This window comes from Kluyvera sp. 142486 (assembly GCF_046569695.1).
Classification (GTDB): Bacteria; Pseudomonadota; Gammaproteobacteria; order Enterobacterales; family Enterobacteriaceae; genus Kluyvera.
This window is the reverse complement of sequence record NZ_JBKHUI010000008.1, coordinates 113,109-207,401: the sequence shown is the minus strand read 5'-3', so window position 1 is coordinate 207,401 and position 94,293 is coordinate 113,109. Positions and strand designations below refer to the sequence as shown.

The 94,293-nt window shown below is 53.4% G+C and carries 77 protein-coding genes (1 of these 77 cut by a window edge); 43 read left to right on the top strand and 34 right to left on the bottom strand.

Going from position 1 to position 94,293, the window contains the following annotated elements; translation table 11 throughout:
- Nucleotides 1-104: 104 nt before the first annotated feature.
- From kdsA to hemA, 6 genes are read right to left on the bottom strand one after another with little or no spacing between them, the layout of a single operon-like run.
- The gene (gene kdsA, locus ACLGE8_RS11425; protein WP_035891549.1) at nucleotides 105-959 is read right to left on the bottom strand and encodes a 3-deoxy-8-phosphooctulonate synthase; all 855 of its coding nucleotides are present in this window, start codon (nucleotides 957-959) and stop codon (nucleotides 105-107) included.
- Nucleotides 960-1,011: 52 nt separating this feature from the next.
- On the bottom strand, nucleotides 1,012-1,821 hold the full coding sequence (gene sirB1, locus ACLGE8_RS11420; RefSeq protein WP_410998558.1) for an invasion regulator SirB1: 810 nt from the start codon (nucleotides 1,819-1,821) through the stop codon (nucleotides 1,012-1,014).
- 3 nt (nucleotides 1,822-1,824) lie between these two features.
- Nucleotides 1,825-2,217 (bottom strand): invasion regulator SirB2, encoded by a 393-nt coding sequence (sirB2, locus tag ACLGE8_RS11415; protein ID WP_333494843.1) that lies wholly within the window; start codon nucleotides 2,215-2,217, stop codon nucleotides 1,825-1,827.
- Nucleotides 2,214-3,065, bottom strand: coding sequence for a peptide chain release factor N(5)-glutamine methyltransferase (gene prmC / locus ACLGE8_RS11410; protein ID WP_410998573.1), 852 nt, complete (start codon nucleotides 3,063-3,065; stop codon nucleotides 2,214-2,216). The genes sirB2 and prmC overlap by 4 nt, the downstream gene beginning before the upstream one ends.
- Nucleotides 3,065-4,147: a peptide chain release factor 1 gene (prfA, locus tag ACLGE8_RS11405; protein ID WP_410998556.1), complete on the bottom strand. Its 1,083-nt coding sequence runs from the start codon at nucleotides 4,145-4,147 to the stop codon at nucleotides 3,065-3,067. The genes prmC and prfA overlap by 1 nt, the downstream gene beginning before the upstream one ends.
- Before the next feature lie 35 nt (nucleotides 4,148-4,182).
- Nucleotides 4,183-5,439: a glutamyl-tRNA reductase gene (gene hemA / locus ACLGE8_RS11400; protein ID WP_123652483.1), complete on the bottom strand. Its 1,257-nt coding sequence runs from the start codon at nucleotides 5,437-5,439 to the stop codon at nucleotides 4,183-4,185.
- Between the two features lie 197 nt (nucleotides 5,440-5,636).
- Between hemA and lolB the strand changes: the two genes are divergently transcribed.
- The 4 genes from lolB to dauA all read left to right on the top strand — a co-directional run bounded on the left by lolB (nucleotide 5,637) and on the right by dauA (nucleotide 10,069).
- Nucleotides 5,637-6,260, top strand: a complete 624-nt coding sequence (lolB, locus tag ACLGE8_RS11395; protein WP_410998571.1) for a lipoprotein insertase outer membrane protein LolB — start codon at nucleotides 5,637-5,639, stop codon at nucleotides 6,258-6,260.
- Nucleotides 6,260-7,108, top strand: coding sequence for a 4-(cytidine 5'-diphospho)-2-C-methyl-D-erythritol kinase (gene ispE, locus ACLGE8_RS11390; protein ID WP_410998569.1), 849 nt, complete (start codon nucleotides 6,260-6,262; stop codon nucleotides 7,106-7,108). The genes lolB and ispE overlap by 1 nt, the downstream gene beginning before the upstream one ends.
- 206 nt (nucleotides 7,109-7,314) lie before the next feature.
- On the top strand, nucleotides 7,315-8,262 hold the full coding sequence (gene prs / locus ACLGE8_RS11385) for a ribose-phosphate diphosphokinase (protein ID WP_003856663.1): 948 nt from the start codon (nucleotides 7,315-7,317) through the stop codon (nucleotides 8,260-8,262).
- Nucleotides 8,263-8,386: 124 nt separating this feature from the next.
- A complete protein-coding gene (gene dauA / locus ACLGE8_RS11380; protein ID WP_410998553.1) occupies nucleotides 8,387-10,069 on the top strand; it encodes a C4-dicarboxylic acid transporter DauA in 1,683 nt (560 codons plus the stop codon).
- Nucleotides 10,070-10,211: 142 nt separating this feature from the next.
- Here the strand turns inward: dauA and ACLGE8_RS11375 are convergent, their stop codons facing one another.
- Both ACLGE8_RS11375 and ACLGE8_RS11370 read right to left on the bottom strand, forming a co-directional pair.
- Entirely contained in the window at nucleotides 10,212-11,675 is a 1,464-nt protein-coding gene (locus tag ACLGE8_RS11375; RefSeq protein ID WP_035891569.1) for a pyridoxal phosphate-dependent decarboxylase family protein, read from the bottom strand.
- Between the two features lie 15 nt (nucleotides 11,676-11,690).
- Nucleotides 11,691-13,076 (bottom strand): diaminobutyrate--2-oxoglutarate transaminase, encoded by a 1,386-nt coding sequence (locus ACLGE8_RS11370; RefSeq protein ID WP_410998551.1) that lies wholly within the window; start codon nucleotides 13,074-13,076, stop codon nucleotides 11,691-11,693.
- 615 nt (nucleotides 13,077-13,691) lie between these two features.
- Here ACLGE8_RS11370 and lysC point away from each other — a divergent pair.
- Nucleotides 13,692-15,053, top strand: coding sequence for a lysine-sensitive aspartokinase 3 (gene lysC / locus ACLGE8_RS11365; RefSeq protein WP_410998549.1), 1,362 nt, complete (start codon nucleotides 13,692-13,694; stop codon nucleotides 15,051-15,053).
- 89 nt (nucleotides 15,054-15,142) lie between these two features.
- Here lysC and ychH read toward each other — a convergent pair whose 3' ends face one another.
- The gene (gene ychH / locus ACLGE8_RS11360; protein WP_185669702.1) at nucleotides 15,143-15,427 is read right to left on the bottom strand and encodes a stress-induced protein YchH; all 285 of its coding nucleotides are present in this window, start codon (nucleotides 15,425-15,427) and stop codon (nucleotides 15,143-15,145) included.
- A 279-nt stretch (nucleotides 15,428-15,706) separates the two neighbouring features.
- On the opposite strand from ychH, the gene pth reads away from it, so the two are divergent.
- Nucleotides 15,707-16,291 (top strand): aminoacyl-tRNA hydrolase, encoded by a 585-nt coding sequence (pth, locus tag ACLGE8_RS11355; protein ID WP_106926653.1) that lies wholly within the window; start codon nucleotides 15,707-15,709, stop codon nucleotides 16,289-16,291.
- A 160-nt stretch (nucleotides 16,292-16,451) separates the two neighbouring features.
- Nucleotides 16,452-17,546: a redox-regulated ATPase YchF gene (gene ychF, locus ACLGE8_RS11350; protein ID WP_106926651.1), complete on the top strand. Its 1,095-nt coding sequence runs from the start codon at nucleotides 16,452-16,454 to the stop codon at nucleotides 17,544-17,546.
- A 282-nt stretch (nucleotides 17,547-17,828) separates the two neighbouring features.
- Here the strand turns inward: ychF and ACLGE8_RS11345 are convergent, their stop codons facing one another.
- Entirely contained in the window at nucleotides 17,829-19,664 is a 1,836-nt protein-coding gene (locus tag ACLGE8_RS11345) for a DNA/RNA non-specific endonuclease (protein ID WP_410998546.1), read from the bottom strand.
- A 531-nt stretch (nucleotides 19,665-20,195) separates the two neighbouring features.
- Between ACLGE8_RS11345 and ACLGE8_RS11340 the strand changes: the two genes are divergently transcribed.
- The 15 genes from ACLGE8_RS11340 to ACLGE8_RS11270 all read left to right on the top strand — a co-directional run bounded on the left by ACLGE8_RS11340 (nucleotide 20,196) and on the right by ACLGE8_RS11270 (nucleotide 41,934).
- A complete protein-coding gene (locus ACLGE8_RS11340; RefSeq protein WP_410998544.1) occupies nucleotides 20,196-20,780 on the top strand; it encodes a DUF4255 domain-containing protein in 585 nt (194 codons plus the stop codon).
- Nucleotides 20,781-21,563: a hypothetical protein gene (locus tag ACLGE8_RS11335; protein ID WP_410998543.1), complete on the top strand. Its 783-nt coding sequence runs from the start codon at nucleotides 20,781-20,783 to the stop codon at nucleotides 21,561-21,563.
- A gap of 418 nt (nucleotides 21,564-21,981) precedes the next feature.
- A complete protein-coding gene (locus ACLGE8_RS11330) occupies nucleotides 21,982-23,556 on the top strand; it encodes a phage tail sheath family protein (RefSeq protein WP_410998542.1) in 1,575 nt (524 codons plus the stop codon).
- A 78-nt stretch (nucleotides 23,557-23,634) separates the two neighbouring features.
- A complete protein-coding gene (locus ACLGE8_RS11325) occupies nucleotides 23,635-24,105 on the top strand; it encodes a phage tail protein (protein WP_410998541.1) in 471 nt (156 codons plus the stop codon).
- 49 nt (nucleotides 24,106-24,154) lie between these two features.
- Complete coding sequence (locus tag ACLGE8_RS11320) at nucleotides 24,155-24,631, top strand: phage tail protein (protein ID WP_410998540.1); 477 nt, start codon at nucleotides 24,155-24,157, stop codon at nucleotides 24,629-24,631.
- Between the two features lie 2 nt (nucleotides 24,632-24,633).
- A complete protein-coding gene (locus ACLGE8_RS11315) occupies nucleotides 24,634-24,804 on the top strand; it encodes a hypothetical protein (protein WP_410998539.1) in 171 nt (56 codons plus the stop codon).
- Between the two features lie 25 nt (nucleotides 24,805-24,829).
- Nucleotides 24,830-25,483: a peptidoglycan-binding protein gene (locus ACLGE8_RS11310; protein WP_410998538.1), complete on the top strand. Its 654-nt coding sequence runs from the start codon at nucleotides 24,830-24,832 to the stop codon at nucleotides 25,481-25,483.
- A 14-nt stretch (nucleotides 25,484-25,497) separates the two neighbouring features.
- Nucleotides 25,498-27,291: a type VI secretion system tip protein VgrG gene (gene vgrG, locus ACLGE8_RS11305; RefSeq protein ID WP_410998537.1), complete on the top strand. Its 1,794-nt coding sequence runs from the start codon at nucleotides 25,498-25,500 to the stop codon at nucleotides 27,289-27,291.
- 19 nt (nucleotides 27,292-27,310) lie between these two features.
- The gene (locus ACLGE8_RS11300) at nucleotides 27,311-27,610 is read left to right on the top strand and encodes a PAAR domain-containing protein (protein WP_410998536.1); all 300 of its coding nucleotides are present in this window, start codon (nucleotides 27,311-27,313) and stop codon (nucleotides 27,608-27,610) included.
- A 29-nt stretch (nucleotides 27,611-27,639) separates the two neighbouring features.
- A complete protein-coding gene (locus ACLGE8_RS11295; protein WP_410998534.1) occupies nucleotides 27,640-28,089 on the top strand; it encodes a GPW/gp25 family protein in 450 nt (149 codons plus the stop codon).
- Complete coding sequence (locus tag ACLGE8_RS11290; RefSeq protein WP_410998532.1) at nucleotides 28,089-32,060, top strand: hypothetical protein; 3,972 nt, start codon at nucleotides 28,089-28,091, stop codon at nucleotides 32,058-32,060. The genes ACLGE8_RS11295 and ACLGE8_RS11290 overlap by 1 nt, the downstream gene beginning before the upstream one ends.
- Complete coding sequence (locus ACLGE8_RS11285) at nucleotides 32,053-32,883, top strand: hypothetical protein (RefSeq protein ID WP_410998530.1); 831 nt, start codon at nucleotides 32,053-32,055, stop codon at nucleotides 32,881-32,883. Before ACLGE8_RS11290 ends, ACLGE8_RS11285 begins: the two co-directional genes overlap by 8 nt.
- 8 nt (nucleotides 32,884-32,891) lie before the next feature.
- Nucleotides 32,892-35,264, top strand: a complete 2,373-nt coding sequence (locus ACLGE8_RS11280) for a hypothetical protein (RefSeq protein ID WP_410998528.1) — start codon at nucleotides 32,892-32,894, stop codon at nucleotides 35,262-35,264.
- Complete coding sequence (locus ACLGE8_RS11275; RefSeq protein WP_410998526.1) at nucleotides 35,261-39,337, top strand: contractile injection system tape measure protein; 4,077 nt, start codon at nucleotides 35,261-35,263, stop codon at nucleotides 39,335-39,337. Before ACLGE8_RS11280 ends, ACLGE8_RS11275 begins: the two co-directional genes overlap by 4 nt.
- 11 nt (nucleotides 39,338-39,348) lie before the next feature.
- Complete coding sequence (locus ACLGE8_RS11270; protein ID WP_410998524.1) at nucleotides 39,349-41,934, top strand: hypothetical protein; 2,586 nt, start codon at nucleotides 39,349-39,351, stop codon at nucleotides 41,932-41,934.
- A 149-nt stretch (nucleotides 41,935-42,083) separates the two neighbouring features.
- On the opposite strand, the gene ACLGE8_RS11265 is transcribed toward ACLGE8_RS11270, so the two are convergent.
- From ACLGE8_RS11265 to ACLGE8_RS11250, 4 genes are all read right to left on the bottom strand, one after another.
- Nucleotides 42,084-43,322, bottom strand: a complete 1,239-nt coding sequence (locus ACLGE8_RS11265; RefSeq protein ID WP_410998522.1) for a hypothetical protein — start codon at nucleotides 43,320-43,322, stop codon at nucleotides 42,084-42,086.
- Nucleotides 43,323-43,402: 80 nt separating this feature from the next.
- The gene (locus tag ACLGE8_RS11260; protein WP_410998520.1) at nucleotides 43,403-43,837 is read right to left on the bottom strand and encodes a DUF4157 domain-containing protein; all 435 of its coding nucleotides are present in this window, start codon (nucleotides 43,835-43,837) and stop codon (nucleotides 43,403-43,405) included.
- Nucleotides 43,838-43,924: 87 nt separating this feature from the next.
- Nucleotides 43,925-45,298 (bottom strand): ATP-binding protein, encoded by a 1,374-nt coding sequence (locus ACLGE8_RS11255; protein WP_410998518.1) that lies wholly within the window; start codon nucleotides 45,296-45,298, stop codon nucleotides 43,925-43,927.
- Between the two features lie 344 nt (nucleotides 45,299-45,642).
- On the bottom strand, nucleotides 45,643-47,124 hold the full coding sequence (locus tag ACLGE8_RS11250; protein ID WP_410998516.1) for an EAL domain-containing protein: 1,482 nt from the start codon (nucleotides 47,122-47,124) through the stop codon (nucleotides 45,643-45,645).
- Nucleotides 47,125-48,042: 918 nt separating this feature from the next.
- Between ACLGE8_RS11250 and ACLGE8_RS11245 the strand changes: the two genes are divergently transcribed.
- The 5 genes from ACLGE8_RS11245 to ACLGE8_RS11225 are packed head-to-tail and all read left to right on the top strand — an operon-like array spanning nucleotide 48,043 to nucleotide 53,961.
- Nucleotides 48,043-48,576 (top strand): fimbrial protein, encoded by a 534-nt coding sequence (locus ACLGE8_RS11245; RefSeq protein WP_410998514.1) that lies wholly within the window; start codon nucleotides 48,043-48,045, stop codon nucleotides 48,574-48,576.
- A gap of 20 nt (nucleotides 48,577-48,596) precedes the next feature.
- Nucleotides 48,597-49,337 carry a molecular chaperone gene (locus ACLGE8_RS11240; protein WP_410998512.1) on the top strand — a complete coding sequence of 247 codons (741 nt, stop codon included), beginning with the start codon at nucleotides 48,597-48,599 and terminating at the stop codon, nucleotides 49,335-49,337.
- A gap of 33 nt (nucleotides 49,338-49,370) precedes the next feature.
- Complete coding sequence (locus tag ACLGE8_RS11235; RefSeq protein ID WP_410998510.1) at nucleotides 49,371-51,887, top strand: fimbria/pilus outer membrane usher protein; 2,517 nt, start codon at nucleotides 49,371-49,373, stop codon at nucleotides 51,885-51,887.
- A complete protein-coding gene (locus ACLGE8_RS11230; protein ID WP_410998567.1) occupies nucleotides 51,887-53,233 on the top strand; it encodes a fimbrial protein in 1,347 nt (448 codons plus the stop codon). The genes ACLGE8_RS11235 and ACLGE8_RS11230 overlap by 1 nt, the downstream gene beginning before the upstream one ends.
- Entirely contained in the window at nucleotides 53,233-53,961 is a 729-nt protein-coding gene (locus ACLGE8_RS11225) for a molecular chaperone (RefSeq protein WP_410998508.1), read from the top strand. Before ACLGE8_RS11230 ends, ACLGE8_RS11225 begins: the two co-directional genes overlap by 1 nt.
- Before the next feature lie 35 nt (nucleotides 53,962-53,996).
- On the opposite strand, the gene ACLGE8_RS11220 is transcribed toward ACLGE8_RS11225, so the two are convergent.
- Nucleotides 53,997-54,992 carry a LacI family DNA-binding transcriptional regulator gene (locus ACLGE8_RS11220; RefSeq protein WP_410998506.1) on the bottom strand — a complete coding sequence of 332 codons (996 nt, stop codon included), beginning with the start codon at nucleotides 54,990-54,992 and terminating at the stop codon, nucleotides 53,997-53,999.
- Nucleotides 54,993-55,166: 174 nt separating this feature from the next.
- Here ACLGE8_RS11220 and ACLGE8_RS11215 point away from each other — a divergent pair, with 174 nt between their 5' ends.
- The 3 genes from ACLGE8_RS11215 to ACLGE8_RS11205 all read left to right on the top strand — a co-directional run bounded on the left by ACLGE8_RS11215 (nucleotide 55,167) and on the right by ACLGE8_RS11205 (nucleotide 58,908).
- Nucleotides 55,167-56,603 carry a glycoside hydrolase family 32 protein gene (locus tag ACLGE8_RS11215; RefSeq protein ID WP_410998505.1) on the top strand — a complete coding sequence of 479 codons (1,437 nt, stop codon included), beginning with the start codon at nucleotides 55,167-55,169 and terminating at the stop codon, nucleotides 56,601-56,603.
- Nucleotides 56,604-56,632: 29 nt separating this feature from the next.
- Nucleotides 56,633-57,580: an aminoimidazole riboside kinase gene (locus ACLGE8_RS11210; RefSeq protein ID WP_410998503.1), complete on the top strand. Its 948-nt coding sequence runs from the start codon at nucleotides 56,633-56,635 to the stop codon at nucleotides 57,578-57,580.
- Nucleotides 57,581-57,645: 65 nt separating this feature from the next.
- Entirely contained in the window at nucleotides 57,646-58,908 is a 1,263-nt protein-coding gene (locus ACLGE8_RS11205; RefSeq protein WP_410998501.1) for an oligosaccharide MFS transporter, read from the top strand.
- 282 nt (nucleotides 58,909-59,190) lie between these two features.
- Here the strand turns inward: ACLGE8_RS11205 and ACLGE8_RS11200 are convergent, their stop codons facing one another.
- Genes ACLGE8_RS11200 through ACLGE8_RS11190 form a run of 3 tightly spaced genes read right to left on the bottom strand, consistent with a single transcriptional unit; the run spans nucleotide 59,191 to nucleotide 61,404 of the window.
- On the bottom strand, nucleotides 59,191-59,583 hold the full coding sequence (locus ACLGE8_RS11200) for a DUF6379 domain-containing protein (protein WP_368301458.1): 393 nt from the start codon (nucleotides 59,581-59,583) through the stop codon (nucleotides 59,191-59,193).
- A gap of 10 nt (nucleotides 59,584-59,593) precedes the next feature.
- Nucleotides 59,594-60,607, bottom strand: coding sequence for a sugar phosphate isomerase/epimerase family protein (locus tag ACLGE8_RS11195; RefSeq protein WP_368301459.1), 1,014 nt, complete (start codon nucleotides 60,605-60,607; stop codon nucleotides 59,594-59,596).
- A complete protein-coding gene (locus ACLGE8_RS11190) occupies nucleotides 60,604-61,404 on the bottom strand; it encodes a TIM barrel protein (protein WP_410998500.1) in 801 nt (266 codons plus the stop codon). The genes ACLGE8_RS11195 and ACLGE8_RS11190 overlap by 4 nt, the downstream gene beginning before the upstream one ends.
- 208 nt (nucleotides 61,405-61,612) lie before the next feature.
- Between ACLGE8_RS11190 and ACLGE8_RS11185 the strand changes: the two genes are divergently transcribed.
- From ACLGE8_RS11185 to ACLGE8_RS11175, 3 genes are all read left to right on the top strand, one after another.
- Nucleotides 61,613-63,064, top strand: a complete 1,452-nt coding sequence (locus ACLGE8_RS11185; RefSeq protein ID WP_410998499.1) for an MFS transporter — start codon at nucleotides 61,613-61,615, stop codon at nucleotides 63,062-63,064.
- 59 nt (nucleotides 63,065-63,123) lie between these two features.
- Complete coding sequence (locus tag ACLGE8_RS11180) at nucleotides 63,124-64,626, top strand: GMC oxidoreductase (RefSeq protein WP_410998498.1); 1,503 nt, start codon at nucleotides 63,124-63,126, stop codon at nucleotides 64,624-64,626.
- A gap of 232 nt (nucleotides 64,627-64,858) precedes the next feature.
- Nucleotides 64,859-66,106 carry an MFS transporter gene (locus tag ACLGE8_RS11175; protein ID WP_410998497.1) on the top strand — a complete coding sequence of 416 codons (1,248 nt, stop codon included), beginning with the start codon at nucleotides 64,859-64,861 and terminating at the stop codon, nucleotides 66,104-66,106.
- A gap of 28 nt (nucleotides 66,107-66,134) precedes the next feature.
- Here ACLGE8_RS11175 and ACLGE8_RS11170 read toward each other — a convergent pair whose 3' ends face one another.
- Nucleotides 66,135-66,782, bottom strand: coding sequence for a TetR/AcrR family transcriptional regulator (locus ACLGE8_RS11170; protein ID WP_410998496.1), 648 nt, complete (start codon nucleotides 66,780-66,782; stop codon nucleotides 66,135-66,137).
- Nucleotides 66,783-66,980: 198 nt separating this feature from the next.
- Between ACLGE8_RS11170 and ACLGE8_RS11165 the strand changes: the two genes are divergently transcribed.
- From ACLGE8_RS11165 to ACLGE8_RS11155, 3 genes are read left to right on the top strand one after another with little or no spacing between them, the layout of a single operon-like run.
- A complete protein-coding gene (locus tag ACLGE8_RS11165; protein ID WP_368301465.1) occupies nucleotides 66,981-68,075 on the top strand; it encodes an LLM class flavin-dependent oxidoreductase in 1,095 nt (364 codons plus the stop codon).
- Nucleotides 68,076-68,096: 21 nt separating this feature from the next.
- Entirely contained in the window at nucleotides 68,097-68,720 is a 624-nt protein-coding gene (locus ACLGE8_RS11160; protein WP_410998495.1) for an NADPH-dependent FMN reductase, read from the top strand.
- Entirely contained in the window at nucleotides 68,695-71,130 is a 2,436-nt protein-coding gene (locus ACLGE8_RS11155; protein ID WP_410998494.1) for a beta-glucosidase family protein, read from the top strand. The genes ACLGE8_RS11160 and ACLGE8_RS11155 overlap by 26 nt, the downstream gene beginning before the upstream one ends.
- A gap of 97 nt (nucleotides 71,131-71,227) precedes the next feature.
- Here ACLGE8_RS11155 and ACLGE8_RS11150 read toward each other — a convergent pair whose 3' ends face one another.
- The 11 genes from ACLGE8_RS11150 to ACLGE8_RS11100 form a co-directional block, all read right to left on the bottom strand.
- On the bottom strand, nucleotides 71,228-72,397 hold the full coding sequence (locus ACLGE8_RS11150) for a carbohydrate porin (protein ID WP_410998493.1): 1,170 nt from the start codon (nucleotides 72,395-72,397) through the stop codon (nucleotides 71,228-71,230).
- Between the two features lie 351 nt (nucleotides 72,398-72,748).
- Nucleotides 72,749-73,951 (bottom strand): MFS transporter, encoded by a 1,203-nt coding sequence (locus ACLGE8_RS11145; protein ID WP_410998492.1) that lies wholly within the window; start codon nucleotides 73,949-73,951, stop codon nucleotides 72,749-72,751.
- A 204-nt stretch (nucleotides 73,952-74,155) separates the two neighbouring features.
- A complete protein-coding gene (locus ACLGE8_RS11140) occupies nucleotides 74,156-75,361 on the bottom strand; it encodes an acetyl-CoA C-acetyltransferase (RefSeq protein WP_410998491.1) in 1,206 nt (401 codons plus the stop codon).
- Nucleotides 75,362-75,363: 2 nt separating this feature from the next.
- Nucleotides 75,364-76,017: a 3-oxoacid CoA-transferase subunit B gene (locus ACLGE8_RS11135; RefSeq protein ID WP_410998490.1), complete on the bottom strand. Its 654-nt coding sequence runs from the start codon at nucleotides 76,015-76,017 to the stop codon at nucleotides 75,364-75,366.
- Nucleotides 76,004-76,723 carry a CoA transferase subunit A gene (locus ACLGE8_RS11130; protein WP_410998489.1) on the bottom strand — a complete coding sequence of 240 codons (720 nt, stop codon included), beginning with the start codon at nucleotides 76,721-76,723 and terminating at the stop codon, nucleotides 76,004-76,006. Before ACLGE8_RS11130 ends, ACLGE8_RS11135 begins: the two co-directional genes overlap by 14 nt.
- Before the next feature lies 1 nt (nucleotide 76,724).
- A complete protein-coding gene (locus ACLGE8_RS11125) occupies nucleotides 76,725-77,513 on the bottom strand; it encodes a cyclase family protein (RefSeq protein ID WP_410998488.1) in 789 nt (262 codons plus the stop codon).
- A gap of 14 nt (nucleotides 77,514-77,527) precedes the next feature.
- Nucleotides 77,528-78,508: a fumarylacetoacetate hydrolase family protein gene (locus ACLGE8_RS11120; RefSeq protein WP_410998487.1), complete on the bottom strand. Its 981-nt coding sequence runs from the start codon at nucleotides 78,506-78,508 to the stop codon at nucleotides 77,528-77,530.
- Complete coding sequence (locus ACLGE8_RS11115; RefSeq protein WP_410998486.1) at nucleotides 78,486-78,851, bottom strand: Rieske (2Fe-2S) protein; 366 nt, start codon at nucleotides 78,849-78,851, stop codon at nucleotides 78,486-78,488. Before ACLGE8_RS11115 ends, ACLGE8_RS11120 begins: the two co-directional genes overlap by 23 nt.
- Nucleotides 78,852-78,853: 2 nt before the next feature.
- Nucleotides 78,854-79,774 carry a VOC family protein gene (locus tag ACLGE8_RS11110; protein ID WP_410998485.1) on the bottom strand — a complete coding sequence of 307 codons (921 nt, stop codon included), beginning with the start codon at nucleotides 79,772-79,774 and terminating at the stop codon, nucleotides 78,854-78,856.
- On the bottom strand, nucleotides 79,755-80,957 hold the full coding sequence (locus tag ACLGE8_RS11105; protein ID WP_410998484.1) for an alpha/beta hydrolase family protein: 1,203 nt from the start codon (nucleotides 80,955-80,957) through the stop codon (nucleotides 79,755-79,757). The genes ACLGE8_RS11110 and ACLGE8_RS11105 overlap by 20 nt, the downstream gene beginning before the upstream one ends.
- A 122-nt stretch (nucleotides 80,958-81,079) precedes the next feature.
- Nucleotides 81,080-81,997, bottom strand: a complete 918-nt coding sequence (locus ACLGE8_RS11100) for a LysR family transcriptional regulator (protein ID WP_410998483.1) — start codon at nucleotides 81,995-81,997, stop codon at nucleotides 81,080-81,082.
- A gap of 186 nt (nucleotides 81,998-82,183) precedes the next feature.
- Between ACLGE8_RS11100 and ACLGE8_RS11095 the strand changes: the two genes are divergently transcribed.
- Nucleotides 82,184-83,305, top strand: coding sequence for an FAD-dependent oxidoreductase (locus tag ACLGE8_RS11095; protein ID WP_410998482.1), 1,122 nt, complete (start codon nucleotides 82,184-82,186; stop codon nucleotides 83,303-83,305).
- 11 nt (nucleotides 83,306-83,316) lie between these two features.
- On the opposite strand, the gene ACLGE8_RS11090 is transcribed toward ACLGE8_RS11095, so the two are convergent.
- Nucleotides 83,317-84,204, bottom strand: a complete 888-nt coding sequence (locus ACLGE8_RS11090; protein ID WP_410998481.1) for a LysR family transcriptional regulator — start codon at nucleotides 84,202-84,204, stop codon at nucleotides 83,317-83,319.
- A gap of 110 nt (nucleotides 84,205-84,314) precedes the next feature.
- On the opposite strand from ACLGE8_RS11090, the gene ACLGE8_RS11085 reads away from it, so the two are divergent.
- The 3 genes from ACLGE8_RS11085 (at nucleotide 84,315) to ACLGE8_RS11075 (ending at nucleotide 87,590) form a co-directional block, all read left to right on the top strand.
- Nucleotides 84,315-85,166 (top strand): Vmh family MBL fold metallo-hydrolase, encoded by an 852-nt coding sequence (locus tag ACLGE8_RS11085; protein ID WP_410998480.1) that lies wholly within the window; start codon nucleotides 84,315-84,317, stop codon nucleotides 85,164-85,166.
- A 145-nt stretch (nucleotides 85,167-85,311) separates the two neighbouring features.
- Nucleotides 85,312-86,211 (top strand): L,D-transpeptidase family protein, encoded by a 900-nt coding sequence (locus ACLGE8_RS11080; protein ID WP_410998479.1) that lies wholly within the window; start codon nucleotides 85,312-85,314, stop codon nucleotides 86,209-86,211.
- Between the two features lie 134 nt (nucleotides 86,212-86,345).
- Entirely contained in the window at nucleotides 86,346-87,590 is a 1,245-nt protein-coding gene (locus ACLGE8_RS11075) for an MFS transporter (RefSeq protein ID WP_410998478.1), read from the top strand.
- A 46-nt stretch (nucleotides 87,591-87,636) separates the two neighbouring features.
- Here ACLGE8_RS11075 and ACLGE8_RS11070 read toward each other — a convergent pair whose 3' ends face one another.
- Complete coding sequence (locus ACLGE8_RS11070; protein ID WP_410998477.1) at nucleotides 87,637-88,839, bottom strand: glycoside hydrolase family 88 protein; 1,203 nt, start codon at nucleotides 88,837-88,839, stop codon at nucleotides 87,637-87,639.
- Between the two features lie 17 nt (nucleotides 88,840-88,856).
- Nucleotides 88,857-90,134 (bottom strand): oligosaccharide MFS transporter, encoded by a 1,278-nt coding sequence (locus ACLGE8_RS11065; protein ID WP_410998476.1) that lies wholly within the window; start codon nucleotides 90,132-90,134, stop codon nucleotides 88,857-88,859.
- 285 nt (nucleotides 90,135-90,419) lie between these two features.
- Here ACLGE8_RS11065 and ACLGE8_RS11060 point away from each other — a divergent pair, with 285 nt between their 5' ends.
- Nucleotides 90,420-91,283: a helix-turn-helix domain-containing protein gene (locus ACLGE8_RS11060; RefSeq protein WP_410998475.1), complete on the top strand. Its 864-nt coding sequence runs from the start codon at nucleotides 90,420-90,422 to the stop codon at nucleotides 91,281-91,283.
- Between the two features lie 6 nt (nucleotides 91,284-91,289).
- Here the strand turns inward: ACLGE8_RS11060 and ACLGE8_RS11055 are convergent, their stop codons facing one another.
- A complete protein-coding gene (locus ACLGE8_RS11055) occupies nucleotides 91,290-92,081 on the bottom strand; it encodes an MBL fold metallo-hydrolase (RefSeq protein WP_410998474.1) in 792 nt (263 codons plus the stop codon).
- 250 nt (nucleotides 92,082-92,331) lie between these two features.
- Between ACLGE8_RS11055 and ACLGE8_RS11050 the strand changes: the two genes are divergently transcribed.
- Both ACLGE8_RS11050 and ACLGE8_RS11045 read left to right on the top strand, forming a co-directional pair.
- Nucleotides 92,332-93,744 carry a hypothetical protein gene (locus tag ACLGE8_RS11050; protein ID WP_410998473.1) on the top strand — a complete coding sequence of 471 codons (1,413 nt, stop codon included), beginning with the start codon at nucleotides 92,332-92,334 and terminating at the stop codon, nucleotides 93,742-93,744.
- 81 nt (nucleotides 93,745-93,825) lie between these two features.
- Nucleotides 93,826-94,293, top strand: the 5' portion of a protein-coding gene (locus tag ACLGE8_RS11045) for a glutathione peroxidase (protein ID WP_410998472.1). It continues 27 nt past the right edge of the window; only the first 468 of its 495 coding nucleotides appear in the window; its start codon is at nucleotides 93,826-93,828; its stop codon lies off the right edge, out of view.

Sequence of the window (94,293 nt, the reverse complement as noted above, 5' to 3'; positions counted from 1 at the left end):
CGGCCACATCTGGCCCTGAAGTACAAAACGCCCGATGACGTTCATCAGGCGTTTTATCGACAGAAAACTGTCAACCTATATCAGGACTAGTCAATCAACAAAACTTATTTGCTGGTATCCAGCTCGTCGAAGCCTTTCACCAGGTCATCGATGGCTTTCATTTGCTTCAGGAATGGTTCCAGCTTGTCCAGCGGCAGCGCGGATGGGCCGTCGCAGCGTGCGTTTTCCGGGTCCGGATGCGCTTCAATGAACAGACCTGCGATACCTACCGCCATACCGGCACGCGCCAGCTCGGTAACCTGAGCACGACGGCCGCCGCTTGCTGCGCCAAACGGGTCGCGGCACTGCAGGGAGTGGGTCACGTCGAAGATAACCGGGGAGTTGTTGGACGCTTTTTTCATCACGCCAAAGCCCAGCATATCCACTACCAGGTTGTCATAACCGAAGTTAGAACCACGGTCGCACAGGATAACCTTGTCGTTACCGCCTTCAATAAACTTGTCGACGATGTTACCCATCTGGCCTGGGCTCACGAACTGTGGTTTCTTCACGTTGATCACCGCGCCGGTTTTCGCCATCGCTTCCACCAGATCGGTCTGGCGAGCGAGGAACGCAGGCAGCTGGATCACGTCAACCACGTCGGCAACCGGCTGCGCCTGGCTTGCTTCATGAACGTCAGTGATGATTTTCACGCCGAAGGTCTGCTTCAGCTCCTGGAAAATCTTCATCCCCTCTTCCAGGCCTGGACCACGGTAAGAGTGAATGGATGAACGGTTGGCTTTATCAAATGAGGCTTTAAATACGTAAGGGATGCCCAGCTTCTGGGTCACGGTGACGTAGTGTTCGCAGATACGCATCGCCAGGTCGCGAGACTCCAGCACGTTCATGCCGCCGAAGAGAACAAACGGCAGGTCGTTTGCTACCTTGATATCACCAATGCTAACCACTTTTTCTTTCATAAGATCGCCTTGTTAGGGAATTTTCCGCGATTATAACCGCGTTTGCCGCTAATTAGTGAAGCGTAATTTGTTTATGCGAGATGTTATTAATCTGCGCGCGGATCATTTCGCTGATCGGGTCTTCCGGGCATTGCTCAACGAAATAATTCAAATCGTTCAGCGCGATATGCTCACATTCAAGCTGCGCATAGATAAGCCCGCGATCGCGAATTTCGTACGGATCTTCCGGATTAAACTGCAGCAGCGTCTGGCTGGCGCCCAGCGCAAGTTCCATCTGCCGCTCTTCCATCAGCGCCGACTTCAGCGTATCGAGCAGTTTGCGGATCACTTCAGCGTTATCCGCCTCATCAAGGTCTTCATTGAACAGCTCAGCCATTGGACCGATGTTGCCCTTCAGCCACACTTCCAGCGTGTGCTCATCCAGCGTGTCGCCGTTAAACGGGTTAATCAGCCACATCTCAGCATCGTCAACGTCGGCACGCAGCAACAGCTGGGTCGGGAAGATGACGGGCACGACGGGAATATCGAGGCTGTCGGCAATCCACAACATGATAGCGCCCAGCGCCACCGCGCTGCCGCGACGATTTTTCAGCACCTGATCCAGCCACAGCGCGTCGGACAGACGGTACTTGCCGGAGGAATCGCTGAAATTCCACTCATGATAGAAGAGCTCGATCAGGCGCTCCATCTGCCGCGTCAGCGTCCAGGATGGGCTAATCTCTTCGCGCGCGAGCGCCACCAGGCACTCGAGCTGCTCACGCACCACCTGCGACGGGAAATCATCACGAATGAATTCGGAAATCAGGATCATACCGTCGCAGAGCGGCGCTTTATTAAATTCAAAATCAGCCAGTGACTTCATACCCTACCCTAGCAGCGGAACTTTAGTGATGGCGAGTTTAACGATGATGCACAACACCACCAGCGCCAGCAGAAAGGCGACAAAACCGCTCTGCTGACTGCGCGGACGACGACGGCCCAGCGCGACAAACCCTAAAATTATGTAAATGATAACGCCAAACAGCTTCTCAGTCAGCCACGTCCCTTCTTCGGTAAACGGGAAATAGCGCGTCATCACCATCAGCGCCACGCCGCTCAGCAGCAGAACGCTGTCAACGGTATGTGGCAGTATGCGCACCCAACGCGCATCAAACAGCGCGCTCTGGTGGTGTTTCCACCAGAAACGCAGTGCGAAAAAACTTACCGAGACGATAGCCGAGGCGATATGTAAATAGAGTACCCACAAAAACAGGCTCATGCATGCGTCTCCATGTTTCCAGGCCATTGCGCCAGCGTCAGACGGTCGTTATCGCCGTAGTCGCGACAGGTTTGCGCCTGAAGGTATCCTGCATTTTCGAACAATGCGCGCACGGCGGCACCCTGCTTCCAGCCGTGTTCCAGCAGCATAAAGCCACCGGGTTCCAGCCACTCTCGCCCCTGGGTGATGATATGCGCCAGATCGGCCAGACCATGGTCACCGGCCACCAGCGCGGTTTTCGGCTCAAAGCGCACGTCACCCTGCGCCAGATGCTCATCCTGCTCATCGATATACGGTGGATTGCTGACAATCATGGCAAAACGCTGCTCGTCCAGCGCGCTAAACCAGTCGCTTTGCAGGATGGTGATGTTGGTGATACCCAGATGCTCGGCATTACGTTGGGCAAGCGCGACGGCGTCGGCGATATAATCCACGGCGATGAGCTGGCAGTCCGGGCGTTCGCTCGCCAGCGCCAGCGCTACCGCGCCGGTACCGGTGCCGAGATCCAGAATACGACACGCTGTGGAAGGCAGACGCGCCAGCGCCTGTTCGACCAGACATTCAGTGTCCGGGCGCGGAATAAGCGTAGCGGGAGAGACAAATAGCGGCAGCGACCAAAATTCGCGCGTTCCCACCAGATGGGCCACCGGCTCGCCGTTCGCGCGACGCGCCAGCAGTTGCGCCAGCATCTCCGCCTGAGCGGCGTCCAGTTCGGTTTCGTCAAACGCCAGGATATAGGTGCGCGCTTTTCCGGTCACATGCCCCAGCAGGATTTCCGCGTCACGGCGAGGGCTTTCACCACCCTGAAGCGCCGTTACGGCCTGCTGCAGCCATTGTCTATAGGTCATCATTCCTGCTCGGAGAGCGCCGCCAGTTGGTCGGCCTGGTATTCCTGAACGATTGGCTCGATCAGCATATCCAGCTTGCCTTCCATGGTTTCATCCAGACGGTAGAGCGTCAGGTTGATGCGGTGATCAGTCACGCGACCCTGCGGGAAGTTATAGGTACGGTTACGGTCGCTGCGGTCGCCGCTGCCCAGCAGGTTGCGGCGCTCGGAAGCTTCTGCCTGCTGACGACGGGCAATTTCTGCCGCGCGGATACGCGAACCCAGCACCGACATCGCTTTGGCTTTGTTTTTATGCTGAGAACGTTCGTCCTGACACTCCACCACGATACCGGTTGGCAAGTGGGTGATACGGATAGCGGAGTCGGTGGTGTTAACGTGCTGACCACCCGCGCCCGAGGAGCGGAATGTATCAATACGCAGGTCCGCCGGGTTGATATCCGGTAATTCGGCTTCCGGTACCTCTGGCAGCACGGCCACGGTACAGGCGGAGGTGTGGATACGCCCCTGAGATTCGGTGGCTGGCACGCGCTGTACGCGGTGGCCGCCGGACTCAAACTTCAGTCGACCATAAACGCCTTCGCCGCTGATTTTGGCGATCACTTCTTTAAAGCCGCCATGCTCGCCTTCGTTGGCGCTCATGATCTCCACGCGCCAGCGTCGTGATTCGGCGTAGCGGCTGTACATACGGAACAGGTCGCCGGCAAACAGCGCCGCTTCGTCACCGCCGGTACCGGCACGCACTTCAAGGAAAGCGTTGCGTTCATCGTCCGGGTCGCGAGGCAGCAGAAGCACCTGCAGCTGTTGCTCCAGTTCTTCTTCCTTAGCCTTGGCTTCCTGTAGCTCTTCCTGCGCCATTTCGCGCATTTCCGGATCGTCGAGCATCAGCTGGGCGGTTTCAATATCGTCCTGAACCTGACGCCAGTCGGTATAGCAGCGGGCCACGTCGCCCAGCTGTGCGTATTCGCGGGACAGCGCGCGGAAACGGTCCTGATCGGCAATAGTTGCTGCGTCTCCGAGCAGCGCCTGAACTTCTTCATGGCGCTCGTAGAGAGCTTCCAGTTTAGCAACAATAGAAGGCTTCATTGGCGTAAATGCACCTTGTTATAAATAGAGTTGTGCTACTCCAGCCCGAGGCTGTTGCGCAGAATATGCAGGCGTTCATCATCCCCGTCACGGGCGGCCTGCTGAAGAGATTTGGTTGGCGCGTGGATCAGGCGGTTGGTTAATTTCCGCGCCAGATCCTGCATGATGACCTGCGGGTCGCCGCCCTGCTCGAGCGCGGCGATCGCTTTAGCGGTGAGTTCTTCACGCGCTGTTTCAGCCTGGGAGCGATAATCACGGATGATTTCGCTGGCGCTTTGCGCGCGTAGCCAGGCCATAAATTCACTGGTTTCCTGCTCTACGATGGTTTCAGCCTGTACCGCGGCGGCTTTGCGCTGCGCGAGGTTATTCTGAATGATGTTTTGCAGGTCATCGACGCTGTAAAGATAGGCGTTGGCGAGTTTCCCCACCTCCGGCTCGACGTCGCGCGGTACGGCAATATCCACCAGCAGCATTGGCTGGTTGCGACGCGCTTTCAGCGCACGCTCCACCATCCCTTTACCGATAATCGGCAGCGGGCTGGCGGTAGAACTGATAATGATGTCGGCCTCTTTCAGCCTTTCATCCACGTCGCTCAGCGCGATCACTTCGGCCCCGACCTCATCGGCCAACACCTGTGCGCGTTCGCGGGTACGGTTGGCAATCACCATTTTTTTCACATGATGTTCGCGCAGATGGCGCGCCACCAGCTCGATGGTTTCACCGGCGCCGACCAGCAGCACGGTCACCGAAGAGAGTGATTCGAAAATCTGTCGCGCCAGGGTACAGGCCGCAAACGCCACCGACACCGCGCTGGCGCCGATATCCGTTTCCGTGCGCACGCGCTTGGCAACAGAGAAGGATTTCTGGAACATGCGTTCCAGCTCGCTGACGTGCAGATGCCCGCGGCTGGAGTCGGCAAACGCTTTTTTAACCTGCCCTAAGATTTGTGGTTCGCCCAGCACCAGCGAGTCGAGCCCGCTGGCTACGCGCATCAGATGGCTAACGGCGTCGTTATCCTGGTGCCAATAAAGACTCTGGCGCAGTTCTTCTTCATTCAGGCCGTGGTAATCGCACAGCCAGCGGATAATCGCTTCATGTTGATTATCCTGCTCCTCTACGCTGAGGTAGAGCTCGGTGCGGTTACAGGTCGACAGTACCACGCCTCCTTGCACCATTGGCTGAGCCAGCAGGCTCTCCAGCGCCTGGTCGAGCGTATCTGGCGAAAACGTTACACGTTCTCGCAGCGCTACCGGGGCTGTTTTGTGATTAATGCCAAGAGCTAAAAGGGTCATTGTGCGGGAGTAGTACCAGCGTTGATAAGGTTAGTCTGAGCGCATCATACAGGATGCGCGAGATCAATAAAAGGGACGCCCCCCTTTTGGAGTAATAGGCAGGCTGGGTTAATTTTATGATTTAAGACAACTTGAGCGTAGACGCTGCCCGCAGGCGACGCTAGCATTAAGCGTTATCACTGCAACGCACTTCAAGGATTGTCATGTCTGATTTCCGCCTGATTCGCCTGCTGCCGCTGGCAGCCCTGGTTCTTACCGCCTGTACGGTTACTGCGCCAACCGGTCCGGGCAAAAGCCCTACCGCCCCACAGTGGAAGCAGCACCAGCAGGACGTTCTGCATTTAAGCCAGTATCAGACCCGCGGTGCGTTTGCGTATCTGTCTGACCAACAAAAAGTTTATGCCCGTTTCTTCTGGCAGCAAACCGGCCAGGACAACTATCGCCTATTGCTGACCAACCCGCTTGGCAGCACCGAGCTTGAGCTGATTGGCAAACCGGGTTCAGCCCAGTTGACCGATAACAAAGGTCAGCACTATACCGCCGCCGACGGCGAAAAGATGATTGGCAAGCTGACCGGGATGCCAATTCCGCTGAACAGCCTGCGTCAGTGGATCCTCGGCCTGCCGGGCGATGCCACCGACTATAAACTTGACGACCAGTATCGTCTGAGCGAACTCAACTACACCCAGAACGGCAAAACCTGGAAAGTGGTGTACGGCGGTTACGACAGCAAAACCCAGCCGGCGCTGCCGTCCAACATGGAGCTGACCGAAGGCTCCCAGCGCATCAAGCTGAAGATGGATAACTGGATCGCTAAATGATGACCCGTTGGCCCTCTCCGGCAAAGTTGAACCTGTTTTTATACATCACCGGGCAGCGCGCTGACGGCTATCACACGCTGCAGACGCTGTTTCAGTTTCTCGACTACGGCGACACGCTGACCATTGTGCCGCGTCAGGATGGGCAACTGCGGTTACTTACCCCTGTGGACGGCGTACCAAACGAAGAGAACCTGATTATTCGCGCCGCGCGTCTGCTGATGAAAACCGCCGCTGACAGCCAGCGTCTGGCTGAAGGCAGCGGCGCGGACATCAGCATTGACAAGCGGTTGCCGATGGGCGGCGGCCTGGGTGGCGGTTCATCTAACGCCGCTACCGTACTGGTTGCGCTCAACCATCTGTGGCAATGCGGGCTCTCGGAAGATGAGCTGGCGGCCATTGGGTTGACGCTTGGTGCCGATGTGCCGGTGTTCGTGCGTGGTCATGCGGCGTTTGCCGAAGGGGTTGGCGAGGTGCTAACGCCGGTAGAAGTTGCGGAAAAATGGTATCTGGTGGCCCACCCGGGCGTCAGCATTCCGACCCCGGTTATCTTCCGCGATCCGGAGCTGCCACGAAACACCCCTGTCAGGTCAATAGAAACGTTATTAAATTGTGAATTCGGCAATGATTGCGAGGTTATCGCAAGAAAACGTTTTCGCGAGGTTGATGATGTGCTTTCCTGGCTGTTAGAATACGCGCCGTCGCGCCTGACTGGAACAGGAGCCTGTGTCTTTGCTGAATTCGACACGGAACTCGCTGCCCGCCAGGTGCTTGAGCAAGCCCCGGAATGGTTGCAAGGCTTTGTGGCGAAAGGTGTAAACCTCTCTCCATTGAAGCAAGCCCTGCTCTGAATCATTCGGTTTCCGTCAGTCATGCTGACGAAAGAAGAATGGTGATGAGTGACCCTGCCGGGCAAACTGAGCTCTGGTGACAACGTCACCCTGTTCCAGACGTTGCATCGCGCTCTTTAATACACCGCCTGGATGGAATCGCGCCTGGCCCGCACAGTTTTTGGCCCGTTCCATCCACCACTGGACGCATGCCTGAGGTTCTTCTCGTGCCTGATATGAAGCTTTTTGCTGGTAACGCCACCCCGGAACTAGCACAACGTATTGCCAACCGCCTGTACACTTCTCTCGGCGACGCCGCTGTAGGTCGCTTTAGCGACGGCGAAGTCAGCGTACAAATTAACGAAAACGTACGCGGTGGTGATATTTTCATCATCCAGTCCACTTGTGCCCCAACTAACGACAACCTGATGGAATTAGTCGTTATGGTAGATGCCCTGCGCCGTGCTTCCGCAGGCCGTATCACCGCCGTTATCCCTTACTTCGGTTATGCTCGCCAGGACCGTCGCGTTCGTTCTGCTCGTGTACCTATCACCGCTAAAGTTGTCGCTGACTTCCTGTCAAGCGTTGGCGTTGACCGCGTACTGACCGTAGACCTGCACGCTGAACAGATCCAGGGCTTCTTCGATGTTCCGGTTGATAACGTATTTGGTAGCCCAATCCTGCTCGAAGATATGCTGCAGCTGAACCTGGATAACCCAATTGTGGTTTCTCCAGACATCGGTGGCGTAGTCCGCGCTCGTGCTATTGCTAAACTGCTCAACGATACCGACATGGCTATCATCGACAAACGTCGCCCGCGTGCGAACGTTTCCCAGGTTATGCACATCATCGGTGACGTTGCCGGTCGTGACTGCGTACTGGTTGATGACATGATCGATACCGGTGGCACGCTTTGCAAAGCAGCTGAAGCGCTGAAAGAACGTGGTGCGAAACGCGTATTTGCTTACGCTACTCACCCGATCTTCTCCGGCAATGCGGTGAACAATCTGCGTAACTCCGTTATCGATGAAGTAGTCGTCTGCGATACCATCCCATTAAGTGATGAGATCAAAGCGCTGCCAAACGTTCGTACCCTGACTCTGTCCGGGATGCTGGCCGAAGCGATTCGTCGTATCAGCAACGAAGAATCCATCTCCGCCATGTTCGAACACTAATCGGATTTGGTTAAAAAACCCGCTGCGGCGGGTTTTTTTGTCTGTGTAGTTAATTTGTATGATTTATGCCAACTTCAGCTATCATTCACATGGTAGATGATGCGCTCATGGATGAAACACGACTGTGAATAAATTACTCTCCCCTCACGTTATGCCTTTCCGCGCGCTGATTGACGCCTGCTGGAAAGAGAAATATACCTCCGCGCGATTTATGCGCGACCTGATTGCCGGTATCACCGTCGGGATTATCGCGATTCCGCTGGCGATGGCGCTGGCGATCGGCAGCGGCGTGGCACCGCAGTACGGCCTGTATACCTCCGCCGTCGCGGGGATTGTTATCGCCCTGACCGGCGGCTCGCGCTTTAGCGTTTCCGGGCCAACGGCAGCCTTCGTGGTTATTCTCTACCCCGTTTCACAGCAGTTTGGCCTTGCTGGCCTGCTGGTGGCGACCCTGATGTCCGGGATATTCCTGATCCTCTTTGGCCTGGCCCGCTTTGGCCGCCTGATCGAATATATTCCGCTGTCGGTAACGCTCGGCTTCACCTCGGGGATTGGTATCACCATCGGGACCATGCAGATTAAAGACTTCCTTGGTCTGCAAATGACGCACGTTCCGGAACACTATTTACAGAAAGTGGGTGCGCTGGTGATGGCGCTGCCAACCATTAACGTTGGCGATGCGGCAATTGGCATTGTTACCCTCGGCACGCTGATCCTCTGGCCGCGCCTCGGCCTGCGTCTGCCGGGCCACCTGCCCGCGCTGATTGCCGGCTGCGTGGTAATGTTGATTGTGAACCTGCTCGGCGGTCACGTTGCCACCATTGGCTCCCAGTTCCACTACATCCTGGCTGACGGCTCTCAGGGTAACGGTATCCCACAACTGCTGCCGCAGTTTGTGCTGCCGTGGGACATGCCTGGGTCAACCTTTACCTTAAGCTGGGCCTCCATTCATGCTCTGCTGCCAGCGGCGTTTTCCATGGCGATGCTGGGAGCGATTGAATCCCTGCTCTGCGCGGTAGTGCTCGACGGCATGACCGGCACCAAACACAAAGCAAACAGCGAGCTGGTCGGTCAGGGTCTAGGCAATATCGTCGCACCGTTCTTTGGCGGCATTACCGCTACCGCGGCGATCGCGCGCTCGGCGGCGAACGTTCGTGCGGGCGCCACTTCACCGATTTCGGCGGTGATCCACGCCATTCTGGTGATTCTGGCGCTGCTGATTCTGGCCCCGGTGCTCTCCTGGCTGCCGCTATCGGCGATGGCCGCCCTGCTGCTGATGGTGGCGTGGAACATGAGCGAAGCGCACAAGGTGGTGTACCTGCTGCGTAAAGCGCCGAAGGACGACATCATCGTGATGCTGATCTGTATGTCGCTGACCGTGCTGTTTGATATGGTTATCGCCATCAGCGTTGGGATCGTGCTGGCCTCGCTGCTGTTTATGCGCCGTATTGCGCGCATGACGCGCCTCTCCGCCGTGAACGTGACCGTGCCGGACGATGTACTGGTGCTGCGCGTGATTGGCCCGCTGTTCTTTGCCGCCGCCGAAGGTCTGTTTAGCGATCTTGAAACGCGTATTGAAGGCAAACGTGTCGTGGTGCTGAAGTGGGATGCCGTGCCGGTGCTGGACGCCGGTGGCCTGGATGCTTTCCAGCGTTTCGTGAACAAGCTGCCTGAAGGCTGCGAGCTTCGCGTCTCCAACCTGGAGTTCCAGCCGCTGCGCACCATGGCGCGCGCCGGTATTCAGCCGATTCCTGGGCGTCTGGCATTCTTCCCGAATAAAGATGCTGCGCTGGCAGACATCCTCTAACCGTAGCCCGGCCAAGCGGAGCGCCGCCGGGAATAGCTCCGTAGCCTCCCCGGCGGCGCTTCGTGTGGCCGAGCTACCAGTTACAGATTACAGGCAAAAAAAATGGCTCCCAAGGGAGCCATTTTTATCGCAACGCGATCGCTTACGCTTTCAGCAGTTGCTCAGCGGTGTCTTTCACGCTAGCCAGCAGGACTTTAACGTCCTCCAGGCATACCGTTGGGTTCAGCAGCGTCAGCTTCAGGCAGGTTACGCCATCAGCTTCGGTCACACCCACGTTCGCGCTACCGGAAGCCAGCAGAACGTCACCAATACGTTGGTTCAGCAGAGCCACAAACGCGCTGTCGTTGTTTTCCGGACGGAAACGGAACAGCACGCTCGCCAGCTGCGGCTGCATCACCAGCTCCAGGTGCGGCTCGGAAGCAACAAACTCAGCAACCTGCTGCGCCAGCGTTACGCCGTTATCAATGATTTCGGCATACTGCTTTTTGCCCAGCGCTTCAAGGCCCATCCACAGCTTCAGCGCATCGAAACGACGCGTGGTCTGCAGAGACTTGGACACCAGGTTCGGCACGCCGTGCTCTTCGTCGAAATCAGAGTTCAGGTACGCCGCCTGATAACGCATCAGTTCATAATGACGCGCATCTTTCAGCAGGAACGCCCCGCAGCTGATGGTCTGGAAGAACTGCTTATGGAAGTCCAGGGTGACGGAGTCAGCCTGCTCAAGTCCATTAAGGAAATGACGATACTTCTCAGACAGCAGTAACGCCCCGCCCCACGCCGCATCGACGTGAACCCAGATCTGCTCTGCGGCTGCCAACGCGGTAATTTCCGTTAACGGGTCGATTGCGCCCGCGTCGGTAGTACCTGCCGTGGCAACAATCGCCATCACCTGTTCGCCGTTAGCTTTCGCCTGCGCCAGCTTCTCTTTCAGGTCATTGATGTCCATGCGAGAGAAAGCATCGGTTTTCACCAGCGTGACGGACTGATAGCCGTGGCCCATCAGCGCCATGTTTTTCTGCACGGAGAAGTGCGCGTTCTCAGAACAGAACACTTTCATCTTACGCAGATCGCCGGTAATACCGTCTTGCTGTACAGAGTGGCCCTGACGCGCATAGAACGCATCACGCGCCAGCATCAGGCCCATCAGATTGCTCTGGGTGCCGCCGCTGGTGAACACGCCTGCATCGCCTGCCGGGAAACCAACCTGCTCACGCAGCCATTCGATCAGTTTGATCTCAATAATGGTTGCGGACGGGCTCTGGTCCCAGGAGTCCATGCTCTGGTTGGTGGCGTTAATCAGCACTTCCGCCGCCTGGCTAATCACCAGGCTTGGGCAGTGCAGGTGCGCCACGCACTGTGCATGGTGAACGGACAGACTGTCTTTCAGAAAGTATTCAACCGCACGCTCAATGGCGGCCTGGTTGCCCAGGCCTTGAGACGTAAAGTTCAGGTTGATACGTTCACGCAGCTGTTCAACGGTTTTGCCCTGATACATCTCAGGCTGTTTTAACCATTCAACGACCGCTTTTGTACTCTGCTCGATAGCGTCCTGATAGGCAGCAATACTCTGCGCCGAGCCGGACAGAATCGGGTTTACGTCAGACATTCGATCCTACTCCGTTTAAACCGGCTTCACGCCAGCAGCATTCAGGGCGTTTTCAAATTTATCGAGGAAGATTTCCAGCTCATCGTTAGTGATCAGCAGGGATGGCAGCAGGCGCAGTACGCAACCGTTACGACCACCGCGTTCCAGGATCAGACCCGCCTGGAAGCACTTCTTCTGCAGCAGCGCTGATAGCTCGCCGTCAGCCGGGAAGCAGCCCATGTGATCCGGCGCTTCGTTAGGCTTAACGATTTCCAGACCGATCATCAGACCCAGACCGCGAACGTGACCGATAACCGGGTAACGTTTCTGCAGCTCAGCCAGTCTGCCTTTCAGCCACTCGCCCTGGGCGGCAACTTTGTCGGCAATCTTGTCGTCTTTGAGGATCTTCAGCGTGGTCAGGCCGGTCGCCATCGCCAGCTGGTTGCCGCGGAAGGTACCGGTGTGGTGGCCTGGAGCCCATGCGTCAAACTGCTTTTTAATACCCAGAACCGCCAGTGGCAGACCGCCGCCAACCGCTTTGGACATGACGATGATGTCTGGCTCAATACCGGCGTGTTCGAAGGCGAACAGTTTACCGGTACGCGCGAAACCAGCCTGAACCTCGTCGAGGATCAGCATGATGCCGTGTTCCTGAGTCACTTTACGGATGCGCTGCAGCCACTCGACCGGAGCCGGGTTCACGCCGCCTTCGCCCTGAACGGCTTCAAGGATCACCGCCGCAGGTTTACGCACGCCGCTTTCAACGTCGTTGATCAGGTTTTCGAAGTAGTAGGTCAGCGCTTTCACGCCCGCTTCGCCACCGATACCCAGCGGGCAACGGTACTCGTGCGGATATGGCATGAATTGCACTTCCGGCATCATGTTGCTGACGGCTTCTTTCGGTGACAGGTTACCGGTCACGGACAGTGCGCCGTGAGTCATACCGTGGTAACCGCCGGAGAAGCTGATTACGCCAGAACGACCGGTCGCTTTTTTCGCCAGTTTGATAGCCGCTTCTACAGCATCCGCGCCGGATGGCCCGGTGAACTGCAGGCAATATTCTTTACCCTCGCCCGGTAACAGGGAGAGTAAATAAGATGAAAATTCATCTTTTAATGGGGTCGTGAGATCAAGCGTATGTAACGGTAAGCCACTCGTGATGACACTTTGAATGCTTTGAAGTACATCAGGATGATTATGACCAAGCGCCAGGGTGCCGGCACCCGCCAGACAGTCAAGGTATTGATTATTTTCAACGTCAGTGATCCAAACGCCCTGTGCCTTGGCAATAGCCAGCGGCAGCTTACGTGGATAGCTTCTGACGTTAGATTCAAACTCAGCTTGTCTTGCTAAAAAGGTATCATTGCTCTGTGGTAATGAATTAGCACGTAAAGTATCAATACGGACTTTATCCGTCATCATATCACTCCTACAACCAGGTGTAGATTAACGCCTGATTGAATAAATGGTTATAAGGATTACCTGTAAAAAATCGCGGCTAATATATGTTGTTTTAGCTAAGGACTCAATCATTTATTTTACGCGGTTTTCAGGTGACATTTTTCACTTTAAAATCAAAAGGTAACAACATAAAACCAACAACATCTTGATGCTAAATTGTTACCAGTTATTTTAAAAAGCTTCAGAGGAATACAAATCCTGTGATGTAATCATAGCCACCCAATTGTTAAGGTTTTATTATTTTTTTACGTGTCTTTACCATAAATAAGGTTGAGGATTTCGAATAAAACCGGATTTTTCATTTATTTACTGCGATATAAATAAAAAAGTCGATCCCCAGGATTAAATCACTTACTATGGCGCGCTTATTTGCACCCCTGTAAATATAGACTAATGCAATGCGAAGCACCCGGTAACGTGTGACGGGCAGAACACGTTATCGACAACAGGATTACTCCTGGGTTGTCATCCAGAAATGTTCGCGGGCGGACATTTCGTAAGGAGAAGGAACCTTCCCTTATGCCGAGAATGAAAATTTTCTAGCCATATATTATGGCGCCCTGATATGAGAGTGTTATGACCCGCATTTACCCACAATTCATCGTTGCCAAGTTTGGCGGCACCAGCGTTGCTGACTTTGATGCGATGAACCGCAGCGCCAGCATTGTGCTTGCCGATCAAAATGTTCGTTTAGTTGTCCTGTCTGCTTCCGCAGGTGTTACCAACTTACTGGTTGAGCTTTCTGAAGGTCTGGAAAGTCATCAGCAGTTAGACAAGCTTGAGACCCTCCGGACCATTCAATACAACATTATCTCCCGTCTGAAGCAGCCTTCTGTGATCAGCAAGGAAATCGATAATCTCCTCGATAATATTAGCCGTCTGGCGCAAACGGCGATGGTTTCACCGTCTGATGCATTGAGCGACGAGCTGGTGAGTCACGGGGAATTGATGTCCAGCCTGCTGTTTACAGAAGTGATGCGTGAACGCGGCGTTGAGACCAGTTGGTTTGACGCCCGCAGCGTGATTCGCACCGACTCCACTCACGGCTGTGCTGAACCTCAGGTTAGCGCCGTGGCTGAGCTGGCAGAAACGCATCTGCGCCCGCGTATCGAACAAGAAATAATGATTACCCAGGGTTTTATCGGCCGTGACGCTAACGGTCGCACCACCACGCTGGGTCGTGGCGGCAGCGACTACACGGCTTCCCTGTTGGGCGAAGCGCTGCACGCAGGCCGCGTTGATATCTGGACTGATGTCGCCGGTATCTACACCACCGATCCTCGTATCGCGCCAAACGCGAAACGCATCGACAGCATTTCGTTCTCTGAAGCGAGCGACATGGCAGGCTACGGCGCGAAAGTGCTGCACCCGGCGACGCTGCTGCCAGCGATGCGTAAGAACATTCCGGTGTTTGTGGGCTCCAGTAAAGACACGGGCGCTGGCGGTACGCTGGTATGCTGCACGACGGATAACCCGCCGCGCTATCGTGCGGTTGCGGTACGCCGCAAGCAGACGCTGCTGCGCCTGCATCGTCTGGACGCTCAGCCATCGAACCGCTTCTTAGCGCAGATTTTCACGCTTCTGGCTCAGCACAACGTGGCAACGGATCTGGTGACGACATCAGAATCGACCATCGCGCTGGCGCTGGACTCGTCAAATGCGACGTCCGGTGAAGATCATACGCTGACCACCGCGCTGTTTACGGCCCTCTCCTCCCACTGCCGTGTGGAAGTAGAAACCGGGCTGGCGCTGGTAACGTTAGTGGGTAATCAACTGACCAAAGAGCTGGGCGTGTGTAACGACGTCTTCTCCCGTCTGGAAGAGCATGCGGTGCGGATGATTTGCCACGGCGCGTCTCATAACAACCTTTGCTTCCTGCTGCCAGGCGATGCAGCCGACAGCGCGATCAAAGCGTTGCACCATCGACTGTTCGAATAAGTTCGACTACCCTGAAAGCACAAAGTCCCGGCTTTCGGCCAGGACTTTGGAAGTTGTCTGTATGGCTCCCGCGGGAGCCATTGTCATATTTAGCTGTGACGGTGAGAGGTATTATCGTTGCGGCGACAGCGTTTGTCGTAGTGGCGTACCCACCAATATCTATCGCTCACCTGCTCGTGCCCACCGACACGTGCGCCAACCAGCCAGAGAAGTGCGCCGACAAAGATGCTTAACACCGCACCATGCGCAAAAAACTGAGGTAGGTTAAGCTGCGGCATCTGGTTTAAAATAGAATAACCAACGCCGCCGATCATGACGACCAGACCTAACCCCATGAGCACATTACCGAGTAACGAAGCGTTTTTGCGTTTCATAGTGTCACCTCCGTAGATTGGCTTTGGGTTTAGGGATATATCCCTATTCCTAGTGTGTAAAGTATAGACAACACCACCAGGGATAAGTGCGCTAGCGATCACAAATAAGAACATCTCATCAACAAATCTTTACATTTAAGTGACTGAAATACTTTTCAATCAGCATTATTCCGGTGGTGAATTATTCAAGTTTTACCGCTCAGGGCGCTTATTTTTGTCAAGCGCGCCCTCTCGACGTAAACTAGCGGCCGGAAAGATTGCCCACTCAGGAATAACAACGTGACGATTAAACTGATTGTCGGCCTGGCGAACCCCGGTGCAGAGTACGCGGGAACGCGTCATAACGCAGGCGCCTGGTACGTCGATTTGCTGGCAGAGCGTTTTCGCGCACCGCTGCGTGAAGAGAGTAAATTTTTTGGCTATACCTCGCGCATTAATTTAGCCGGGGAAGATGTTCGCCTGCTGGTGCCGACCACCTTTATGAACCTCAGCGGTAAAGCCGTTGCGGCGCTGGCGACCTTCTATCGTATTAATCCAGATGAAATTCTGGTGGCGCATGACGAGCTAGATCTCCCGCCTGGCGTGGCGAAGTTCAAGCTTGGCGGCGGGCACGGTGGCCACAATGGCCTGAAGGACATCATCAGCAAACTGGGTAATAACCCTAATTTTCACCGCTTACGCATCGGAATTGGTCATCCGGGCGATAAAAGCAAAGTTGTTGGCTTTGTATTAGGTAAGCCGCAGGCAGCCGAACAGAAGCTGATTGACGATGCCGTAGACGAAGCGGCGCGCTGTACCGAGATCTGGCTGAAAGACGGGCTGACTAAAGCGACTAACCGCCTGCACGCCTTTAAAGCGCAATAAGTATTCACCGGTACGCTAAAGTATTCAGGTTGCCGCCATCGCAGCAGGATGAAGTACGGTTTTTTTCCTGTATGACGTGTATAATAGGCAAAGTTATTAACTTTTCTACAATCTGTTTTCTATAACAGGTTGAATATCAAAAGATTAAGGTGATTTAAACATGGGATTCAAATGCGGTATCGTTGGTTTGCCAAACGTAGGCAAATCCACCCTGTTCAACGCGCTCACCAAAGCGGGTATTGAAGCGGCGAACTTCCCGTTCTGTACTATCGAGCCGAACACAGGCGTTGTTCCGATGCCCGATCCGCGTCTGGACCAGTTGGCGGAAATCGTTAAACCTCAGCGCATCCTGCCAACCACCATGGAATTCGTTGATATCGCGGGCCTGGTAAAAGGCGCTTCCAAAGGTGAAGGCCTGGGTAACCAGTTCCTGACCAACATCCGTGAAACCGAAGCTATCGGTCACGTTGTTCGTTGCTTCGAGAACGACAACATCATCCACGTGAACAACAAAGTGGACCCGGCTGACGACATCGACGTTATCAACACCGAACTGGCGCTGTCTGACCTCGATACCTGCGAACGTGCCCTGCACCGCGTGCAGAAAAAAGCCAAAGGCGGCGATAAAGACGCTAAAGCTGAACAGGCTGCGCTGGAAAAATGTCTGCCACAGCTGGAAAACGCGGGCATGCTGCGCGCGCTGAAAACGCTGACCGACGAAGACAAAGCGGCCATCAAATACCTGAGCTTCCTGACTCTGAAGCCAACCATGTATATCGCCAACGTCAACGAAGACGGTTTTGAAAACAACCCATACCTCGACAAAGTGCGTGAAATCGCCGCTGCCGAAGGTTCCGTGGTTGTTGCCGTTTGCGCGGCCGTTGAAGCGGATATCGCTGAACTCGACGATGCTGACCGTGAAGAATTCATGGCAGAAATGGGCCTGGAAGAGCCGGGTCTGAACCGCGTTATCCGCGCCGGTTACGAACTGCTGAACCTGCAAACCTACTTCACCGCTGGCGTGAAAGAAGTCCGTGCATGGACCATCCCAGTTGGCGCAACTGCACCGCAGGCTGCAGGTAAAATCCACACCGACTTCGAAAAAGGCTTTATCCGCGCGCAGACTATCGCGTTTGAAGACTTTATTACCTATAAAGGTGAGCAAGGCGCGAAAGAAGCCGGCAAGATGCGCGCTGAAGGGAAAGATTACATCGTTAAAGATGGCGATGTGATGAACTTCTTGTTCAACGTCTAAATAAAATTTGTTGTCTCGTGAGGTTTTGTTGAATCTCATGAAGATCAATAACCCCTATAAAATCCACGCGCTTGCGTGGATTTTAGTTTTCGACATAAAGGGATTAGCTGGGCCTAATTATATCTGCTCCGGTTCATCTTTGTGTGAAGAACAATGTCAAAGCCAAGAACCGTTCACTGTTGGACGGTAATCCCCCCGGGTGAACGAACGCAGCCAACGCGGAGGCAGCTCGAAGGATAACGTATATATAAACAATTGTGCTCACGAATAATGCATACACATCTACCGGTGGTGTGCGTAACAAAGAAAAGACTTGTCTATCCTGCCGTCTTCACAAATTGCATTTTTGCAGCGAGGACCTTTTCCATAGTTAGTTTTAGCCACGCACTTAGTCGGCAAAGTACCACCATACTTATTTTGGATATTACTGATGATATTTGGGTTTGTGTGAACGACATTCAGTAATCCAGCTGCAATCCCTTTCAATTTTTGAACCTCTGGCAAATGTGCGGAAAGATATTTAAAACCGGGTATCTCCAACACGGTCTGTTGTAAAAACGCTATAACTGCTGGCATGTCGTATTCTTTACCGGAAAGAAATTGAGCCTGTGCGGCTTGGTTGCCAATGATTAAAGATAATACTGGATCCAGAAGTGTTACTTGTGGCAAGCCGAACATCGACGCCGCGACGGTCAAAAGACCAATTTCTGCACGATTTGCAGCAATACGCGTGCCGCCTTCTTCAGTAAATAGAAAGTCTCCACCTCGTCCAAGTAAATCAACTATCGCCTCGGCTGCAAGTCCGCGAAGGAGATGCGGTGAAAGAGCAAAAGCAGGAAGAAGAGGAAACGCACTCCACAAAGCGGCACCAATTGCCAATTTTGCCGGAATGTGTAACACATCCCAAACCTCCAAGGCGTTTCCATAATTCACAAGACCGTTATTTTCTGTTTGAATAACATAGGGTTCGCCATTTTTATAACGCCATTGACGAATGTGCCTTGAGTAGGGAATCCAACTACCTTCACCACCTTGCACCCACCAGGCGCAATTCAAGCCTGTAGGAATATGATCCTCTGTTGCCATTACTTCATTCAACTCAGGAGTCCAGCCATAACGTATGATATTGGCAAAATACCGGGGCCATTCCCAAGGCCATCGGCCATAAACAGGTTGCACTCGATAAGTAATTGTTTTTCCTGCCTCAATAAGGTTTAGAACACTGTCTTCAACTTGATTCAGGTGACTGGCGGATGATGGGTTGTTTGTTGATTGAGTGAGAGGAGTAAGGTTTTTCCATTCATCTCCAGGCCCACCCAATTTTCCTCGAAGCAGGTGCCCGGCAACATAGTAAGATTGACCTCCTGGGTTTCGACGCATCAGCAATGATTTGTATGAAGCGTTATTCGCCTTCAGGATATTAGAATCCGTTTTGCTTCCACTAGGTTGGTTAAATGAGTTCAAACCATTTACTTGCATAAATGTTCCAAATTCTCGCCCAGTGAGCGGTCCCCATAAAGGTAAGGCTTTATGACTGCTGTCCTTAACGTTTCCACGAATCATTCCTGCAATACGGTAGCCCAACCCGATACCTATGTCGCTTAGATTGTTACCGATGAGTTTACGCCCTGCCAACTTGAACCAGTCTCCTGGCGAGGCGAAATAGCCGATTTGCAAATTATCAGGATCGTCTCCTTGTACTCTGATTGCACTCAGTTCGAAATCTGATTCCGCTACTTCCAATATCTTTTTCAGTTGTTCAGGATCAGGATCGCTTTCAGATATTTGTTGAGTAACCCATTTGTGCGCGGCTAGCTTTCTATCTTTAGCTGAAAAGTTCTCATCTTTACTTGCATACGTATCTTCCGCAGAGTCAGACAAATCACCATGACTTTCTTCTTTCTGAATAGCATGCTGCTGTTGATTAGAAATGTTGTACTGGAATTGAACTGGCTGCTCTGTGTATGAGCGATTGTTAATCACGATCTCTTGCAGTTTTCGCTGAGCAACCGCTTCAGATCGATTATCCACAAGCCCAATACCTTGTTTTATATTATTTTTCTTCTGAACAACCGTTCCACTTTTATTCTTCTTCGGCTTGTCTACTTGTGCATACATATCTCAAACCTTTTGTTTTCTGTGATTGCTATAGATTTTCTTCATTGCTTATAACATCCAGATCACCGTCAAGTGGCCTTTATTTTGGCTATCTTTTTATCAGTAGATGACGCTTTAACTCCCACATGCCCCAGACTCATATTACTAACAGTATAACCACCGTTCTGATTCAAAATAGTAAGAGTCTATCCCAGTAAGCGTAATTGGCGTAGTCAGTTTGGACACGGACAGCGTGGAAAAACCAGATCGTACACGGAGTACGTGAGGATTTTGAGCACTGCCCTGTGCCCAAATAACAAGTGAAATAACCTAATGGGATAGGTTCTAAATCGTTCTTAGTGCCCGAAACGGGGGCCTCGACTTAATTGCAGTCGTTTTTTTGACCACGTTTTCAACGCCATTAATCGATACACCGGCATCTGCAGCTTGTTTCTACAGAACGTCATTTCAGGTTGTAAAACCCTCAACAAATGCGTTATAGCTATAAAAACCCGTTTGGACCTCATTACTATTCTTAATCAGGAACATCCCATGCTAGATCTATGCTTAGATTACTTAAAAGAAAGGATGAACCAATCCGTTAAAAATGTTTTTGATTTATCTGACGATCTGGTGATTGTCTCCCCACCAACTGACCTCGATGGCTCAAAGTCGCCTAAAATACAAAACAAGATCCTGATTTTTATTAGCAATATTGAGAAAGATTCATTTTCAAAAAGCTACCGACAAGATTTCAATCATACTAGTAATAGAACATCCATATCATCACCGCCACTTTTTATCACCATGACGGTAACCGTGGCGGCAAACTTTAGTACCAACCATTACTCCGACGGGTTAAGGGTACTTTCCCATTTCCTGGCATTTTTCAACCGTCATAACAGTTTCAATCGACAAAACTCTCCTGACCTGCCAAAAAACATTGAGCAACTTAACATGGAACTGGACTCCATTCCGGGGGAGCAGCTTAATCACCTGTGGGGAATATTCGGTTCGCACTACCTGCCCTCTTGTACTTATCGCATAAGAGCGCTGATTCCGGATAGCGAATCTATTCTCACACAAGTGGGCAACATCCATTTGTCAGATACCACCATGGCCAAAAGGGATAATTAAATGGCGGACTATCAATCAATCTTAGCCATCAGCGTTTTGCATGAGTATTACAATGCGAGTAGCGATGGTTTAGCTCCTATTGAGCTCACTCCCGACCACAAAACCGCATATTTACTCAGGCAGTACGGCATACTGCTGAAATCAACGCGAGGGTTCACACAGCTGATTGTCGATACTGAACGGTTTACCACTTTAGCTGAACTGACAGCGGAATTAACCTTGCGGTTCTATCTGCTAAGCACCGTTCCCGGCATCCGCAACATCACAAAAATGCCCGACATGTTTGATATAGCGGTGTTAAACGCAGAATTTAACGATGCCGCCGATCTCAATATCACCGCAGAACATTGGGTTGATGCACATCAGTTGGTTGCCACTGGCACCGATAGTGGCGCTCTCATTCATAACAAAAACTTTATCGGTGTACTGACTATTTCACTTCCACAATCTCACTGTACCTTAGAGAAAAAATCTCTCGCAGTACAATTTAACGCCACCTCGGTTTTTTGGAAATATTATATATTCTCGGTAGGCAGTAAAAAAAATCTGAACATCTCCAACGCGTTTACCGAGCAAGAACCTGAACAGGTCGCCAATAAAACGGCAAGAATATTTCTATCTAACAATCCCATACCCTTAAGAAAAACTTATGCAGAGCACTTCTCGCTGTTGGATGTTAATAACATGATGATTAAATCCCTACCCTTGCCTGTGCCAGATAATATTTCAACCTCGATGATCGAAGGGCAGAAAAAATTTGTCGCGCATATCTACGTTAACTGAAAAAACGATGACACATACTTCTCTTATATCAATCAGATGCGTACGTCATCATGAAAAAGTATTGAATAACCTCCGTTTACGTAGTTATGGGTATAAATCATGAAATTTTTAACCCACTCCAATAAAAAAAGGAATAGTTATCTGCCGATTTTCGATCAAAACAAGGCGCTAAACGTAGGTGTCAGGCGGGTGATTCTGCGGTAATAGCAGGTTATTAGTATCAGTGCCGTGGAACAGCTATATCAACAAAGATTAATAAATGTAACGCAAACTTCGCGATAACGACAGTTGACAGAAAACACGGCAAACGCTATACCAGACGTATCAAAAGTTAATAAGATAGTTCTTAATTGAATGCCTTTCTTAACAGCGCTTTTTTCTGTGTGTTAACAGATAGGCATGGTTGCCAATCAATTACATGAAGGTCCAAACTATGGGCGTAATGAAAACACCTGGCGTATATATCGTTGAGCAGAACGCATTCCCAAACTCCGTCGTTGAAGTTGCTACTGCGGTTCCCGCCTTTATTGGATATACAGAAAAAGCGGACAACGGTGGTAAGTCGTTAAGTAATCAAGGATGGCGTATTACGTCCATGTCGGAGTATCGTCAATATTTTGGTGGAGAGCCTCAGCATTTATTTGAGATATCCGAAATTGGTACCACTCCTGATGCAAATACCCGAGAAGCGTTTAAGCAGTCTGGAAAAACCTACCAGATAACCCAATCCAACACCCGTCATCATCTTTACTACAGCATGCTGTTTTTCTTCCAAAACGGTGGCGGCCCTTGCTATATCGTTTCGGTAGGTAATTATTCCGATGATATCGACGCAGCGGTATTAAAGGGCGGTATTCTGCCGCTGATTAAAGAAGCAGAACCTACCATGCTGCTTATCCCTGAAGCCATTCAATTGGCGGAAGACGATTGTATTAACGTCGAGCAGGCCATGCTTGCCCACTGCGGCGGCAAGATGAAGAACCGCGTGGCGATCCTCGATGTCTGGAATGGTTACAAAGACCGTCAGCATCCTGATGGTGACTGCGTTGAAAGCTTCCGCTCCAAACTCGGTACCAACTATCTTGATTACTCCGCCGCATATTATCCCTGGCTAAATACCTCCATCGTGCAGGACAGCGATGTCAGCTTCCTCAACATCAGCAACATCGACAAGCTTAGTGAACTGCTGACTGTCGAAGTGTCGGCGATGTTCAGTGACTTAGAGGGCCTTTCGGAAGAAGAACTCAGCACCGGGGGAAACAAACTGAGAGCCACGCGCAAACAGGCGATGCTCGACGAGATAGCCAAACTCAGCGCTGATATTTTACGACCGGATGCGGTACTGCTGCATAAGATCCTATCGAATATGAGTCCGTTATACCAAACGATTATGTCGGACATTAAATTCCAGCAAAATATCATGCCACCATCTTCGGCAATGGCTGGTATTTATACCATGGTCGATAATTCTCGCGGCGTATGGAAAGCCCCGGCCAACGTCAGCGTTAATGCCGTGGTCTCCCCTACCGTCAATATCAGCGATGACGAACAAGAAGATCTCAACGTCACCACCCAGGGCAAATCGATCAACGCCATTCGGCCGTTTATCGGAGAAGGCACATTGGTCTGGGGAGCCAGAACCCTTGATGGCAATAGCTTAGACTGGCGCTATATCAACGTCAGACGCACGATGATCATGCTGGAAGAGTCTATCAAGCTTGCATCGAAAGCCTATGTCTTTGAGCCCAACGTCGCCAACACCTGGGTGTCGATGGAGAGCATGCTGGGTAACTTCCTGTACGGTATCTGGAAACGTGGCGGATTAGCCGGTTCAACACCGGGTGAAGCTTACAATGTCAGCGTTGGGTTGGGTAAGACGATGACCGGTAACGATATTCTGGAAGGTATTTTGCGTATTACCGTTCTGGTTGCGATGGTTCGACCGGCTGAATTTATCGAAATTACCTTCCAGCAAAAAATGCAGGAATCCTAGATTCTGACCGCTGCATAGCGGCGTGGTTAGCATTCAGTATCGTCAAATTTAACGTGGATAGCTTTTCAGGAGACTCCCATGGCAGATGATGGTTCAGCGCAATCCGATACCGTATGGCCGATGCCGAAATTTCATTTCGAAGTGAAATGGGATGGCGGCGCGGGCGCGGGCATGGTTTCAGCATTTCAGGAAGTATCAGGGCTAGATTTAGAATCACAGCCTATCGAATATCGCGCAGGTAATAGCCCGGTATTTTCAACCATAAAAATGCCTGGCTTGATTAAGAGCGGTAACGTCACGCTGAAGAAAGGTATTTTTAAAAGCGATAACAAGTTCTACGACTGGTATTCAAAGATCAAGATGAACACCATCGCCCGAACCGCCGTCACCATAAACCTGCTTGATGAAAGTGGCGCACCGGTAATGAGCTGGAAGTTAAAAAATGCCTGGCCCACCAAAGTGACCGGCACCGATTTAAAGTCGGACAGCAATGAAGTGGCCGTTGAAACTATTGAACTGGCCCATGAGGGATTAGAAATCTCCGTTTGATTTCTTGTATTGAGCAAAACCGTATTCCGGGAATAGGGAAAGTAACATCATGGCAACCTCACAAGGTACGGGTGCTGCTCAGGGTGATGGCGACTGGCCTCTTCCGGCTTTCTACTTCAGCGTTTCTATCAGTGGCTGTGCGGGTGACACAGCCTTTCAGGAGGTCTCTGGGCTGGAATTCCAGATAGAAACCGAAGAGTATCGCGAAGGCGGAAATAACCTCGTTTACCATCTGCCCAAGACGATCAAAAGCAGCAATTTAAAGCTAAAACGCGCAGTGACGGATAAGGGTTCGAAGCTCGTGAGTTGGTGTCTTGATATTTTGACTGATGAGCTATCAAAACCAATTCAGACAAAAAGCGTGTCGATTAATTTGCTCAATGAGAAAGGAGCGACCTGCAAAAGCTGGACGGCCTCTAATGCTTATCCCGTCAAGCTGACGATGACGCCTTTCAACGCAATGCAAAATGATGTCGCGATTGAAGAGATTGAAATTTGCTTTCATCATTTAAAAAGGAATCTATAACTGTGCCATTAGAAATAAAACAGCTGGTGATAAAATCACAAACCATCAACGACGATAATAAAACTCCGTCATTCGCTGCCGAACGGCCAGGCATTGCTCCTGAAGAAAATGTGTCAGTTAATGTTCTCCCTTATCACTTTATGTCTTCACCTGATGAAGCAAGAGAAAGATAAGTGATATAAACAAAGGGAATTCAGTATGGAAAAAATAACAATAAAATCAATTACGGCTAAGGGAACCGTCGCCCAAACCTTTTCGGCGACGTTAAACCCCAATAGCATTAAGCATAATTTTGGCATTTCCTACACGGATAAAGGCCCGCAGCAGCAGGGTGATATCTCACCAACCACGGTGTTTAAAGGCTATGAAAGCGAGAAACTGGACTTCGAACTGCTGCTCGACGGTACCGGTGTCACCGGCAAAACAAGCACCGACACGGTACAGAAGCAGCTCGCCACGCTGAAGAAAGTGACCTACGCCTATAACGGCGAACAGCATGAGCCTAACCCGGTGGTCATTGCGTGGGGGTCCTCTGTAAACTTCCAGGGCCGCCTGACCGCCATTAGCATCAACTACTCGTTGTTCGATTCCTCCGGCAACCCACTGCGCGCCACGGTGTCACTTAGCTTTGCCAAATATTTAACGCAGCAAGAAAAAAGCGCGTTAAAAAAACAATCCTCCCCCGACTTAACACATATTATTGAATTCAAGGCGGGCGACACCCTCCCCATGCTTTGCCATAAGATCTATAACGACAGCAGTTATTATATTGAGGTTGCCCGGGCTAATAATCTGGTCAGTGCCAGACAGATCAAACCCGGCACCATAATTTACTTTCCTCCTTTAGTTTAGACATCAGGTTAATTATGGCTATTTCCCCATTAAACAATAATAGTACTGGCGTAACCACCTACACCATTAAAGTCAATGGTAAAGCGATTGATAGCGCCATAGGCATTATCGCAATCCATATTCACTATCAAGTGAATCATATTGCCACAGCGGAACTCACCATTAGTGATGGCGATATGCCAACCCAACGCTTTGATGTCAGCGATGCCGATACCTTTAAGCCAGGCTCGACCATTACTATTTCTGCTGGCTACGCCAGTGATGAAAAAACCGTTTTCGAAGGGATTATTATTAGCCATGGCATAGAAATCGCAGCCAATAACAGCTCATCCCTCTGCGTTGTTTGTAAGGACCAGGCCATTGCCATGACTATTGCCAAGCATAGTCAATGTTTCCTCGCGAAATCCGACAGCAAAATTATCAGTAGCCTGCTCGCCAATTACCCTACTATCAGCGCCTCCGTCGGCAGTATTAACGAGCCTCTGGCGGAACTGGTTCAATTTAACAGCACCGATTGGGATTTTATCCTGACCCGTGCAGAGGCCAATGGCTTTGTGGTCACCAACCAGTCAAATCAGGTGACGGTTGATAAACCTGCGATCAGCGGTACCGCAGCGCTAGTGGTGACCTACGGCACCGATTTAATGTCGTTTTCCGCCAAAGTCGATGCACGAAACCAGCTAACTTCCGTGAAGGCCACCGCCTGGGACCCGGTGAAACAGAGCATGGTGACCGGCACCGGCCCGGCTCAATCTATCTCCGGCCAGGGAAATTTCACCAGCAGCGAGTTGGCAAAGGTGTTGGGCATTAGCGATTACACGCTTCAAACTGCCTCGACCCTAAGCACCGATTCCTTGACCCGCTGGGCGGGTGGTCAGCAGGTGAAAGCGATGCTGAGCAAGGTCCGCGGCAGCGTCACTTTCCAGGGAAACGCCAGCGCCACCATCAACAGCTTGCTTGAACTCGCTGGCGTGGGTGAACGCTACAACGGATCGCACTATGTTAGCGGTATTCATCACAGCATTGAAAAAGGTCAGTGGATTACCACGGCTGAGCTGGGGATGTCACCAATGTGGTCAGCGGATCACCGCGATATAGGCGCACCACCGGCTTCAGGATATTTGCCGCCCGTCGATGGCTTACAAATCGGTGTGGTCACCAAATTAGATGGCGACCCGGAGGCAAACTATCGCATCCAGGTAAAAATACCGACATTGAGTAGCGAAGCGAATCTCATCTGGGCAAGATTGGCCTCCTGCTATGCGTCCTCAGGCTTCGGTAATTTTTTCATTCCGGAAGTAGGCGATGAAGTTATCGTCGGTTGTATTAACCAGGATCCCAGCAACCCCATTATTCTGGGCTCGCTCTACAGCAGCAAAAATAAAATGCCGCAAGAGATTACCGCTGACAATCATATCAAGACCCTCGTCACCAAAAGCAAAATGAACATTATTTTTGACGACGAGAACAGCGTTATGACGTTAAAAACCCCCAGTGGCAACACTATCGTTATCAGCGATAAAGCTAAATCCATCACTCTAACCGACCAACATAATAACGCGATATGCATGGACAAAAGCGGCATTGCTATCACCAGCAGTAAAGATGTCACTATCTCCGCTAAAGGTGCCGTCAATATTAGCGCCAATCGCGATACGATCATTAAGGCTACCGGTGACGCCAAAATTTCTGGGCTAAATGTGTCTGCGCAAGCCAATACAGGGCTAACGCTAAAAGGAACGGCAACCGCAGAACTCTCGTGTTCCGGTATAACCACCGTCAAAGGCGGCCTGGTCAAAATTAATTAGCGACTAACGGAGTGGATATATGCCCCTGGCTGCAAGAATTACCGACTTACAGATGTGTCCAATGGCCACGCCAGGACTTCCTCCTATTCCTCATGTCGGTGGCCCCGTTATCGGCCCCGGCGTGCCCACGGTGTTAATTGGTTCATTGCCCGCCGCGGTGGTCGGGGATAACTGCGTCTGCGTCGGGCCGCCATCAACCATCGTGAAAGGGTCCGCCACGGTGCTGATCGGTGGCAAACCGGCGGCAAGAATGGGCGATACCACCAGCCATGGAGGAACCATCACGATTGGATGCCCCACGGTCATTATTGGCGGTTGATTACTCGCGGCGAGGATAGCGTGACATTTATGCCAAACGACAACGCGTTTTTAGGAACCGGCTGGGCCTTTCCGCCCAGCTTTACCGGGCCCAATCACCAGGTCACCATGAGCGCTGACCTACAGGATATCGAACAGAGCTTAACGATCCTGCTCTCCACTACGCCAGGAGAACGCCTGATGACGCCGGATTTCGGCTGCCGGATAAATCAGTTTGTATTTGAAGAACTCACGCAGACGGTATTAACCCAGTTGGCATCTGAAATTCGTCACGCCATTTTATTTTTTGAATCACGCATCAATGTTGAAGATGTTCATTTTTTACCTGAACCGCTCTCGGGGAAATTATTGATTCAAATTGACTACAGCGTTATTACCACCAACACGCGCAGTAACATGGTTTATCCCTTCTATTTAAACGAAGGTACGCTGGTCTCGCCTCAGCTACTGCCGTTAGCTAACGAGTGGGATATCGCATAATGACCTCAAGACAGCAGCGGCAGGATGAGGCAATAAACTCATCTCTATTTAACCCACACGAGCTCAGCTTTGAGCAGTTAGTGGTCTGGGCACAACAATTTGCCCAACAACTGCCGTTTAGAAACCTGCAAGACCAGGCGGATGGTCACTGGGGGAATTTATTCCAAAAAAGTGAGATTGTCGTCTGCGCGGCTATTTCTACCAGCGATACGAAGCATATCCAGACACAGTTCAAGCAAGCACTCGCGCACAGCGAAGACCTGACCATTAAGTTTTTACTTATTCTGTTAAACCGTTTACAGGCATGGTATCAACACCTCCCCGGTACGCCAGAGACGGCTTATCAGTTTAAATACTACCTGCTACATGAATATCAGCATCACCTCTCGCTGCCGCTGAGTCTGGTCATCACCCGCTTGCCCGAACAGTTTCGCCATAGCGTACAAGAACTCGATCCGCTGTGGAATCTGGATCAGCACACGGTTGATACCGCATCGCCCGTATTGCTGCACAGTAGCTTTACGGAACAAATGCGCCACTGCTTTGCAAAAATAGTCTACGTCTTAGAACAGATAAAACAGCAAAGCCAACAGGTACTTCAGGCCGCGCTGGCGCATCAGGAAAATAACCCGCAGCAGGCGCTCTATTTTGCTTTCCTGAAACTGTTTGAACGCGCCCAGCAGAGCCTTAATCAGTTCACGGAAAAACATCTGCAGTTTTACTACCGTCAGGTTCTGCTGCAGGATAAACAACCCACGCCAGAAAATTCAGTGTACTTAAAGCTCGCATTAAACCATCAAAGCAACAGCACGATTCAATTTGAGCAAGGTACCGAATTTAGCCCTGGCGACGACCCTGACTTTAAGTCGATCGTTTATCGCAGTCGCTATCCCATCGAGGTCACGGACGCGGAGGTGTCGCACATCTTCAATCTCACGCTACAGCGCGACCCACTCGTTTCACCCGAAAAAGAGTCTGGCCTGGTATGCGGCGTTAGCGGGCAGCGGGTTCTGATTATGCCGGAGGCTAGCGGAGATAATTTCCCGAAAGATCAGCAATTCGCTATTTTCAACAACAAGTATAAAACCGAAGACAGCACGCAACCGATGGGGCTGATTATCTCCGATCCCCTGTTTTCTATGCAGCAGGGTAAGCGCACTATCGAAATCGTGGTGCATCTTAAGGAGGTCCGCTCGAGTATCGTGGCTCAGGAACTTCTGACGGTCGATGATAATAATAAAACCAGCGCAGCGTTAACCCGAATATTTGCCCAGCTACTCGCCATGCATAGCCACCTGTTTGAAGACTGGGCCGCCAGCATAACGGCCAGCGGCCTGACCAAACAGATTAGCCAGGAGCAGCTCAGCGAGTTTCGTCAACTCAAGCCATCACAGCGGGTCTGGGTAGCCTATAAATTATTTTATCTGCAAACGCTACAGCACCTCTGTTCCACTGCAGAAACAGGGAAGCCATACGGGTTATCCAAGCCAGACGTCCTCTTTCGCATCATCGGTCAACTGGTCAGCCGGCGCTGTCTTTATACAACGCCCTGGTTAAGCAAAACGGATATTGCAACCGCCCTTCGCGGTTTAAAACCGATCCTGGTCAATGAGCCTACGGCTTACACCACTATCGAAGAGCTTCTCAGCCACTCCGCTATGGCCGCGTTTTATCAACTCTTCCAGGGCGTGTTCCAGATTGAAGCCTCAACCGAAAACGGTTGGGAGCCGCTTGATAACGTCGAAATTTATCCCTGCGTTGCCCGTGATTGCCAAATGGGCTTCAAGGTGAAATGTCATATTGATACCGGGTTTGCCCCAATTATCCCGCGCTATGCGCATCTCCCACACAGCGCGTCGCTAAAAATAACCCTGAAGCGGCAAAGCAACTGCTTTCCTTACGCCATTTTCCGCGACTTTGAATTATCAAAACTGGCGATGACGACCCAGGTAAGCGGCGTAACCCAAATGCAATTATTTAACCCTGAAGGGCAAGTTGACTCTTCACAGCCCTTCTTCTTATTTGGTTCACAGCCCTATCTTGATGCTTATATGGTGATTGCCAACGAAGAGATTGCCAGGAAATCAATCAGCCAACTCTCGCTGCACCTTGACTGGGGTAACCTGCCGAGGGGGTCTGATGGTTTTAAGCAGTATTACGCTCAGTATCCGTACCCCTATACCAATGCCAGTTTTCACATGCGTGCGGAAGTGCTCAATAACGGGCAGTGGGTTGAATTCGCCCCCGCGGGTTTGCCGTTATTTACGCCGGCAAGCGGTGCGCTTCATCATGACAGGCATCTTCACTTTTCGAACATGAGAAACAGCTACCCCCCCGTCACGCGCCCCTGGCCAAAGACCCCTTATAGCAACCAATCAGGCCTGCGCAACGGGCTTTTTAAACTGATGCTCACGGGCCCTGAACAGGCATTTGGTCATAAAGATTATGCCCCCTTACTGAGCGACACGCTGACCTACAACGTCACTAAAAAACATAAAAAGATCTTGCCGAATCAGCCCTATACGCCATTAGTCACGCATCTCTCCCTCCATTATTCGGCGGAATCTACGATCGATTTACTGAGCATCGACAGTCGCAACCAAAGTGAAATCGTTCACCTGCACCCATTTGGTGAAAACGTGATTTACCCACCTAAGCCAACACGTCAGATCCACCGGCCTCGATTCTTCCCGAATTACAAAGAAGATAGCCACTGTTTTATCGGCATCACCGCCAGTGAATTGTCGGGGTATTTAAATATTTTCTTTGTCTTTGACGGCAGCTCCAGGCTGCTGATGCCCTACCCATCAACCTCATATCGCTGGTATTACCTGGTCGATAATGAATGGCAGGCGCTCAACCCGCATCAGATTATCCATGACACTACTCTCAACTTTCTTACCACCGGTATTGTCACCTTAGATCTGCCAAGCGAGATCAACACCGACCATAGCGTAATGCCATCGGGCCTGTTCTGGCTGCGGGTTAGCACCAACAAAGGGATCGACCGCTACCCTGACTGCCTGCATGTCGCCACTCACGTAGTGAAAGTCACCGGCAAAGGCGCCCCCCTTGCCGACGATGGCATTACCCCGCTCCCGTTTTCTGCCTGGCGAAGCTCGCCGCGAAAAGCGAATCTGGCCGCCATTGCGCAGCTCAATGCCATGATAAAAATCCCCGAAACGGAGAGCGAACAGCACTTTCAGATGCGGGTGAGTGAAAACCTGCGGCATAAGGGCAAGGCATTAACCCCCTGGGATTACGAACACCTTATTCTGGAAAACTTCCCCGAAGTGGGTTCGGTGCACTGTTTTCCAACCCGCCGCTATGAGGCCCATGGCAAGGTGCCTGGTCACGTGTTGATTATCGTGACGCCGCTCAATACCGACTGCGATCATTCGCTGTGTTCGCCAAAGCAGTTAGATTCTTCATACCTTCTCGCTATTCGTCGCTTCCTGCTGTCCGTGTCTCGCTCGCACGTGCAGATAGAGGTCCGTAACCCTGGCTACGAGAAAATTCAGATCCGCTGCAAAGTCACATTAAAAGAGGGGGTGAGTCATGGCCCTGCGTTACGCAGACTGGAACACGCCATCAAAGCGCAGCTATGCCCCTGGGAAGCCGATACCCTGAATACCGGGCTGGGATTTTGTTTATCGCTTGAGAAGCTCAGCGCCTTTATTCTGCGGCAAAAAAACGTCGTTAAGGTCAGCGCGCTTTCCGCGCTAAAAATCAGCCTCGATGAAGATACCGAGTACACGCTTCAGGACAGCGCAGCGACCAATCAACCAATATGCGCGGCTTATCCCTGGTATTTGTTGATTCCCGAAGAACATCAGTACATTCAGATTTCACCCGATAACCTTGCCCATAAACCGGTGACCGTCGGTATTGGCGAATTGGTGATCGGGGAGCAATTCATCGTCAGCACATCAACAACGTCTAACCCTAAAGGCGCTCAAAATAATGGCTAAACGTAATCGAAGCACGCTTAAGAATTATTTTCGTCATGGGACCATGCCGTCAGCTGAACATTTTTCAGACTTAATTGATTCTTGCGTTAATCAGAGTGATGAAGGCTTTATCAAACCGCCGGAGACAGGCCTGCAGCTCAGAGCATTAGACCAGCAGCATCTGCTGAGTTTTTATCAGCAAAACAGCCCTGACACCCCGCTGTGGCACGTCGGTTTTGCTCCGCAGAGCATCAATTTGCAGGTTTTCGCCAATCCCGTGGCGGATATCACCGAAGAGAGCCCTGAGGGCGGCGACACAATACAGGCCATCAATCTCTCGATGACGCCTAAAGGGCTGGTGGGCATCAATACCGACACGCCGAGGCAGGCCCTGGATGTCAATGGGACGATTGCCTCTCAGGGCAGAATGGGCGGCGTGATGATTGATACGCCCATTCCCGCCGATGGCGAATGGCACGATATCACCCCCGAGCTTGAAGGGTGCCATATGTTCGAAGTGGTCGCCGGGATCGGTATTCGCTACAGCGGGCGCTATGCGCTAGTGCACGCCATCGCCATTAACACCTGTGCGCCGAATAAACGGTGGTGGCACTGGGGAGATAAAAATCCGATTCAGATGACCCAGGCATTCTTTCATTCTTCGGCCGATAAAATCCAGCTGCGCTGGCGCCAGCATAACCACCGCGGCACCGTCCGCCCTTACGCGCTGCAAATTCGCACCAACACGCCATTTGGAGAAGACCAGACCATCCAATACCACATTACGCAATTATGGAATGACCCTTTCATGCAGCAATGCCAGCACGTGGCGGCTGGGGAGTAAATGCCATCATGTCTAAGACTATTTCGAAAGCGCGCCACAACGATAATCTGAATAGTTTTGAACATCTCTATCAGCTCGGTCTGACGTACATTCAGCAGCTGAGCGGCCATCTCTGGACTGACTACAACACCCACGACCCGGGGATGACTATTCTTGAGCAGGTGTGCTATGCGCTGACCGATCTTATCTACCGCTGCGAGTTCGAAGTCACCGACTATCTTAGCGAACCCTCGGGGAACATCGATTATCGGGCGCATGGGTTAGCGTTAGCGCAGGAGATCCTCCCGGCATATCCCCAGCAGCCTGAAGAGTATGAAACCTGGCTCCTGGCGCGACTGCCTGAGCTCGATAAAGTCTGGTTACGCAGCAGCGAAAATGGCCCGCTCCTGGGCATTTACACCCTCAATGCGCAGCTCAACCATTTTTACGCATTAAGCCAGCAGCGTTCTGTGGCCGGCCAGCGTTCGGTTTATACGCAGCAACATGCGGCCCTTCATCGCATTCGCCAGGCGTTTTATCAGGTTCGAGCCGTGGGGGAAGACCTGGCGGCGATCGAATTAACCGGACAGCATCCGTTGACGCTTACCGCCGTCATTCACATCAGCGACGATATTGCGGATGTCACCTGGCTTGCCGCCTCTCTATACCACCGGATCGGCCTTTGGCTTGGGTCAAACGGGCAAAACATGCCCGTTGATGTCATTAAAGAATCCCTGCTCGCCGAGGACGGCATTCTGCAGATTGAACGCCTCGAATTTTTCCAGCATAGCGACAACCACCAAAAATCAGACCCTATCGATATTATCGCCCCTTTTTCTTATTTGATGCTGCCGGAGGCCTCGGCACATTCAGGGATTGAGGTCGTTCAGTTCCAGCACCCGGTAAGCATCGACTACGCCGATCTCGCTATTCAAATAGAGCAGATCCAATACCAGCAGCGTAGCGCCCAGCTTAAAACGGCCGCGCCACCCGCGCTGCCGGTGGGGCAATACATTGATTTCAGCCGCTATGAATCGATCCAAACCCTGTTCCCCAGGAACTACCATTTAGCGCCGGGAACACCGAATCAGTATCATGCGCAACAGCAGGCGCAACGGCACCAACTCCGCAGCTATTTGCTGCTGTTTGATCAGCTGATGGCTAATTTTTGTGATGATATCGCTGGGCTAAACGCGCTGTTCTCGCTGTCATTAGCGCCTGAAATTAGCTATCACGTACATCGTCTGCAGGATGATGAGTTCTATAATATCGATAAACATTATCCGCATGATGCCAGCACAGCCCTGGAGCACCTGCGCGCCCAGCTTGATAATTATCCAGAACGCAAAAATCGTATTTTTGATTATTTACTTGCCCTTTATGGCGAACGTTACCCGGAGTGGTTACACCGTCAGTTCAATCCCTATTTTTCGGCCCCGCAATTAGAAAAGCAGCTACTGAAATATAAACAGCTGTTTATTCTGAATATCGTCACGATGACCAATGGTCGAGGTATTGGCGACAATTTACTTCTCCCCCATCATCAAGGCGGATATCGCCAACGCCTGGCGTTGCTGCTGGGGATACTGCCGCAGGCCGACGCCTCTGAGAAGTACGGGCACACCATTGCACGGTATTCACTTAACCTGGCCTCCAACCAACGCTATTTCCACAGCGATGTCGGTAAAAACGCGCGGTGGTTAAGCAATCCCGAAGCGCAAGCCGCGCTACTGCCAATAGCGGAAAACCACTTAACGGCATGCCCGAATGAACAGGATATTGAGGATACGCTACTCGCGACGCCGCTTTTTCGCGAGCGCACGTTGCCGGAGGCGTTGCTGCAGTTTGGTGTTGATAACCGCCGGTATCGCCTGCTCTCACGCCAGGATCATAGCGATCATCAGCTATTTTTTAACGCCGGTATCGACGGTCACCAGCAGTGGTTGCCTATTGCCAGCCACGCTGACCAACAGGCGCTCACCCTGCTTTGTCATCAGCTGCAACGCTGGCTGATTCACTTAAACCAGAGCAGCGAAGGGCTTTACGTCGTTGAGCCGATTTTACTGCGCCCCGAGAACGCTAACGCCTTGTTAAGCGACTATGCCAATCGGGTCATTCTGGTTTTACCGGGCTTTACCGCTCGCTTTAGCAATCTCCGGTTCCGGGAACAGGTGGAACAATTAGTCATTGAAAACAGCCCGGCACACCTGTTGACGCAGTGTCTGTGGCTTGAATTCGCCGTTTTTGACCAATTCGAAACGCTCTATCACCAATGGCGACAGGCGAAATCCGACGCATTACAGCAAAAAGAACGCCAGCCCGAGTGCGATGCCATCGCCCAGCAGCTTGGCCTGTTAATGCAGCGCGCACGCAGTGAGTTAGATGAGGTAATGTGCCAATGAGCCAGTGCCACAAAATCAATCACCTCAATCTCGACGTTGATTTCACCAGCTTTGCGGACGCTGAAAATTTCGAGTCACGTGCCGCTCAGTGGGTGATTCAACAGTTTCTCCCGGTGATGGAGACGGTATTTGACGAGATCTGTCCTGAGCATCAAACCCTGGTTATCGACACCCTGACCCTCGATCTCGGCACGCTCAACGCCAGCACGTTTTATCAGGAGGCGCCAGAAAAGCTCAAACAGCAACTACAGGCAACGCTGCGTTCACAGTTGGGTGTTGCCAGGCAGGCGTCGTTTTCCGTTGAATCGACAGGCATGCAGCTGTTGAGCCAGCAGCAGCGTCGCTGGAACGTGCTCTGGCAGTTCCTCAGTACCGGCGCGCTTCCGTGGTCAGTCTCTGGCGAACAGGCGCTGGAAACGCTCGGCTTATCTGACATGCTAATCGAGCATTCCGCCCGATTGATTGACGAGCTCAAACATGCGCAGCGGCCTGAGCACATATTGCAGCGCATCGTTGAACAATTTTCCGACGATAACATTGCGGCGCTATTCCCGTCGCTGGCGACGGCGCAGCAATGGAAAATGATGTCCCTGTTATTAGCGCATCCTAAGAGCCGGCACGGAGACCTGGCCGACCGGCTGGCGATAGCGTGGTTTACCCGCTTCACGCAGCTGCTTACTGAGCACAACTTAGCCCCGCTTCGTGCCGAGTGGGAGATGGCTGTGCAGCAGTTTGCGCCACAGCTGATTAAAGCCCTCTATCAGCGGCATGCCGATAGCCAGCTGCCCTGGATTCTGGTACGCGATTTAACTCAAACCGAACGTTTTCAGCTACTTCGCGTATTAACGCCGCAAGAATACCCATTTTTGCAGGCGATTTTACACCGGCCTGAGTGGTGGTCGGTCGCCTATCACGCCGATGCAGCCACACGCCACGTGGATGCCGAACAAGCGTTGCCCGTGGGAGACTCCCGCACGGTATTACCGCCGTCACAAATTCACCCGCAGCTATGGCGGTTTACGTTCCAGTATCTGCTTGTCAATCGCGGCAGCGCGTTCAACCGCCAAAGCTATATGTCAGGCCTGGTGGTCAGGATGGCCAATTCGCAAAACCAGAAGGCCGATGCACTACTGGCGTCGTTAATTGCGGCGCTGAACAGCACCACTATCGACAGCACGCTGCGCGGGCAATTACTCGATTTACTCCATACCATTGCGCCACTCATTGCTTCATCGTCGCCGTTAAGGACACCAGAGAGCGCCGCAATCTCCCTGCCCGACGCGGCGATGCAACCCGGTGGAGAAAACGTAACGTCATTACCCAACATTAACGAACTGCTGCTGGCGCTCTGTTCAGGCTCGGAGCAGCAACTTCAGCGCTATTGGCCCCCGGCTTCCCCCCCGTTTGCCGACCTGCTACGCGGATGTGGCCAATTGGCGTCTGTTCGCCGTCATTGGGCCGAAACCTATTCTGATGATACCTTGCTGTCGCTGGTCAAAGTGCTGGAGCCCTTTGCGCCCCCCGTCATACGCCGCCTTATCGCGGATCATCGTTGGCTTATGCCTCAGAGCGCCGATGTTCCCCCCCGCGCGACGGTGATCATGTTCTGGCAATTCACCTTCGACTTTCTCATTGTGGAAAGTGACCGCGAATTTACCCCAAACCGCTTCCTCCGCTATGTCATCCTGCGGATGGCGGCCTGGCGAAATATCACGGTGACAGCGCTGCTGGCAACGCGACGAAATAACCGGATGCATCGCGGTGACCTTGCTCTGGCGGGGACGGCGTTGAGCGGCCTGCTGGAAGCGCTCGACCCAAACGGGTTCTCAGAGGCCTTTGCTCAGCCTGTTGAGCCGTCTCCTGTGCGCTTGCCATTAGGGCTTTCTCCCGCCCTGATAAGTGGCCTTACGCTGACGCAACTGGCCGACATAGAACAGATTGTCACCACGTTACAACGTGCCGATCAGGCCCGGTGGAACAGACAGATCAAACAATGGCAGCGCGAGCACGGGCAACGTCTTGCCCCGCTGATCCTCAGCATCGGGCAGTCCGTTGCCACGCTAAAACGCTGGGTGGTGCATTTCGATGATGCCACCTTATTCACATTGACGGCCATTATTCAACCAGCCGCTAGCGAGAGCGTGCGCACGATGATCCACGAGAGCCAGACGCTTAAGGCAGCCGTTAGCCATGCGTCAAATCCGCTCAGCGTCAGCAATACCAGAAACGCGCTATGGGAGCTGTCGCTGCACTACGTGATAAGCCGCAGGGGAAGTGAATTTAACCAGTATCAATATTTGCTGAAGATCGCTGAACAGCTTTCTGCCCGTTACCAGGTCAACCTCGACGTACTGATTGACGAGTGGTTAAACCTGAGCGACAGCGGCTTTTTATGGCGTCAGCAGTTGCTGGAGCTTATCGGGCACTATAAGCGCCCTCTGGTCACCGCATCGCAACTGCTGACGCATATTCAGTCCGATGAGGGCATCAGAGCCATCACTCAGCCACAGCGCGAATGTCTACAGCGCTACGCCGCGGTCAATGCCTCGGTGGTAGCAACCCAACTCCAGACGTGGAACATTCCCCAGCTAACGCGGTTGGTTCGCCTTATACAGCCGCAGCTCAGTGAGCGCACCCTCGCGCTGATCCCTCTGCTGCTTGCGATAACCCGGCAGTTCACCTTGTCTCTGCACTGGTTTTACGCATTACTGCTGAGCAACCACTGCCCAGCCACACCTGAGCAATGGCTTCAACGGCTGTTGCGTCAGATGCACAAGCACCCTACATCGCTGGGCGGCGAGCGCTACCATCAGCTACAGCAGTTTATCCTCGGCAGTAACGTGATTCATCGCCCTCTGGCGGAACGCAGGCGGTGGTTAGATAGCCTTCTCCCCGAGGCAGCGTTGCGCGAGGCATTACTGCGCTGGTTTGACGGTAAAGGGCCGGTCCCGGCGATAAGCATGTTGCTGAACCTCGGGCCGCGCTCGGTGCAACACCCTCTGTGGCCATGGCTGCAGCGCATGCTGGCAAATCCGCGTCATCTGCAGCGATGGCTAACCGAGATATCCACTGAAGCACATCTGGCGATATTGCTGCCAACGCTGACCAGCACAACGTTCGCGCTGTTGGCGTTACGTCAGGCATTTTGCCAGCTCTTTGCTTCATCCACACAGGGCGAACGACTGTACTGGCAAACGCTCTATCACCAGCACTGGATCAAAGGGATCGCCCTCACCGCCGCCCCGTTCATGGCGGAAGTGCTTAGCGAATTACATCAACGGTGGCGGACGCTCGCCCATCAGGACAACACGGCTGCTGACGCACCGGTTGCCGAACTGGTGGGTCGATTGCTGCCGCTCATCCCCTCCGTATCACTACGAGAAACGCTGGTACAGATTGCACAGCGCGACTGTCGAAAAACGCCGGACAAAACGGCGTGGACAACGCATCTGAATCACCAACACCCCGAAATTAAACAGCTTATTGAGGCGATTGATATGACAGACAAGGACGTGAAGAAAAATGCCGGTATCCCCTGGAATCCCCCGCAGGATAACGCAGAAGTCAGCGCGGAACCCGTTACCGTTCACAACGCGGGATTAGTTATCGCTTCGGTCTACATTCCCATGTTATTTCAGCGGCTAGCGCTGACCAACGGGGGCAAATTCGTGGATACCTCCGCGCAGCTGCAGGCGCTGTTCTGTCTGCAATGGATGACCAATAACACCAGCCACGCGCCCGAATACCAGCTGTTGTTGAACAAAGTGCTCTGCGGCGTTGCGCCCTCCACGGCCATTCCTCAGCAGGTTGCCTTACCGGAAGGGGCCGAAACGCTCATCGAAGGGTTGCTCACCGCCCTGATTTCTCACTGGCGAGCCCTAGGAAAAACCTCTATCCGCGGTCTGCAATCCACCTTTATTCAACGCGAAGGCGTGCTCACCTTTACCCCAAAACACTGGCAGCTGAATATCATCCCCGGCACTTTTGACATGCTGCTCGACCAGTTGCCCTGGAGTTTTCAGGCCATCAAATATCCATGGATGGATATCCCTCTTTTTGTGTCATGGCGCTAAGGATAAAAACAATGATAAGTCCTGGTTTCAGTCTGTTATCGCTTATTCGTCAGCCTACGCCTCGCCTGGCCAGACATCTTCTCTGCGGCCTGCTGTTCGCGCTGCCGGCGATGGGTTACGCTGCGCAAAACGGCCCGGTCGATAGCGCCTTGCCGTATAAAACATGCAGCAAACAGCTCACGGCAACCGATAAGCGCAATTTGGGAAAAGCGATACAAACGCAGCTTGCCGATTTTTATCAGAACAACAGCGATTTCCAGGCCCAACTGAAAAGAGGTCAGCGGCTCAACGATGGCATCGTTGGCCCCACCACCCGCTACTGGCTGGACTATTTCTGCGGTGAATTTGCGTTCGCCGTTCCCGAGTCATCTAACGATCAACATCAGGTTTTTGTTGAGTCGCTGATGATTGCCCTAAACCGCGCCGCCAAGCGAAATGCGCTCTATCCAACGTGGCGCACGGCGATAACGCCTCCGCAGTTGCTTAATTTAACGCCCGCGGAAATAGAGATTAAACTGGGCCTTCGGAGCGCAGGTTCCGGTAAAAATGCCGACACGCCAAAATCTGCCGAACCGTCCGTTCCAGAAAAAACCGGCAGCGATACGGCCCCTTATTATTACCAACTAACGGAGAAAGATTTCGCCAGCCTGGCGCAGCGCCAGACCGTGCTGGCCACCTTTGCGAAGTTAGAGAAACAACAGTTTGACCAACGCAGCCAGCTGTACAACCAGCTCAGCGACTTATTCGCACAATTGAATATTACCGCGACGCCAGGGCCGAATATTGACAGCCTGATTAAATCCAGCAGTATCGAGATCCCGCATCCCAGCAAGAGCACGACGACCAGCACCAGCACGAGTACCAGCACCAATACTGCCCCACCCGCTAGCAGTGAGGGGGTTGAAAACACCGCTGAGAATCAAAGTCTCGGTGATACCCCGGCCAGCCCCTCCGTTCCATCAACGCAGGTAATTGATACCAGTACACAAAGCGATACTCAAACGACGGCGCCGCAGCTCGTGTGGCAACTGGACCCTGATGCCTTAAGCAAAACCATCAAACAATTTAAGATCACCGCTCCACCGGAAGAAGTCTTAAAAACGCTTGCACCGTTGCAGAATGACGTCTTTCCCAGCCTCTATTTATTAGAGATGGCGATGAATGAGTCGGGTATTCAGCCCACCAGCCTGCAGGAGTATGGCATCTTCAAATTAGCCATAAAAAGCGGCCTGAGCCCTGTTCATGCCGACCCCGTGCGCTGGGTCGCTCCGCCGGATTGCGGATGTCAGGACACCGTTAAGTCGATATTCACAATGGGGACTTTTTACGGCTTTTATCCTTACTGGCAGCATCTTGAAGAAGGACAAACGATTGATTTTAGCCGCTTAGATCGCATTGGCTACGTGGGTGCGGTGATGAAGCCGGAAGGAAACGGCAATATTTTAGCGCTGCCGCAAAACTGGTCAGCCGAGAAAAAATTCAGTCAGTTTATTCAGACAACCCACCGTTACCGCACCAAGCTTGACCTGGTTGTGACGACGCCGCGAGATTTGTCCCGCGACCAGCTAACCGGCCTGTTTACCGACGATATGGTGAAACAGCTGGTGGAAGCCGTGACGATGCCAATGGATAAATATGTCATCAATAATCTGAAACCGTGGATAAGCTTTGGACTCCAGGGCGTGCCGTCAATGGCCGATGGGATTACCCTGGATATCGACCTTTCCGTTTTAGACACCCCAGAGAGCCAGCAGGCCTTCTTCTCGTTCCTGGACAGACTTAAAATTGCGCTCCGCCAGAGTGAGCACCGCCAGTCCAGCGCCGCAGAATTAAGTGGCCCCCCCACCAGCGACGATACCTATTATCTGAGCGTCATTGTCCCGGTAAGTGATGTCGTTGAGCGCGAAAATCGTTTTTATAACTTCCCGAATTTCAATGCGCTCTCAAAACGAACCAACCTGCTGATTGTACGTCCGGGCTCACCGGCGACACGCGAGAAACCGGCTGACGAACTGGACCAAATTAAAGGGCTACAGCGATGGCTAAGCAAACAGCCCAATCAGCTTGACGTTCAGCAGGTATACAAACGCCTGGTACCGATGCTTATCAGCGAAGATAACCGCGACCAGACGACGGTTCTGACCCAACTGGTCAATCTTTCCAGCTGGAGTTTTTTGGGCGCAGGCTACTGGCCATTGCCGCTCAGCGACACCAATGAGAAACTGATTGATAAAACCTTCTTCCCGGAAGCCCAGCAGTATCCGCAGCCGATCAATCAGGTGATAAATAGCGTCACACGGTTGTTAAACTGGATCTGTATCCATCGCTGGGAGCTTCGAACCGGCCTGTTTGTCTCGTTCTTCTTTATTCTGCTGTTCCTGATAATCTGCATCTGGTCATACCCGCTGAGAAAACACCTGAGCCGCTTCCCGTTTGTGGCACTAACCGCGCTGTCCATTAGCGGATTGATGCTGGTATTTGTCGCCGACCCGGCGTTTCAGGCGTATCAGGGGCCGATTTTGATTATCTTTATGATTGTGATTGGCTGGATATTGTTTGCGGTGAGGATGGTGAGGAAGGAGGGGGATAAGCCTTAGAGGGCTGATTTCAGGCTGGGGATAACGGGCATTGACATTATCCCCAGCTCATTTCTGATTGCCTTGCAAAACAGAAGATCCACGGCCTTATTTTATTCCTTTACGCTTTCCTGCGAGCGAATAAATAGTTCAAATTTTTGAAAGCTTTTTTACTCACCCTCATGACTACTCGATACAGCTGCTGATGACGTTGCATCTGGCGATGAACTAAGATCATCAAGAGTAACAGTGTTTACTGTACTTAGATCAAACCCTTTCGCAATATCAATACTCAGTTTTAAAGCCTTAACCTCTTGTTGACTAAGAAGATAATCGATAAACACTTTATTTCTTACACTTTCATTAAGTTTAAACTTAGCATTTAAACCTTTGAGAATTATTTTCATCCTACCGTTATTGCTAACGGTAATTCTTTTTAGCAAATTAACAATATCTGAACGAGAGGAGATAACTAATGTCGCAGGTTTAATATCGACTGGCACCTTACTATCATCTTTTATCACCTTCATATCCAAAAGTGCGCTATAAACCCCAACTTTCGTTACACCTGATGACAACTGAAGACCGGCATTAACGTTATCCCATTGATCTCTAAAGCTTAGACCTGCGTCTTCAATATCGTCGTAGCGGAAAACAACCGTTGGCGGTATATATTCAACACACGTCAGCATTTGTTTCAATTTCTGTTCCAGTTGATCCGCCTCTTGCGATGACTGCTCCCCCCGAATAACGCCAATAATAGCTGAAGCCATGTTGGCAGCCACACCTGAACTGCTATCATAACTTGCCGCAGTGATATATCCTAAACGACCTTTTTTTTCTACTTTACTCTCATCTTCCTGCCATTTTTTATACTCAACCGACTCAGGATGATAACGAATATTATCCGCTGGGCTTGTATATTTTAGTTGCCCACCAAAGGCCGCACCTATTAAATGAGAGTTAGTATAGGGATTACGACCTCCGTTATTTTTCTCGACGATCACACCGTGAAACCCAAGGGAATAGAGTGCATCTTTGCTCCCTAATATTTCGACGGCGGCATCCCGATAAGCTGCGTTGGTCTTATCGTTAATTTTTGCCCATGGGCCACTCAATCCAGCTGAACGATATATCCCAACCCCACCTTCTTCATCTTTAACGCGCTTGAATTTCAGAAAGTCGCTCTGCCTGACGATACGTTGCGCCACTTTTTTATTATCGGCAATGGGGCTTTCTTTAGGATGGTCGACGGCCTGGCGCTGAATATTTTTCTGCGTTACCGCCACGGTCCTATTATCCATCAGACCCACGCTTTGTTTTCCATGACCTTTTTTCTGAGCTACAGCATTAGCAGCCACGCTCTTTTTATTCTCTTTCGCTCTCGGTTTTCCTATATATGTATGCATAGCCCAACCCTTTTTATTATTTCAGCAACGGCGATAGGTTTTATCCGTACCTATCACATCCGAGCAGCGCCCACAAAGACCTAACCCCCCCGCAAAGCCGAAGCCCCCAGCACATCCGCCTCATGCTCCAGCGCAGGACTATCATTCACCGCCATTCCGGCAACTGAAGTCGTCGCAGAAACCCGTCCCTGCGCCTGCTGCACCACATGCCCCAGTTCATGTGGCAGATGTTTTTCCTGCCCGGAAGCCAGGTGAATATCACTGCCCTGCGCGTAGGCATGCGCCTGCACGGCGGCAGGTTTTGCTGAGTTATAATGCACCCGAACATTGTCCAGGCTCATGCCGCTGAGACTTTCCATCCCGCTTTTCAGGTTATCGGGCAGCCCGGTTTTATTGGGTTGTCTTTGCACGGCCGGTGTGCGCTTGTCTTCCAGGGCAGCAGACGCATGGCTCTCTTTACGCTGCGAAACTGCCCGGCGGGTTGATTGATGCTGTGGCTTCTGTTTTATAAACATAACAACCATCCTCGTTATCAATCTTTCTGTATCAGATAGTTAGTTAAACCTTCCCACTTACCTGCTCCCCATGGTGTGAAGGTGCATTCATTCAAAGAATATTTTGTTATCTTTCCTGAATTCCTGACGGATGCTGGCAACAATATCGTCCTGCGATACCGTGCGTTCCCCGCGCTGAATGGCGGTTAACGCGCACTGGCGCAGCACGTTGATAACTTGCCCGCCAGCTACTTCGTAGCGGTCGGCAATGGCCGGTAAATTGACATCCTCGGCAAGAGAGCACGCCCCGTGAAACGCTTTTTGCCATAACAACAGGCGCTCTTTCGGGCCAGGGATCGTAAATTGCACCATGCTTTGAAAGCGGCGGGTAAACGCCTCGTCCATATTGGTTTTCAGGTTGGTGGCGATAATCACCGTACCGGGAAAATCCTCTATTTTTTGCAGTAAATAGCCCGTTAGCTGGTTGGCATGACGGTCGTTGGATGAACTCACCTCAGAGCGTTTGCCAAACAGCGCATCCCCTTCATCAAAAAACAGAATCCACTCTTTGTAGCTGGCGGCATCAAACACGCGGGATAAGTTTTTCTCGGTTTCACCGATGTATTTGGACACCACCATGGAAAGGTCTACACGATAAACATCACGCCCGGTAGCCTTGCCGAGCAACGCAGCGGTAAGCGTTTTGCCGGTGCCCGGCGGGCCAAAGAACACCGCCCGGTATCCCGGCTTTACCTTTTTCGCCAACTGCCACTCGTTCATCAAGGTCTGCCCATGTTTGAGCCACGCATGCAACTCTTCAATCTGCGCCATCACGTCAGCGTCCAGCACCAGATCGTTCCAATCTAGCGGTGACTCCAGTAAATGGGCCGGGAAACTGGCGCTTAGTTCCGGGCGCAGGCGCTCACCGGTGGTAAAATAGTGCAGCCACTCTTCATTTAAGCGATAAATACCGGCCCATTTGGGCACCCCATCATCAACCGACAGCAGTTGGGTAACCTGTTCCGCCATCAGGCGATGTTTATTTGAGAAAATCGCCTGAACATAAACGCGCCAGTCGGGGTCATTAGCGCTGATAAGAAAGTTGAGCGTCTGCCCGGTGGGAATAAAGCCGCTGAAGGCTTTATCGCTGACGCCGCCAAATTCCGTAAAGGGGCGGTCGATAAGGCTATTAAGCCCAAAGAAGATATCGAGGGTATCCGGTTTCACGCTCGGCGCCATAGCAAGCGCCAGGGCCAGGCGGTCAAAAAGAGAGAGTTGCCAGTCAATGATCAGGTCGGCATAGGGTGTGCCTTGCTCTAACTCAGGAGGAGAAATATCCACCCAATGGCGTTCATGCCCCTCTTGCTTTAAGTAGCTGCAAATTACCTGGTTAATGACCTGAGACAGCCACATCATCTCGCGAAAAAGCACGACAACATTGTTTGCTTGCTGATGATTCTCAAGATTGGCTTGTGGAGACATGGCACATCCTTGAAAAAAGAAGTATTAAAATTAAGACGACTTTTTGCCAGAAGCGTATGTAACATTTCAATTATAGCACGCCATACAAACTAAAATGTTTATAACAATATCTTTCGCGTTGAGACATAAGCGGAAAAATTGATAATCACGCAGAGTAGTAGATCTCATCGTCATGCCCCCTTCGCCGTTAACCCTTTGTACTAACCCGTTACTCATAACGACAAAGACGAACGGAACGCCAGTCTCCTGTCACTCCCCATTAGCAGGTCATAAACGAGAGGCTGGCGGTGGGTATTCCACTTTACGCAGGCATAACAGGCGTTATTAATACGTACATCATGTAGTTAAGCGCCAAATTCGGTGATGAAATGCTGTAATTCTTCACCGGTAAGCGGCTCTGAAATATAATTACCCTGATAGTATGAAATACCGGATTCTTGCAAAATAGCCATTTTCTCCAGTCGGTCCACGCCTTCAGCAATACAATAGCGGTTCGTCAACATACAGTAATAAGAGAGGCTTTTAACCAGCGCTAGCGCTTCGCCATCCCGACTCAGTGCGTCCACCACATTCATATCCAGTTTATAGCCATCGAACTGGAACTTTCGGACCGGGAAATTCACGCTATTGCGTGAAAAACAGTCGTCCAGAACGATGCTAAAGCCCGACTTTTGCAGATAGGCAAGGTTATCAATTGATTGTTCATTCTGGCTAAGGTCGTTACGCTCGTTAATCTCCAGCACAAATTTCTTTGCCCAGTCGGATGAATGCAGCTGTTTTTTAGCCGTTTCCAGCATCCTGACCAGACCATCATTATCGATAGTGCTGGACTCAATATTAATTGAGAAAAAGTACTTCCCTTGATAAAAATTAATATAAGTAACCGTTTTCTGAATAAGAAATGCCGTCAGAATAATCCACACATAGGTAGAGTGTAATTTTGGCAAAAAATCATCCGGCGCTAAGACGTGACCTTTGCTATACCACCTTATAAGAATCTCAAAACCCTCAAGTTTTTGTTGACCTTGAGTTACAGGCTGGAAGACAACAAACAGCTCATTACTGTATAACGCATGTGCAAACTCCCTCTCAAATGAAGAAAGACGACTTAGCATAGTGATATCTCCGTTAGCCATGTCTGTTTTTTCACGGACGGAAGAAAACAAATAAGGTATAACCTCGGCTATTTTCTTTATCCCAGACAGACGCTGATTATATAGCGTTTTCTTGCTCACCCCAAGATAGTCAGCTTGCTCCGTAATATTAACGCCATGAAACAGGTCGGATATAACCTGCATTTCCTTTTTGGATAATCCCTCTTTTCTATCATTACCATTCAGATCGTCATACTTACCAATATAAAAACTTTCTGCTATTGCAACATTTTTTAAATAGGGGGTAACCCTTCTTTCTGGCAGTAAAAGCTCAGATAATTTATCACATGGCAGATTGGAGGGTGCCACATGTATCGCTGCATTATTAATTTTAGGCTTCGCTACCTGAGACTTAATCACATTCCAGAGCCATGAGGCCGGTAGTTTGCTGATGATAAGCACCCAGAATAAATGTCCTGAATGGTTCAACAGCGAAATAAGTGACCTAAGGGTTGAAAGCATCCAGTACGGTTCACTGGGGATGTAGACAACCACGCGTTCACCTTTAAGGATTTGCACATTTTCAATATCGCCCTCACTTTCAATATCTAAAACGGCCACTTCTCTGGCATTATCTACCATGGCGAGAAGACCGTTGGTAGCCATACCGCAGGGTGATAAAATATAGTCAATATGTCTACGATGAATACTCTCGAAATTGTTATCAAACATCCTTGCCTCATTTGTCTGAAAATCACCTTGATTCGACGTTGTCATTCACAAAACGAGGTTTAAAGAATTCATACTATGGCACCCAAATAAACACCATGGCCTCACCTCCCAGCCATCAGGATTTTAAGGGTTTCATGTTTTTAAATGTACTTTTAAAACTCATGTTTGAATACAGACCTGGAATATAAAACCGCCCATAACAGACAAACCACATCGGCAATTTTAAGATATCAACGTCTTTCGTTCCCTATTTTTTAAATTCCTTAAAAAACTTTGAATTAATTTATATTGCACACACACAATAAAACGGCGGTTAAACCAATGTACTATTTGTGGCACCAATGCATCTGATGCCCCACCTTCCCTGCGACGACGCGTCATAAAATGCCATCCCCCTCTTAACCACAACCTCTCCTCGCGCCGATTACTCAATATCTTGACACGCGAAATCACCGATGAACCAACAATGAAACGCAATTAATCTTTTGTATTCAATAAATTAACTTATATCCATTATGAGCAACATAAGAAAAATAACAAACTTTATAAGCTCATTCATATGTTTTAGGATTTTTCCCAAAGATAGTGTCTTCGCGAAAATTCTTATGGGAAAATTCTTAAATGATGTGAAAAAAATGAAAACAATTAAAGTTTGTAAGGATTAGCCTTAAGATAAATCTCGAAGTTTCAATGGGTGGAAATAAATATAAGTCAGACAGTCAGGATTGAATTACCAGGCAAGAAATCGCTCAACCGTGAATATCACTCACAACTCTTCTGTGAAATGCCTTGTCATTCATCACTTTTTTATTTTCAAATAAGAAATCTCACTCTGTTCACAACCTGAATTAAACAACGAACAGCGCTTCAGTGCGTTTTCCCGTGCACCACCATTCATCATCAAAACAAGGATGCTTAATGAAAGCTCAACTCTTTATAATGTCTCTTGCCATGATGTCAACATCAGTATTAGCGGCATCAGCGAATACCGTCCAGTTCCAGGGCGAAGTCAACGCACAAACCTGCACTGTGAATATTAATGGCAACTCGGCTGCCCCTATTGTGTTACTGCCAACGGTATCGACAGGCTCGCTTAGCACAGCAAAATCCACGGCGGGTGATACCAAATTTACGGTCAATGTCACCGGTTGCAATACCACCGATGCGGCGTCTATCTCAACCGTATTGGCTGGCAATAACATCACCACCAACAGCAACCTTGGCAACTCGGGTGGTACCGCAACCAATGTTTCTATCCAGATTCTGGATAGCGATGGGTCAACGGCGTTAGCTTTTGTTAATGGCTCAACGGTAAAAACCACGCAATTTACCAAAGCGGCTAGCTCAGCAACCGCTTCGCAGGATCTTACCGCACGTTACTACGCCGAGGCTTCGGACGTGACCCCAGGCACTGTCATCGCCTCAGCACAGTACTCCATCTCCTATAATTAAACCGTCAGGCACATAGCAATATGTGCCTGCAGGATTACCCCATGCTCAAACAAACAATCTGCATTCTGCCGTTGCTATATCTGGCCAGTTTCCCCGTCAGCGCGAGCGTCGTAATGGAAGGTAACCGGGTCATTTTTGACGCCAGCCTCGCGCAAAAGACCGTTAAATTTACCAATAACGATAGCTTTCCCTATATTGTTCAGGTCTGGCTCTCTGCTACCCCTGAGGGGAAAGAGACCGACAATCAGCAAAGCGGGCTGGCGGTCTCTCCGGCTATTTTTAAAATTCAGCCTAAGCAAGATCAGGTGATTAGCCTGCTAAATCCGGGCGCTGGGCAGAAAGTGACAAAAGAGCAGGTTTCCTATCTGCATTTCACCCAGGTGCCTTCAGTACCCGCGGATCAACACGATAAAAATAAGCTGGTTCTCATCGTTAATAGCACCGTGAAGGTGTTCTTACGCCCCGCTGATGTCCCTATCGCCTACGAGCAAATGCTCGATTTCGTTAATTATGCGATTGAGAAAGATCCCAACGGATGCCGACTTAAGGTCAGCAACCTATCACCTTATTTTCTCAATAGCCTTCGCGTCTCAACGCAGGTGGGTTCGGCAAAGAACATCATCCCCATGACCATGCTGGCGCCTGAGTCAACGGTGTCATTAAAAGCGGACTGTCACGCCGTTCAGAATGCAAAAGAGGTTCGCATCGGCTTTCTCAATGACTACGGCGTATTACAAGAAAAAGCGCTGAAGGCACGATAACCGGGATCAGTGGTAAATATGTTAAGGATAATAGTGTTAACACTGTTAGTCAGTCCGTTATCTTTATCCGCCTATGCCAGCACAGGCAAAGTGGATATTGCGGATGACGGCAGCGGCTATGTATTTGACACCACGCTATTGAAAGGAAGTGGCCTGCCGGTTGATGACATTATTAACTACATCTCAGCGGATAAAATAAAGCCGGGCACCTATTCCGTCGATATTCAGCTTAACGGCATCTTCTTATCCCATGAAAATGTCGATTTTCGCGGTGCCCAAAATAATACCCAACCCTGCTTCTCCTCTGCGCTGCTCGCACAACTGCCGCTGAAAGAAAAAGCCGCATTAAAATCAGCTGATTGCCATTTTTTATCTGATGTCATTAGCCAGTCATCCGTCGATACCGACATGACCAAAATGTTGGTCAACATTATTATTCCTGAAACCGAACTGATTAAAACCCCCCGCGGATATGTCCCGCCGGACGATCTGAATGCCGGGGAAACGATGTTTTTATCGAATTACAGCCTGAATCAGTATTACTCCCGGTTTAACGGCGGCGCAAACGGCGATTATCAGTCGACATGGATTGGCCTGAATAACGCCATTAACATCGGACAGTGGCAACTGCGCCAACAGGGTTCCTGGTCACATAGCTCGCCGGGAAAAACGCTATGGTCCAGCAACCGCGCTTACCTCCAGCGCCCTATTGTGCCGATAAGAAGCAACCTGACGGTGGGTGATAGCTATACCGCCGGTCATTTCTTCTCCGGCATGGCCTTTCGCGGCGTGTTACTGGCCTCTGACGACCGCATGCTGCCCCAGTCTCAGCAGGGCTACGCCCCCGTCGTGCGTGGCGTAGCAAGGAGTAACGCCCGCGTTACCGTAAGCCAGGGGAAGACCATTCTCTACGAAACCACCGTACCTCCCGGTAGCTTTGAGATTAGCGATCTGTACTCGGTCTCCTACTCCGGAGATTTAGCCGTTACGGTAACTGAAGCCGATGGCAGCGTCAGCACCTTTACCGTCCCTTACGCCGCGGGTCCTGAATCCGTCAGACAAGGCCGGGTCAAATACTCTGCCATTGCGGGGCGTTCCCGCTACGTGGGAGACAAAGACCCCTTCGCCGAATTCACGCTGCAATATGGCTTAAGTAATAATGTCACCACCAATATCGGCAGCCGCGTGGCTCAGGGCTATTTATCCGCCGTTATGGGCGCGGTCCACTCTTCCGGGCTAGGCGCATTCGGTCTGGATTCGACGTTCTCCCAGGCTGATTTACCCGGTGGTTCACAAACCGGTTGGATGTTCCATGCCAGCTACAGTAAGCGGATCGAACCCACCAATACGACCATCGCCATCGCCGGGTACCGCTATTCAACGGCCGGATATCGCGATCTTTCCGACGTTTTTGGCTTGCGTCAGGCTTGGGAAGAAAATAAGCAGGACTGGACTTCCACCACCCTGAACCAATCTTCCCGTTTTGAAGTCTCCGTCACTCAGGATATGGATCTACTCGGCAGCGTTTGGATTTCTGGTTCAACCCAGGCCTACCGCGACGGGCGCAGTCAGGACAGGCAATATCAGTTTGGCTACAGCAAGCAGTTTGCCAACGGCATGACGATTAATGCGTCAATTGCACGAACCCGCTATAGCGAGGTTTATCAGTCCACTATTGATGGCGGGATTGGCTATGACAACTATATCAACAACTACTATTCCGCTAACCAGCAGACCCTGAGCGCAGTCTCAATCTCTATTCCTTTTGGCAAGAACCGGCAGACGACCCTCAGCTCAACCTATACGCAGCAAAACGGCATTGGCTCAACTCTGCAATCCACGCTCTCCGGCGTCACGGACAGCGAACGCCCGTTGAGCTACGGCGTCACCTATGCGCGTAACTACGACCACACGCATTCAGTCGGTGGCACCCTGCAAACCTCAACGGCCATAGGTTCTGCGCAGGGTACCCTTTCACATGGCAAAAATTATTCTCAGGGTTCTGCTGGCCTGCAGGGCGCGGTAGTTATTCATAAAGATGGCGTGACCGCAGGTCCCTACCTGGGAGAAACCTTTGCTTTAGTTGAAGCCAAAGGGGCACAGGGTGCAACCCTCGCCGGCAGCCAGAACGTGGCTATCGACAGGTTCGGCTTCGCCCTGAGCCCATCCGTCGCGCCTTATCAATATAACAACGTGGTTCTCGATGCCTCCGGGATAAATAAAAACGCCGAGCTGGTGTCCAGCAGCCAGCGCATCGCCCCGATGGCGGGTGCCATGGTGCGGGTCAAATTTAGCGTTATCCACGGCTACCCGATGCTGATTGACGTTCACTATCCGGGCGGTCTGCCAATGGGCGCCAGCATCTACGATAACGACGGTCGCGCGGTGGGTACGGTTGGGCAGAACAATCAGGCCTGGGTTCGTCATGACAAACTCGAAGACACCTTAACCATCCAGTGGGGAAATCAGCAATCCTGCCGCTTACATTATCGCGTTGCTGATGCGCAGAGCCACGACACCATTATTAAAACGCCAGGAGAATGCCGGTGATGACTCATTCCACGTTACGCACTTTATTGTGGGGCGCAGCCCTTCTGTTTTTATCTGCCGCCACCGCGCAGGCGACCTGTACCCGAAAATCCTATATTGATGCAGGTTGTGATAGCTGCGGCGTGGGAATAGGTCTTGGTAATGTCAATATCACCAGCGCCTACCTGCAGCCAACGGGTACACCGCTCGGCAGCACCGTATACAGTATTACCACCGCAGCACGCTATAACAGCAGCGGTGCGGGCGATCTGGTTTTATATGAATGTGACGCTACCGATGCGGGCAGTATCTATGAGGTTTTTGCCACCAATGGCGATGACCGGGTAGGCGGTTTTTACGATCTGGGCACCGAGGATGGCAACCCGGACTATTACGCCACTTATTTCCCCTATGTTGGCATTAAGCTCACGCACATCAACTCCGGGCTGCCCTTTACACGCTACTGGCAGCAATATCCGATCACCAGCTATGCCACGGTGGGCAGCAAAATACAGATTCGGGTGAAGGATTTCAGCGCCGTACGCGCCGATCTTATCCGTATCAGCGGGCTACCAGGCGCAGGTGCGAGCCATTATTGCGGGGCATACAGTTCCAGCCGCCCCTACGCGGGAATGGCCTCTGCCACCGGAACATCCAGCTATTCCTGTACCCAGCCGAATGGCTACGTGACCTTTAAAGGGCCGGGTATCGCAACCGATGCTATCGGCTCAGATTCCGCCTACAACTACTCCACCTGGGGCACCGGGCGCTGGATAGCCATGGGCATGGGAACCTCGCCCGTCTCCACGTTAACCCACACGGCCACTTGCGTAGCGCGTAACGTCACGCCACTGGTGCTGCTGCCTACCATCAGTATTCAAGCGCTGGACGGCGGTGGAACGTCGCAGTCCAACTTTACCGTCTCGATTGAGTGCGATAACACCGCCGTGTCCGGCGTCTCATCCGGAGGCACGGCGCTAGGGCTACAGGTCCCGTATGAAAGCTATTTGGCCGCGCAAAAGCTGGGGCTGGTAAATGGCTCCGGCGGCGTGAGCTATCTTTTATCCGATGGCTATGGCACCGATGCCACTATCGCCACCGGTGTCGGTATCGCGTTAAGCAACGCCGCTACCGGTACGGCGATGAATTTCCTGGGCTGGGGAGCCTGTACCTCCAGCGGCTGCCCAAGCGGTAACGACGTGGGATGGTACTCCGTGCTCAACGGTGCTTCCGCTAGCGGCAGTTCAGCCTCCGGCTATACCAACTACCAGTCGGTGTTGACCGCCACATTGAAAAAAATACCGGGGCAGACGGTGACCGCCGGCAAAGTCAGCGCCAAAGCGTACGTTTGGGTGAGAGTACAGTGATGCGTAAACTCGCTACGCTATTGTTCGCGATGCTGACGTTCAACGCACACGCAGGGATGCTGGTCGATAAAACGCGGGTTATTTTTCATGAAGGCGAAGCGACGAAGAGCATCAACATCATGAACGTTAACGCCTACCCCGCCTTTGTGCAGGTTTGGGTCGATACGGGCGACATTCATAATTTCACCCAAAGTCCCGATGCTCCGTTTGTCCTTATCCCCCCGATATTTAACCTCCGGGCAGACGAAGTGAAATCGGTGAAAATCATCTATGACGGTAAAAAGTTGGCGGCCGACAGGGAAAGTTTGTACTGGATAAACCTCTACGAGGTACCGGCGGTAAAAACGGGGCTTACCCAGCAACAGTACCTGTTGATGTCAATGAAGACGCAGCTAAAGCTAATTTACCGCCCCAACAGCCTGGGCGATAACGTCACTGCGGCGGGGAAATCCGTCTCGTGTGCAGTAGAAGATAACGCGCCGCTCACCTTAGTTTGTCGTAATCCGAGCGGCTATTTTCTCTCCTATAACGACATCAGCGTGAGCCTCCACGGCCACCGCTACCAGGCCACCGCCGAGCTTGACCTTATGCTGCCGCCCTTCTCCACCCAACGCTTTGGATTAAAAGCGCTGCCGCAAGCGTCACTCGAGACGGGAAATAACATCACCTTTCGGTTGATTAACGATGCCGGAGAGCGAGAAGAGATAAGCCGTACGCTCAACCGCTAATCCGCGTTTTTTCATCGCGTCGCGGAGCGGGTTCATCATATCGACTCACGGGGAAGCCAGGGGCTGTCTACCCACACGGTATCCTGATGGCTGAGCCCTTCAATAAGATGCAGCGCGCTGAGACGGCCAATATCATAGTGCGGCAACTGGACCGTCGACAGCGGCGGTAAAAACAGCTCACCGGTCCCCACCATATTGTCATAGCCCAACACGGCGACATCCTGCGGAATACGCAGTCCTCGGCCCAACAATACCTGGTAGACAACAAAGGCCACACGGTCGTTGCCGCACACCACCGCATCAAACATCGGGCGCGAGCCCTTCAGGTAGCGCCCGACAAACTCCGCCGCATCAATATGGTGGCTCTCGCCGGGTGGAAGGTAGTGGTGGAACATGGTATCAGGGTCGACGCCCGCTTCACGGCAGGCTCTCTCCATTCCCGCTCGACGGCGATCGGTCGCCACAATCCCTTTTGGCAGGTGGATGCACAGCAGTCGCCGATAGCCTGCGGCCAACAGCGCTTTCACGCCGAGATATTGCCCTTGTTCGTCATCGGGAATATAGGTGGGAAATGGGCCACTGATGCTCTCGCAGTTCGCCAGCACGCAGCGATACTTATGCAGCTTTTCCGGCACCGGAACCTGACGCAGCCCCATCGCAGTGTAAATAATGCCGTCGGGGCGGTGCGATAACAGCAGATCGACCATTTTCTCTGGCCGATCGTTGCTGAACATATTCACCACAAAACTATTCCAGCCGTGCGCCCGGGCGGTCTCCTCGATAGAGAGCGTTATTTCAACGGAAAATGGCGTGGTCATGGTGTCCAGCGCCAGTACCCCAATGGTGTTGGCCGTCGTTTTCGCCCCGCGGATTTTTTTCGCCGAAATGTCAGAGACATAACCCAGGGCCTCCACGGCTTCCATCACCTTTTTATAGGTTTCTGGCCGCAGCCGTTCAGGCTCGTTAATCGCCCTCGACACGGTCATCAACGAGACGTTCGCCCGTTGTGCCACATCCTTTAAAGATGCCATACCCTCTCCTTTGACGGCGTTCACCTTGCCGGGTCCTGAAAATGCGATCTCGATAACACCCGCAAAATGTTAACGTTAACTTTTGTGATTAACATCGATATTACCACCAATTCTGCGGGAAAACCGAGAATGTTAACGTTATCTTTTCCGCAATTCACTTACGGGGACAAGCCAATGACATCACTACTTTCCAAAGCCAACGAAGCCTTGAGTCAACAAAAAGACCGTATAAACCCGCGCTGGTACCCGCGCTATCACCTTGCCCCGCAGGCGGGCTGGATGAACGATCCCAACGGTCTGTGCTGGTTCGATGGCTATTATCATGCGTTTTATCAGCACTACCCGTGGCAACCGGTCTGGGGGCCAATGCACTGGGGCCATGCGCGCAGCCGCGATATGGTGAACTGGGAGCACTTACCAATAGCACTGGCACCAGAAGGGCCAGAAGATAAAGATGGCTGTTTTTCCGGTTCCGCGGTGGTAGACGGCAATAAGCTGGCGCTTCTCTACACCGGGCACAAATTCGACGGCGAGGCGAAAGAAGAAAACCTGTATCAAGTACAGTGTCTGGCCACCAGCACCGACGGGGTTCACTTTGACCGCCAGGGCATGGTTCTTGATACCCCGCAGGGCGTTCACCATTTTCGCGATCCGAAAGTCTGGCAAGAGGGAGACAGCTGGTACATGGTGGTTGGCGCCCGGGTCGATGACGTGGGCGAAGTACAGCTTTATCGTTCGCAGGATCTGCGGCACTGGCAGTTTGCCAGCACGCTCGCCCAGGCCAACGACGGCATGGGTTACATGTGGGAATGCCCGGACCTCTTCCCACTGAAGGATAAACTCGTTTTCATGTTCTCACCGCAGGGTATCGCCGCCGCCGGCTACGATTACCGAAACCTGTTCCAGAGCGGCTATATGGTCGGCGAATGGCAGGATAACCATCAGTTCCACATTACCCAACCCTTCCAGGAGATGGATCACGGGCATGATTTTTACGCTCCCCAGTCATTTACCACCCCGGATGGCCGCCGCGTAGTCATCGGTTGGCTATCAATGTGGGAGTCACCGATGCCAGAACAGGCCGACGGCTGGGCGGGCATGCTTACCCTCCCCCGGGAAGTGACGCTCGACGCGGAGCAACGACTGCGTATGAACCCGGTGAAAGAGCTGGAATCGTTACGCGGCGAGCTTCATGTCTGGCCGGTCAGCGAACTGCACAATCGCACCCTGATGGTAGAAGAGCAGGCGCACGCTCTTGAAGTCGAATTGAGCCTCGATATCGCCCGCAGCCACGCTGAACAATATGGCATCGCGCTCGGCGATGGACTGCGCGTCTACGTCGATACGCAGTCACAGCGTCTGGTGCTGGAACGCCGCTACCCGCAGCATGGCCTCTCCGGCTGCCGCAGCGTCCCGCTGCCCGTCAATGATGTGCTGGATCTGCGTCTGTTTATCGACAGCTCTTCGATAGAAGTCTTTGCCAATCACGGCGAGTACACCCTCAGCAGTCGTATTTATCCTGAGCCGAACGATCGCCAGTTGAGCTTATTTAGCCACAACGGGCACGCCATTTTTACTAACGGGCAGGCCTGGCCGCTCGCCGCCCAATAACCCCCCGTCGCACTGTTTAAGGAAACACAATGACAATCTGGACGCTCGGAGATGCCGTGGTGGATTTACTACCGCGCGACAATATGCAGTTTGAAGCCTGTGCAGGAGGCGCCCCCTTCAATGTAGCTATCGGCGTCGCTCGCCTCGGCCATGCCAGCGGCTTTATCGGCCGCGTAGGCAATGACGCCTTCGGCCGCTTTCTGCACCAAACGCTGGTGACGGCGCAGGTGAAGACAGGAAGCCTGGAGTTTGATCCCCAGCGCCACACCAGTACCGTACTGGTGTCGCTGGCGCCTGACGGTGAACGACAGTTTGAGTTTCTGGTTAATCCGTCTGCCGATCAGTTTCTCAGCCCGGCAAGACTGCCCGACTTTGGCAGCGATATTCTGCACTTCTGTTCGCTGGCGCTGGTCGCGCCTGACTGCCGCGCCACCCTCACCCAGGCAATGGCGGCAACGCGCCAGGCCGGTGGCACGCTGAGCTTCGACATCAACCTGCGTCCGCAGATGTGGAGCAATGAGACGCAGATGTTTGATCTTGTTAGCGAGTTCGCCCGGCAGAGCGACATTCTGAAGATGTCCGAGGAAGAACTGCTTTGGCTAACACAGGCCGACAATATAAGCAGCGCCTGCGAACGGCTGGCTGATTTTCCCGCACGTCTGAAAATCATCACCCGCGGTGCCGATGGCGCTATCGCTTTCTGGCACAACAGCAGGTTGACGTTAAGCGGCTATCGCGTTGACAGCATCGACACCACCGGAGCCGGTGACGCCTTTATGGCCGGGCTGCTGGCGGCGCTCGCCGGAGAAGGCTGGCCTGCGTCAACGGCGGCGTTGTTCTCCCTTCTTGAACAGGCCAGCGCCTGCGGTGCCCTGGCAACCACCCAGCGTGGCGCGCTTAGCGCATTCCCCAACGGCCCACAGCTGAGCCGCTTTATTCAGTCACACCCTTCGCTACGGAGAACCATTACCCCGTAATACCGCGCACGCGTTACGTCGCAGCAGAATGACCTTACAATGACCTAATCTGGATTGGAAAAAACATGAAAATAACGATGCCGTTCAGTAATGATAAATACCGGTATTCCTCCGGGTATCTGCTCTTTTTCTTTGCCGCCTGGTCGCTGTGGTGGTCTTTTTACGCCATATGGCTAAAAAGCAAATTAGGCCTGTCCGGTACGGAGCTGGGCATGCTGTATGCCGTAAACCAGTTTTTCAGCATGCTGTTTATGTTGGGCTACGGTTTTCTGCAGGATAAGCTCGGTACCCGCAAACCCCTTATCTGGATGATGGGGACAGTCATCACCCTCAGCGGCCCGTTCCTGATTTATGTTTATGAACCGCTGCTGGTCTCCAGCTTCAAGCTTGGCATGGTACTGGGCGCCATTTTCTTTGGCCTTGGCTATCTCGCCGGTTGCGGTCTGGTGGAAAGTTTTGTCGAAAAAGTGAGCCGCAAATTCAACTTTGAATTCGGCACCGCCCGCTTCTGGGGGTCGCTTGGCTACGCCGCAGGGACGTTTGTGGGTGGTATCTTCTTCAGCATCAACCCACACATTAACTTCTGGTGCGTGTCGGTAATGGGGGTGATATTCCTGGCGATTAACGTGTTTTTCAAAACCGACGCACCGGCTCCAACGTCTGCGGCAGTCAGTTCGCCCGAGCCAGACGCGCTGACCCGAAAAGATTTTCTCACCATCTTTAAAGATTCGCAGTTCTGGTTTTTCGTTATCTTTGTCGTCGGCACCTGGTCGTTCTATAGCATCTACGATCAGCAGATGTTCCCGGTGTTTTACGCCAGCTTATTTGACGATCCTGAACTGGCTCCGCGCGTATACGGCTACCTCAACTCGGTACAGGTATTTATGGAAGCCGTCGGCATGGCGATGATTCCGTTCCTGATTAACCGCATCGGGCCGAAATCCGCACTGCTGCTGGGTGGCACGATCATGACCTGTCGCATTCTTGGCTCTGCGTTGTTCACCGATATCTCTATTATTTCCCTGATCAAAATGCTCCATGCGCTGGAAGTGCCGCTGTTTGTCATCTCGGTGTTTAAATTCAGCGTCGCAAACTTTGATAAGCGCCTCTCATCCACGATGTACCTGATTGGCTTTAATATCGCCAGCTCCATCGGCATCATCGTGCTGTCGCTGCCTATCGGTAAGCTGTTTGATAAGGTGGGCTATCAGGAGATCTTCCTGATAATGGCCAGCATCGTGGTTATCACACTGATATTTGGCTATTTCACGCTCAGTAAAAAGCATCACTCTTCGAAGGAAACGGCGGAGTTGGCTGCGGAGCAGTAAGACGAGATTAACAAAGTTAAATTGAAGCCAGTACGGTTCAGCGAATAATAAAATCCACGCGTAGTCGTGGGTTTTTACTTAAATTAACGCGTATTCCCTCTCTTTTATGTCCGTGGCGATCCCAACCAGATGCTCTTCGGCACTGCACATGTCGGTACGTTATTATCTTTCATGTCCATCATCGTAGTACTAAAAAAAGTCCACCCGACGTCACGCTATGCAGAGTGGACTTACATCACCTCAACGCCATAAACATCAGGCCATATAAAGGCCGAAAGCGGCTCATGAGGTCACTTCGAGTTCAGTGGCATAACGGGTGACCGGAACAAACGGCAGATAAGAGATACGCAGACGTTCCGCCAGTTCCAGCGTGTGGCTGCCGATTGCCAGCCCGCCTGGCATCAGAACGGTGATCGTCGCTTTTTCACCGAAGTTCCACCGATCGTCATAGACGGTTTCCAGTTCATCCAGCGTCCATTCGCGGCCACGAATTGCAAAGCGAATAGCCTGGCGATCGATTTTCGTGCCGTTGATGGTAATACCTAAATCTTCGACCATCGACAGCCCCAGCCCTCGATAATAGGGCAAACGAGCCTGAAAACGAAAACCGATCACTTTTTCATTTTCAGTGACGTTACCAAAGCCATCGCGGCAAATAATATGGTGATCAAACATCGTTAGCTCCTTAGCGAGAAAGTAATGCAGGGGTCGGCGTTTCGTTTAATAACCGGCAGAACATCAGTTGCTGGCGGCGTACCTGCTCGAGACTATCCACCTCCTGAGCATCCTCCACCCAGCGATTACCTTCATATTCAGAACAGATATAGCCTTCGTAACCGCCCTGCTTCAGTACGCGGAACACTTCATCGTAGGGGATCGACCATTCGACGTTCTCATCCGTCATCTCATAGAATTTTGCATGGATGTTATGAATGCGCGGCATAAAATCGAGCATCCGCTTTGGCTCAAACGCCGCGTTGTGGCGCAACGTTTCCGCCATCGCTATCTGTGGCCCTGGCCCCCATTTCTGCATCACGTCCAGAATAACGTATTCGCTCAGCACGCGGTCATCGTAGGCTTTTTCAATAAAATCGGCCGCCGCCTGCGGGCAACCATTGCGGATAAAGCGCTCCTTCCAGACCCGAGGGAAACGGAACAGAAACATTCCCATATCAGGCAGGAAGCCCAGCGCGCGGGTATTCGCTTTTTCATAGGCTTCCGCATGGCGAATAATCCAGGGATGATCGAAATGCAGCGGCGCATGCACCTCAAGCAGGATAGTGATCCCCTTATCTTCTGCATACGGTGCCGCAGCCACCAGCACCTCGGGCGCAACCGACACCAGCGAGCGAATAAACTTCATGCCCAGGCGGGCAGCAAAGTCGATATCCCGCTTGACGCTGTCGACCTGTTCAGCAAACGGCATCGGCCGGTCTTTATAGCGTTTGTAGTCAAGCATAAAGTCATGGCACACCGGTACCGTATCGTACTGGTGCATCAGGCGGTGCCATTCGGCAATCGCCTGGTCCGGCACGCCACACTCAGGCCATCCGTGAAACGTCTGCTCACCAATAACCTCAATGCCTCTTGCCCCCATGCTGGCGCAGTGCCCAATCACCTCTTCGAGCGTCATTTTGCCGAGATAGGTTTCGTTTTGAAAACTGTAGAGGCTGACGCCCCGTTGGATGTTATGGCTCATAGTGATTCCGTTTTGTCTTTCATAGTCAGGGCTAAGCCCGTTGCGTCACACACTTTTGCCACCGATTCAGCTACCGGTAGCGAAGGTTTATACTCGAGGCCCACGGCGCCGCAATATCCTAGCGTGCGCAGCGTGCGCATCGTAGATGTCCAGTCGCTTGCCGCCGCGTCGGGTTCATCGCGCCCCGGCGCCTGAGCAATCTGTACATGTCCCACCAGATGCATTCTGCCCGCCAGCACCGACGTCAGGCTCTCCCCCATCACCGTAGAGTGATAGACATCAAACAGCAGCTTCAGGTAAGGGCTATCAACTTCTTCCACGATATCGAGCCCCACCCGTGTGCTATTCAGGAACATTCCGGGGTGATCGATACGGGTATTCAGCGGCTCAAGCAGCAGCATAATTCCCGCCTTCTGGGCCAGACTTACCGCCTGGCGCAGCACGCTGAGCATCTGCGCTTTTTGTTCCTCAACATCGACGCCTTCACGGCTGAAGCCAGAGGCGATGACCAGCGGTGGCGATCCCAGCGTCAGCGCGGTCGCCAGGCTCTCCTTCAGCGCGGTGAGAAACTCACCATGCTGGGCGGGGTCAACCAGGCTGCGGCGAGGTTCAACCACGAAACTACTCAGCTGTACGCCGGTCTCTTGCAGCGCTTTTGCGAGCGTAGGTAAGGGTTTATCACGCCAAAGGTGAAATTCGACATGCGAGAAACCAAGGCGCTTTGCAGCGTATACCCGCTGCGCAACATCAGGGTGCTCTTGACTAAAAAGCCATTCAATACAGGCTGACAGGTACATCCTTCCTCCACGGTGGATTGGTGATTACACGCCATAAATAGAATAAAAATTCCAATTCTAGATTTAGCTTGTTTTTAACATGAACTTTCCGTCATTATCCGACAGAACAGCACAATAAATCAGAATGCGAGCACTAATTCTATTATTTAAATCCGTAGTGATGTCAATAATTTTTAACAAATCATTAACTAAAATTTGAAGGTACATCATGTTAAGCCCTACCCGAATGGCTGAAGATCGCGTCGCAGAAAACGAACGCGAACGTAAACGCACCTTTGCCGTGGTGGTCGTTTCTATCGCGATGGTATTGGAGATAATCGACGTCTCAATCCTTAACGTTGCCGTACCGGTACTGCAAAACGATCTGCAGGCCAGCGGCAGGCAGATTGAGTGGGTATTTACCGGTTACCTCTTTTTCTTTTCCGTTTTATTGCTGACCGGCGGGCGGCTGGGCGATCTGTTTGGATATCGTCGCTTGTTTATGGGCGGGCTACTGATGTTTGGCATCGCCTCCGCGGGCTGCGGATTGGCCGTTTCTGCCGACATGCTGATTGCCATGCGTATTCTACAGGGGGTCAGTGGCGCCATGATGGGGCCACAAATTCTGTCGCTGGTTCAGGTTCTCTATCCGCCGCACGAGCGTTTCAACGTAATGAGTATTTTCGGTATTCTCGGCGGCGCGGCGGGCGTGCTCGGGCCCATTCTCGGCGGTGCAATCATTGAATATGATATAGCCGGGCTGAGCTGGCGCCCGGTCTTTTTAATCAATATTCCCGTGGTTATCATCGCGCTGGTGCTGGCATGGCGAGTGCTGCCTGACGTCCGTAGCCCCCACGCACGCCAGATAGATATTACCGGTACGCTGCTGGCCATTGTCGGCGGTGGAGCGCTGCTTTTCACTCTCGTCGAAGCGCCTTCGCTACGCTGGCCGTGGTGGATATTCTTATTGCCTTTGCTGTCGGCTCTGCTGCTAATTCTATTCTGGCAGCATCTCAAACGTCGCACCCTGGCAGGTGGGGCGGCCCTCTTTCCCCCCGTTATTCTGCACGATCGTTTTTTTGTCACCGGAATCACCATCACCCTGCTCTATCAGCTCGCCACCGCCTCTCTGCTGCTGGCAACCTCGCTGGTTCTGCAAAGCGGCATGCGTCTTTCCCCACTGCACACCGCCCTGATGCATATTCCCTTTGCACTCGGCGCCGCGTTCTCGATTGCGGTAGCCGGCCGCCGTCTGGTGGGTAAACTTGGCCGCCTCATCACCCCCGTTGGCGTAGCCGTGCAAATAGCGGCGCTTGCGCTGATGGCGGCAGGCGTTCTCTACGCAGACACTCCGTTTAGCCTGCCGTTGTTGGGGAGCGGTTTCGGACTCTGCGGATGCGGCATGGGGCTGGTTTCCGCCCCCTTACCCGCGTTTGCCATGGCTCAGGTTCCGGTCGCCCATGCCGGAGCCGCCTCCGGGCTATTTCGCACCGGGCAGCAGTTTGGCGCCGCGCTGGGAATGGCCACGCTGGGTGGCTTTTATCTGGCGCAGACCGCCGCCGTACCGGCGCAGTGGTCCAGCGCCTTTATGACTTTGTTGGCGATGAATGGGCTGATATTGCTGCTTATCGCCCTGCTAAGCCGCGGCTTGCCGGGCGATGCTCACCGCCAGCCGGAGTAACGATTTCACCTTACCCTACCGGGGACTTTCCCCGATAATAAAAGAAGAGAAGGAGACCTATGAGCACTGATATTGATGTTCTGATTATTGGCAGCGGCCCCGCCGGGGCAACGTTCGCCCGTCATCTGGCCGATCGGACGACCGCTCGTATTTTAATGATTGATGCCGGTAGCGCGCTCACCGCCGCCACCGGTACCAATATCCGTAACCTGCCGCCGGATGCACGGGAGCAAGCCTGGAGCCAGGCAAAACGGTTCCCGCTGGCCGCTACATCAGAAGACGCCCCAGCGGATACGCTCCAGGCACGCCCCGGTACGCATCTACTCAACGCGCGGGCAACGGCCTCCCCTCTCCATGAGGCAATGCCCGCAGCAGCCATGTCCAGCAATATCGGCGGCATGGGGGTCCACTGGACCTGTGCCTGCCCTCGCCCCGGCGGCGCGGAGCAGATTCCGTTTATCGACGCGGCATCAATGCAGGCCGCCTTTGAGACCGCCGAGCGCTATCTGCAGGTCACACAACGTGGCTTTCCTGCCACCGCGCTGAGTCAAAGCATTATCAACGCGCTCAACCAGACATTTGCTGAGGGGCGAGATGCCTCAAGGCTGGCGCAGCCGATGCCATTAGCCTGCACGCCGCAGCCCGACGGGAAGCCCCGCTGGTCCGGCACGGATGCCATACTGGGCGATGTCAGCGCATTTAGCCGCCTGGAAATTCGCCCGGATACCCTCTGCAAACAGATCCGTACAGACGGCGATATTGCCCAGGGTGCAACGCTTTGCCATCTGCCGACCGGGCGTGAGTACGCTATCACCGCCCGGGTGATCATCGTCGCCGCCGATGCGCTGCGAACGCCGCAGCTTCTGCATGCCTCTGGTATTCGCCCTCACGCGCTGGGTCGCTGGCTCAACGACCAACCGCAGGTGATTGCGCTCATCAACGTCGACGCACCAGCAGGCAAACAGACTGCAGCAACACGCTCATCTGACGGACGTGATAACGTGTCCGGCGTAACCTGGCTTCCTTATAACGAGCCAGATTTTCCTTTCCACGGTCAGCTTATGCAGATGGATACCTCCCCGATTGCCTTCCATCAGGGCGGTGACGACGCTGGCAAACCGGTGGTGGGATTGGGCCTGTTTCTGGCAAAAGATCTGCGAGAGGAGGACCACATCATTTTTGAGCAGGAGACCGATGCGCTCGGCATGCCGCGTATGCGTTTAGCCTATGACCTGACGGAGCGCGACCGCGCCGGGCTTAGCCAGGCACTTGCGGCAGTCGAGAAAGTCGGCACCGCGCTGAACGGCGTCGCCAACGGCGGTGAGGCTATCATCCTGCCTGCGGGCACGTCCTTGCACTACCAGGGCACGCACCGGATAGGCCCGGTGGATGACGGTACCTGCGTCACCTCACCGGTCTCGCGGGTCTGGGGGTTCAATAACCTTTATCTTGGCGGCAACGGTGCTATCCCTACGGCCACCGCCTGTAACCCAACGCTCACCAGCGTCGCGCTGGCGGTGATGGCAGCTGACGACATCATTCGCCGCTTTTTCCCTGGCTGACAGCGGCCGCCAATAGCCTCATCTCCATGAGGCTATTCCAATACCCCTATCTCAATCATGGTATTTATATTCGCAATGTCTGTTATGCGAATTCACAATTTTTCTGCCACTGAATAAGCCTCCTACTCTTGAGTCCGGAGCCATCCGGCTTCGATCTGTACTCAACCTACACAATAAGAAAATCGCGCCGCCACATCGCCCTATCAAGGCGTGCGTGATAAAGGAGAACGACGTGAGTAAGCATCTGCATTCGCCCGAAAAAGTGCCGCAAGCGGGCATGGCGCAGGGCATCATTATTGCCCTGACCGCGTTTTTGCCCATTCTGGCTATCGTTTCACTGGCCCCTGCGGTCCCTACCTTGATTCAACACTTCGCCCACGTTCGCTACGTCGAGACGCTGGTGCCGTTAATGCTTACCGCTCCGGGGCTGGTCATCGCCGTGACCGCACCCTGCACCGGCTGGATGGTGGATAAATTTGGCCGCCGTAAGCTGCTGCTCGGCGCTACGCTGCTGTATGGCGTCTGCGGCACCATGCCGCTCTATCTGCAATCATTGATGCCTATTTTTATCAGCCGGCTAGGGGTCGGCCTGGCGGAAGCCGTGGTGCTCACCATTGCCAATACCATGCTGATTGACTATTTCGACGATAAACAGCGCCGCTTTTGGCTGACGGTGCAAGGGGTCATTGGGCCCGCGCTGGCAGTCGTAGTACTTGCCAGCTCCGGCTACCTGACGGCTATCCGCTGGAATGGCGCCTTTATTATCTACGGCGTCGCTCTGTTGCTCTTTGTGGCGATGTATTTCTGGATGTTTGAGCCCCAGAAAGCACAGCGGCAGGCCATGCAGTCCGCCGTTGAGGTGCAGCGTTTTCCGTGGTCACGGGTGCTCGCACTTAGCGCGGTGACGTTTATAACCGCCATCATTTACTACGTCTATACCATCAATGGAGCCAATGCGTTTCACACGCTGGAAAAGGCACGTCCGCAGGAAATTGGGCTGATTATGTCGCTGGTGAGCCTTGCCGTCCCCGTAGGTTCGTTACTTTTTGGCTGGCTCACGCGTTATTGCACGCCCGAGCGGGTGATTGCGATTACCCTCATATTGATGGGCTGCGGCATGGTCATCATGGGAATATCCAGCACGTTACTGCCGATGGGCGCTGGTTCTGTGCTGCAGCAGCTCGGTGCCGGTATGGCCATCAGTGCGATGATCTATTGGGTCGGTTCGCTTATCCCACCGGCCTTTAGCGGCCGAGCGATGGGAGCCTGGTCAGGCGCCTTTTTCGCCGGTATGTTCGTCAGCCCGATTATTGTCGGACTGATGCGAATGCAGACGGATAACCAGATCCTTCCCGTCTTTATCGCACTGGGAGCCCTGTCGCTGATGCTGGCACTGCTGCTGTTTTTATATACGTTCTCGCGACATAGTAAGCTGTTACGTCAAGCCAAAGACGCCAGCGAATGGCAACTGGCGAAATAATGCTTCGGCTCAGTGGCGGCGAGAGCCGTCACTGAGTTTCTATTGCCGGAGAGATTAAGAAACTCAGGCACATCACGCCGAGATCCTGTTTCAGCTGATCCCAATCCCCTTCTCCAGCTGCCTCGCTGGCCGAGCCTAATCCCAGGAATCGCGCCAGGGCGGCGTAGGCAATCGTAAAGCAGAACTTCACCGCCAGTTCAGGCTGAGGATGATGAATATCCGCCGCTGAATCCATCAACAGCTCAATAAAGATCTGTTCATTTTTCTGATAGGCCGCTTTACCAATCCCGGCAATACGCTCGTCATCCGCGCGCGCCATAAAAGGCCGTAAAATCCCGGCGTGGCGACGCAAATAGTCAGCCTGCAGATCCAGCAGTTCGGGGACGAGTTGACGTAGCGGCAGGTGGCGCGCACGCAGGCTGGTCGTCAATTGCTGCCACTCAGCATCGAGCCCCTGCATCACTTCAATCATGACCGCGACAAAAAGCTCCTCTTTGCCGCTAAAACGCGCGTAGATAGAGCCCACAGACACCCCGGAACGTTTACTGATTTCAGCTATCGTCAGCAGTTCAAACGTACCTTCGTGCAAAATTTCACGACTAGCGCTCATCAGGCGTTCAAGCGCGATCCGGCTACGGTCCTGTTTCGGCTTGCGCATATCGGGAAGATCGGTCATTCGCGTTTACACCCCTTATTCATAGAAACCCCAGCAGTGTATTGCACTTAACAGCCCCCCTGCAAATTACCGCCAACGGAATGGGAAGGTAATTGTTATGAAAATGTGAACTCCGTCATTTCAATCACTCACAAAATAACTAGAATACGAATTCTAGTTTTAGTTACACAACACAACCATGATAAGACAGGAGCTGCTATGCGTTTTTCCGTATTCCTCGTAGGTCGTTCAACCGCACCCGAACAAGATAGTTTCGTGATGAGTTCGCTTGCCGATCACGCCCGTCAGGCAGAAGCGTTCGGTTTTGACGCGGTGTTTATGCCTGACCATCACTTCACCGGCTATGCTCCCATGGCGAGCGATCCTTTTATGTTTGCCGCCTGGCTTGCCGGGCAACTCAAGAAGATCCACTTCGGTATGTCGGTCACTACCGTCCCACTTCACCACCCGGTGCGCTTCGCTGAGCGCGTCAACCTGCTCGATCATTTAACCGAAGGCCGCCTGCTGGTGGGTATCGGAAGTGGAACGACTCCGGAAGAGATGATCGGTTTTGGCGTGAACTACAAAGACGCTTCGAACCTGCTGCAGGAGAATCTCGACCTGGTACAGCGACTGTGGGAGAAAAAAATCGAAGATGAGCCAATTATTTTTGAAACCTCGCACTACAAAGGCGCAGTGGTGCAACGCATCGTCCCTACCGCCTTGCAAAAACCGTTTAATCGCATCATGCCCGTCGCCCTGCGCGAAAGCAGCATGCAGCGTGCGGCCGATAATGGCTGGCCGGCCTTTATTCCCGCCTTTACGCCACCGATCCCGGCCAGCGACGATCCGTTCGGACAGTTAACGCACTACTTCACTCGCTATCGCGACGCGCTGCTCAACGCCGGGCATTCACAGGCCGTTATCGACCACTGCCTCTCCTGGACCACCCATACATGGCAATGCGTTCACGTCGCCCCAACCGATGAACAGGCTCGGGAGGAAATGATGCAAATCATGGGCTGGTATAAAGACGCTATCGATCGCGAGTATGAGTACAACAAACGGGCGGAAGAGTTCAGCGGCGTCTCCCTGCACCGTCACCCGGACTGCTTCAGCGAAGAGTGGATCAAGACCTGGTGTCTGTACGGGAGCCCGGAAACCGTAGCCCATGAGCTGGAGCGCCATCAACAGTTGGGTATCGGCAACGTGCTGTTAGGCTTCACCAACGGCCCATTAACGCCAGAGCGCCTGCGTCTTAGCCAGCAATCAATCTCATTGTTTGCCGAAAAGATCCTGCCCCGCTTTCGCTAACCAACGTAAAGAGGAATGTGTATGACGCTTCATCGCACCCATCGCCAACCCTTTATTGTCGGGATTGGCGGAACAACACGCCCCGGCTCAAGCACCGAACGCGCCTTGAGTCGGGCACTGGCACATGCCGAGCATTTAGGGGCCAGAACGCAACTTTTCGGTGGGCAAGAGCTTGCCGCCCTGCCTGCGTTTAACCCGGAAATTAAGACCCGTACGCCGCAGGAAATCGCGTTCATCGAAGCGGTACGCAATGCCGACGGTATCCTGCTGGCTTCACCGGGCTATCACGGCGGCGTATCGGGGCTGGTCAAAAATGCCATCGATCTGCTGGAAGACTTACGCGCAGACGACCGCGTTTACCTTGATGGCCGTGCGGTTGGCTGTCTGGTGACCGCGGCAGGATGGCAAGGATGTAATACGACGCTGAGTGCGCTGCGCGACATTGTGCACGCACTGCGCGGCTGGCCGACGCCGCTGGGCGTCACCCTGAATACTGCTGGCGTATCGTTGTTTGATATTAACGGCAACTGCACTGAACCTGCGGTACAGCAGTCACTGGAGATACTGGCAGAACAGACGCTGACGTTTGCCCCCCAACCGGCAGTACGGAGAGAGTCCAATGCACTCATTCAACATCCCGCCTGATTGGGAAGCAAAGCTGCGGCTCACCGCGGGCATGGGGATGTGGTCCACGCACCCCATTCCCGGCACACCGCTCGGCGCGGTCACGCTCTCGGATGGGCCCATGGGCATTACCGGTGGACGCGTTGATGAGCGGGACATCGCCTTACTGAGCCCTTGCGGGTTGGCGCTTGGCGCAAGCTGGGATCGCGCGCTGGTCCGTCGCGTCGGCGATGTTATTGGTCAGGAAGCGCTACGCACCGGCGTGCAGGCACTGCTGGCACCGAATTTGAATCTGATGCGCAGCCCGATGGCCGGGCGCGCTTTTGAGCTATTCGGCGAAGATCCGCGTCATATTGCCGATATGGGCGCGGCCTGGATTGACGGCGTGCAGTCCAGGGGCGTCGGCTGCGTGGTGAAGCACATGGTGTGCAATGACTCAGAAACGGATCGCCGGAACATGAACGTGGTGGTGGACGAAGCCACCCTGCGCGAAGTCTATTTCTGGCCGTTTGAAGAGGCGGCCAGCCGCGGCGTCTGGGGCATGTTAACCGCCTACAATCGGGTCAACGGCGTGCACTGTGCCGAACAACATCAGGCCATCAGCCAGTGGTTAAAACATGACCTTGGCTGGGATGGGCTGGTGATGTCCGATTGGTTCGGCACGCAAAATGGTATCGCCAGCTTCCGTGCCGGGCTGGATTTGGAAATGCCGGGCCCGGCACGGCATATGGGAGATCATCTACGAGACGCCCTTAAGGAAGAGGATAATCCGCGCCTCAATGATACCGTAGCGCGCCTGACGCGGTTTGCTGAACGCGTCTCGACGCCGTCATCCTACGATGCGAGCCCTCGAGCACAACGCTTACGCACTGACGTGCTGGAAGAGGCCGCTGCGGCAGGCTTTGTGATGCTGAAAAACGAAGCCAGTCTACTGCCCCTGAAGCCGGCGTCCCGTCTGGCGGTCATTGGCCCGAATGCGCAGACCCCCTGCTTCCAGGGGGGTACCTTTGCACGCGTGGCGCTAATGCCGGGGTTAATCGCCCCCATCGACGCTATCCGCCAGCGCTTCTCGGAGCAGGAGGTTGAGTATGCTCAAGGGGTGGAAAGCGACTATCGCATTCCACCGCTCACGGCGCTGGCGTTAACCAGCGATGACAATAGCCCTGGGCTGGAGGTGGTTTACGCCACGCCGAGTCGGGGCGAATGCCATCGCGAGCAGCGCCATGCCTCATCGTTAATCTGGTTTCGCGATATGCCCGGCGTTGGCGATTTGCTGGCGCTGGATGAAGAGGCGACCGTGACCATTCGCACTCGTTTTATCGCCACCCGCTCGGGCATACACCGCTTCTGGCTCGGCGGCACCGGCACGGTAAATCTGGCAATAAACGGCAATCATGTGGCCCGTTTTAGCGGTGAAACGCTAGACGGTGACATTATGGGCAAGCTGATGCAGGCCGACAGCACCACCGTTGAAGTGCCGCTGGTTGAAGGTAACACGGTGAACCTGATGCTGACGATGTCGCTTTCACGCAGTATCGCTCACGGAGTATGGTTTGGCTGCCAACTGCCGCAAACGGTGGATCTTCTTGCCGAAGCCGTCGCCTGCGCGCAGCGTGCCGACCAGGTGGTGCTGGTCATTGGTGAAACCGCCGATGCCGGTCTGGAAAGCATCGACCGACACACCACGGCCCTGCCCGCACATCAGGTGGCGCTCATTGACGCCGTTTGCGCGGTTAACCCGAGGACGGTGGTGGTGGTGAACGTCGCCCATCCGGTTGATACCCACTGCCTTGCCTGCGCCGCGGCGGTGATTGTCGCCTGGTATCCGGGACAAGAGTTTGGCCCGGCGCTGGCGTCCGTTCTGGCCGGCGATCGTGAACCAGGCGGGCGCTTACCGGTCACCTTTGCTCGCCTGGAGTCAGACTACCCGGTGGTGAATCTTACCCCCGATCAAGAAGGTAATCTCTACTATCACGAGCGGCAGCAGGTGGGCTATCGCTATTTCGCGGCACGGGGATGCGCGCCAGAATGGGCTTTTGGCTTCGGGCTGGGCTATGCCGATATCACCTTTGCGCAGACGCATTTACGTCACGAGGGCGGCTTATCCGTCGCGGTGACGCTGCAAAATGCATCTGCGCGTGAGGGGAAAGCGGTGGTGCAGGTTTACCTGTTCTCTCCGTCAATCGGCGAAATAGCATCGTCCCTGATGCTGGCAGATTTCGCCGCCGTCACCCTGGCGGCACAACGTAGTACGACGGTCGAGATCCCACTGACGGCGCGTCTATTCCAGCGCTGGAGCGTCAGCCAGCATCAATGGGTAACGCAAACTGGCGACTGGGAGGTTCGGGTAGGACGCGCCAGCAACGATATCGCCGCCGTGTTCAAGGTATCGGTTGCGGATAACAGCGTCAGGGTTATCGATATGCCATAACGACATCGCGACAGCAGAGGCTGTCGCGATGATTTATGTTATTCATTTCAACGTTCTGCCCGCCCTCATTTTCTGATGGGCGGGCTTTTTTTGCGGCTTAGAAGTTCCAGTACATTGATGACTGATACAGTATCGCGTCATCACGTTTCGGCACCAGCGTTGGGTTATCCTGCCACGTGATGCCGTTAATCCAGTAAATCCCTTTCACCAATCGGAACGCATGAGAGAGCGAAATCGCGTTAATGGTCTCAGGAGCTTCCAGCCCTGCTGGCTTGAGCGAGTCGCGGAATTTATGGCTGATAAACGAGCGGGTATAGCCCAGCGACGTCATGTCGTTCTGGCGTCCGGGGAAGAGACCAATATCAAACAGCGTCACCTGAAAATCACTGGCGTAAGCATTGCGATCGTCCGGGGCATAGTTCACTTTTGTATCCAGATACAGCCCTAACGGCAGTCCGTGCTGCGGCTGAGTGAGCTGGACGGTATTGGCCATATAGAAGGCATAGTTATCGCTGCTGTTACCGGGCTTATCGAAGTATGCGTAGTGCGAGGTATTATAAATACCGCCAGCACGGAACCAGATAGAGCGGCCATTCTCGCTGGCATCCTGCTTGTAGCCGACTTCATTGACCAGGATCGGATTGGCACCGTCAACGTGCCATTTCAGGCCATACGGGTTCTGCTCCACATCGTCTAAATGCCCTTTTGGCGACATGCTGCGGCTCACGGCGAAGTTGTTGTACCATTTTTTCTCGCTGTCACGCGCAATCATCGTAAAGGTCGGCGTTGGCGCGTTCAGGCTGATCCCAACCTGTACCGGAATCACGCTGGTTGGCCCCAGCGCGGCAGAAGAGGAGTTTCCGCCCAGAATCATGCCGTAGAACTGGCGGATTAACGGATAAAAACCATACTGCAGCTCCAGCTGCCCATTTAAGAGCGGCTGGTTGATCGCCAGGGTGGCAATATTATGCAAGCGTGGGTAGCCGTCCTGGTAATTAGAGGTGGAGAACTGAGGCGAGAGAGTAAACTGTGCATCTTTGGTAAAGCCGATACGTTCAAGATCATAAGTCACGTTCAGCGCCATAGTTTGCGCCCAGGTAAAATTCTGTCCGCTGTATTCCTGCGGTTCACGCTGCTGATCGCGCAGATCGTATAAAATAGTTGGGTTCCAGCTTAACTGCGCCCCCCAGCCATAATCCGCCAGCGCGCTTCGCCAGCCGTTAGGGTCGCCAATTAACGATTCACAAATCGAAGGCGGTGTAACCACCTGCTGCGACCGCGTGTTCAATTTATCCAACTGTTCGCACGTATATTTATTTTCCTGCGCAAAAAGCGATGGGGAAAATAATGCCAGAGTGAGAAGAGAAAGCGGGAAAACAGTTTTCTTATTTATTTGGGTACAGCACAGACTCATCATAAATCCTCAATTATTATTTTTTGCAGGTAAAGATGTTCTATACCGCTACGTGCTATATTAATTATTGGCATCGGCGGCATTCGTTATATATAGGGATTAATTCATCTGAACAGCATTAATGCGAAGGTCATTATTCAGGCATGGTGCTCCCTACCCGCCGTTGTCACGGCAGGGATTAACTATTTGCATGATGAACGAAAGTTAATTGGCGGTTATTTTCCGCACCGCCGTGCGCGAAGATGATAGTGCAAGGCAGACGGCAATCAGCAGCGTCATCACTGCGAAGATCAGCAGGGTATCCTGTAGTTTGCCGGTGACGCTGGTCATGGACGTAACGCCCACGGGGCTAAGAAACATGCCGAGGAAGAAAAAGGTATGCCAGATCCCCATTCCTTTCGCGCGATGCTCGGCCGGAAGAACCTTCATGACCCAGCCCAGCATTAATGGAATCAGCATGCCATTACCAATCTGAGCAATAAATGCGGCCATGACCGCGCTAATATGATTACTGGCGAGAGAAATAAACAATAACCCTGCGCCAAATATGGCATAAAATTGCATCAACTGTTTATCAATACGCTGTTTCGCCATTCGGCCATATAGCCATGCGCCTAGCGGCACGCCAATACCTGCAATCGCCGTGGCAATACCAATCTGGCTGCTGTTACGCATGCCCAGTTGGCTAAAGACCTGGCTGATTTGCAGCGGTTCAATAAAATAAATCACCGCGCTGACTAGCGTAATAAAGCTGATAAGGCACATTTGTCCCCGAGGAAAAGCCTGAGCCGGAGTCGACACTGCAGCATTTTCTTCACCGCGCGCAACGGGTTCACGCGTAAAGAGAATAAGGCCGAGAAAGAGAGGAATCGCGATGGCGTATAAATAAATCGGTCCCGTCCAGCCAAACGTCCCTAAAAAACCGGAGGCTAAAATAATGAGGGTGGCAACGATCGACCCTACCCCACTCTGTATCGCCAGCCAGCGATTACGCGCCGAGCCGCTAAAATAATCACCAATCAGCGCATTCGCGGTGGTCAGAATAAAGGCGTCGGCAATACCCATGATCATTCGCGCCAGCAGGATTAGCGGCAGGCTATCCAGCATCACCGGTAATAGCCCGAACAGCGCGTATCCCCCCGTAGCGGCAATCAGCAGACGACGACGGCTAAAGCGATCGCCAATCACGCCCGCCAGCGGGGCGATTAGCGCCATGCTAATAGACGGCACGGTAATGATCATCGGCACCAGCAGTTGCGCGTGAGGATGAGCACCAAAATGGTTAAACAGGACAGGCATCACCGGAATCATGGTTAATGTCCCCATCACGGGTAGCACGGCGGCTAACATCAATAACATCGCCTGTACGGCTCCCGCTGGTTTCGGCGTGGCTATCACCCTTTGCATGACCTTTTTCCTCTCGCTCATCTGCTTTGTTCTTTAAATAAGAATATGAATTCTAATTCTAGTTAATGCGGTTAAAAAAAGGTGATAGTTCACCGGATACCGCTGCGCTGATGACAACCTGCACAGCATAAACCTACCTGAGCAACCGCTTTCAATCTGCGATAAGGCTCACAATTGAAACAACATTCAAACATAATATTAACATTAAAAGGCCTGAGAATTAACATCGCGAGCTACTGCAAGGGCAATGCCCTGGCCTCCCCCGACGCACAGCGTAGCCAGACCACGTGCCGCATTCTGACGCTGCATCTCATGGAGTAACGTCACCAGAATTCGGCAGCCAGAGGCACCAATGGCGTGGCCTAATGCGATGGCACCGCCGTTAACGTTGACCCTCAGCGTGTCCCACTCCATCTCCCTGTTGACGGCAATTCCCTGCGCCGCGAACGCTTCATTCACCTCGATAAGATCAACGGACTCCTGCGGCCACCTCGCCTGCTGTAAACAGCGCCGCGTTGCCAACACCGGGCCAATACCCATATAGGCCGGGTCAACCCCCGCCGTGGCGCTAGCGACAATCGTGGCCATAATCGGCAGGCCCAACTTCTGCGCCCGTTCACGGCGCATGACCAATACCGCCGCCGCGCCGTCGTTGAGTGTGGAAGCGTTACCCGCGGTCACCGTCCCCTCATCAATAAATGCCGGTCGCAGCGCCGCTAACGCGTTAAGCGTCGCGTCGGGACGAGGCTGCTCGTCGTCACGAAAACAACGTTCGACGCCCTTTTTGCGCGCCGGCAGCGTGACCGGCACAATCTCAGCTTCAAAGCGACCGCTTTCCTGCGCGGCCCGCGCTTTGCGTTGGGACGTCATGGCGAAAAGATCCTGCTCCTCGCGGCTAATCGCGTAACGCTGGGCCAGATTTTCGGCCGTGATCCCCATGGCGTAGTTGTTAAAGGCATCCCACAGCCCGTCGTGTACCAGGCTGTCAATCACTTGCCCGTGACCGAAGCGCATCCCCTGACGCGCCTCGCCGAGCAAAAACGGCGCCTGGCTCATACACTCCTGGCCGCCGGCAATCACCACTTCAGCCGCGCCGCTATGAATGCTCTGCGCGGCAAGCTGCACGGCTTTCAGGCCCGATCCGCAAACGAGATTCACCGTCAGTGCGCTAACGGTAACCGGTAAACCCGCCTTAAGCGCCGTCTGACGGGCCGGGTTCTGCCCACATCCGGCGGTCAGCACCTGCCCCATAATGATCTCGTCGACGGCCTCCGCCGGGACGCCGCTTTGTGCCAGCAGCGCCTCCACCACCTTCGTCCCTAACTGGACGGCGCTCAGCGCCCCCATTTCACCCTGAAAACGTCCAACTGGCGTGCGCAGCGCCGCCACAATTACCGCATCATTATTCATCGTTACACCTGCATTTCCGGTACGACATCAGGCACCCGCAGCGGCCCTGCCGTTTTGGCGATAATTTCCGCCACGCTGACGCCGGGCGCTCGCTCGCGGAGGATAAATTCGCCATTGGCGATCTCAAGCCATGCGAGATCGGTCAGCACCCAGCGAATACAGTTCACGCCGGTGAGCGGCAGCGTACAGTGGCGAAGTAGCTTCGATTCCCCGTTTTTTGCCGCGTGGGTCATGGTGACAATAATATGTCGGGCCCCGGCCACCAGATCCATCGCCCCGCCCATCCCCTTCACCATCTTATTCGGCACCATCCACGAGGCGATATTCCCCTGGGCATCGACCTCAAGCGCGCCAAGCACGGTCATATCAACGTGTCCGCCGCGGATCATCGCAAACGAGCTGGCGGAATCAAAAATGGCCGCCCCAGCCCGTGCCGTGACGGTCTGTTTTCCTGCGTTGATCATCTCGGCATCGACCGACGCCTCGCTCGGGAAATCGCCCATTCCCAGCAGCCCGTTTTCCGATTGCAGCATCACATCAATATCAGCAGGAACATAGTTGGCGACCAGCGTAGGGATTCCAATCCCCAGATTCACGTAATCGCCATCGCGCAGTTCCTGGGCCACCCGACGAGCCATCTGTTCACGCGTGAGCATGGCGTCCTCCCGTTTGCAGCGTCCGTTTTTCAATGCGCTTTTCGCAGGCGCATTGGATGAGCCGGTGAACATAGATACCTGGCGTGTGGATCTGCGTGGGATCCAGCGTGCCGGGCGGGACAATTTCATCGACTTCCACTACCGTGATCTTCCCCGCCGTTGCCATCAGCGGGTTAAAGTTCTGCGCCGTATGACGATAAATCACGTTCCCGTACCAGTCCGCTTTCCAGCCTTTGATAATGGCAAAGTCCCCCTGGATGGCAGGTTCAAGAACATAGTGACGATCGCCAAACCGCCGCGTCTCTTTGCCTTCTGCCACCAGCGTGCCGTAACCCGTGGCGGTAAAAAACGCGGGGATCCCGGCGCCGCCTGCGCGAATTTTTTCCGCCAGCGTGCCCTGCGGCGTCAGCTCAACCTCCAGTTCACCACTGAGCAACTGCTGCTCAAAGCGGGCGTTTTCCCCCACGTAGGAGGCGATCATCTTGCGGATCTGGCGGTGTTCCAGCAGCACGCCAAGACCAAAGTCGTCGATGCCGCAATTATTAGAGACAACCGTGAGGTCGCGTACGCCGCGGCGTTGGATCCCAGCAATTAAATTCTCCGGTATACCGCATAATCCAAACCCGCCAGCCAGTACGGTCATCCCGTCGCTGAGCCCATCCAACGCCGCTTCCAGCGTGGCCACGCGCTTATCCAGCCCCTTCATCTCACGCCTCCACAATCGCAACGGCGCGGGTAAACCCCGCCGATGCCCGCTTGATCTTGTAGGGGAAGCAACTGACCCAGAACCCGCTATCCGGCAGCTGATCCAGATTGGTCAATTTTTCCATCTGCCCATAGGCAATATCTCTTCCCGCTTTGTGGCCTTCCCAGATGAGCGAGGCATCGCCGGTTTGCAGAAAACGTTCGCGGGTAAAGCCGAAGGGCGCATCCCAGCTCCAGGCGTCGGTGCCCACGACCCTGACGCCCTGCTCCAGCAGCCAAAGCGTCGCCTCACGCCCAATACCGCAGCCCCGCTGCAGATAATCCTCTTTCCCATAGCACGCGCCGGCGGCGGTATTGATCAGCACAATATCGAGCGGCGCAAGCGTATGTCCGATGCGCTGTAATGCCTGTTGGAGATCCCGAGGTTGCAAAATCGCGCCGTCCGCCCTCTGGCGAAAATCCAGTTTGACGCCGGGGCGCAAACACCATTCCAGCGGCAGCTCATCAATACCGAAGGCCGGTTCCCCACCGTTGGTGGTGGAGCTGTAATGCCACGGCGCATCCATATGCGTGCCGTTGTGCGGCGTGACCGTTAGCTTCTCGCTTGCCCATGCCTCGTTACCCGGCATTTGGTGTTTTTCCAGCCCCGGAAACATGGCCGCCATTTCCGGCCAGCCTTGCTGATGATCCATATACTCAATTTTCGGCAGCAGCGGCGGCGGATCGGTCCAGGGGTTATTATCAAGCGTGACGGAAAGGTCTATCAGGCGTCGGCCTTGTAATAAATTCATGAGTTGTTCTCCTGTTATCGCGGCGCAGTCACGCGCTGTTGTATGGCCCCAAAAACAGCCCGGTCATCGCCGGAGCGACTCTCCATAAAAATGGATTCCCCCACCTGCAGGTACGGCGTTCGCGGCGCCCCTGAGGCGATGGTTTCAAGCGCCCTTACCTCGGCAATGCAGCTGGCGCCTTTCGCACTGTCCCATCCGGAGACCGTACCGGAACCGACCAGCGTCCCGGCACGCAGGCGGCGGGTTAATGCGGCATGCGCGATCAGCTCCCCAAAGTGGAAGTGCATCTCAGCGCCCGACTGCCGGCCAAACGGTTCGCCGTTACGTTGGATCGTCAGCGGCAGGTGAATCCGACCGTCTCGCCAGCTCTCTCCCAGTTCATCAGGGGTGACGGCAACGGGAGCAAAAGCGCTGGAAGGCTTTGCGTGGATAAAACCGAAGCCTGTTTTCATCTCTCTTGGGGCCAGCGCGCGCAAGCTGATGTCGTTAAGCTGAAGCAACAGTCGGACGTGCGATAACGCCGCGATGGGATTGCAGCCCATCGGCACGTCATCCACCAGCACCGCATACTCGCCTTCAAAATCCAGCTGCCAGGCGTCATCTGCACAGACGATATCCCCGCGGGCCCCGAGAAAATCGTCGCCGCAGCCCTGATACATCAGCGGGGTATCCTCCACGCCCTCAATAGGGGGCAGATTAAACGCCTGCTGCATTCGTTCGCCGTGGCTAAGAAAGGCGGAACCATCCAGCCATTGCCACGCGCGCGGCAGCGGCGCCAGCAGTTGCCCGGCATCAAAAGGGATGGCCCGGGTGATTAATCCCGCGTTTAGCGCCGCGTAGCGCGCCTGCAGAGCCGGCTGCATTTGTTGCCAATTTTCGATAGCATCCTGTAGCGTGGCGGCAATCCCCTCGGCGTCGACCATCCACAGCAGGTCATGGGAAACCAACATCAATTGTCCATCGCGCTCGCCGTTATTCCGTGTTGCCAGCTTCATTAAAATTCTCCGTGAGTCGTAACCAACCATCGGCCGTAATGTCATACGCCAGCGGCGTTAACGCCTGGCCCAGGCAGACTCCCTGGACGCACTGGCCGCTGTCAGGCTCAAATAACGCCCCGTGAGCAAAGCACACCAGTCGGTCGGCCGTGGCGTTAAAAAAGGCATGCTGCTGCCAGTTCATCGGCGTCCCCAGATGCGGGCAGCGATTGCGCCAAAGGTAGATTTCCCCGCGATAGCGCACAGCAAAAAGCGTGGCTTGGCCACAGCGCTGAGGATCGAACCCCAGCGCATCGCCCTCTCCCAGGCACTCTACCCGGCACAGCGGTTGTGGTAGCACCATGTTTAATGTGCGTTATCCGGGCCCGGCGCCCATTTTTCCCGCCAGCCCAGCAGGAAATACTGCGAGTTATCGGCTCCCGGTAGCGCTTCGCGCGGCTGCCAGCTGTCATCATGACGATCCATATCCGCGTCATATTCGATATGACAGCCGAGCGGGCTGTTGAAGTACCAGAACCAGTTAGAGCCCAACTGATGGCGGCCCGGCCCCCAGAATGACTGGTAACCTTTTTCCACAAAACGGCTCCCGGCCATCATCAGTTCCGTTGGCCCGCCCATGTGGAAGGTGAAGTGTTCGATACCGGTCATAAATGGCGGGGCCTGGATTAAAAACAGCGTATGGTGATCCTGGGTACCGCTCGGTCGCAGGAAAGGACCGACGTGGGTAAAGCGATCGGTGCAGACAAATCCCAACCGCTGATAAAACGCTTCCGCCCGTTCGGCATCGGGGACAAAGTAGACCACATGCGACAGCGAACGCGGGGCGGCGGGCATGGTTGCGCTCGCCCCGGTATGGTTAAGCGGCCGGGCCTGCTTATCCCCTGGCGCATTCACCTTCTCGGCAGCAAGGGCGACCGGCTGACGTTGAGTCACGCGAAATCCTAGCGCAAAGCCCATATCATCAAGGCTGTGCAGCACGCCTTCGCTATCGACATGCACTTCCCTGTCTTTCAGCAACTCTTTGGCAATGGCGTCGAGCGTCGCCGCATCGGCAACGCCATAGACGGTTTCACGCAGCTGGCTGCCGCTGGAAAGCGCCGCTGGCAGCGAAGGATCGTCGCGCTCCCGCAGCAGGACGCCGGTGCCGTCAAGCGCCTGGAAGAAATCTCCCGGCATCTCGCTCAGGCCATAGTCGCGCAGAAACTGCCGGCAGCCCGGCAAATCATCAACGCCAAAAACCAGATAATCAGGCCCCAGAATATTCACGGTTAGTCTCTCCAGATAAAAGTGGTTCAGCCACACGGCCGCCGAGCGTGCGTGCGACCCAGTCGGCAATATAGTGTCCGGCGTTAATTGAGTTATCGAAGCTTGAGTGCTGAACACCGCCTTCACGCGACGTGAAGATTTTCAGCTCCCGTGAAGGGCTATTGACCAGTTGCTCATAGGTGCGCTGCGCCCACTTGAGGGGAATTTGCGAATCCTGTTCACCATGGGTGACCAAAAACGGCACCCGGATCCGGTCGAGAATGCCATCAAGATGGACATCTTCCGCAATACGCAGGAAACTCTCGATATCCTCACCGCCCCACACCCAACGCACGTGTTCCCAATAGTGCGGCACCGGGAAACTCCCCTCTTTATCGCGACGGCGACGCTGCACATCGCGCCAGTCGTGGTTAGCCCCCCACACCACGCCACAGGCAAAGCGAGGTTCAAAGGCCACCGCGCGCGGGCAGTAATAGCCCCCCAGCGAAACGCCTTCCAGGCCGATGCGGCTGGCATCAACCTCAGGCTGCTGCTCAAGCCAATCAACGATTCGCGATGCCCAGTGTTCACTGTCATAGCGCGCTTTCAGGTTTTTCAGCCGCAGCGCTTCACCGGTGCCCGGCTGATCCACAATCAGCGATGAAACGCCACGCTTTGCCAGCCATTGCGGCAGGCCCACGAAGTATTTCAGCTCTTTGGTGGAGTCGAGGCCGTTAACCTGAACCAGCAACGGCGCGCGTTCGGCGTTGCCCTCGGCGCGCACATAAAGCGCCGAAAGCGTGGTTCCCTCATAGGGGATCTCAACCCGCTGACAGTTCGCCTGGCTGAACCGACAGCCGCGTTCGAAAACATCCAGAAAGCGGCGATAGAGCGCCTCGCGCCCCGGCGCGCCCTGTGCCTGCAAGCGTTCGCAGGTCAGATAATAGTTGGCGGCGCGCAGATATTTTTCGCCTGCGGAGAACAACTGCCCGCCCTGTTCATCCTCATGGGCCAACGCGCACAGTTTGTCAGCCATGGCTGACCATGTTTCCCGAAAGGCACGGGTACCTTCTGCATCCGGGCGCTCAGAAGCCGCCAGCAGAGGGGCACACATCTCTTCTATCTCGCCAATGCGAGCGCCCATTTCGATGGAGAGATCCACCGATAGGTTCCAGACATAATTGTTAGGGAAATAACGAAACATAACGATATCCTTCAACGGTCAAACGCAAGTGGCAGAAATCTGTCACCCGGGCACTCTCACATAAGCGCCCGTTTGCGACTAATCGCATGTCAGGATGTCAGGTATCAGTTCTGGAGATACCTTCAGATTGGCGGGAGGGACGCGGTGGTACTGGCGAAAATCTTCGCTTTTAGCCAGTTAAAGATGGGGTCGTTATCAAGACTGCGGTGCCAGCCCATAAACTCGCGCATTACCGGCAGCTCGACGGGCACCGGCTCAATCCGCAGCGGTAGATGGCTGGCGTATTGCGCCGCCAGCCGCCGATGCATTGTGGCAACGCGCGTGGTCCCGATCAGTAAATGGGGTAACGAGTGATAGCTGTTCGCCACCACTTCAAGACGGCGGTTGAGGCCAAACTCGCTAAATAACGTCTCTTCAAGACCGGGGATCCGTTCACGACCAAACTCCACGGCAATATGCCCCAGACGCTGCCAATCCTCCAGCGTCAGAGTCGCACCAACCTCAGCGTTGCCCGCCCAGGTCACGCAAACAAACTGTTCCTCAAACAGCAACGCAGACGGCTGATCCGTTGGCATAAATTGCTCGGGAGCGGCCATCATGTCGATTTCCCCTCGATTAATCATGCCGGTCGACTGAGGGTCCGGCGATAAAAACGCAAAGGTGATGCTGGGCGCTTCCTGATGCACCACCTGCAGCACATCTTTTAGCAGGACATTAATCACATAGTCCGAAGCCATAATGCGAAAATGGCGCTTACTGGTTGCCGGTTCATCAATTGGCCGCCGGGCAATGGAGGTTTGAATTTTGAAGAGGATCTCACGAATCGAGGGATGCAGTTCACGCGCTAACGGCGTAGGCATCATTTTCCGCCCTACCTGGGTCAGAAGATCGTCTTCAAAATAGGTACGTAGCCGATTGAGTACGCCGCTGGTTGCCGACTGCGTCATATGCAAACGCCCGGCGGCGCGGGTAATATTTTGCTCATCCAGCAGCACATCCAGTGCCACCAGTAAATTCAGATCAAGATGCTGATAACGCATTATCGTACGCCTGATAGTTATTTTTACCCTATCCTAGATCGTCAAATTAACAATCGCGCAACTTTTAATTCACCAAGTAGCGAGCAATATTGTTTTTTGCGATAGCGATCATCTTGCTTTGCGATTCGTCAGCGATTTATTTCGTCGGTTACTCTCCGTTCTTCTCCCTACAAAATGGAACGGATAATGACAATAAATACGGTATTGATCGTCGGCGGCGGTATTGGTGGTCTGTGCACGGCTATTGCCATGCGTCAGGCTGGTATTGCCGTCGATCTGGTAGAGATTCAACCTCAATGGCAGATCTATGGCGTTGGTATTATCCAACAAAACAATGTGGTACGAGAGATGCAGCGCTTGGGCGTGCTTGAGCGCTATCTTGAAGCCGCCTGGTCCTTTGATAAAGTCTCCATGCACACGCTCGACGGTACCCCGCTTGCTAGCTTCCCCGGACAACGCCTCGCTGGCGAGCAGTTTCCCGCTAACGTCGGGATTTCGCGTCTGGCGCTGCATCAAGTGCTGTGCTCTACCGCCGAAGAACGGGGTGCGGTCATCACCATGGGAAAAACGGTCACCTCGCTTTGCCAGGATGAACAAGGCGTTGACGTGATTTTTAATGACCAGACTACGGGCCGATACGATCTGGTGGTGGGCGCTGATGGTATCTACTCCACCCTTCGTCGCCTGCTGTATGGCAACCGCTTCACGCCGCGATTTACCGGACAAGGCGTATGGCGGTATAACTTCCCGCGACCACCGCAGGTCGATCATCTTATGTGTTTCGTAGGTGAAGAGAGTAACTGCGGTCTGGTTCCGCTGGCGGAAAATTTGATGTATCTCTTCGTCACCTCGCATGAACCAGGTAATCCCCGCTTCGATCACCACGAAAAGGTGGCGCAAATGCGCCAACGCCTTGCCGCCTGCCGGGGCCTGCCGGGCGAACTGCGCGAGCAGATTACCGACGCTGACCTTATTGTTTATAAACCACTGGAAGAACTCTATGTTGACGCCCCCTGGCACCAGCAGCGCGTCGTTCTGATTGGCGATGCCGTACACGCCACCACGCCCCATCTTGGTCAGGGCGCAGGAATGGCCATTGAAGATGCGCTGGTGCTCACCGAGACACTCCAGACTCATCGTCAGGTCACACAGGCGCTGGCCGCCTTCGAGGATCGACGCCGAGCACGCTGCCACCGTATCTGGCAGGATTCGCTGCGCGTGGGCGAAAGCGAAATGGCTCAGGACCGTCAGTTCGATCGCCAATCGGTTATTCGCGAGATGATGGCCTTTACCGCCAGGCCGATCTGAGCCTACCGCCATCAATCTCTGCCAGCAGCGCATACCTCGCGGATAGCATCAAGAAACAGCCCCAGCGCCGCATGCTGATGGTCGCGGGACTGATAAAGCCCGTATATCCCCAGCGGCTGCGGCTCAAGCTCCGGCAGTACCCGCACTAACCGCCCGCTTTCCAGCCCGGCTCTCGCCTCGATGTCGGGCACCATCGCCAGGCCTACGTCAGCCGCCGCCATTTCACAAAGCAGCGACGATATTCCGGCGCTGAAATTACCGTTTACCGCCACTGAAACCTCGCCTTTATCGCCGTCCCGGAAGGTCCAGGACTGGCCGGAAAAGCGGCTGTAGTGCAGGCAGTTATGTTGAGCGAGTTCATCAAGGGTGGTCGGCACGCCTGCGCGAGCAAGATAGCCCGGCGATGCGCACAGCACGGAACGACAGGTTCCCAAAAGGCGTGCAATCGCCCCCGGTTCAGGGGCATTGGTAATGCGAATCGCCAGATCGATTCGCTCCCCGACCAGACTCACCGGATGGTTATTAATATCGACTTCAATGCGCAGCGCCGGGTAGCGGCTCAGAAATGCCGGGATAATCGGGTTCAACAAATGCGTCGCCGTAAAATGGGCGCAGGCAATACGCAGCGTCCCGGACGGCGTAACGCCGGTCGCCTCCCCTTCAATTCCCTGCGATAGCAACGCCAGCTGCCGCGTCTTCTCCAGCGTTTTTTCTCCCGCTGGCGTGATGGTTAACCGCCGGGTGGAACGGTGGATCAGTCGGGAACCGGCCCACTTTTCCATCTCATCAAGATAGCGGCTGACCATAGGGCGAGAGATGCCCAGCGAGCGGGCCGCGGCGCTCAGGCTGCCGAGTTCGCAGATGCGGTTATAGGTGATGGCCGCCATAATCCGGTCCATTGCGTCTCCATTTGATCGTTTTATGAAACTCAGCATGTATTGTTTCAGGAATTCTAGCAGAAGCAGAAATCCGTAGAATGCGCTTTACACCCTTTACGGAGTTCATCGCCATGAAATTAACATCCCTCACGCTGGTTCTGTCGCTGGCAGCCACCTCCGCGTTTGCTGCCCCACTGCACCTTGCAGTCTATAACCCTCAGGAAAAAGGCATTTTCCCGGTCTCGTCCACGCTGGTTTCAGGCCCGAAAGAGGCGGTGCTGTTTGACGCGCAGTTCAGCGTTAAAGATGGCGAAAAGCTGGTGCAGATGATCCGCGACAGCGGCAAAACGCTGAAAACCATTGTCATCACCTCCGGCGACCCGGATTTCTATTTTGGGCTGGAACCGCTGGTGAAGGCGTTCCCGCAGGCTAAGGTCGTGGCATCCCCTTCCGTGGTTGAGCACATCAAGGCCACCAAAGATGCCAAACTGGCCTTCTGGGGGCCGCAGATGAAAGACGGCGCGCCAACCAAAATCATCGTGCCGCAGGCCACCAGCGCGACGCGCTTTACCGTTGACGGCGAGCCGCTGGAGCTGAAGCACGCGGGCGATTATGCCGCCTATGTCTGGGTCCCGGCGAACAAGGCGATTCTGGGCGGTACCGGTATTGCCTCCGGCATCCACGTCTGGACCGCCGATACGCAAACCCCAGCGATTCGTCAGGGCTGGATGAAGGTGCTGAGTGAAATGCAGGCGCTGAAGCCACAGCAGGTTATTCCAGGGCACTACCTGGGCGAGCGCCCGGCAAACGATGCGGCCATTGCGTTCACTCACCGCTATCTGCAAACCTTTGAACAAGCGCTCACCGCACATAAAGGGTCGGCAGACGTGATTACCGCGATGAAAGCCGCGTACCCAGGCCTTGCCGATGAAAGCTCGCTTGAGCTTAGCGCCAAAGTAAACACCGGCGAAATGAAGTGGTAGCCTGACGCCGTAGGGTTTCACAAAAAAGCTCGCCTTTAGAATGAGATCCCTGTAGTCCCCCCGCTATCGCGCCAAAAACGATGGAGTTGGCGATAGCGGGTAGGTATAATCAGCGACACACATATTTGTCGTACAATTTAACCTAATGAAACTTAACACGTTACTGGTATCGCTCGCCGTCGTATTCTCCGTTCACCCCGCCTTTGCAGTGACCTATACCTTACCGAAAGCCGGTGGAAACCTGGTGGGTAGCAACGAATATGAGCAGGTTCCTCAAGGACAAAAAGCCCCGCTGGAAACCTACGCCGCCAAACACCATATCGGCATGAGCAATCTCCTCGACGCCAACCCCGGCGTGGACGTCTATCTCCCAGCGCCCGGTACCGTTCTCACCTTCCCGTCGCAGACCATTTTGCCCGCTACGGTGCATCAAGGGATTATTATTAACACGGCGGAAATGCGCCTCTATTACTACCCGGCGGGCAGCAACACCGTCGAAATCTATCCGGTGGGCATTGGTCAGATTGGGCACGATACGCCGGAGCACTGGGTAACCTCGGTTAAACAGAAAAAGGTCGGGCCAACCTGGACACCAACGCCCAACGAACGCGCCGAATTTGCCGCAGCCGGTGATATTCTTCCCGCCGTCGTCCCCGCAGGCGTAGATAACCCAATGGGGCTGTACGCCATGTACATTGGCAACGAGTTTGCGATTCACGGCACCAACGCGAACTTCGGCATCGGGCTGCGAGTCAGCCACGGTTGCGTGCGTTTACGCGCCGACGATCTTAAAACGTTGTTTAGCGAAGTGCCCGTTGGCACTCGCGTCGAGTTTGTAAATCAGCCGATTAAAGCCGACGTTGAACCGAACGGCGAGCGCTATATCGAAGTGCACAGCCCGCTATCCGAGTCCGGAACCAGCACGGCTTCAGCGAGTGCGATCCCGGCGGCGCTGAAATCCACTCTGGCGGCAGCGGACATTCAGCAGACGGTGTTAAGCCAGGCGCTGGCGCTGCGCTCCGGGATGCCGGTCAGGTTGAATTAACCCTGAATTCCGCTCAATCCACGCCCCGGCGTGGATTTTTTTACCCGCACGACTTTACCCCTACCAAAGCTGCCGATACTCTGTTGCGACCTCACGTCTTATATTCGAACCGCTGACAAGAAGTCGTTGCCACAATGAATACGCATAATAAAAAAGTTCGTGCTTACCACTTCCCCGTATTTCGCCATCTTTTCACCGCGCGACTGCTGACCGTGCTTGGCAACGGTATCGCCCCGATAGCGCTGGCGTTTGCCGTGCTGGACATCGGCGGCACCGTCTCGGATTTAGGCATTGTCGTCGCCTCGCGCTCCATCTTTAACGTGGCATTTTTGCTGCTTGGCGGCGTGTTAGCCGACCGTTACTCCCGCAGCCGGGTGCTGGTCTACTCCTCCGCCGTTGCTGCGATTTCCCAGGCCATCGTCGCTTGGTCGGTGCTTGATGGCTCCGCCTCAGTGTTAAGCCTCGCCCTGCTCGGCGCACTGAACGGCGCGGCGGCGGGTATCGCCTTACCGGCCTCATCCGCGCTGGTGCCGCAAACGGTGCCACCACAAAATCTGCGCGAAGCCAACGCCTTAATTCAGCTGGGTATCTACAGCGGAACGGTGATTGGTGCGTCGCTGGGCGGGATCCTCGCCAGCTCGGTCGGGCCGGGCTGGGGGCTGGCAATTGATGCGCTGGGCTTCGCCGCATCGGCTCCGCTGTACGCAATAATTAAAGTCACTGCCATCAGCAACGGCGAATCACAAAGCAACATCCTGCAGGACCTAAAAGCGGGGTGGAAAGAGTTTGCCAGCCGCGCCTGGGTGTGGTCTATCGTGGTGCAGTTTACGATAGTCAACGCGGCGTTTAGCGGCGTGGTGATGGTGCTCGGCCCGGCAATTGCCGATGCCTCGTTCGGACGAGCGCACTGGGGAATGATCGTCGCAGCCCAAAGCGTGGGGCTGATTACCGGTACCTTCCTTGCCCTGCGCTGGCGTCCGCGCCGGGATCTCTTTATCGGCGTGATGCTGGTTATCTTCTGCGCAGTACCGATCTTTATGCTGAGTCAGCTCGCCTCTGCGCCCTATCTGACCGCCGCCTTTTTTGTTACCGGCGTGGCGTTTGGCCTGTTCGGCGTCTCCTGGGCGCACTCATTGCAAACGCATATTCCGCCAGACAAGCTGGCGCGGGTCTACGCCTATGATGCCGTAGGTTCCTTCGTGGCAATCCCGTTTGGCGAGCTGGTTGCCGGGCCGCTGGCGATGCGCTTTGGCAGCAGCAACGTTCTGATGGTGTCGGCGGTGGCGGTGGTGGTTGCCACGGTCTGCGCCAGCCTGGTGCCCGCCATTCGGCGGCTCGACAACAGCGCCCAGGCCAAGCCTCACCAGACGCTGTCTTAACTCTCTCCATGACGCGGGGCAACCTTTACCGTTGCCCCGCACCGACTTACCAGTACGGCTTCCAGCATTGGCGCACGCGAATCAGCGCTTCAAGATAGAAGTAGTCCCCCCAGGAGCAGCACTCATCAACCCCCTTTCCGGCCGGCATATGATAGACCGAGTGCATCAGCAGCCCCTCGCATGCCGAGGGATCGCGGGAGAGATAGCGTTCGGTCAACGACTCCACAATGCGCAGGGCCACCTCTTCATACTGCATTCGATCCGTATCGGTCGCCGGCAGCGCTTTCGCCAGCTCCAGCAGGCCACAGGCTGCAATAGCCGCTGCCGAACTGTCGCGTACCGCATCCGTGTTGGCTAAGGCGAGATCCCAGTGGCAGACCCCGTCCTCCGGCAAACGGTTGATGAAGTAGTGGCTCAGGCTGCGAGTCAGGCTGACAAAATCGGCATTGCCGGTATAGAGGTAACTGAGCATAAACCCATAAATCCCCCACGCCTGACCGCGCGCCCAGCAGGAACTGTCGCTGTGTCCCTGATGCGTATTACCATAGCGCGCCTCACCGGTCGTCACGTCCATATAGTAGGTGTGATAGGTGGAAGCATCGGGCCGGACAATATAGTTTGCCGCCTGGGTGGCATGGGATAACGCGGCCTGCGCAAACGCCGGATTCCCCGTCTGTTCACTGGCCCAGTAAAGCAGCGGCAGGTTCATATTGCAGTCGATAATCATCCTCCCCTGCTGCTCAGGGTCGGTCAGGTCACCCCATGCCTGGATAATCCCCGCCGTTGGGCTGTAGCGCTGCATCATCATCTCCGCGGCGTGCAGCGCAATATCCCGTGCTCGGGAGTTCCCCGTCAGCCGCCAGGCATTGACGCAGGACAGGGTATAGAGAAAGCCGAGATCATGTGTCTGGGTCTCCACCTGCCGGGCCAGCCTGTCGGCAAAAGAGATAATGAACCGTTCGGCGGCCTGACGATATTTATGATTGCCGGTCATTTCCCAAAGCAGCCAGAGTTGACCGGTCCAGAAACTGTTAGTCCACTGATTGTTTTCCGCTGGCTGCCATTTCCCGCCCTCGCACGCCTCATTCGGGAATTTATCGCCCAGCGCAAACAGCGTTCGGTCAATGCGCGACGTAATAGGCTGCAGCGCCTTGTCGATAGTGGTTTTTAATGCCTGACGATCGACAGGCGAGCCGTTTAACGGGCGCAGGGGTTCGGTAACGACATGCGCCGTTTTATTACCAGTCATAATTTATCCTGTTATTACTATTTCGAGGGTTTAACCGTTTGAGGATGCAGTACATCAGTACGCACGGTAGACGTTTTTTTTCCGGCATGGCTGCTGGATAAGGTGAAAGAGGAGATGAGGGTAAATAATAGCGCGCAGCATCCCATCATTAAGAAAGTATGCGAAAAACCAATTTTATCGTATAAATATCCCGCCGGTGGCGCGACGACCACTGAACCGACATAAACCATTGCCTGATAACCTAATAAATACATCGTCGCGTTGACACGTTTATGGAAATGTTCAGCAATATATTTAAAGACGGAAATTAACAGCAGCGCAATTTCCACACCGTAGAAAGGCTTAATAATGGAAATCATCAGCGGGTCGACCGTTAATCCCGAGAGGATTAAACGTACCCCGACGACACAGCCACACAGCAATAAGCCTTTCTTTGCCCCGTAATAGTTCACCAGCGCCGGAATAAACATCATCATCAGAAATTCAATGCCCGCCTGCAGCGTGCCCAGATAGCCATACCAGGCGTTGCCCTGCTCTTTAGTGGCAAAGAAGGAGACGAAATAGCGTGGGAACTGCTGCTCAGCCACAAACATCATCCACGCAACGCCCGCAACGTACAGGCTGAACATCCAGAACTTGCGGTTTTGCATCAGCGCGATAACGTCAGCAAATACTATTTTGTTTTCCGAGATAACCGCATTGTTACGCAACTGTTCGTCGCCGATCTTCAGGCTCAGCAATACCGCCAGCATCAACAGCGACGTACTGCTGCTAAGGATAAAGTTGGCCGCCGGGGTATAGTTAAACAGCACCCCAGACATCGAGGCCGCCAGCGCCCAACCGAGCGAACCCCACATGCGTATACGGCCAAATTCCAGACCGTAGAGACGGCTAAAACGGTCCGCATAGGATTCAGCCGCCGCCACCCCCGCATACCAGCCCAGGCTTAAATAGAAGGCGCCAATAATAATGCCCACCAGCGTATAGCTCAGCAGCAGCGGCTGGTAAATAAAAACAAAAAACGGTGCCATCAATGCTGAGGTAGCGCAGACAAAATAGAGCAGCCATTTGCTCATGCCTATTTTATCCATGATATAGCCATATACCGGTTTCATGACTACGGCAAATACACCATTAATCGCAAATACGCTACCAATGGTCACGCTATCCAGCCCAACCTTTTGGCTGAGCCACAGCGCATATAAGCCAAAACTGGATGACCAGGTAAAGAAGTAAAGAAAGATAAAACCGCTCATTTTGCACTGCGCTAAGCGCATCGGTGAAATCGCGTTCATGATACGGCTCCAGCATAATTTCGATATTCATCGTTATCATTAACAAACATAAGAGATTCTGAGGTAATCATAATGTCCTGCCGTTTTAAAGAGTGTTTATAGGGTAAATCTGATGACAGAATCCGGATGCTGACGAGCGGAGAGTAGCCAATTTATTGGCGGCAACAGCGTGAGCCTGTTCACAAAATTATTTCAATTTTTAAGTTTGATTAGATTCATGGGCTGATATTCAGCAATATTTGCAAATCGTAACAGTAAAGCTTAATTCTGTTGTCATGGTGAACAATGAACGATCCGCAACGACTCGAACGTATCGCACTGGGCAATGATGTGGTCTCTTTTCAGCGACCAAAACAAGCAAGCGCCCACTACTACCACTGGCATCAGTGCGTGGAGTTTTTATATATCTCCGAAGGGTATGGCATTGTCGTGGTGGACAAGCAGCACTACACGGCAAGGCCAGGGCGATTTTTTATCTTTCCCCCCTTTCGCCTGCATAAGGTTCAGGTGGAGGCGGCACAGAACAACCCCACGTTTCGCACCGCCATGCACATTGAACACAATGCCGTGTTCAGCGCCCTGCAGATGTTTCCCCGCCACCAGACGCAGTTTGCCGCGCTCTCCAGCACTCGTGCGCCCGCGCAGATCCACGATCTCAGCGAGCATGCGGGCCATATTGCCTATATCCTCGACCGCTTCGAGTCGCAGGAAAAACAGGGGCACCGCTCCGCCAGCGATGTTGCCTTTCTGGTCATGCAGCTGCTGGATTTTCTTCCAACCCAGCCGCAAAGTGACGTCCACCAGCAGCAGACCGTGGCCGCGCGCATCATGCAGTGGGTGGAAGAACACTATCAACACAAATTTTCGCTGGAGGAACTGGCCGCCGATATCGGCTTTTCCCGCAGCTATACCTCCCGCATTTTCCGTCAGCAAACCGGCGGCGGCATTCAGGAGTACATCCTGACCCGGCGGATTAAAAAAAGCTGCGATTTATTGCGCTACTCGTCGCTCAGCGTGACGGAGATAGCCCAGCAGGTAGGCTTCACCGAAATGACCTACTTCATTACCTGCTTTAAAAAAATGTTGGGCCAGTCGCCTTTGCAATACCGCAAGCACTATGCTGGCGATTCTGAATTGCCTGAGCGGTAGTCACCGCTATTTCAGGCAGGAGACATACTTATCCCCCGAGCGGCGCACGATCTCATCGGCATTGTGCGTAATATCTTTGCCCGCAAACGCGCCATAGAGTTTCTTAAATTTAACCGTCGCCAGACGTTGGGTAATATCGCTAACCGTGGCAGCGGGCAGCGGCAGTAAGTTAGGGTAGCTCCACATAAATGAGACGGCTCGCGCCCCGGCGGTAACCTGAACGATATCGCCGGAAAGCACGATGCCCTCATCCCGCGCCCAGTGCAGCACGCAGCCGCCGGCAAAGTGCCCACCGAGACGGATAACCGCGACGTCCTGAGTCAGTTCCAGCGTGTCGCCTTCCCAGAAATGAATCCAGGGGCTGTCGCGCATCACCCATTGACGATCGTTGGCATGAAGGTATATCGGCGCGTTAAACTCGGCGGCCCAATCCTGCATGGCGGTGTAGTAATGGGGATGTGATATCGCAATAGCCTTAAGCCCGCCGAGCGATGCAATCAGCGTTTTCGTGGCATCGTCCAGTGTGGCAATACAGTCCCACAGAATATTGCCTTGCGGGGTGCGCAGCAGAAATGCGCGCTGACCGATCGCAAAATCAGGAACGGTGCGAATGCTAAAAAGTGCACTATCATGCTGTTTCCACGTGGTAGTGTGCGAAGCGCAATGGGCGTCGAAATCGACCCATTGCTGCCCTTCAGCAGGTATATACTGACGTTCATCTTCACAGATTAAACAGTGCGCAGGATGGGAACCGGTCGTTTTATAGGATGTGCCGCAGGTTTTGCATAATGTGATCATTGAGTTCTCCCCATTTTTGCGTGTCCATTGAGCGCTGCACTTATGTGACGTCGTGTCAGATAATCAACATTGTCAGCCTGGCACACGGCGAGTCAGTGATGTTCCCGTTAGTGCTTCGGTTAATTTAAATACCGCCTCTTACGATTTACCTGATGGCTGTTTTTCTCTAAGGTAACTACCCAATCGAACTAATCATTTTTCCTTTGATGCCGATATCTTTATTTCTCAATTAATATGTGAAGGAACATGTATGTCTCGCGTACACCCCTTTATTCACCCTCTTGTCTTTCTGACGTTTATCCCCTTGTCTTACGTTCAGGCCGCTGATAATCCCGTACTGGTCAGCAGCAGCACCAATCCCCTGTCTATAACCAGAATTAACGATCGGGTGAATTTTATGGTGTCGTTAACCTTCGATAATGGCAACACCGCTCAGCAATGGCGCTCCGTTGATTGCCAACAGGGTAAGTCACAGCTTCTGTATAAGGATCTACTGAATAAAGAAGGATTAACGAAGGCGCGCTTCTACGGCAATAGCTATCTTCATTATGCGCCGGCGCAGGACGACCCGCAGATGAAGGCCGAGGATATTCGCACGGTTTGCCAGCTACCGGTAAAAGCAGCGCGGTGGGAAAAATTATCCGCGACGTCAGACAGCGGTATAACCGCACTTGTTGATGTGAATAGCATTAAGCGCACCGACGACATCTTATCGGTAAACATGGGCTATGACCTTGCCGATATTACCTGGGAACCGCCTTATGACGCGCCGCTGGTATTAAAAGTTGAACGCTACCTCTATAACTGTGAAACCCATCAGGGCGCAGCCGCTGCGGCCATGAATTTCGACAGCGAAGGCCGCGTAACCGACTCGCTTATTACTGCGGATATCCTTCGCCGTAAGAGCAGCTTCCCTATTGATGCCCAAATGACGCAGCGCTTCGAGCAGCTCTGCAAACTACCGGCAGGAAAAACGTTTACCGCCGAAGGGCTCTTTGTTCCCGCCACCAACAAGAAGCCTTCCACATTGATGGGGCCGACCATGCCGGATCTGACCAATAATAATCCGCAGTGGCTGAACAAATATCCGCTTTCGGCAAATATCGAGCGCCAGGTACAGTCGTTGATTAAACCCTGGGCGCTTCCGCGCTTTAAACAGATTCGCTATACCCAGAGCAGCGACCTCGGCAAGATTAAGGTCCAGCTGGATGCGCAGCCGGATGGATATCTCCGCAAGCTTGAGGATTATGGCATCTGGACGGTGCAACGCTTAACGCTGGCCAATCAGCTGCAGCTGAAATTCACGATGTCTATCAGCACCGGCGCCTCAGTGCTTAACTCGCTGCAAACGGATCTACACTTCCCGTTAGCGGCGGGTCAACATTACGAGGCGCAGTGGGATGATATTGATGCCGATAAGAAAGTCACTGCCTCATCATTGCGCTGTGACGTCACGACAGGGGGAGAGGCGAACAGCATTGCCCCTGAATTTAGCGGTAAATATCTGCTCGTCGCGTGTCATTCCTCCAGAGACAACCAAAAGAGCAGCGCTGAAAAGCTCGCCTGGCTGCAGGACCTCAACCTGTTCGTTCCCTTGACTCAACAAGTAGGCGACCGGCCGGAAAGCCCGGTAAAACTGGAAAATGTCAGCGTGGTACGTTAAATAATCTCCAGGGCTCAACAATTTATGCGTTGAGCCCTGGACGACACGCTCCCCCACTCGCTCAGCGCTAAGGATCCCGTCATGACATCCTTTTATCAACTCTCCGCCACCAGCCTGCAGGGTCAACCTATCGCTATGGCAGAGTATGCAGGCAAAGTGGTTCTGGTAGTGAACACCGCCAGCCATTGTGGCTTCACACCGCAATACGCCGGCCTTGAAGCGCTCTACAAAAAGTACGCCGCGCAGGGTCTGGTGATACTGGGCTTCCCCTGCAACCAGTTTGGCAAACAGGAACCCGGCAGCGCCGACGACATCGCGCAGACCTGTCACATCAACTACGGCGTGAGCTTCCCGATGTTCGAGAAAATCAACGTCAATGGGGGTACGGCGCACCCGGTGTTCCATTACCTGAAAGACGAGCTCCCCGGCGTGCTGGGTGGACGAATCAAGTGGAACTTTACTAAGTTTCTGATCGGACGCGACGGCACGCCGCTGAAGCGTTTTGCGCCGTTTACTAAGCCTGAGAAAATGGAGGCGGCGATTGTTGCG

Excerpts from the sequence above, each read along its gene's own strand:
- kdsA (WP_035891549.1), bottom strand. The coding sequence starts at position 959 with ATGAAAGAAAAAGTGGTTAGCATTGGTGATATCAAGGTAGCAAACGAC.
- sirB1 (WP_410998558.1), bottom strand. The coding sequence starts at position 1,821 with ATGAAGTCACTGGCTGATTTTGAATTTAATAAAGCGCCGCTCTGCGAC.
- sirB2 (WP_333494843.1), bottom strand. The coding sequence starts at position 2,217 with ATGAGCCTGTTTTTGTGGGTACTCTATTTACATATCGCCTCGGCTATC.
- prmC (WP_410998573.1), bottom strand. The coding sequence starts at position 3,065 with ATGACCTATAGACAATGGCTGCAGCAGGCCGTAACGGCGCTTCAGGGT.
- prfA (WP_410998556.1), bottom strand. The coding sequence starts at position 4,147 with ATGAAGCCTTCTATTGTTGCTAAACTGGAAGCTCTCTACGAGCGCCAT.
- hemA (WP_123652483.1), bottom strand. The coding sequence starts at position 5,439 with ATGACCCTTTTAGCTCTTGGCATTAATCACAAAACAGCCCCGGTAGCG.
- ispE (WP_410998569.1), top strand. The coding sequence starts at position 6,260 with ATGACCCGTTGGCCCTCTCCGGCAAAGTTGAACCTGTTTTTATACATC.
- ACLGE8_RS11375 (WP_035891569.1), bottom strand. The coding sequence starts at position 11,675 with ATGTCTGACGTAAACCCGATTCTGTCCGGCTCGGCGCAGAGTATTGCT.
- ACLGE8_RS11370 (WP_410998551.1), bottom strand. The coding sequence starts at position 13,076 with ATGATGACGGATAAAGTCCGTATTGATACTTTACGTGCTAATTCATTA.
- lysC (WP_410998549.1), top strand. The coding sequence starts at position 13,692 with ATGACCCGCATTTACCCACAATTCATCGTTGCCAAGTTTGGCGGCACC.
- ychH (WP_185669702.1), bottom strand. The coding sequence starts at position 15,427 with ATGAAACGCAAAAACGCTTCGTTACTCGGTAATGTGCTCATGGGGTTA.
- ychF (WP_106926651.1), top strand. The coding sequence starts at position 16,452 with ATGGGATTCAAATGCGGTATCGTTGGTTTGCCAAACGTAGGCAAATCC.
- ACLGE8_RS11345 (WP_410998546.1), bottom strand. The coding sequence starts at position 19,664 with ATGTATGCACAAGTAGACAAGCCGAAGAAGAATAAAAGTGGAACGGTT.
- ACLGE8_RS11340 (WP_410998544.1), top strand. The coding sequence starts at position 20,196 with ATGCTAGATCTATGCTTAGATTACTTAAAAGAAAGGATGAACCAATCC.
- ACLGE8_RS11335 (WP_410998543.1), top strand. The coding sequence starts at position 20,781 with ATGGCGGACTATCAATCAATCTTAGCCATCAGCGTTTTGCATGAGTAT.
- ACLGE8_RS11330 (WP_410998542.1), top strand. The coding sequence starts at position 21,982 with ATGAAGGTCCAAACTATGGGCGTAATGAAAACACCTGGCGTATATATC.
- ACLGE8_RS11325 (WP_410998541.1), top strand. The coding sequence starts at position 23,635 with ATGGCAGATGATGGTTCAGCGCAATCCGATACCGTATGGCCGATGCCG.
- ACLGE8_RS11320 (WP_410998540.1), top strand. The coding sequence starts at position 24,155 with ATGGCAACCTCACAAGGTACGGGTGCTGCTCAGGGTGATGGCGACTGG.
- ACLGE8_RS11310 (WP_410998538.1), top strand. The coding sequence starts at position 24,830 with ATGGAAAAAATAACAATAAAATCAATTACGGCTAAGGGAACCGTCGCC.
- vgrG (WP_410998537.1), top strand. The coding sequence starts at position 25,498 with ATGGCTATTTCCCCATTAAACAATAATAGTACTGGCGTAACCACCTAC.
- ACLGE8_RS11300 (WP_410998536.1), top strand. The coding sequence starts at position 27,311 with ATGCCCCTGGCTGCAAGAATTACCGACTTACAGATGTGTCCAATGGCC.
- ACLGE8_RS11295 (WP_410998534.1), top strand. The coding sequence starts at position 27,640 with ATGCCAAACGACAACGCGTTTTTAGGAACCGGCTGGGCCTTTCCGCCC.
- ACLGE8_RS11290 (WP_410998532.1), top strand. The coding sequence starts at position 28,089 with ATGACCTCAAGACAGCAGCGGCAGGATGAGGCAATAAACTCATCTCTA.
- ACLGE8_RS11285 (WP_410998530.1), top strand. The coding sequence starts at position 32,053 with ATGGCTAAACGTAATCGAAGCACGCTTAAGAATTATTTTCGTCATGGG.
- ACLGE8_RS11280 (WP_410998528.1), top strand. The coding sequence starts at position 32,892 with ATGTCTAAGACTATTTCGAAAGCGCGCCACAACGATAATCTGAATAGT.
- ACLGE8_RS11275 (WP_410998526.1), top strand. The coding sequence starts at position 35,261 with ATGAGCCAGTGCCACAAAATCAATCACCTCAATCTCGACGTTGATTTC.
- ACLGE8_RS11270 (WP_410998524.1), top strand. The coding sequence starts at position 39,349 with ATGATAAGTCCTGGTTTCAGTCTGTTATCGCTTATTCGTCAGCCTACG.
- ACLGE8_RS11265 (WP_410998522.1), bottom strand. The coding sequence starts at position 43,322 with ATGCATACATATATAGGAAAACCGAGAGCGAAAGAGAATAAAAAGAGC.
- ACLGE8_RS11260 (WP_410998520.1), bottom strand. The coding sequence starts at position 43,837 with ATGTTTATAAAACAGAAGCCACAGCATCAATCAACCCGCCGGGCAGTT.
- ACLGE8_RS11255 (WP_410998518.1), bottom strand. The coding sequence starts at position 45,298 with ATGTCTCCACAAGCCAATCTTGAGAATCATCAGCAAGCAAACAATGTT.
- ACLGE8_RS11250 (WP_410998516.1), bottom strand. The coding sequence starts at position 47,124 with ATGTTTGATAACAATTTCGAGAGTATTCATCGTAGACATATTGACTAT.
- ACLGE8_RS11245 (WP_410998514.1), top strand. The coding sequence starts at position 48,043 with ATGAAAGCTCAACTCTTTATAATGTCTCTTGCCATGATGTCAACATCA.
- ACLGE8_RS11240 (WP_410998512.1), top strand. The coding sequence starts at position 48,597 with ATGTGCCTGCAGGATTACCCCATGCTCAAACAAACAATCTGCATTCTG.
- ACLGE8_RS11230 (WP_410998567.1), top strand. The coding sequence starts at position 51,887 with ATGACTCATTCCACGTTACGCACTTTATTGTGGGGCGCAGCCCTTCTG.
- ACLGE8_RS11225 (WP_410998508.1), top strand. The coding sequence starts at position 53,233 with ATGCGTAAACTCGCTACGCTATTGTTCGCGATGCTGACGTTCAACGCA.
- ACLGE8_RS11220 (WP_410998506.1), bottom strand. The coding sequence starts at position 54,992 with ATGGCATCTTTAAAGGATGTGGCACAACGGGCGAACGTCTCGTTGATG.
- ACLGE8_RS11215 (WP_410998505.1), top strand. The coding sequence starts at position 55,167 with ATGACATCACTACTTTCCAAAGCCAACGAAGCCTTGAGTCAACAAAAA.
- ACLGE8_RS11210 (WP_410998503.1), top strand. The coding sequence starts at position 56,633 with ATGACAATCTGGACGCTCGGAGATGCCGTGGTGGATTTACTACCGCGC.
- ACLGE8_RS11205 (WP_410998501.1), top strand. The coding sequence starts at position 57,646 with ATGAAAATAACGATGCCGTTCAGTAATGATAAATACCGGTATTCCTCC.
- ACLGE8_RS11200 (WP_368301458.1), bottom strand. The coding sequence starts at position 59,583 with ATGTTTGATCACCATATTATTTGCCGCGATGGCTTTGGTAACGTCACT.
- ACLGE8_RS11195 (WP_368301459.1), bottom strand. The coding sequence starts at position 60,607 with ATGAGCCATAACATCCAACGGGGCGTCAGCCTCTACAGTTTTCAAAAC.
- ACLGE8_RS11190 (WP_410998500.1), bottom strand. The coding sequence starts at position 61,404 with ATGTACCTGTCAGCCTGTATTGAATGGCTTTTTAGTCAAGAGCACCCT.
- ACLGE8_RS11185 (WP_410998499.1), top strand. The coding sequence starts at position 61,613 with ATGTTAAGCCCTACCCGAATGGCTGAAGATCGCGTCGCAGAAAACGAA.
- ACLGE8_RS11180 (WP_410998498.1), top strand. The coding sequence starts at position 63,124 with ATGAGCACTGATATTGATGTTCTGATTATTGGCAGCGGCCCCGCCGGG.
- ACLGE8_RS11170 (WP_410998496.1), bottom strand. The coding sequence starts at position 66,782 with ATGACCGATCTTCCCGATATGCGCAAGCCGAAACAGGACCGTAGCCGG.
- ACLGE8_RS11165 (WP_368301465.1), top strand. The coding sequence starts at position 66,981 with ATGCGTTTTTCCGTATTCCTCGTAGGTCGTTCAACCGCACCCGAACAA.
- ACLGE8_RS11160 (WP_410998495.1), top strand. The coding sequence starts at position 68,097 with ATGACGCTTCATCGCACCCATCGCCAACCCTTTATTGTCGGGATTGGC.
- ACLGE8_RS11155 (WP_410998494.1), top strand. The coding sequence starts at position 68,695 with ATGCACTCATTCAACATCCCGCCTGATTGGGAAGCAAAGCTGCGGCTC.
- ACLGE8_RS11145 (WP_410998492.1), bottom strand. The coding sequence starts at position 73,951 with ATGCAAAGGGTGATAGCCACGCCGAAACCAGCGGGAGCCGTACAGGCG.
- ACLGE8_RS11140 (WP_410998491.1), bottom strand. The coding sequence starts at position 75,361 with ATGAATAATGATGCGGTAATTGTGGCGGCGCTGCGCACGCCAGTTGGA.
- ACLGE8_RS11135 (WP_410998490.1), bottom strand. The coding sequence starts at position 76,017 with ATGCTCACGCGTGAACAGATGGCTCGTCGGGTGGCCCAGGAACTGCGC.
- ACLGE8_RS11130 (WP_410998489.1), bottom strand. The coding sequence starts at position 76,723 with ATGAAGGGGCTGGATAAGCGCGTGGCCACGCTGGAAGCGGCGTTGGAT.
- ACLGE8_RS11125 (WP_410998488.1), bottom strand. The coding sequence starts at position 77,513 with ATGAATTTATTACAAGGCCGACGCCTGATAGACCTTTCCGTCACGCTT.
- ACLGE8_RS11120 (WP_410998487.1), bottom strand. The coding sequence starts at position 78,508 with ATGAAGCTGGCAACACGGAATAACGGCGAGCGCGATGGACAATTGATG.
- ACLGE8_RS11115 (WP_410998486.1), bottom strand. The coding sequence starts at position 78,851 with ATGGTGCTACCACAACCGCTGTGCCGGGTAGAGTGCCTGGGAGAGGGC.
- ACLGE8_RS11105 (WP_410998484.1), bottom strand. The coding sequence starts at position 80,957 with ATGTTTCGTTATTTCCCTAACAATTATGTCTGGAACCTATCGGTGGAT.
- ACLGE8_RS11100 (WP_410998483.1), bottom strand. The coding sequence starts at position 81,997 with ATGCGTTATCAGCATCTTGATCTGAATTTACTGGTGGCACTGGATGTG.
- ACLGE8_RS11095 (WP_410998482.1), top strand. The coding sequence starts at position 82,184 with ATGACAATAAATACGGTATTGATCGTCGGCGGCGGTATTGGTGGTCTG.
- ACLGE8_RS11090 (WP_410998481.1), bottom strand. The coding sequence starts at position 84,204 with ATGGACCGGATTATGGCGGCCATCACCTATAACCGCATCTGCGAACTC.
- ACLGE8_RS11085 (WP_410998480.1), top strand. The coding sequence starts at position 84,315 with ATGAAATTAACATCCCTCACGCTGGTTCTGTCGCTGGCAGCCACCTCC.
- ACLGE8_RS11080 (WP_410998479.1), top strand. The coding sequence starts at position 85,312 with ATGAAACTTAACACGTTACTGGTATCGCTCGCCGTCGTATTCTCCGTT.
- ACLGE8_RS11075 (WP_410998478.1), top strand. The coding sequence starts at position 86,346 with ATGAATACGCATAATAAAAAAGTTCGTGCTTACCACTTCCCCGTATTT.
- ACLGE8_RS11070 (WP_410998477.1), bottom strand. The coding sequence starts at position 88,839 with ATGACTGGTAATAAAACGGCGCATGTCGTTACCGAACCCCTGCGCCCG.
- ACLGE8_RS11065 (WP_410998476.1), bottom strand. The coding sequence starts at position 90,134 with ATGAACGCGATTTCACCGATGCGCTTAGCGCAGTGCAAAATGAGCGGT.
- ACLGE8_RS11060 (WP_410998475.1), top strand. The coding sequence starts at position 90,420 with ATGAACGATCCGCAACGACTCGAACGTATCGCACTGGGCAATGATGTG.
- ACLGE8_RS11055 (WP_410998474.1), bottom strand. The coding sequence starts at position 92,081 with ATGATCACATTATGCAAAACCTGCGGCACATCCTATAAAACGACCGGT.
- ACLGE8_RS11050 (WP_410998473.1), top strand. The coding sequence starts at position 92,332 with ATGTCTCGCGTACACCCCTTTATTCACCCTCTTGTCTTTCTGACGTTT.